This is a genomic window from Flavobacterium haoranii (assembly GCF_009363055.1).
Lineage (GTDB): Bacteria > Bacteroidota > Bacteroidia > Flavobacteriales > Flavobacteriaceae > Flavobacterium > Flavobacterium haoranii.
Map to the genome: position 1 here is coordinate 2306858 of NZ_CP045292.1, position 115343 is coordinate 2422200.

General features: G+C 31.2%; 92 protein-coding genes, 3 tRNA genes and 8 pseudogenes (1 of these 103 cut by a window edge). 53 read left to right on the plus strand and 50 right to left on the minus strand.

Annotation, left to right across the window (positions count from 1 at the left end):
* The first annotated feature begins 158 nt into the window (after nt 1-158).
* Genes GCU34_RS11025 through GCU34_RS11035 form a run of 3 tightly spaced genes read left to right on the plus strand, consistent with a single transcriptional unit; the run spans nt 159 to nt 3551 of the window.
* A complete protein-coding gene (locus GCU34_RS11025; RefSeq protein WP_152378463.1) occupies nt 159-506 on the plus strand; it encodes a hypothetical protein in 348 nt (115 codons plus the stop codon).
* Nucleotides 467-940 (plus strand): GLPGLI family protein, encoded by a 474-nt coding sequence (locus tag GCU34_RS11030; RefSeq protein ID WP_152378464.1) that lies wholly within the window; start codon nt 467-469, stop codon nt 938-940. The genes GCU34_RS11025 and GCU34_RS11030 overlap by 40 nt, the downstream gene beginning before the upstream one ends.
* A gap of 1 nt (nt 941) precedes the next feature.
* The gene (locus tag GCU34_RS11035; protein WP_072782082.1) at nt 942-3551 is read left to right on the plus strand and encodes a TonB-dependent receptor; all 2610 of its coding nucleotides are present in this window, start codon (nt 942-944) and stop codon (nt 3549-3551) included.
* Here GCU34_RS11035 and GCU34_RS11040 read toward each other — a convergent pair.
* Genes GCU34_RS11040 through GCU34_RS11050 form a run of 3 tightly spaced genes read right to left on the minus strand, consistent with a single transcriptional unit; the run spans nt 3548 to nt 6386 of the window.
* On the minus strand, nt 3548-4132 hold the full coding sequence (locus tag GCU34_RS11040) for a 5-formyltetrahydrofolate cyclo-ligase (RefSeq protein ID WP_072782080.1): 585 nt from the start codon (nt 4130-4132) through the stop codon (nt 3548-3550). The genes GCU34_RS11035 and GCU34_RS11040 overlap by 4 nt on opposite strands.
* Nucleotides 4125-5363 (minus strand): pyridoxal-dependent decarboxylase, encoded by a 1239-nt coding sequence (locus tag GCU34_RS11045; RefSeq protein WP_072782078.1) that lies wholly within the window; start codon nt 5361-5363, stop codon nt 4125-4127. The genes GCU34_RS11040 and GCU34_RS11045 overlap by 8 nt, the downstream gene beginning before the upstream one ends.
* Nucleotides 5364-5417: 54 nt before the next feature.
* A complete protein-coding gene (locus tag GCU34_RS11050) occupies nt 5418-6386 on the minus strand; it encodes a succinylglutamate desuccinylase/aspartoacylase family protein (RefSeq protein ID WP_072783401.1) in 969 nt (322 codons plus the stop codon).
* A 75-nt stretch (nt 6387-6461) separates the two neighbouring features.
* On the opposite strand from GCU34_RS11050, the pseudogene uvrC reads away from it, so the two are divergent.
* From uvrC to GCU34_RS11135, 19 genes and pseudogenes are all read left to right on the plus strand, one after another.
* Nucleotides 6462-8266 (plus strand): annotated as a pseudogene (gene uvrC / locus GCU34_RS11055) (excinuclease ABC subunit UvrC).
* On the plus strand, nt 8263-10488 hold the full coding sequence (locus tag GCU34_RS11060) for a patatin-like phospholipase family protein (protein WP_072782074.1): 2226 nt from the start codon (nt 8263-8265) through the stop codon (nt 10486-10488). Before uvrC ends, GCU34_RS11060 begins: the two are co-directional and overlap by 4 nt.
* 266 nt (nt 10489-10754) lie before the next feature.
* Nucleotides 10755-11912, plus strand: a complete 1158-nt coding sequence (locus GCU34_RS11065; RefSeq protein ID WP_072782072.1) for a homogentisate 1,2-dioxygenase — start codon at nt 10755-10757, stop codon at nt 11910-11912.
* 41 nt (nt 11913-11953) lie between these two features.
* Complete coding sequence (locus tag GCU34_RS11070; protein WP_072782070.1) at nt 11954-12340, plus strand: four helix bundle protein; 387 nt, start codon at nt 11954-11956, stop codon at nt 12338-12340.
* 11 nt (nt 12341-12351) lie between these two features.
* A complete protein-coding gene (gene hppD, locus GCU34_RS11075; RefSeq protein WP_072782068.1) occupies nt 12352-13515 on the plus strand; it encodes a 4-hydroxyphenylpyruvate dioxygenase in 1164 nt (387 codons plus the stop codon).
* A 286-nt stretch (nt 13516-13801) separates the two neighbouring features.
* Nucleotides 13802-14575: a DUF3108 domain-containing protein gene (locus tag GCU34_RS11080; RefSeq protein WP_072782066.1), complete on the plus strand. Its 774-nt coding sequence runs from the start codon at nt 13802-13804 to the stop codon at nt 14573-14575.
* Complete coding sequence (locus GCU34_RS11085) at nt 14576-15511, plus strand: tryptophan 2,3-dioxygenase family protein (RefSeq protein ID WP_072782064.1); 936 nt, start codon at nt 14576-14578, stop codon at nt 15509-15511.
* Nucleotides 15504-16277 carry a peptidoglycan DD-metalloendopeptidase family protein gene (locus GCU34_RS14005; RefSeq protein ID WP_227658679.1) on the plus strand — a complete coding sequence of 258 codons (774 nt, stop codon included), beginning with the start codon at nt 15504-15506 and terminating at the stop codon, nt 16275-16277. The genes GCU34_RS11085 and GCU34_RS14005 overlap by 8 nt, the downstream gene beginning before the upstream one ends.
* A pseudogene (locus GCU34_RS14125) lies at nt 16268-16578 on the plus strand (M23 family metallopeptidase); the annotation flags it as partial. The gene GCU34_RS14005 and the pseudogene GCU34_RS14125, both read left to right, overlap by 10 nt.
* 45 nt (nt 16579-16623) lie before the next feature.
* A complete protein-coding gene (locus GCU34_RS14130; protein ID WP_262884271.1) occupies nt 16624-16761 on the plus strand; it encodes a hypothetical protein in 138 nt (45 codons plus the stop codon).
* Nucleotides 16761-18401 (plus strand): glucose-6-phosphate isomerase, encoded by a 1641-nt coding sequence (pgi, locus tag GCU34_RS11095; protein ID WP_072782062.1) that lies wholly within the window; start codon nt 16761-16763, stop codon nt 18399-18401. Before GCU34_RS14130 ends, pgi begins: the two co-directional genes overlap by 1 nt.
* 169 nt (nt 18402-18570) lie before the next feature.
* Nucleotides 18571-21210, plus strand: coding sequence for a TonB-dependent receptor (locus tag GCU34_RS11100; protein ID WP_072782060.1), 2640 nt, complete (start codon nt 18571-18573; stop codon nt 21208-21210).
* 93 nt (nt 21211-21303) lie between these two features.
* Nucleotides 21304-21726 (plus strand): hypothetical protein, encoded by a 423-nt coding sequence (locus tag GCU34_RS11105; RefSeq protein WP_072782058.1) that lies wholly within the window; start codon nt 21304-21306, stop codon nt 21724-21726.
* Nucleotide 21727: 1 nt separating this feature from the next.
* Nucleotides 21728-22192, plus strand: coding sequence for a septal ring lytic transglycosylase RlpA family protein (locus GCU34_RS11110; protein ID WP_072782056.1), 465 nt, complete (start codon nt 21728-21730; stop codon nt 22190-22192).
* Between the two features lie 100 nt (nt 22193-22292).
* Nucleotides 22293-22781, plus strand: a complete 489-nt coding sequence (locus tag GCU34_RS11115) for a GbsR/MarR family transcriptional regulator (protein ID WP_072782054.1) — start codon at nt 22293-22295, stop codon at nt 22779-22781.
* A 15-nt stretch (nt 22782-22796) separates the two neighbouring features.
* Nucleotides 22797-23897 carry an efflux RND transporter periplasmic adaptor subunit gene (locus tag GCU34_RS11120; RefSeq protein WP_072782053.1) on the plus strand — a complete coding sequence of 367 codons (1101 nt, stop codon included), beginning with the start codon at nt 22797-22799 and terminating at the stop codon, nt 23895-23897.
* Between the two features lie 26 nt (nt 23898-23923).
* Nucleotides 23924-27057, plus strand: a pseudogene (locus tag GCU34_RS11125) (efflux RND transporter permease subunit).
* Nucleotides 27058-27068: 11 nt separating this feature from the next.
* A complete protein-coding gene (locus GCU34_RS11130) occupies nt 27069-28463 on the plus strand; it encodes an efflux transporter outer membrane subunit (RefSeq protein WP_178138331.1) in 1395 nt (464 codons plus the stop codon).
* A gap of 40 nt (nt 28464-28503) precedes the next feature.
* Nucleotides 28504-29103, plus strand: a complete 600-nt coding sequence (locus GCU34_RS11135) for a TetR/AcrR family transcriptional regulator (RefSeq protein ID WP_072782047.1) — start codon at nt 28504-28506, stop codon at nt 29101-29103.
* Here the strand turns inward: GCU34_RS11135 and GCU34_RS11140 are convergent.
* The gene (locus tag GCU34_RS11140) at nt 29090-29551 is read right to left on the minus strand and encodes a CYTH domain-containing protein (protein ID WP_072782045.1); all 462 of its coding nucleotides are present in this window, start codon (nt 29549-29551) and stop codon (nt 29090-29092) included. The two genes, GCU34_RS11135 and GCU34_RS11140, sit on opposite strands and share 14 nt — an antisense overlap.
* 294 nt (nt 29552-29845) lie before the next feature.
* Between GCU34_RS11140 and dinB the strand changes: the two are divergent.
* A pseudogene (dinB, locus tag GCU34_RS11145) lies at nt 29846-30954 on the plus strand (DNA polymerase IV).
* Between the two features lie 46 nt (nt 30955-31000).
* Here the strand turns inward: dinB and pyk are convergent.
* From pyk to GCU34_RS11170, 5 genes are all read right to left on the minus strand, one after another.
* Nucleotides 31001-32431 (minus strand): pyruvate kinase, encoded by a 1431-nt coding sequence (gene pyk, locus GCU34_RS11150; protein WP_072782041.1) that lies wholly within the window; start codon nt 32429-32431, stop codon nt 31001-31003.
* 5 nt (nt 32432-32436) lie between these two features.
* A complete protein-coding gene (locus tag GCU34_RS11155) occupies nt 32437-32907 on the minus strand; it encodes an IPExxxVDY family protein (protein ID WP_072782032.1) in 471 nt (156 codons plus the stop codon).
* Between the two features lie 110 nt (nt 32908-33017).
* Entirely contained in the window at nt 33018-33761 is a 744-nt protein-coding gene (gene rnc, locus GCU34_RS11160; protein ID WP_072782030.1) for a ribonuclease III, read from the minus strand.
* Nucleotides 33762-33770: 9 nt separating this feature from the next.
* Nucleotides 33771-35024 carry a beta-ketoacyl-ACP synthase II gene (fabF, locus tag GCU34_RS11165; protein ID WP_072782028.1) on the minus strand — a complete coding sequence of 418 codons (1254 nt, stop codon included), beginning with the start codon at nt 35022-35024 and terminating at the stop codon, nt 33771-33773.
* Nucleotides 35025-35220: 196 nt separating this feature from the next.
* The gene (locus GCU34_RS11170) at nt 35221-35457 is read right to left on the minus strand and encodes an acyl carrier protein (RefSeq protein ID WP_002988156.1); all 237 of its coding nucleotides are present in this window, start codon (nt 35455-35457) and stop codon (nt 35221-35223) included.
* 234 nt (nt 35458-35691) lie between these two features.
* Between GCU34_RS11170 and purN the strand changes: the two genes are divergently transcribed.
* The gene (gene purN, locus GCU34_RS11175) at nt 35692-36261 is read left to right on the plus strand and encodes a phosphoribosylglycinamide formyltransferase (protein WP_072782026.1); all 570 of its coding nucleotides are present in this window, start codon (nt 35692-35694) and stop codon (nt 36259-36261) included.
* A gap of 3 nt (nt 36262-36264) precedes the next feature.
* Nucleotides 36265-36741, plus strand: a complete 477-nt coding sequence (gene rnhA, locus GCU34_RS11180) for a ribonuclease HI (RefSeq protein WP_072782025.1) — start codon at nt 36265-36267, stop codon at nt 36739-36741.
* A 9-nt stretch (nt 36742-36750) separates the two neighbouring features.
* On the opposite strand, the gene GCU34_RS11185 is transcribed toward rnhA, so the two are convergent.
* Nucleotides 36751-37611 (minus strand): AraC family transcriptional regulator, encoded by an 861-nt coding sequence (locus GCU34_RS11185; protein ID WP_072782023.1) that lies wholly within the window; start codon nt 37609-37611, stop codon nt 36751-36753.
* Between the two features lie 81 nt (nt 37612-37692).
* Between GCU34_RS11185 and GCU34_RS11190 the strand changes: the two genes are divergently transcribed.
* The 3 genes from GCU34_RS11190 to GCU34_RS11200 all read left to right on the plus strand — a co-directional run bounded on the left by GCU34_RS11190 (nt 37693) and on the right by GCU34_RS11200 (nt 41040).
* Complete coding sequence (locus tag GCU34_RS11190) at nt 37693-38055, plus strand: DUF983 domain-containing protein (protein WP_072782022.1); 363 nt, start codon at nt 37693-37695, stop codon at nt 38053-38055.
* A gap of 85 nt (nt 38056-38140) precedes the next feature.
* On the plus strand, nt 38141-39070 hold the full coding sequence (locus GCU34_RS11195) for a PfkB family carbohydrate kinase (RefSeq protein WP_072782020.1): 930 nt from the start codon (nt 38141-38143) through the stop codon (nt 39068-39070).
* A 68-nt stretch (nt 39071-39138) separates the two neighbouring features.
* Entirely contained in the window at nt 39139-41040 is a 1902-nt protein-coding gene (locus tag GCU34_RS11200; protein ID WP_072782018.1) for an amidophosphoribosyltransferase, read from the plus strand.
* 412 nt (nt 41041-41452) lie between these two features.
* Here the strand turns inward: GCU34_RS11200 and GCU34_RS11205 are convergent, their stop codons facing one another.
* Entirely contained in the window at nt 41453-42061 is a 609-nt protein-coding gene (locus tag GCU34_RS11205; protein ID WP_072782016.1) for a superoxide dismutase, read from the minus strand.
* 108 nt (nt 42062-42169) lie between these two features.
* On the opposite strand from GCU34_RS11205, the gene GCU34_RS14135 reads away from it, so the two are divergent.
* The 6 genes from GCU34_RS14135 to GCU34_RS11225 all read left to right on the plus strand — a co-directional run bounded on the left by GCU34_RS14135 (nt 42170) and on the right by GCU34_RS11225 (nt 50885).
* The gene (locus tag GCU34_RS14135; protein WP_394367530.1) at nt 42170-43369 is read left to right on the plus strand and encodes a UvrD-helicase domain-containing protein; all 1200 of its coding nucleotides are present in this window, start codon (nt 42170-42172) and stop codon (nt 43367-43369) included.
* Nucleotides 43351-45108, plus strand: coding sequence for a UvrD-helicase domain-containing protein (locus tag GCU34_RS14440; protein ID WP_394367531.1), 1758 nt, complete (start codon nt 43351-43353; stop codon nt 45106-45108). Before GCU34_RS14135 ends, GCU34_RS14440 begins: the two co-directional genes overlap by 19 nt.
* A gap of 53 nt (nt 45109-45161) precedes the next feature.
* Nucleotides 45162-45332, plus strand: a complete 171-nt coding sequence (locus GCU34_RS14145) for a hypothetical protein (protein ID WP_262884246.1) — start codon at nt 45162-45164, stop codon at nt 45330-45332.
* A gap of 15 nt (nt 45333-45347) precedes the next feature.
* Nucleotides 45348-46544, plus strand: a complete 1197-nt coding sequence (gene kbl / locus GCU34_RS11215) for a glycine C-acetyltransferase (RefSeq protein ID WP_072782013.1) — start codon at nt 45348-45350, stop codon at nt 46542-46544.
* 101 nt (nt 46545-46645) lie between these two features.
* On the plus strand, nt 46646-48046 hold the full coding sequence (locus GCU34_RS11220) for an OmpA family protein (RefSeq protein ID WP_072782011.1): 1401 nt from the start codon (nt 46646-46648) through the stop codon (nt 48044-48046).
* 61 nt (nt 48047-48107) lie between these two features.
* Nucleotides 48108-50885 carry a PD-(D/E)XK nuclease family protein gene (locus GCU34_RS11225; RefSeq protein ID WP_072782009.1) on the plus strand — a complete coding sequence of 926 codons (2778 nt, stop codon included), beginning with the start codon at nt 48108-48110 and terminating at the stop codon, nt 50883-50885.
* A 59-nt stretch (nt 50886-50944) separates the two neighbouring features.
* On the opposite strand, the gene GCU34_RS11230 is transcribed toward GCU34_RS11225, so the two are convergent.
* Nucleotides 50945-55354: a S8 family serine peptidase gene (locus tag GCU34_RS11230; protein WP_072782008.1), complete on the minus strand. Its 4410-nt coding sequence runs from the start codon at nt 55352-55354 to the stop codon at nt 50945-50947.
* Nucleotides 55355-55722: 368 nt separating this feature from the next.
* On the opposite strand from GCU34_RS11230, the gene GCU34_RS11235 reads away from it, so the two are divergent.
* Nucleotides 55723-55804, plus strand: a tRNA-Leu gene (locus GCU34_RS11235).
* 45 nt (nt 55805-55849) lie between these two features.
* On the opposite strand, the gene gldD is transcribed toward GCU34_RS11235, so the two are convergent.
* The 4 genes and pseudogenes from gldD to mutY form a co-directional block, all read right to left on the minus strand.
* Nucleotides 55850-56404, minus strand: coding sequence for a gliding motility lipoprotein GldD (gene gldD / locus GCU34_RS11240; protein WP_449403950.1), 555 nt, complete (start codon nt 56402-56404; stop codon nt 55850-55852).
* A gap of 33 nt (nt 56405-56437) precedes the next feature.
* Nucleotides 56438-57732: pseudogene (locus GCU34_RS11245) on the minus strand (gliding motility-associated protein GldE).
* A 22-nt stretch (nt 57733-57754) separates the two neighbouring features.
* A complete protein-coding gene (locus tag GCU34_RS11250; protein ID WP_072782004.1) occupies nt 57755-58207 on the minus strand; it encodes a single-stranded DNA-binding protein in 453 nt (150 codons plus the stop codon).
* Between the two features lie 41 nt (nt 58208-58248).
* Nucleotides 58249-59280, minus strand: a complete 1032-nt coding sequence (gene mutY / locus GCU34_RS11255) for an A/G-specific adenine glycosylase (RefSeq protein WP_072782003.1) — start codon at nt 59278-59280, stop codon at nt 58249-58251.
* Between the two features lie 135 nt (nt 59281-59415).
* Here mutY and GCU34_RS11260 point away from each other — a divergent pair, with 135 nt between their 5' ends.
* Together GCU34_RS11260 and GCU34_RS11265 are read left to right on the plus strand one after the other, a co-directional pair.
* Nucleotides 59416-59709 carry an HU family DNA-binding protein gene (locus GCU34_RS11260; RefSeq protein ID WP_072782002.1) on the plus strand — a complete coding sequence of 98 codons (294 nt, stop codon included), beginning with the start codon at nt 59416-59418 and terminating at the stop codon, nt 59707-59709.
* Nucleotides 59710-60019: 310 nt separating this feature from the next.
* Nucleotides 60020-61564 (plus strand): Rne/Rng family ribonuclease, encoded by a 1545-nt coding sequence (locus tag GCU34_RS11265; RefSeq protein WP_072782000.1) that lies wholly within the window; start codon nt 60020-60022, stop codon nt 61562-61564.
* 34 nt (nt 61565-61598) lie between these two features.
* On the opposite strand, the gene pbpC is transcribed toward GCU34_RS11265, so the two are convergent.
* The 3 genes and pseudogenes from pbpC to GCU34_RS11280 all read right to left on the minus strand — a co-directional run bounded on the left by pbpC (nt 61599) and on the right by GCU34_RS11280 (nt 69985).
* Nucleotides 61599-63956, minus strand: a complete 2358-nt coding sequence (gene pbpC, locus GCU34_RS11270; RefSeq protein WP_072781999.1) for a penicillin-binding protein 1C — start codon at nt 63954-63956, stop codon at nt 61599-61601.
* Nucleotides 63956-69440, minus strand: a pseudogene (locus GCU34_RS11275) (alpha-2-macroglobulin family protein). Before GCU34_RS11275 ends, pbpC begins: the two are co-directional and overlap by 1 nt.
* A gap of 104 nt (nt 69441-69544) precedes the next feature.
* Complete coding sequence (locus GCU34_RS11280; RefSeq protein WP_072781995.1) at nt 69545-69985, minus strand: nucleoside deaminase; 441 nt, start codon at nt 69983-69985, stop codon at nt 69545-69547.
* Nucleotides 69986-70023: 38 nt separating this feature from the next.
* Here GCU34_RS11280 and GCU34_RS11285 point away from each other — a divergent pair, with 38 nt between their 5' ends.
* Nucleotides 70024-71787 carry a 1-deoxy-D-xylulose-5-phosphate synthase gene (locus GCU34_RS11285; RefSeq protein WP_072781993.1) on the plus strand — a complete coding sequence of 588 codons (1764 nt, stop codon included), beginning with the start codon at nt 70024-70026 and terminating at the stop codon, nt 71785-71787.
* Nucleotides 71788-71835: 48 nt separating this feature from the next.
* Entirely contained in the window at nt 71836-72783 is a 948-nt protein-coding gene (locus tag GCU34_RS11290) for a DUF3078 domain-containing protein (RefSeq protein ID WP_072781992.1), read from the plus strand.
* 32 nt (nt 72784-72815) lie between these two features.
* On the opposite strand, the gene GCU34_RS11295 is transcribed toward GCU34_RS11290, so the two are convergent.
* Nucleotides 72816-73196, minus strand: a complete 381-nt coding sequence (locus GCU34_RS11295; RefSeq protein ID WP_072781990.1) for a heavy-metal-associated domain-containing protein — start codon at nt 73194-73196, stop codon at nt 72816-72818.
* Nucleotides 73197-73281: 85 nt separating this feature from the next.
* Here GCU34_RS11295 and GCU34_RS11300 point away from each other — a divergent pair, with 85 nt between their 5' ends.
* A complete protein-coding gene (locus GCU34_RS11300; protein WP_072781988.1) occupies nt 73282-74157 on the plus strand; it encodes a DMT family transporter in 876 nt (291 codons plus the stop codon).
* 82 nt (nt 74158-74239) lie between these two features.
* Here GCU34_RS11300 and rpmA read toward each other — a convergent pair.
* Both rpmA and rplU read right to left on the minus strand, forming a co-directional pair.
* Nucleotides 74240-74499 (minus strand): annotated as a pseudogene (gene rpmA, locus GCU34_RS11305) (50S ribosomal protein L27).
* 32 nt (nt 74500-74531) lie between these two features.
* On the minus strand, nt 74532-75167 hold the full coding sequence (gene rplU / locus GCU34_RS11310) for a 50S ribosomal protein L21 (protein WP_072781985.1): 636 nt from the start codon (nt 75165-75167) through the stop codon (nt 74532-74534).
* Nucleotides 75168-75350: 183 nt separating this feature from the next.
* Here rplU and GCU34_RS11315 point away from each other — a divergent pair, with 183 nt between their 5' ends.
* Both GCU34_RS11315 and GCU34_RS11320 read left to right on the plus strand, forming a co-directional pair.
* Complete coding sequence (locus GCU34_RS11315) at nt 75351-76676, plus strand: M16 family metallopeptidase (protein WP_072783397.1); 1326 nt, start codon at nt 75351-75353, stop codon at nt 76674-76676.
* Between the two features lie 9 nt (nt 76677-76685).
* Complete coding sequence (locus GCU34_RS11320) at nt 76686-78737, plus strand: M16 family metallopeptidase (protein WP_072781983.1); 2052 nt, start codon at nt 76686-76688, stop codon at nt 78735-78737.
* Between the two features lie 50 nt (nt 78738-78787).
* Here GCU34_RS11320 and GCU34_RS11325 read toward each other — a convergent pair whose 3' ends face one another.
* The 4 genes and pseudogenes from GCU34_RS11325 to GCU34_RS11340 form a co-directional block, all read right to left on the minus strand.
* The gene (locus GCU34_RS11325) at nt 78788-79438 is read right to left on the minus strand and encodes a hypothetical protein (protein WP_072781982.1); all 651 of its coding nucleotides are present in this window, start codon (nt 79436-79438) and stop codon (nt 78788-78790) included.
* Entirely contained in the window at nt 79404-79763 is a 360-nt protein-coding gene (locus GCU34_RS11330; protein ID WP_072781980.1) for a hypothetical protein, read from the minus strand. Before GCU34_RS11330 ends, GCU34_RS11325 begins: the two co-directional genes overlap by 35 nt.
* A gap of 513 nt (nt 79764-80276) precedes the next feature.
* Nucleotides 80277-81041, minus strand: a pseudogene (locus tag GCU34_RS11335) (endonuclease I family protein); the annotation flags it as partial.
* Between the two features lie 198 nt (nt 81042-81239).
* Nucleotides 81240-81312 (minus strand) — tRNA-Phe (locus GCU34_RS11340).
* A gap of 120 nt (nt 81313-81432) precedes the next feature.
* On the opposite strand from GCU34_RS11340, the gene GCU34_RS11345 reads away from it, so the two are divergent.
* The 8 genes from GCU34_RS11345 (at nt 81433) to GCU34_RS11380 (ending at nt 89826) form a co-directional block, all read left to right on the plus strand.
* Entirely contained in the window at nt 81433-82167 is a 735-nt protein-coding gene (locus tag GCU34_RS11345; protein ID WP_072781976.1) for a type III pantothenate kinase, read from the plus strand.
* On the plus strand, nt 82164-83417 hold the full coding sequence (locus GCU34_RS11350; RefSeq protein WP_072781975.1) for a porin family protein: 1254 nt from the start codon (nt 82164-82166) through the stop codon (nt 83415-83417). Before GCU34_RS11345 ends, GCU34_RS11350 begins: the two co-directional genes overlap by 4 nt.
* A gap of 15 nt (nt 83418-83432) precedes the next feature.
* Entirely contained in the window at nt 83433-84800 is a 1368-nt protein-coding gene (locus GCU34_RS11355; protein ID WP_072783395.1) for a tetratricopeptide repeat protein, read from the plus strand.
* Nucleotides 84801-84809: 9 nt separating this feature from the next.
* On the plus strand, nt 84810-85370 hold the full coding sequence (gene lptC / locus GCU34_RS11360) for an LPS export ABC transporter periplasmic protein LptC (RefSeq protein ID WP_072781973.1): 561 nt from the start codon (nt 84810-84812) through the stop codon (nt 85368-85370).
* 54 nt (nt 85371-85424) lie between these two features.
* Entirely contained in the window at nt 85425-85610 is a 186-nt protein-coding gene (locus GCU34_RS11365) for a hypothetical protein (protein ID WP_072781971.1), read from the plus strand.
* A gap of 5 nt (nt 85611-85615) precedes the next feature.
* Complete coding sequence (locus GCU34_RS11370) at nt 85616-86884, plus strand: hemolysin family protein (protein WP_072781969.1); 1269 nt, start codon at nt 85616-85618, stop codon at nt 86882-86884.
* Nucleotides 86885-86981: 97 nt separating this feature from the next.
* A complete protein-coding gene (locus tag GCU34_RS11375; protein WP_072781967.1) occupies nt 86982-89084 on the plus strand; it encodes a peptidylprolyl isomerase in 2103 nt (700 codons plus the stop codon).
* 103 nt (nt 89085-89187) lie between these two features.
* Nucleotides 89188-89826 carry a hypothetical protein gene (locus GCU34_RS11380; RefSeq protein WP_143146174.1) on the plus strand — a complete coding sequence of 213 codons (639 nt, stop codon included), beginning with the start codon at nt 89188-89190 and terminating at the stop codon, nt 89824-89826.
* A 66-nt stretch (nt 89827-89892) separates the two neighbouring features.
* On the opposite strand, the gene GCU34_RS11385 is transcribed toward GCU34_RS11380, so the two are convergent.
* From GCU34_RS11385 to GCU34_RS11415, 7 genes are all read right to left on the minus strand, one after another.
* Nucleotides 89893-91119 (minus strand): murein hydrolase activator EnvC family protein, encoded by a 1227-nt coding sequence (locus GCU34_RS11385; RefSeq protein WP_072781964.1) that lies wholly within the window; start codon nt 91117-91119, stop codon nt 89893-89895.
* Between the two features lie 8 nt (nt 91120-91127).
* Complete coding sequence (locus tag GCU34_RS11390) at nt 91128-91895, minus strand: DUF4292 domain-containing protein (protein WP_072781962.1); 768 nt, start codon at nt 91893-91895, stop codon at nt 91128-91130.
* A gap of 3 nt (nt 91896-91898) precedes the next feature.
* Nucleotides 91899-93239: a tetratricopeptide repeat protein gene (locus tag GCU34_RS11395; protein WP_072781961.1), complete on the minus strand. Its 1341-nt coding sequence runs from the start codon at nt 93237-93239 to the stop codon at nt 91899-91901.
* Nucleotides 93239-94252 (minus strand): sugar phosphate nucleotidyltransferase, encoded by a 1014-nt coding sequence (locus GCU34_RS11400; protein ID WP_072781959.1) that lies wholly within the window; start codon nt 94250-94252, stop codon nt 93239-93241. Before GCU34_RS11400 ends, GCU34_RS11395 begins: the two co-directional genes overlap by 1 nt.
* A gap of 137 nt (nt 94253-94389) precedes the next feature.
* A complete protein-coding gene (gene dut, locus GCU34_RS11405) occupies nt 94390-94824 on the minus strand; it encodes a dUTP diphosphatase (RefSeq protein WP_072781958.1) in 435 nt (144 codons plus the stop codon).
* Nucleotides 94824-96278: a lipopolysaccharide biosynthesis protein gene (locus GCU34_RS11410; RefSeq protein WP_072781956.1), complete on the minus strand. Its 1455-nt coding sequence runs from the start codon at nt 96276-96278 to the stop codon at nt 94824-94826. The genes dut and GCU34_RS11410 overlap by 1 nt, the downstream gene beginning before the upstream one ends.
* Before the next feature lie 29 nt (nt 96279-96307).
* Nucleotides 96308-96787, minus strand: a complete 480-nt coding sequence (locus GCU34_RS11415) for a hypothetical protein (protein WP_072781955.1) — start codon at nt 96785-96787, stop codon at nt 96308-96310.
* 164 nt (nt 96788-96951) lie between these two features.
* Here GCU34_RS11415 and GCU34_RS11420 point away from each other — a divergent pair, with 164 nt between their 5' ends.
* On the plus strand, nt 96952-98961 hold the full coding sequence (locus tag GCU34_RS11420) for a prolyl oligopeptidase family serine peptidase (RefSeq protein ID WP_227658792.1): 2010 nt from the start codon (nt 96952-96954) through the stop codon (nt 98959-98961).
* Nucleotides 98962-99178: 217 nt separating this feature from the next.
* On the opposite strand, the gene atpG is transcribed toward GCU34_RS11420, so the two are convergent.
* The 13 genes from atpG to GCU34_RS11485 all read right to left on the minus strand — a co-directional run bounded on the left by atpG (nt 99179) and on the right by GCU34_RS11485 (nt 110498).
* Nucleotides 99179-100036, minus strand: a complete 858-nt coding sequence (atpG, locus tag GCU34_RS11425; RefSeq protein WP_072781951.1) for an ATP synthase F1 subunit gamma — start codon at nt 100034-100036, stop codon at nt 99179-99181.
* A gap of 72 nt (nt 100037-100108) precedes the next feature.
* A complete protein-coding gene (gene atpA, locus GCU34_RS11430) occupies nt 100109-101683 on the minus strand; it encodes a F0F1 ATP synthase subunit alpha (protein ID WP_072781949.1) in 1575 nt (524 codons plus the stop codon).
* Between the two features lie 15 nt (nt 101684-101698).
* A complete protein-coding gene (locus GCU34_RS11435; RefSeq protein WP_072781947.1) occupies nt 101699-102145 on the minus strand; it encodes a hypothetical protein in 447 nt (148 codons plus the stop codon).
* Nucleotides 102146-102150: 5 nt separating this feature from the next.
* Complete coding sequence (gene atpH, locus GCU34_RS11440) at nt 102151-102687, minus strand: ATP synthase F1 subunit delta (protein ID WP_072781946.1); 537 nt, start codon at nt 102685-102687, stop codon at nt 102151-102153.
* A gap of 2 nt (nt 102688-102689) precedes the next feature.
* Nucleotides 102690-103190: a F0F1 ATP synthase subunit B gene (locus tag GCU34_RS11445; RefSeq protein ID WP_072781944.1), complete on the minus strand. Its 501-nt coding sequence runs from the start codon at nt 103188-103190 to the stop codon at nt 102690-102692.
* Nucleotides 103191-103279: 89 nt separating this feature from the next.
* Nucleotides 103280-103474 carry an ATP synthase F0 subunit C gene (locus GCU34_RS11450; protein WP_014165720.1) on the minus strand — a complete coding sequence of 65 codons (195 nt, stop codon included), beginning with the start codon at nt 103472-103474 and terminating at the stop codon, nt 103280-103282.
* 40 nt (nt 103475-103514) lie between these two features.
* Nucleotides 103515-104714 carry a F0F1 ATP synthase subunit A gene (gene atpB / locus GCU34_RS11455; RefSeq protein ID WP_072781942.1) on the minus strand — a complete coding sequence of 400 codons (1200 nt, stop codon included), beginning with the start codon at nt 104712-104714 and terminating at the stop codon, nt 103515-103517.
* 479 nt (nt 104715-105193) lie between these two features.
* Nucleotides 105194-105415 (minus strand): AtpZ/AtpI family protein, encoded by a 222-nt coding sequence (locus GCU34_RS11460; protein ID WP_072781938.1) that lies wholly within the window; start codon nt 105413-105415, stop codon nt 105194-105196.
* Nucleotides 105390-105782: a bactofilin family protein gene (locus GCU34_RS11465; RefSeq protein WP_072781936.1), complete on the minus strand. Its 393-nt coding sequence runs from the start codon at nt 105780-105782 to the stop codon at nt 105390-105392. Before GCU34_RS11465 ends, GCU34_RS11460 begins: the two co-directional genes overlap by 26 nt.
* 18 nt (nt 105783-105800) lie before the next feature.
* Entirely contained in the window at nt 105801-108410 is a 2610-nt protein-coding gene (porW, locus tag GCU34_RS11470; protein WP_072781934.1) for a type IX secretion system periplasmic lipoprotein PorW/SprE, read from the minus strand.
* Between the two features lie 103 nt (nt 108411-108513).
* Nucleotides 108514-109182 (minus strand): aspartate kinase, encoded by a 669-nt coding sequence (locus GCU34_RS11475; RefSeq protein WP_072781932.1) that lies wholly within the window; start codon nt 109180-109182, stop codon nt 108514-108516.
* Nucleotides 109183-109236: 54 nt separating this feature from the next.
* Entirely contained in the window at nt 109237-109596 is a 360-nt protein-coding gene (locus tag GCU34_RS11480; protein ID WP_072781931.1) for a YraN family protein, read from the minus strand.
* A gap of 2 nt (nt 109597-109598) precedes the next feature.
* Nucleotides 109599-110498, minus strand: coding sequence for a S66 peptidase family protein (locus tag GCU34_RS11485; RefSeq protein ID WP_072781929.1), 900 nt, complete (start codon nt 110496-110498; stop codon nt 109599-109601).
* A gap of 156 nt (nt 110499-110654) precedes the next feature.
* On the opposite strand from GCU34_RS11485, the gene metG reads away from it, so the two are divergent.
* On the plus strand, nt 110655-112730 hold the full coding sequence (metG, locus tag GCU34_RS11490; protein WP_072781927.1) for a methionine--tRNA ligase: 2076 nt from the start codon (nt 110655-110657) through the stop codon (nt 112728-112730).
* Here metG and pth read toward each other — a convergent pair whose 3' ends face one another.
* From pth to GCU34_RS11505, 3 genes are all read right to left on the minus strand, one after another.
* A complete protein-coding gene (gene pth / locus GCU34_RS11495) occupies nt 112731-113297 on the minus strand; it encodes an aminoacyl-tRNA hydrolase (protein WP_072783393.1) in 567 nt (188 codons plus the stop codon).
* Nucleotides 113298-113423: 126 nt separating this feature from the next.
* Complete coding sequence (locus tag GCU34_RS11500; protein WP_072781926.1) at nt 113424-114032, minus strand: 50S ribosomal protein L25/general stress protein Ctc; 609 nt, start codon at nt 114030-114032, stop codon at nt 113424-113426.
* A gap of 30 nt (nt 114033-114062) precedes the next feature.
* On the minus strand, nt 114063-115004 hold the full coding sequence (locus GCU34_RS11505) for a ribose-phosphate pyrophosphokinase (protein WP_072781924.1): 942 nt from the start codon (nt 115002-115004) through the stop codon (nt 114063-114065).
* 148 nt (nt 115005-115152) lie between these two features.
* Between GCU34_RS11505 and GCU34_RS11510 the strand changes: the two genes are divergently transcribed.
* Nucleotides 115153-115232 (plus strand) — tRNA-Leu (locus GCU34_RS11510).
* A 29-nt stretch (nt 115233-115261) separates the two neighbouring features.
* On the opposite strand, the gene GCU34_RS11515 is transcribed toward GCU34_RS11510, so the two are convergent.
* Nucleotides 115262-115343, minus strand: the 3' end of a protein-coding gene (locus GCU34_RS11515) for an ABC transporter permease (RefSeq protein WP_072781922.1). The gene runs 1118 nt beyond the window's last position; the window shows 82 of its 1200 coding nt (coding positions 1119-1200); its start codon lies beyond the right edge, outside the window; the stop codon is at nt 115262-115264.

Genomic DNA, 115343 nt, shown 5'->3' on the forward strand with positions numbered 1-115343 from the left:
TCAGCATTTACCAAAGAAACTAAAACAATTAAAGCACAATGGTGGAAAGTTACTTGTTCAGATGGCAGTGTGCATTATTTTCAATGTGATTGCACAGAAGGTGTGGCATGGGCTATAGCCTCATTTCAGTGTAAACCTTTATAACCTTAGCTATAAAGATGTTGTTTAGATATATTTTTTTGTTATTATTTGTTTCTAATGTTTTTTCACAAGAGAAAGGACTTGTCTATTATGGTTTTATAGATGCAATAGGAATTGGTAATTCTAAAGGACCTGATTATAATTCTTACTTATTATTTAATAAGGAACAATCTTATTACGTAACATGTAAAGATAGTTTAGAAAATGTAATTGAAAAAGAAGCACAAAAGACTTATGAAAATGAAGAAGGTGGAGGAGCAATTTATAATGGACTTAAGGTTAGTGAAAAAGGCGATCAAGTAGTTTATCACATAGAAAAAACACTATGTGGTCTAATTTTTTGTATGAGAAACAAATTTATGTAAAAGAAGTTGCACCAAAAATAGATTGGAAAATAGGTAAAGAGACTAAAAAGATTGGAGTTTTTAATTGCAAAAGAGCAACTGCTAATTTTAGAGGTAGAAATTATACCGCATGGTTTACTACTGAAATCCCTTTGCCCTTTGGTCCTTGGAAATTTCAAGGCTTGCCTGGATTAATCTTAGAAGTTTATGATACTAATAAAAATGTTCATTGGTATTTTAAAACAATTGAATATCCTTCAAAAAGCAATGAAAAATTAAAGTATATTTCTAAGCCTGTAAAAGAAAAATTAAATTCTTATTCTGAGTATAAGCTACTTCAAAAAAAAATTAAAGAAAAAGCAACGGACAAGAATAAGTTAATAAGTAAACAGTTCCCAGGAGTTACTTTTATTGACCCTGAAATTAAACAAATGTTTATAGAGTGTGAGGAATAATATGAAGTTTCTTATTTCATTGCTTTTTATAAATTTCTCTTTTTCGCAAGAAATAACTTTAAAAGGTAATATTACAGATAACCAAAACAGAGGCATTCAAAGTGCTTCTGTTTCTGTATTAGATGAAAATGAAGATATTTTAGGGTATAGTTTTACTAATGAAAATGGTGAATATCTTATTTCTTTTGATAAACCAACCAACAATACCATAATTGTTGAAGTAGCTTGTTTAGGATTTCAAAAAGCCTCTAAAAAAATAGATAATAACACAAATAGTACTTTTAATTTTCAATTAGAAGATAAAATTGAAAATTTACAAGAGGTTGTTGTAGAATCAGGAAAAAAAATAAGAATAGAACAAGATACTACAAGTATCAAAGTCGCTTCATTTGGTAACAAAACCGAGCAAACCGTTGAAGATATTTTAAAAAAATTACCAGGAATTGAAGTTTTAAAAGACGGCACTATAAAAGCACACGGTAAAGCCATTGATAAACTTTTAATTGAAGGCGAAGATATGTTTGATAAAAATTACAAATTATTGTCAAAAAATCTAAATGCAAAAGTGCTCGATGAAGTCCAAATTCTTGATAATTTTGAAGATAATCCCATTTTTAAAAAACTAAACAATTCTGATAAAGTAGCTTTAAACCTTAAACTTAAAAAGGGTTTACAAAATGTTTGGTTTGGTAATGTAACCTTAGGAAGTGGAATAGTTTCTGAAAATCGCTGGAGAGAAAGCTTAAATTTAGGATTACTAAAAAAGAAAATTAAGTTTTTCTATTTTGGCGATTATAATAATCTTGGTGAAAAAGCTACCGATTTAATTAATTCTAATGTAATTGACCGAAATAGTTTTGGTAACGATAGATTTGAATACAAGGCAAAATCGTTATATACAATTTCCAATAATGAAATTCAATTTTTTAGTAAATCGCAAAGTGTTTTTAATAAGGCATTTTTAAATTCCTTAAGCTTTAATTCTAAATTTAGAAAAAATCTTTCTTTACGAGGCGTGATTTATTTAGCAAATGACAATCAAAATCAAAATTCATTTGCCGAGACCAATTATAATTTAGAAAGTAATCCTGTTTCGTTTACCGAGAGTAATTTTTATAATAATAAAAAAACCTTAGCATCAACAGAATTAGAACTAAAATATACTCCAAACGATAAAAATTATATTACCAACTTATTTATTTTAAAAAACAACCCAAATAAAACGGCAAATAATTTATTGTTTAATTCGGATCAAATAAATCAGCATTCAAAAACGAATAATTACACTTTTTACAACCATTTTAATCACACCTATCAGGTTTCAGAGAATAAAGTGTTGAATAATTATTTTTATATTGGAAACGATAAAATAAATGAAAAATCGAGAATTGAATCTCCTTATTTAAATAGTTTTTTAAATGTAAACACTTCAGAAATTGTTACGCAACAGGCTAATAACAAATTGTTTTATATAGGGAATAAATCAAAATTAATTACCAAATTAAAAAAATTAGACATCACAAATAGTTTTCAATTTGAATTCAATAATGAAAAGTTTGAAAATGATTTCATTGCAGAAAATCAGAACATTCCAACTTATGAAAACAATTCAGAACTAAGGCAATTTTCAATAGTACAAGACAACACATTTCGCTATAATTTTTCTAAAAAAATAGATATTACAGCTAACGTAAACTTTCAGAATACAATGTTTAATAATAACAATTCTGAAACTAATATTTTTTATATCAACCCATCACTTTATTTTAATATAAAGAAAACAGGTTTTGGAAATTTTACAGTTTCTTATTCAGAGAATAATAGTTTACCTGAAATTAATCAGTTAACCACAAATTTTCAGTTAACAGATTATCGTAGTTTTTTAATTGGTACAAACTATCAAAAACCGCTAAACACCGCTACAACATCATTTAATTATTATTTTTATAATGATGAAAAAAGGTATTCTATAAATACAAGTTTGTTCTATATAAATTCAAAATCTATTTTAAATACATCAAGCAATTTAACGGATGATTTTAACTTCAATTCATATATTCAAACTAAAGGAAGCGAAAGTTATAATTTCAATTTTGCAATTGTTAATTACATTCGTAAAATAAAATTAGCCTCTAAAATTGAAACAAATAATAGTTGGACAACAATTCCTTTAAATGTAAATTCAACTGAATTTGAAACTTCTAAAGGTTTTACAAACAATATAAAATACAGCGGAACTACTTATTTTAAGTTGCCAATAAATTTTGATTTTGGATATTCTTATAATTATTTTCAATCTGATTTTCAAGGAATAAAAACAGAAAACATCACTAAGGATGCTTTTTTAAATGCGAATTATAAAATTTCAAAAACTATTTTAGCCGAAAGTAATAATTCCCTTTATTTTGTAAATAATCAATCTTATTTCTTTAGTAATTTGGTTTTTAGTTATACACCTAAAGAAAGTAGATTTTCATATAGATTTTTATTTAATAATATATTGAACGAAAACGAATATACCTATATTTCTATAAATAATTATGCGTATTATAAGTCAAGTATCCAACTTGTGCCTCGTTACTTATTAGGAACAGTTACTTTTAGATTTTAAAACTTAAAAATTTCTTTATTCGTCACACAAAAATCTAATTTCACATCGGTTTCTATAACATCTTCAATTTGTTCTTCGGGTTCAAAAAAAGAAAGCCCAACTTTAATTACATCGGGTTTGCATTGGCTCAGAAATTTGTCGTAAAAGCCTTTGCCATAACCTACGCGATTTCCTTGTTTGTCATACGCTAAAAGCGGTACAAAAACCACATCAATCATTTCCGTAGGAACAGGCAAACCATTTACAGGTTCGGGAATGTTGTATTCGTTTTTTACAATTTTAGTGTTATCGGTCAATAAAAAATGCGACATTTCTCGTGTGTCAAAAGCACTTTTCGAAATCACAACTTCTTTATCTTTTCCCGCTAAAATTTGTAAAATAAATTCGGTGTCTACTTCATTTTGTTCTACTATTGGTAAGAAAATATGATAATACGTTTTGTCCCAAACCTGCCTAGCCTCAGGCAAGGTGGCTAAACGCAATAAATTGTTAGCAATTGCCAAACTCTTTTCTTCAATTTCTTCTAAAGACAGTTTTTTTCTTGCTTCTTTACTCTTTTTTCTTGCTTCTGATTTATTCATTTATAGCTAATTTCAAATCATCTATAAAAGTAGTTAAATGATCAATTTCTACGTGATCCATTAAGACAATTTTATACCATTTGTTGTGTTCGTTATGTTGCTGGGGAACCAAATCGTATTTTTCGGCAATTTCATGCGGAATATTTTCAGCGTGAATGGTAACCAAATTCATAAAAGGTTCACGAAAATATTCAATGTTGAGTTTGTCTAATTCGTCACATAAAAATTGCGTACGCATTTGTAAAACGCTAATTTTTTCAAACCAGCCGTAAGCGCCGTAAGTGAATAAAATCATCCAAACGGCAACTGCATTTGCTCCCGAACGACTTCCGCAAAGAGTTAAATCCATGCCTTCAACATATTCGGCTTCTTTGGTCAATACATTTTCAATTAAACCTTTTCGGCAAATAAAAACTCCGGTTCCATAAGGCGCTTGTAGCATTTTATGAGCATCAATGGTAATCGAACTAATCTTGGGATTGCTAAAGTTTATTTTAGATTCTTTATTGCTAAACGGATACACAAATCCACCGTAAGCGCCGTCAATGTGTAATTTGTATGGAACGTTGTATTTTTCTAAAACATCAGTATAAACATCAGGGTTGTCAACTGAACCAAACATAGTCGTCGCCATATTGGCCACAGCCATGAAATATCTCTTTCCATTTTTGATAGCGGTTTCTACTATGGTTCCCAATTGTTCTTTTTGGATTTCCCTTGTATTAAAATCAACGGGAACTTTAAGCCAATCGACTTGTAATAAATTGGAACCTTTTGGGATAGAATAATGTGTGTCTTCCGAAGCTAAAATGGCAATTTCGTTCAGTTTTGCATTATATGTATTGAAAAAGTAATTGCGAAAAACCCAAAGTGCCTGAATATTAGCTTCTGTTCCGCCGGGAGCAATGTAGCCGTCATATTCGTTTTCTTTGGCTTTAAAAATATCAATAGCAATAACATCTAATACTTCTCTTTCTATTTCTTGTGTGCCACAAAACGCTTTTTCAGAAGTGCCAAAAGTATGACAACCAATGTTATTCGGATTAGCAACGTATGTTTGCAAAGTAGGAGCATCTTTCAAAAAAGGAGCGTCGTCATAAAAAACGCGTCCGTCTAATTTAGAAGCCGGATAACCTAATGAAGCATCTTTTGAGAAGTTGACATTTTCTTGTAAAGCTTGTTGAATTCTATGTAAACGCTGTTCTTGCGTAAGTTTTTTCCAAAATTGCATACCTAAAATTTTTCCAAAGGTACAATCTTAGAGTTTTTCAAAAGATGACAAATGTTAGCTTTCCAAGTGGGTTGTAATATGAAAAATGGCATCACCTTGATAGACAAATGGTGCATGATTTACATTAATCAAATAACCTTCATTTGGCGATTTTACTTTGTGCTCCACTTTTCCATACGGATCAGAAATAGTAGCCAAAAGTTCGCCTTTTTTGACAAATGAACCAATTTGCGCTACACCATGAAACATTCCGGAATATTTTGCCCTAATCCAGTTCGATTTTTCAATATAAATAGAAGTATGTGGAGGTTCAGAAGCTTTTTTCTTTGGATTCAACATGCCTAAATGTTCTAAAAAACGCTTGCTTCCTTGTAAGGCTTCGTTGGTGATGTCTTCATTTAAGTCCAAAGATTTTCCACCTTCAAAAAGCAACATTTTTACTCCTAGTTTATCACAAGTGCTTCGAAATGAACCCGAAATGTTTTTGGAATACAAGGTAAAAGGAGCATGAAAAACTTCAGCTAATTCTTTGAGCTCTAGGTTTCCTTGTTCAATGCGAATTTGTGGTGCATTAAAACGTTGGGCACCGCCCGCATGAAAATCTATTACATAATTGATATTGGGTAAAATTTCTTTTACGATATAATACGCAAACCGACTGGCCAACGAACCGGTTTTACTTCCTGGAAAAACTCGGTTTAAGTCGCGCTTGTCCGGAAATTCTCGTGTTTGGTTCACAAAACCAAAAATATTGATGATAGGAATACAAATAATAGTGCCTTTTTTCGGTTTGTTCAACTTTTTTGTAATTATCTGGCGCACAGTTTCGGTACCATTAATTTCATCGCCATGTAAACCTGCTGAGAAAAGAACTGTGGGACCCGCAACTCTTGAACGTTCAATGATAATGGGAATTTTAAGCTTATTCATAGTATGTAATTTGGCAATTTCCATACTAATGGTTCTACTTTCTCCGGGTAAAATAGTCTCACCAAAAAGGTGTAAAGGTCTTATCTCATTCATGTTACCAAAAATATAAAAATAGCCGATAAAAAAAACAATTCTTTTATCTTTGTTGTTCATTCTTTTCTTCAAAAAATGCAGTCGCCACTAGAACTTCAAATACAAACTTTACCCGATGGTCCCGGAGTGTATCAATACTATGATAAAGATGGGAAAATTCTTTATGTGGGTAAAGCCAAAAACTTAAAAAAAAGAGTTCAATCTTATTTCAGTAAACACCACGATAATTACAAAACTTCGGTTTTAGTAAAAAAGATAGTGTCTATCAAACATATTGTGGTTCCTACCGAAACCGATGCGTTGCTTTTAGAAAACAATTTGATCAAGAAGTTACAACCGCGCTATAATGTATTGTTGAAAGATGATAAAAGTTATCCGTGGATTTGTATTAAGAACGAAGCTTTTCCGAGAGTGTTTCAAACCCGAAAAATGATTAAAGACGGTTCGGAATATTTTGGACCTTACACGAGTGGAAAAACAGTTCACACCCTTCTCGATTTGATTAAAGAATTGTATCCGTTGCGAACGTGTAATTTCGATTTATCGAAAGCCAATATCGATTCTGGAAAATATAAAGTGTGTTTAGAATATCATATCGGAAATTGTAAAGGTCCGTGTGAAGGCTATCAAACGCTGCAAAATTATCAAGACCAAATTCAAGCGATTCGCGAAATTTTAAAAGGGAATTTCAAAGAAAGTTTGAAGGATTTCAAGAAGCTCATGATGGAATTAGCGGAAGACATGAAGTTTGAAGAAGCCCAAAAATAAAAGATAAAATTGATGTTTTAGAAAACTATCAGGCAAAATCAACCATTTTAAATCCGAAGATTACCAATATTGATGTGTTTTCCATTATTTCAGATGAAACGATGGCGTATGTTAACTTTTTACAGATTTCACACGGAGCCATTATTCGATCGCATACATTGGAACTGAAAAAGAAATTGGAAGAAACTGATCAGGAACTTTTAGAACTAGCCATTGTTGAATTGAGAGAGCGTTTCCATTTGCTTTCCAGAGAAATTATTGTGCCGTTTGAAGTCGATTTGGGCGAAAATATTAAAGTTACCGTACCAAAATTGGGCGACAAAAAACAAATTCTCGATTTGTCGGAACGTAATGCTAAACATTACCGATTAGATCAGTTGAAACAAATTAAAATTGTAGATCCTGATCGTCATGCCAATCGAATCATGGCGCAAATGAAGAAAGATTTACGACTTTCGGTTGAACCGCGTCATATTGAATGTTTTGATAACTCCAATATTCAAGGAACCAATCCGGTTGCAGCTTGTGTGGTTTTTAAAGACGGAAAACCGAGTAAAAAAGACTATCGTCATTTTAATATTAAAACAGTTGAAGGTCCAAACGATTTTGCTTCGATGGAAGAAGTGGTGTATCGAAGATACAAACGATTATTGGACGAAAATCAACCATTACCTCAGTTAATCATTATTGATGGTGGAAAAGGACAGTTGTCATCGGCCTTAAAAAGTTTAGACGATTTAGGATTGCGAGGAAAAATTGCAATTATTGGCATTGCCAAAAGATTAGAAGAACTGTTTTATCCGGAAGATCCAGTGCCTTTGTATTTAGATAAAAAATCGGAAACTTTAAAAACCATTCAGCATTTGCGAAACGAAGCACACCGATTTGGAATCACACATCACCGAGATAGAAGAAGTAAATCAGCTTTGCAAACTTCGTTAGAAACAATTCCTGGAATTGGCGAAAAAACGATGGTAACGTTACTTAAACATTTCAAAAGTGTTAAAAGGTTGCAAAATGCTACAGAAAATGAAATATCTGCAGTAGTTGGACTTTCAAAAGCCAAAAAAATTTCCGAATTTTACCAAACATTGAATCCTAAAAAGGAATGAAACATTTTTTCTTGTTCTTAAGCCTACTATTGATTCCCCAAATCAGCTTATCACAAGACATTGATTCGTTAAATCTAAATACCAAAAAACCCAAAATTGGAGTTGTTCTAAGTGGTGGTGGTGCAAAAGGTTTGGCGCATATTGGTGTGCTCAAAGTTATAGATTCGCTCGGTATAAAAGTAGATTATATTGGGGGAACAAGTATGGGTGCAATTATTGGAGGTTTGTATGCATCTGGATACAATGCGAAACAGTTAGATTCTATTTTTAGTAAAGTAGATACTGAAGCACTAATTCAAGATTATACGCCTAGAGATTCCAAGACGTTTTATGAAAAGCGTAATGATGAAATATATGCCTTAACCTTACCATTTGATAAGTTTAAAATTGGTTTACCTACAGCTCTTTCAAAAGGTTTATATAATTATAATTTATTGACAAGATTAACAATGCATGTTAGTCATGTTAATGAGTTTTCAAATTTACCGATACCATTTTTCTGTATAGCAACAGATGTTGAGACTGGTAAAGAAGTGGTTTTAGAATCTGGAATTTTACCACAAAGTATGATTGCCAGCGGTGCAATTCCGTCTTTATATAATCCGATAGAAATTGATGGTAAATTATTAGTTGATGGTGGAGTTGTGAATAATTATCCGGTAGAGCTTGTAAGGGCAAAAGGAGCTGATATAATAATTGGCGTTGATGTTCAAGATGGATTAAAAGACAAAGATAATTTAAAAGGAGCCACAGGGGTTTTGGTTCAAATTACTAATTTCTCGATGATAGAGAAAATGGAGTTAAAGCGAAAATTGACTGATATATATATTAAACCTGACATAAAAGGTTATAATGTGGTTTCATTCGACGAAGGTGAGGAAATTATCCCCAAAGGAGTTAAGGCGGCATTATCTCATATTGATGAACTAAAAAATTTTGAAAATATAAACTATAAAAATGAAGGCGTAACTAACTTTCAGGATTCAATTTTCATAAAAAAAATTCAAATAAATGGCAACCAAAATTATACAAGAGCTTATATTTTGGGGAAATTAAAAATTAAAGAAAATACAAAAGTAAGCTTGCGTGATCTACAAAAAGGAATTAACAATTTAAATGCTACACAAAATTTTTCTGCAATAAATTATGCATTTGAATATTTAAATGAAAATGGTGACAAGTTAATCGTTTATCTAACAGAAAAGAAGAACGATACCTATTTACGATTTGGAGTTCACTATGATGATTTATTTAAAACAGGTGTACTTTTAAATTACACAAAAAAGAACTTGATTGCTAAAAATGATGTTTTCTCATTCGATTTTGTAGTAGGCGACCATTTACGCTATAACTTTAATTATTACATTGATAATGGTTTTTATTGGAGTTTTGGTGTTAATTCAAAAATGCAAAAATTTAATAGAAATGTACCAAATGATTTTAATAATGGACTAACATTAAGTGATTTAGGTGTAAATTCGATTAATGTAGATTATCAAGATTTAACAAATCAGGCTTATCTTCAAACTTTATTTGCTCAAAAATTTTCTATAGGAGCTGGTTTAGAGCATAAATTATTAAAAATCGAATCAGAAACTGTAGCTAATATTAGACCCGTATTCGAAAATAGTGATTATTTATCGTTGTTTGGCTACATGAAATTCGATTCATTTGATCAAAAATACTTTCCAAGAAAAGGTTGGTATTTTAATGGTGAATTAAAGTATTTATTTTATTCTTCAGATTATAATAATGATTTTGAAAAGTTTACCATTGCAAAAGCAGACATGGGCTTTGCTCAAACATTTTTCAAGAAGATAACATTAAAAGTTCAGTCAGAAGGAGGTTTTCATGTAGGAGAAAAAACAACTAATTTTTTTGATTTTGCTTTAGGTGGATACGGATTCTTTCCTGTCAATAATTTGAGATCTTTTTATGGCTACGACAACATTAGCATTGTAGGTGACAGCTATGTAAAAGGATCAGTAACCTTAGATTACAGAATATTTAAAAAACATCATTTCAATGTGATTGCTAATTATGCAAATGTTGGTAATAAAATTTTTAATGCAACAGAGAATTGGTTTACAAAACCTACTTATTCAGGTTATGCTATCGGTTATGGTGTGGAGTCAATTATTGGGCCTGTAGAAATTAAGCATTCTTGGTCGCCAGAAACACATAAACATTTCACTTGGTTTAGTGTTGGATTTTGGTTTTAAAAAATTCAATTTTTTTTACGATATTTGTAAATATGAAATGCGCTTTGGCAAAAAATATTAATGGATTAAATTTGGCAGGCGAATTCCATCTGATTGATAAATAAAACAGTTATTTACAGATGCAACTAAAATGGCAAGGTTTACTATCACACTTAAAATTCCTCATCAAGAGAAATCCTGAATGAGTTAATTTCTTTTTGATTTAGAACCAAAGTTTTTAGTATTAACTTTTAACTTTTAAACTTCAAATTTTAAACTTAAAGAAGATGCCAATTTATCATAAACTAGGAAAAATTCCACACAAACGTCATATTCAGTTCCGCAAAGAAAACGGAGATTTGTATTATGAACAGCTTTTTGGCACCATCGGTTTCGACGGAATGTCAACCAATATGTATCATGAGCACCGTCCTACAATGGTTAAAGAAATCAAAGGACAATATTCGGTTGCTCCAAAAATTGCTAAAGAAAACAATATTCAATCGTATAGATTAAGAGGATTTCAAGTTGCTCCTCAAGACGATTTTTTAGAAAGTCGAAAAATTGTTTTAACAAATTCTGATTGTCATATCGTTTTGGCTGCGCCAAAAAAGTCAACAACAGAATATTTTTATAAAAATACCGATTCTGATGAAGTAATTTTTATTCATAAAGGAACAGGTAAATTAAGAACCATGTTAGGAAATTTAGATTTCAAATATGGAGATTATCTAGTTATTCCTCGCGGAATGATTTATAAAATAGATTTTGATACCGAAGATAATCGTTTGTTTATTGTAGAATCGCACCGACCAATTTATACACCAAAAAGATATAGAAACTGGTTCGGACAATTATTAGAGCATTCACCATTTTGCGAACGAGATATTCGTCGTCCTGAAGAATTAGAAACTTATGATGAAAAAGGTGAGTTTTTAATTAAGATTAAGAAAAAAGATGAAATTTTCGATATGGTTTATGCATCACATCCATTTGATGTAGTGGGTTATGATGGTTATAACTATCCGTATGCTTTTTCTATTCATGATTTCGAACCTATAACAGGAAGAATTCACCAACCGCCACCAGTGCATCAAACATTTGAAACAGATGCTTTTGTAATTTGTTCGTTTGTGCCTCGTTTATACGATTATCATCCACAAGCAATTCCAGCACCATACAATCATAGCAATATTGATAGCGATGAGGTATTGTATTATGTAGATGGTGACTTTATGAGTAGAAACGATATCGAAGCAGGTCATATTTCATTACATCCAGCTGGAATTCCTCATGGTCCACATCCTGGAGCTACAGAAAGAAGTATTGGTAAAGTAGATACGGAAGAACTAGCAGTAATGGTAGATACTTTTAAACCATTAATGGTTACTGAAGAAGCAATGAAAATTGCAGATGATAAATATTACCAATCTTGGTTAGAATAATTAGTTAATGTTTCAATTAGCGGATATGCGAATTTATTATTATGAATTTTACAAATAGTGAAAAATATAAAAACAACCCTGTTTTAAAAGAATCATTTGAATTTGCATTAATGATTGTAAAATATTCGGAGTTGTTAGATGAAAATAAAAAATTTGTAATTTTAAGACAAATTGTTCGATCTGGCACTTCAATAGGCGCAAACATTAAAGAGGCGCAAAATGCAGAAAGCAAAGCAGATTTTATACATAAACTGAAAATTGCCCTAAAAGAAGCTGATGAAACAGAATATTGGTTATTTCTATGTGAAAACTTAGAAAACTACCCAAATCCAATTGGGTTATTAGAAAAATTAAATAGTATATTAAAAATGTTAAACAAAATAATTAGCACATCAAAAAAACAATTCGCTAAAACGCTAATTAATTAATTCGCAATATCATGAGTAACGAAATAAAATCAGTAGAATACGGATTAGAAAAAATATTTGAAGGAGCGCAAGACTTTTTACCTTTATTAGGAACAGATTATGTAGAGTTTTATGTTGGTAATGCAAAACAAGCGGCTCATTTTTATAAAACAGCATTCGGTTTTCAATCATTAGCTTATGCAGGATTAGAAACTGGAGTAAAAGATAGAGCTTCTTACGTTTTAAAACAAGACAAAATTCGTTTAGTTTTAACAACAGCATTAAATAGCAACTCACCTATTGGTGAGCATGTAAAAAAACATGGAGATGGTGTAAAAGTAATTGCACTTTGGGTTGAAGATGCTCGTAAATCATACGAAGAAACAACTAAGCGTGGTGCAAAATCATATTTTGAACCAGTAGTAGAGAAAGACGAAAATGGAGAAGTAGTACGTGCCGGTATTTATGGTGCATACGGAGAAACAGTATTTGTTTTCGTTGAGCGTAAAAACTATAATGGAATTTTTATGCCTGGTTACAGCGAGTGGAAATCTGATTACAATCCGGAACCTGTTGGCTTAAAATATATCGACCACATGGTTGGGAATACAGGTTGGAACCGAATGAATGAAGCTGTAAAATGGTTTGAAGATGTAATGGGATTTGTAAACTTCCTTTCTTTTGATGACAAACAAATTACTACTGAGTATTCTGCGTTAATGTCTAAAGTAATGAGTAACGGAAACGGAAGAATTAAATTTCCAATTAACGAACCTGCAAATGGTAAAAAACGTTCTCAAATTGAAGAGTATTTAGATTTTTATGAAGACGAAGGAGTTCAACATATTGCAGTAGCTACAGATGATATTATTAAAACAGTAGCAGATATGCGTTCTCGTGGCGTAGAATTTTTAAGTACTCCACCACAAGCTTATTACGATGCAATTCCTGAAAGATTGAAAGATCATATGTCTAAATTCAAAGAAGATATCAATGAATTACAAAAATTAGGTATTATGATTGATGCAGATGAAGAAGGATATTTATTACAAATTTTCACTAAGCCTGTAGAAGATCGTCCAACACTTTTCTTTGAAATTATTCAAAGAATGGGGGCACGTGGATTCGGTGCAGGTAACTTTAAAGCCCTTTTTGAGTCAATTGAAAGAGAGCAAGCTTTAAGAGGTACATTATAAAAAAAACGTTTTATTGAAAAATTGTTAATAAAACCAATCTAAAAAAAACATTTATTGTGTTAAAAGTGTTAAAGTTGAATTTTGATTAAAAAATATTCAAAATAGCTGTACCTTTGCACTCGCAAAACAGAAAGGTAAAATTTTCCATTTTGTATATAAGTTTTTCATAATTTATAGTTTTTGGTTGGTTAATAGCATAAAAACTCAGTCATTAATTTTGGCTGGGTTTTTTTGTTTAGTATTTTTGGAACGAAAATTGCAATTTTCTAACTAAAAAACAAAAAACATGAAAAAAATTGCATTACTCTTATTAATCTTTATTACTACCAATTCTTTTGTAAGTCAACAAGATGTTTTTACAACTGGCGAATGGTTTCGACTAAGAATTCATTATGGTTTTGTTAATGCAGGTTATGCTACTTTAGAAATTAAAGAAGCAACCAAAAACAGTAAAAAGGTACATCATGTTCTGGGTAAAGGCTGGACGACAGGTATGACAAAAATGTTTTTTGAAGTCCAAGACGATTATCAAAGTTATTTTGATAAAGAAACAGGTAAGCCTTATCAATTTGTTCGCAAGATTGATGAAGGAGGCTACACTAAAAATCAAGAAGGTTTTTTTAATCAAGATAAAAATACTGTACTTGTAAAAGACTACAAAAAGAAAACCGAAAAAACATTTTCTGTTCCTGAAAATGTTCAAGATATAGTATCGTCTTTTTATTACCTAAGAAATTATCCAGGAATTGATAAACTTCAAGTTGGACAATCAGTAAATATTGATATGTTTTTTGATGATGAAACAACCAAGTTTAAGTTAAAATTCATTGGACGAGAAAATATAAGTACTAAATTTGGTAAAATTTCATGTATGGTATTTCGTCCATATGTTCAAGCAGGTCGAGTTTTTAAAGAAGAAGAGAGTTTAACTGTTTGGATATCAGATGATAACAATAGAATTCCTATCCGATTAAAAGCTAGTTTGGCAGTAGGTTCGCTTAAAGCCGATTTAGATGCTTTTAAAGGGTTGAAGAATTCATTTAAAGTAATTGCAGAATAAATGGAAACTACAGTAAAGTATCTAGAACAAATAGATAAACTTGAAGATAAATTCAAGAAAATAAATCAAAGTACAGAAACGCATTTAGAAGGTCTTTTGTGGTCGAAACCTATTACATATTGGGATTATATTCAAACGGATGCTTTACTAAATTTACAAATACAAAGAACAACTTTACCTGATGAAATGGTTTTTATCATGTACCATCAAGTTAATGAATTATTATTTAAAATGATACTATGGGAAATTGATCAACTGTGTCATACAGAAAAGCCTTTAACAGAATATTTTACTGAAAAAATGGGAAGAATTAGTCGTTATTTTGATATGTTAACGACTTCTTTTACGATTATGACAGATGGTATGGAGCCAGAACAATACTTAAAATTCCGCCATACTCTCACGCCAGCTAGTGGTTTTCAAAGTGCTCAATACCGTTTAATTGAATTTGCTTCTACCGATTTAATTAATTTAATTGATTATCGTTTTAGAGCTACAATTGATAGAAATACACCATACGAACATGCTTTCGAACATTTATATTGGCAAGCAGCAGGAAAAGATTATCAAACTGGTGAAAAATCGTATTTAATTCAACAATTTGAAAAGAAATACAAAAAAGAATTTCTAGATTTTATGGAAGAATATAATACCATAAATATTTGGAGAAAATTTAAACAATTACCAGAAAACGATCAAAAAAATCCTGCCTTAGTAGAAGCTATGCGTCATTACGACAAAACTGTAAACATTACTTGGGTTATGGGACATTTTAATGCTGCTAAGAAATATATTGAAAGTGATAAAACCGGAAATGGTGAAGCAACTGGAGGTAGTGATTGGAAGAAATATATGTTGCCAAAGTATCAAAGAAGAATTTTCTTTCCTGAACTTTGGTCAAAAGAGGAGCTAGATAGTTGGGGAGAAAATGTTTAAAAAATTAAAAATAAAAGAATTGAAATATTTAACTTTTGTATTTGCCTTATTAATAATTGGTTGTAATTCTGATAAAAAAAATCCTGTTAAGAGAAGCGTTGAAGACATAAAAGCAGAACCTATTGTAAAAAATTACGATTTCGTTTACAACGATTTTAAAGTAATTGAAGATACAATTCATTCGGGAGATACTTTTGGAACTTTATTGCAAGATTATTTTTTACCTGATAGTATGAATGTGCACCAATTAACCGAAAAAGTTAAAGATTCATTCAACCTTAGAGGAATTAAAGCAGGTAAACCTTTTATAGTTTTTTTAGACAAAAAAAATCCTAAAAATTTAAAAGCATTTGTTTACGTAAAAGATAAAATTAACTATACAGTTATAGATTTAAGAGATTCTGTAGTTGTTCAAAATAAACAAAAACCAACTTCAATTAGAAAAAGAACTATTGCTGCTGAAATTGAAGGTTCGCTTTCTGAAACTTTAGACAAAGCGGGTGCAAGTGCGTCTTTGGCTCCAAAATTAGCTGGAGTTTATGCTTATTCTATTGACTTCTTTAAAATTCAAAAAGGCGATAAGTTTGCGGTAACATTATATGAGAAATTTATTGAAGATTCTATTTATGTTGGAATTGAGAAAGTAGAATCTACTTATTTTCAGCATAAAGGAAAAGATTATTTTGCATTTCCATATAAAAAGAAAAAGATAAAGGAGAAAGTTATTACGATGAAAATGGTAAAGCTCTTAAATCAATGTTTTTAAAAGCACCATTAGATTTCTTTAGAATTTCTTCTCGTTTTTCGGCACGTCGTTTTCACCCAGTTCAAGGAAGATGGAAAGCTCATAATGGTACCGATTATGCGGCACCTCACGGAACGCCAATTAAAACTACTGCTGCGGGTGTGGTAGAAAGAACTGGTTATACTGCTGGTAATGGAAATTATGTAAAAGTTCGCCACAACAGTACTTATTCTACGCAATATTTACATATGTCAAAAATTTTGGTTAAAAAGGGCAATATGTTTCTCAAGGACAAACTATTGGTAAAGTTGGTAGTACTGGTTTAGCTACAGGTCCTCACGTTTGTTATCGTTTTTGGAAAAATGGTGTGCAAGTAGATCCTTTTAGACAAAATTTACCCAATGCTGAACCTATGGAAGAGGGAGAAAGAAAAAAATATTTGGAGTATATAAAACCTTATAAAAAAGAGTTAGATAGTATTTTAAAAGTTAAATTCAATCAATAATGAGCTTAGAATCTATTAATCCGTCGGGTACAGTGGCATGGCAAAAAATTAGAGAGCATTTCGAAGAAATGTACAATGTGTCTATGCAAGAAATGTTTCAAGAAGATGCTAATCGTGCCGAAAAGTTCCATATAAAATGGGAAAAGTTTTTAGTAGATTATTCGAAGAATAAAATCAATGAAAAAACATTGGCTTTGCTTTTAGAATTAGCAAACGAAATTGGATTAAAAGAAGCTATCGGAAGTTATTTTGGTGGAGATAAAATAAATGAAACTGAAAAAAGAGCCGTATTACACACAGCCTTACGCGCCAAAAAAGACGAAGTAGTATTAGTTGATGGTGAAAACGTAATGCCAGAGGTGTATGCAGTTAAAGAAAAAATTAAAGTTTTTTCAGAAAAAATTATTTCAGAAAATGCAAAAGGTTACTCAGGAAAAGCTTTTACTGATGTAGTGAATATTGGAATTGGTGGATCCGATTTAGGTCCGGCAATGGTGGTTGAGGCTTTGCAATTTTATAAAAATCACTTAAACGTACATTTTGTATCAAATGTAGATGGTGATCATGTTCAAGAAGTAATCAAAAAATTAAATCCGGAAACGACACTTTTTGTAATTGTTTCCAAAACCTTTACTACGCAAGAAACTTTGTCTAATGCTGAAACTATTAGAAGTTGGTTCTTACAATCAGCAAAACAAGAAGATGTTGCAAAGCACTTTGTTGCTGTTTCAACCAATATTCAAAAAGTAACCGAATTCGGTATTGCAGAAGATAATATTTTTCCGATGTGGGACTGGGTTGGTGGAAGATTTTCGCTTTGGAGCGCTGTAGGTTTATCTATTGCATTAGGTGTTGGTTACAACAATTTCGATGCTTTATTAACGGGCGCCAACAAAATGGATACACATTTTAAAACAGCCGATTTTTCACAGAATATTCCAGTTGTGTTGGCATTGTTAAGCGTTTGGTACAACAACTTCTTTGGTGCAGAAACAGAAGCTTTAATTCCATATACCCAATATTTGCAAAAATTAGCTCCTTATTTACAACAAGGAATTATGGAAAGTAACGGAAAAAGTATTGGTAGAGATGGAAATCCAGTAAATTATCAAACGGGAACTATCATTTGGGGCGAACCAGGAACTAATTCACAACATGCATTTTTCCAATTAATCCATCAAGGAACCAAATTGATTCCAACAGATTTTATTGGTTTCAAAAAATCGCTTTACGGAAATGAAGATCATCACAATAAATTGATGTCGAACTTCTTCGCTCAAACCGAAGCTTTGCTAATGGGGAAAACCGAAAAACAAGTACAAGCTGAATTTGAGAAACAAGGAATTTCTGGAGAATTTGCCGAGTATCTTTTACCATTTAAAGTGTTTGCTGGAAATAAACCAACGAATACATTGTTAATCGATTCGTTAACTCCAGAAACTTTAGGTTCGTTAATTGCATTGTATGAACACAAAATTTTTGTACAAGGTGTAATTTGGAATATTTTCAGTTATGACCAATGGGGAGTTGAGTTAGGAAAACAATTGGCTAATTCTATTTTATCTGAAATAAATGAGGCAAAAGTTAATGCGCATGATGCCTCAACTGAATTTTTACTTCGTAATTTTCTGTCTTTATAAAAACATTAAATATATCTTATAAGTCTTTTATCGATTAAATATTTAAAAAAATCGTTAAAAGGCTTATTTTTTTTAAGTTTTTAATAAGTTGTTTATTGTTAACAATTTCTTAACTTTTATTCTGTCAAACTAAATGAAATTTGCAAAAAAATTATTTAAAAAACGACAAATGAGAAGTTTTACAAAGAAATTATTATTTGGATTGTTCTTTTTAACATCCTTAACAGTTTTTTCTCAAACAAAAATTACTGGAGTAATTTTAGATGGAGAATTCAATGAACCTTTAGCAGGTGCAAATGTTGTAGTAAAAGGTACTACAGATGGTGCTACAACAGATTTTGATGGAAAATTCGAAATTACAACAAGTCAAACTTCAGGACAAATTGTTGTAACTTATTTAGGTTTTCAAAAATCTACAGTTTCTTTTAATGGTAGTGCTAACTTAGGAAATGTAAATTTAACAGCTGATGAAAATCAGTTAGAAGGCGTTGTAGTCGTAGGTTCTGGAATTATTGACTTAGCAAAAGACAGAAAAACGCCTATCGCAGTTTCTACTGTAAAGGCAGCGGAAATTCAAGCTAAAGTTGGTACTGCTGATGTAACGCAAGCATTAGTTAATACGCCTTCAGTTTATGTTGCTGGTCAATCTGGTGGTTATGGAGATTCTAGAATTACGGTTCGTGGTTTCCAACAAGATAATACAGCATTCTTATTAAATGGTCAACCAATTAATGGAATGGAAGATGGTAAAATGTATTGGTCAAACTGGTCAGGAATGTCTGATATTGCTAATGTTATACAAATTCAAAGAGGTTTAGGATCTTCTAAATTAGCTATTTCTTCAGTAGGAGGAACTGTGAACTTTGTAACTAAAGCAACTGATAAAAAACAAGGTGGTTTTGCATCTATGGGTGTAGCAAATAACGATTATTTTAAATCAACTGTTGGTTATAATACAGGGATGTCTAAAAAAGGATTTGGTTTCAGTGTTATGTTGTCTCATTGGCAAGGTGATGGATACAATATGGGAACTAAAGGAGAAGGTCAAAACTATTTTATATCATTTGGTTACAAACCAAGTGAAAAGCATAGTTTTAATTTCTTATTAACAGGAGCTCCTCAATATCACGATCAAAATTATACTAAGTCAATTAGTAAATATTTACAATATGGTAGAAAGTATAATGATAATTATGGTTATTTAAACGGACAATATTTATCTGAGAGAACAAATTTCTATCACAAACCAGTTGCTAACTTAAACTGGGATTATAATATTAGTGAGAAAACTCAATTATCAACAGTATTATATGCTTCTTGGGGAAGAGGTGGCGGAACTGGTAATTACGGTTCGAGAGTAAGAACCGCTGATGGACATGTTGATTTTGATGCGATTTACGCAAATAATCAATCTGCTAATGGAGAAGGAATGTTTGGTAATGGAACATATTTAATTAGAGCTTCTATGAACAATCATGCTTGGTATGGTATGGTAACTAATTTAAAGAAGAAATTATCTGAAAATTTATCTTTTAATGCTGGTTTAGATATTCGTTCTTATTATGGTACACACTATAGACAAGTTGCTAACTTTTTAGGGTTAAATTCTTGGACAGAATCTAGAAATCTTAAAAATAGTTTTGATTTACCTTCTGGAAATGTTGTGTCGAACACAGTAACAGATTATGGTATTGCTAGACCTTGGGAAGCAATGTTTAATACTATAGGAGAAGATCAAAGAATTGATTACGATTATAGTGAAAGAATTTCTTACGGTGGAGTTTTTGGTCAATTAGAATATGCTACAGATAAATTCTCAGCTTTCTTCCAAGGTTCAGCTTCGCAACAATATCACCAAAGATTTGATCGTTATGATTATTTACCTGAAGCAAAAGATTCTAAAAAAGTTGATAACTTTGGATTTAATGTAAAAGGAGGGGCATCTTATAATGTTACTGAAAAACATGCTTTTTTTGCTAATGCAGGTTTCTATTCTCGTCAACCTTATCACGATAATATTTATTTAAATTATACAAATGCTGTTAACCCATTAACTTCTAATGAAGATGTTTTAGGTATTGAAGCAGGTTATAGTTTTACTTCAAATATTTTTGTTGCTAATGTTAATGTTTACAGAACTTCTTGGAAAAACAGAGTAACTACAACTTCAACTGTTTTAGCAGCTGATACTACAATTGGAACTACAGATTTATTAGCAGGTGATTTAGTATATACATCAAGTCAAAATGACGAGCAATTACACAGTGGTGTTGAAGTTGATTTTGTTGTTAAACCTCTTTCTGGTTTAGATGTAAAAGGTTTTGCATCTTTTGGTAATTGGCAATATAAAGGAAATTCTGTGCAAACTAGAAGAGATGAAAATTTAAATCCTTTAGATATTTCTAAAGTTGATGTTGATGGAGGAAAAGTAGGTGATGCTGCTCAAACTACTTGGGGATTAGGTGCTAAATATGAAATATTCAAAAACTTCTCAATTGATGCAGATTGGAGAAACTATGATAAATTATATGCAAACGTTTCTGCAAGAAAAGATAATTTTGAATTACCATCTTACGATTTAGTAGATGCTGGATTATCGTATAAATTATTTGTAGGAAAAGATAAAAAGAATTCTGTTGGTTTCCGTTTTAATATGAACAATGTTTTTGATGAAGTTTATTTATCTGAATTAACAACTGCAAACCAAGCAACATCTGGAGATACTACTTGGAATGGTATTAATGTTACAAACTCTGGTTTCTTTGGTTTAGGAAGAACATGGAACTTTGCTATTCGTTATAATTTCTAAAAACTAGTTTAGTTTATTTACAAGCCTTTTGGTATTTTCACCAAAAGGCTTTTTTTATTTTTATATATTTGTATGTACTAAAACTAACTATTTATGTATACAGCTATTCAAACAGCACATTCAATTTTTGCCTACATCGTTTTGGCATTATTATTTTTCGCATCGCTTAATGCTATTACAGGATTAACAGGAAAAAGATTATTTAAAGATAAAGATTTACGTTTATCATTATTTGCACTTATTGTTTCACATTTACAATTGTTATTAGGGCTTATTCTGTATTTTGTATCTCCCAAAGGAGTTGCTTTATTAGGAAACATGGAAAAAAGTGCTCGTTTAACTTCATTAGAACACCCGTTAATTAATGTAATTGCATTAGTTTTAATTACAATGGGTTGGTCTAAACATAAAAAAGAAGAAAGCAATAACGGGAAGTTCAAAAAAATTGCAGTTTTCTATACAATTGGATTAATTTTAATATTATCTCGTATCCCTTGGTTAGAGTGGATGAGCTAAAATGAAAAAAATAAAACGCATATTAGGTTATCTAATTGCAGTATTTATATTAGCAAGTAGTTTTATTGCAATGCCGCGTTCTAGCGATTGTAATAAAGCTACTTTTCTAGATTCTATAAAAAACGATTCAGTTCGAGTAGATTCTGTTGCCTATTATTCTTTAAAACTTTATAAGAATAATGTCCATGCTTCTTATTATCACAATAAATTTAATGGACGAAAAACTGCCAGTGGTGAAAAATTCGACAATTCTAAATATACTGCGGCACACCGAAAGTTTAAATTTGGAACCAAATTACTTATTACAAACCCTAAAAATAATAAGTCTGTTGTTGTAACAGTAAACGATAGAGGTCCTTTTGTAAGAGGTCGAGAAATCGATTTGTCCAAAAAAGCCTTCATGGAAATTTCTCACAACACATCAAGAGGTTTTATTGATGTTAATATTGAAGTTATCGAAGAATAATTCTTAAGATTAGCTTGAATTAAATTTAACAAAATATTAAGTTCGGTTTTTACCGAACCAAACGAACCTTTTTTACATTTGCAAGAAATTATAGTTTCCCATGTTAAATAAGGAAAAAGAAAAAGAAAAGGAAGAGGTTATTGAGTTATTTGGAGTTCATTTTGAAAAACATCATAATATGTCTCCATTAGCTGCTAGAATTTTTGCAACAATCATTTTAAATAATAGAGAAAAGGACTTAACTTTTGAAGAACTAGTTAATATTACGGGTGCAAGTAAAAGTTCCGTTTCTACAAATATTAATTTATTACTTGACACTAATAAAATAACTTATTACACAGTTTGTGGTGAGAGAAAAAAGTTTTTTAAACCGGCAAGTTTATCCGAACGCATCAAAAACCATCTACAAATAGTAAAATCTGAACAAAATATAATAAAAAGAATTAAAGCTTATGAAACAAAATATAATTTAAAAGCACTTGATGAAAAAGATCAAAAAGTTGTGGAATTATACCGTGAATATGTTAATGATTTTGAAAACCTAATAAACGATTTAATACTTAAAATAGAAGATTTAGAAACTAAATAACGAACCAAAATTGCTATGAAAAAGAGATTTTTAACAGTTGTTTTTGCCTCAGTGGTATTGTTTTCTTGTAAAAACGATCAGCAACAAACAGCGAAACCTGTGGGAAGTTATAAGGTAGTGCCTCTTGAGAAAACGAGTACTACTTTACTTGCCGAATATCCAACCACTTTGGAAGGGGTTGTCGATATTGAAATTCGTCCAAAAGTCGACGGCTATATTGAAAAAATATTTGTTGATGAAGGACAAGAGGTTAAAAAAGGACAAGTTTTATTCAAATTAGAAACGCAAACTGCAACTCAAGACGCTGCTGCTGCAAAAGCTCGTGTAGATGCCGCTCAAGTTGAAGTGACTAGGTTGATTCCTTTAGTTGAAAGAAACATTATAAGCGATGTACAGTTACAAACTGCTAAAGCAAATTTAGCGAGTGCTAAAAGTACTTATCAAAGTATAATTGCCCAAATTAATTACGCTACTATTACAAGTCCAGTAAACGGAATTATAGGAACAATCCCTTATCGTTTAGGAAGCTATGTAAATAGCCAAACTGCACAGCCACTAACAAGAGTGTCAGATATTTCAACAATGTATGCTTATTTTTCTTTAAACGAAAAAGATCAATTAGATTTATTAATGAGTGCTGAAGGAAAATCTTTCAAAGATAAAATTGCTCAAATGCCTGCTGTAAATTTAGTTTTAAGTAATGAAAAGGTTTACAATCAAACAGGTAAGATAGAAACATTTAGTGGTCAAGCAAATACACAAACGGGTTCGTTTAATGTAAGAGCAAGTTTTCCTAATTCAGAAAAGATATTACGCTCTGGAAATACAGGAATGGTACAAATACCAACAAATTTAAAAGATGTAATTGTTATCCCTCAAAAAGCGACTATGGAAATGCAAGATAAACGTTTAGCATTTGTAGTGGATAAAGAAAATAAAGTAAAAGCGGTGCCAATTAAAGTTCGTGAAGTTCCAGGAGGTTCTTTTTATGTTGTAGATGAAGGTTTAGCAATTAATGATCAATTAATCATTGAAGGGGTAGGTATTTTAACGGAAGGAACAGAAATTAAGCCAGTTCCCACTAAATATGAGGAAATCTTAAATCCCAAAAAATAATATATAATAAACTAATCAACTAAGATATGTTTTCAAAATTTATTGACAGACCTGTATTGTCAACAGTGGTTTCTATTATCATTGTGATATTGGGTGTTTTGGGATTAATGGCTTTGCCCGTATCTCAATATCCTGAAATTGCACCGCCAACGGTTACGGTTTCTGCAAATTATCAAGGTGCAAGTGCCGAAGTTGTAATGAACTCGGTTGTAATACCATTAGAGGAGCAAATAAACGGAGTTGAAGATATGATGTATATGACTTCTACAGCAAGTAATGATGGTTCGGCATCTATAAATATTTACTTTAAATTAGGTACAAACCCCGATTTAGCAGCTGTAAATGTTCAAAATCGTGTTTCTCGAGCGACTTCTTTATTACCACAAGAGGTAACAAGAGCAGGTGTAACAACTATGAAAAGACAAAGTGATAATATTTTAATATTCTCTTTGTATAGTGAAAATCCTGAATATGACATGACGTTCTTACAAAACTATGCGAATATCAACATCTTACCTAAAATTAAAAGGGTTCCAGGTGTTGGGGAAGCAATGGTTTTCGGACAAAAAGATTATTCATTACGTATTTGGTTAAAACCTGATATTATGGCGTCTTACGGATTAGTTCCTTCAGATGTTATGTCTGTTTTATCAGAACAAAATATTGAAGCTGCACCTGGTCAGTTAGGTGAAAGTGCCAATCAAACTTTTCAATATACTTTAAAATATAAAGGACGATTACAAAGTACACAAGAGTTTGAAGAAATAGTTATTCGTTCTACTCAAAATGGAGAAGTTTTACGATTAAAAGACGTTGCTCGTATCGAATTAGGAGCTGTTAATTATGAGAGTAATACTTTAATGAATGGAAACCAATCTATTGCAGTTGCAATTGCACAAACTGCAGGATCAAATGCTCAAGAAGTAATTGAATGTTCCTTAAAAGTATTAGAAGAATCTTCAGTAAATTTCCCCTCAGGAGTAAATTATACTTCATTAGTTAATGCTAATGATTTCTTAGACGAATCAATTTCAAAAGTAATTCATACACTATTTGAAGCTTTCATATTAGTATTTATTGTTGTTTTTGTTTTCTTACAAGATTGGCGTTCAACATTAATTCCGGCTATTTCAGTACCTGTAGCAATTGTAGGGACTTTTTTCTTCCTTAACCTTTTCGGATTCACAATAAATATGCTGACGCTTTTTGCTTTAGTATTAGCGGTTGGTATTGTTGTGGATGATGCTATTGTAGTTGTAGAAGCCGTTCATGCTAAAATGGAGGCTGGTGAACATAATCCTAAAAAGGCTGCGCATAGCGCCATGAATGAAATCAGTGGAGCTATTATATCAATTACGTTGGTAATGTCGGCAGTATTTATTCCAGTTTCATTTATTAGCGGTTCAGCCGGAGTTTTCTATAAACAGTTTGGTTTAACATTAGCAGTTGCAATTGTATTATCAGCAGTTAATGCATTAACGCTTTCGCCTGCTTTATGTGCCATCTTCTTAAAAGAGCATGATAAAGACAAAAAACATAAAGGATTTTTAGATCGTTTCTACAGTGCATTTAATACTGCATTTGATGCTACAACTCGTAAATATCAAAAATCGGTTCAATTTTTTATTAATAAAAAATGGTTAGCCTTTTTAAGTATTGCTGTATTTGCAGGGTTGTTTGTTTGGTTAATGAACATTACACCAAAGGCGTTTGTACCTAGTGAAGATACTGGTGGAATTATGTCTGATGTGTCATTGCCGCCAGGAAGTTCTTTAGAAAGAACGGAGGAAGTATTATTACAGATAGAAAAAGCTGTTCAAGATATTCCAGAAGTTGATAAAATTTTGCGTATTTCTGGTAGAAGTTTAATCAGTGGTACAGGTAGTAATTACGGTATGATTATCGTACGATTAAAACCATGGGCAGATAGACCAGATACAAATCAACATATTGATGCCGTTGTTCAAGAACTTTTTAAAAGAACTAGTGCTGTAAAAGATGCTAAAGTAATTTATTTTGCGAGACCTACTTTAACAGGTTTTGGATTTAGTAGTGGATTTGAAGTTCAGTTACAAGATCAAAAGGTGGAACTATTCAAGAGTTAAATGAAGTATCTGGAAAGTTTTTAGGAGCCTTAAATAATCGCCCTGAAATTCAATATGCGGCAACTTCTTTCTCACCAAATTTCCCACAATATGAGATTGAATTGAATGTTCCGTTAATCAAAAAATCTGGATTAACAGTAAATGATGTTTTAGGAACAATGCAAGGATATTATGGTGGAGTTTACGCTTCAAACTTTAACAAGTTTGGTAAACAATATCGTGTAATGTATCAATCGGAACCTGAGTTTAGAAATAACCCAGAGTCTTTAAATAAAGTAATGGTTCGTAATAGTAGTGGTACTATGGCGCCAATATCACAATATGTAACGCTTAAAAAAGTGTTTGGTCCACAAAGTATTTCACGTTTCAACTTGTTTACGTCAGTAAAAATTTCTGGTGCACCTGCTCCCGGATATAGTACAGGTGAAGCAATTACTGCTATGGAACAAGTTGCAAAAGAAACTTTGCCTTTTGGTTATGGGTATGAATATTCTGGAATGACACGTGAAGAGAAAAGCGCAGGCGGACAAACAGTGTTTATTTTTATGTTATGTTTAGTGTTTGTATATTTCTTATTATCAGCACAATATGAAAGTTATATATTGCCATTTGCTGTATTATTATCGTTACCAGTTGGTTTAGCGGGTTCCTATATTTTCGCAAACATTTTCAATGTGAGTAATAATATTTACTTACAAATTACACTCATCATGTTAATTGGTTTATTAGCTAAAAATGCCATTTTAATTGTGGAATTTGCTGCAGAAGCTAGACGAAAAGGTTTAAGTATAACTCAAGCGGCAGTACAAGGTGCGGTAGCGCGTTTACGACCTATTTTAATGACTTCTTTTGCTTTTATTTTAGGATTGTTGCCGTTAATGTTAGCTAAAGGAGCTGGAGCAACTGGTAACCAGGCAATTGGAACAGGAGCAATTGGCGGAATGTTAATAGGAACTGTTATTGGAATTTTAATTATTCCAGTTCTATTTGTGGTGTTCCAATATTTACAAGAAAAAGTGAGTAGCAAACCTGCAATCGAAGAAGTTAATCACTAATGCAAATAAAAATGAAAAACAGAAAAATTAAAATAGGATTTTTGGTTGTATTAGTTTCACTAACATTACAATCGTGTTTTGTAGCTAAAGATTATAAGGAACCAAAATTAGAAACCGAGAATTTATATAGAACAGAAGCAATTTTAGATAGTACATCTATCGGAATGATTTCTTGGAAAGAATTATTCACTGATGCTCAGTTACAGAGTTATATTGAAGAAGGAATTCAAAATAATTTAGATCTTCAAATTGCCATTCAAAACATGGTTGCTGCTGAAGCTACAATGAAACAAGGAAAGGCAGGATATTTACCAAATATAGGATTAAATGCTACTTGGACACATCAAGAAACATCCGCTAATAGCCAATTTGGTCGTTTATTTAGTAGTATCGATCAATACGAATTGTCTTCTAAATTAAGTTGGGAGGCTGATATTTGGGGAAAAATTAGAAGTAATAAGCGCGCAACATTAGCTAGTTATTTGCAAACTGAAGCAGCTACTAGAGCGGTTCAATCTGATTTAATTGCAAGAATAGCATCGCTTTATTATCAAATGTTAGCTACCGAAGAACAAATTAAAGTAGTAAAGCAAACCTTGGAAAATCGTGTTCAAAGTGTTGAAGTAATTTCAGCTTTAAAAAAATCGGGAAGTGTAAATGAAGTAGCGGTGAAACAAACCGAAGCACAAAAATGGGCTACAGAAATTACGTTGAAAGATTTAGAATACAATTTAAAAGTAATGGAAAATTCTTTCAATTTATTGCTAAATAAAAAACCTGGAACAATTGTTAAAACAAGTTTTAAAGATCAAAATATTTCAGCAGATATTAAAACAGGTGTACCTGCTTTATTATTGAGTAACAGACCAGATGTTGTAGCAGCAGAAATGGGTTTTAGAAATACCTTTGAGTTAGCTAATGTTGCAAGAAGTAATTTTTATCCAGCATTAACCATTACTGCAACAGGTGGATTCCAAAGTTTAGAATTAAAAAATTGGCTTTCGGCTAATTCTATTTTTGCAAATGTAATTACAGGTATTACACAACCAATTTTTAATCAACGTCAAAATAAAACACGATTAGAAGTTGCTAAAGCAAATCAGCAAAAAGCTTATTTAAATTATGAGAAAACACTTCTAACAGCCGGAAAAGAAGTTTCAGATGCATTAGCGAGTTATCAAAACGAAACAGATAAATTAGTTTTAAGAGAGCAACAATTAAACGCGTTAAAAAATGCTGCTAGTTATTCGGATGAGTTATTAAAATATGGTATGGTTAATTATTTAGAAGTGTTAACAGCAAAAGATAATGCTTTAAATACAGAACTAAACTTTATTAACAATAAATTTAATCAATTAAATGCTGTTATTACACTATATAAAGCATTAGGAGGCGGAAGCCAATAATTAAAATATTGCCCTACTCATTTGTAGGGCTTTTTTTGTTATGGAAGAATCAAAAAGAAAATTTATAGTAAACGAAGCGCTAAGCTATTTTTTAAAATATGGCGTTAAAAGTTTTACAATGGATGATATAGCAGAAAAGTTATGTGTGTCTAAGAAAACTTTGTATGCTTTGTTTACAAATAAAGAAACTTTGCTTTTTGAAACAGTAGATGAGCTTTGGAAAAACTTTTTAGTTGAGGTTCAAGTCATAAATGAAGTAGAAGAATTAAATCCGTTACAAAAAATAATCAAGATTTATACTTTTTCAATTAGGACGATAAAGTCAATCGATCCTGTTTTTATTCAAAGTTTACAGAAATATCAAAATAAAGTTATGAAAAGTTTTCTTTCAAACAGAGAACATTTCAGTAAAGGAATTATCAAACCTTTATTAATTGAAGCGCAGGAAAAAGGATTTATAGAAGCCAATTTAGACATCGACTTCTTTATTGAAGTAAATTTTGAAAATGTAGATAAACGTATTTGGTACGAAAAAATTATCAGCCAACATTCGGAAACCGAAATAGTAAACTATTTAATTACATATCGCTTAAAAGGAATAGCAACAAATCCCAATTTAGTATTACTTACCACGTTTTAAAAGGATGTTTGCTTAAATAAGAATTGTAATATTTTACATCTTCAGTTACTTCTGTTCCTAGCCAATTAGGTTTTTCAAAAGTTTCATCTTCAGTTTGTAATTCAATTTCGGCTAAAACTAAACCTTCATTTTCGCCATAAAACACATCAACTTCGTAAATATGAGTTCCCACAATTACATCGTAACGAATTTTATCAATAACTCCCGTTTCGCAAAGTTGTAATAGCTTTTCTGCTTCTTCAATAGCAATTTCCTTTTCCCATTCATAACGAGAAAATCCTTCGCTCTTTCCTTTTATGGTTAAATAACCATTTTCGCCCTTTATTCGAACTCTAACCGTTCTTTCAGGGTGAGATGATAAATAACCTTGCACAATTCTGTTACTACGACTAAAATCGTCTAAAAACGAATTGTTGTTAACTAAAAATTTGCGTTCAATTTCAATCATAAAAGATGTTTTCTCAAAAATACTTTATTTATTTTAGTTTTTTTAAACAAAGCGAAGCTTTGTATTCTTTTACGCAAAATAGTTTGAAAAAGCTCTGAAAACAGGAGCAAAGCAACGCAGAGTTTTTCAAACGATTTTAATCGAAGATTAAAAATTTCTCGTAAAAGTGTCCTTTCTTTTGATTCGTTTTCTTTGGACAAGCAAAGAAAATGAATAGTTAAAATAATAGCTTCTAATTTTTATTTTGAGTGAGATTTGCAAAATTGATAATTAATAATAAACTAATTTTGTTACATGCTTCAGGAAGAAAAACATAGAAAAATTATTCATGTAGATATGGATGCATTCTATGCATCTGTAGAACAAATGGATAATCCTGAACTCAAAGGAAAACCTTTAGCTGTTGGCGGAAGCGAAGTTCGTGGCGTAGTTTCGGCAGCGAGTTACGAAGCACGAAAATTTGGTGTAAAAAGCGCCATGAGTGCTGTTCAGGCAAAACGTTTATGTCCCGAATTAATTTTTGTGAGACCAAGGTTTGATCGTTATAAAGAAATTTCGAAAAAAATTAGAAAAATATTTTTAGAATATACTGATTTGGTTGAACCACTTTCTTTAGACGAAGCTTATTTAGATGTTACTGAAAATAAAAAGAACTTGCAAAGCGCTACTTTAATTGCTCAAGAAATTAGAAAACGTATTTACGATGAGGTTGGTTTAACAGCTTCTGCAGGAATTTCAGTGAATAAATTTGTGGCAAAAGTAGCTTCTGATTATAATAAACCAAATGGTCAAAAAACAGTAAATCCTGATGAAGTTGAAGATTTTTTGGAGAAACTCGACGTAAAAAATTCTATGGTGTAGGTAAAGTTACCGCTGAAAAAATGTACCAATTAGGAATTTTTACGGGTTACGATTTAAAACAAAAGTCATTGGAGTTTTTAGAGAAACATTTTAGTAACAGCGGACAGTATTATTACCAAATTTCTCGCGGAATTCATAAAAGTCAGGTTAAGCCAAATAGAACTTTGAAATCGGTTGGAGCTGAACGCACTTTCTTTGAAAACTTAACTTCCGAAGTGTTTTTAGAAGAGAAAATAATCAGTATTGCAAATGAACTTGAAAAGCGTTTACAAAAAAGTAAAGTCGCAGGAAAAACCATTACGTTAAAGTTAAAATATTCCGATTTTACTTTACAAACTCGCAGTAAAACTTTGCCTTATTTTGTTGCTGATAAAAATTTGATTATCGATGTTGGAAAAGAATTGTTATATCAAGAGCGATTGAAAAATTCGGTTCGATTACTTGGACTTTCATTACATAATTTGAATACCGAATCTAAAAAAGAAAAAGAGCCACCACAAAAAAGTATATCCGTTCAATTAAAATTTGACTTTAAAGAATAAAAAAACCAGCTGAAAGCTGGTTTTTTTTATGTATAAAAAGAATGAATCATTCAATTTCCGAAATACGTAAAGTATTTACCATACCTTTTTTCATAATTGGCATTGCTGCAAGATTTACAACCATATCGCCTTTTAGTAGGTAACCTTTTTCTTCACAAATTTTATTTAAATCATCAATAGTATCATCTGTACTTACAAATTTATCGTAGTAAAATGCGCGAACTCCCCATAATAGGTTTAATTGCGTTAAGATATATTTATTTGATGTAAATACTAAAATGTGTGATTTTGGTCTCCAAGCAGAAATTTGGAATGCAGTATAACCACTATTTGTTAATGTAGTAATTGCTTTTGCATTAATATCATCGGCCATAATTGCGGCATGATAACAAATAGATTTTGTTACAAAACGTTTGGTTCTAATGTGCGGAGCGTTTAACGGAACTTTAATTAATGGAGAGTGTTCAACACTTTCGATAATTCTAGTCATTGTTTCAATTACTTGAACTGGATAGTTTCCTACAGAAGTTTCTCCAGAAAGCATAACAGCATCAGCACCATCCATAACCGAGTTTGCAACGTCGTTTACTTCAGCTCTTGTAGGAGTTAAGCTTGTAATCATTGTTTCCATCATTTGAGTAGCAACAATTACAGGAATACGTGCAGTTTTAGCGCGGTTAATTAATTTTTTCTGAATTAATGGAACTTCTTCAGCAGGAACTTCCACTCCTAAATCTCCACGAGCAACCATTAAACCGTCGCAAAAAGCAACAATTTTATCGATGTTTTCAACCGCTTCTGGTTTCTCAATTTTAGCAATAATTGGAATTTTATGATCTGAATGTTTCGAGATTAAATCTTGTAAATCTGCTAAATCTTCTGGAGTTCTAACAAACGAAAGTGCAATCCAGTCAACTTTATTCTCAATAGCAAAAATAGCATCACGAATATCTTTTTCTGTTAAGGCCGGTAACGATACTTTTGTGTTTGGTAAGTTTACTCCTTTTTTAGATTTTAAAGGTCCACCTTGTAATACAACAGCTTCTACTTCAGTGTTTTTGTCTGTTTTTACAACTTCAAATATTAGTTTACCGTCGTCTAATAAAATATGTTCTCCAGCATTTACATCTCTTGGGAACTCTTTGTAATTCATGTAAACTCTTTCCGCAGTTCCTAATACATCTTCAGCAGTTGTAAATGTAATTTTATCGCCTTTGTTTACCACAACATCTTCCTTCATTACGCCTACGCGTAATTTTGGACCTTGTAAATCGGCTAAAATTGAAGTAGTGTATCCAAATTCTTCGTTTAATTCTCTAATATATGCGATTCTAGTTTTAACATCTTCATAATCAGCATGAGAAAAATTAATTCGAAATACATTTACACCAGCGTCAATCATTGCTTTCATGATGCTTTTCTCATTACTAGCAGGGCCTAAAGTGGCAACAATTTTAGTTTTTTTGTTTGTTGGCATTACTTTTAAAAAATTAAATTGTTTTTAGATTTTAGTTTGTTTTGTTCTATTTTGTAAACCAATGAAACATTGGTTATTTCGTTTAGTTTTTTTAAGATAATTTCTGGCTCAAAATAATCATCTGTATTATCTATTTTCAAGATATAATCTGCAGTTTTAAATTCAGGAATCAAGCTCATTGTTGCATTAACATCATCAAATAAACCTAAATTACTGTTTTTAGAAATATAATTACTTTTATTACTTACTAAATGCCAGCATAAATCTTGCAATTCATCATCAAAAATAAAATGTTCGAAAATTGATTTACCGTCTTTTGACTTTAATTCGACATCAAAATCGTTTTTAGTAAGTTTTATTTCTAGTACTTTATTGATTAAATAAGCAAGTCTATAATCTTCTAAATTTGAATGAATTGCAATAAGTTCGTAATCTGAACTTAATAAGTCGTCGATTAGAATTTTATGAATTGCCATTTTTACACACAAATTTGTTCAAATATAGTATTAATTAGCTACAAAATTGATAAAATATTCATAAAACAGCCTTATTTTTTAACGAAAACGTTATAGCTACCCTAAAAAAATTATTTTTTCTCAATTTGAGCTTGTAATGCAAAATATGCTCTTTGAGAAGCTTTTTCTTCAGCTTTCTTTTTTGAAGTAGCTCGAGCTCGAGCAATAACTTTTTGGTCAATATGAAGTTTTACACCAAAATATTTTTGTTCTTCGGTTCCATTATCTTCAAAAGTTTCAAATTGAAAAGTTTTTTTCTCTTTTTGACACCACTCAATAATCAAACTTTTATAACTGATGACTTTTCCTTCAAGTTTAGGAATATCAACATAAGGTTTAATTACTCTATTTTGAATAAATTTTTCACAAAAAAGAAAACCTTTATCAAGATAAATAGCACCAATTAATGCTTCAAAAATATTTCCGTGTATATTTTCGCCAAAATGTTGCGGGTTAACTTTACTTTCAACAAGATCGATGAGTCTTAAATCGCGTCCTAATTCGTTTAAATGTTCTCTACTCACAATTTTTGAACGCATTTTTGTTAAATAACCTTCATCTCCAGTTGGAACTTCATTGTATAAATGTGCTGCAATTACACTTCCCAGCATAGAATCTCCTAAAAATTCTAAACGTTCATAATTAAACGGATTTCCTTTTTCGTCAGTCTTATTTGTAGAGCGATGTGTAAAAGCGTTTTTGTAGAATTTTAAATCAGAAGGTTTAAATCCTAGTATTTTGTAGATTTTTTCAAAAAAAATCCCGTCTTCTGGGGAACGGGAATTTTTTGATATTTTACTAAGTAATCTGCGCATGCTTATATATTACCCTTCGTATTTTTTGAATAACATACATGCATTGTGTCCTCCAAAACCAAAAGTATTACTCATAGCAACTTTAACTTCTCTTTTTTGAGCTTTGTTTAAAGTTAAGTTTAACGAAGGATCAATGTTTTCGTCAACAACGCTGTGGTTAATAGTTGGTGGAACAATACCATGTTGAATTGCTAAAATAGATGCAATTGCTTCAATAGCACCAGCTGCTCCTAAAAGGTGGCCTGTCATCGACTTAGTTGAATTTATGTTTAAGCTTTTGGCGTGATCACCAAAAACAGCACTAATTGCTTTTAATTCTGCAACATCTCCAAGAGGTGTTGAAGTTCCGTGAGTATTGATGTGGTCTACATCTTCAGGATTCATACCTGCATCGCGTAAACAATTTTTCATTACTGCAATAACACCAATTCCTTCTGGATGTGGAGCAGTTAAGTGATAAGCATCTGATGATAAACCTCCGCCGCCTACTTCACAATAAATTTTAGCACCACGCGCTTTCGCATGTTCGTATTCTTCTAATACAAGAGCTCCTGCTCCTTCACCAAGTACAAATCCATCTCTTGTTGCATCAAATGGTCTAGATGCCGTTTCCGGACTGTCGTTGCGTGTAGATAAAGCTTGCATAGAATTAAATCCTCCCATACCTGCAATAGTTACAGCGGCTTCAGAACCACCAGAAACTACTACGTCGCACATACCTAAACGAATGTAATTGAAAGCGTCTACTAATGCGTTCGCAGATGAAGCACAAGCAGATACAGTTGTATAATTTGGTCCCATATAACCATTTCTCATAGAAATGTGTCCAGGAGCAATATCAGCAATCATTTTTGGGATAAAGAATGGATTAAAACGAGGAGTTCCATCTCCAGCTGCATAATTCATTACTTCATCTTGGAAAGTTTGTAAACCTCCAATACCAGCACCCCATATAACACCAACTCTGTATTTGTCTACATTTTCTAATGTAATACCAGCGTCTTTAATTGCTTCATCACTTGCAACAATTGCATATTGAGCAAATTTATCTAAGCGTCTTACTTCTTTTTTATCGATAAAATCTTCGATATTTAAGTTTTTTACTTCGCAAGCAAACTTAGTTTTATGCTTTTCGGTATCATAATATGTTATGGGTGCAGCACCGCTTTTCCCGTTAATTAAACCTTCCCAGTATTCTTGAAGATTATTACCAATAGGGGTTAAGGCTCCAAGCCCAGTTACTACTACACGCTTTAGTTGCATAGAATTGATTTTAGTGTTATATAAAAAAACCCATAGTGCTTTTAATAAAAACTAAAAGAAACAATGGGTATTACATATGATTTATTTCTAATGATTGTAATACAATCAATGTTTTTTACAAATCTAAGTAAAAGATTGTAAACTAATGTAATAAAATTAGAACACCCGTCAATCCATAGATAACGGGTGTTTAATATTATTTCTTAGCTTCTTCGATGTAAGAAATAGCTTGACCAACAGTAGCAATGTTTTCTGCTTGATCATCTGGAATTTGAATATCGAATTCTTTTTCGAACTCCATGATTAGCTCAACAGTGTCTAATGAATCAGCTCCTAAATCGTTTGTGAAGCTTGCTTCAGCTACAACTTCGTTTTCGTCAACACCTAATTTGTCTACGATAATCGCTTTTACTCTTGATGCAATGTCTGACATAATCTTTAATTTTTAATTTAATTTGTTGGCAAAAATAAAAAACTTTATTTTAAAACAACATTTTTGTGATTAAATGTGACTACGAATTTAAAAAAAATAATTCACAAAGACTCTTTTTTTCTATTTTTTACCAAATATTATTCTTTTTTTTGCGTAATGAAAATCATTGTAAAAGCTGAATTTTACTAATATGAACGGCGAATTCACTTCGTCTTAACGGTAAAAAAATAAATAATGAAAAAAATAATTTTATTTGCTTCTGGAAATGGCACTAACGTCGAAAATATTATAAAATATTTCCAAAATTCTGGTCAGGGAACTGTAAGCGCCGTTTTTGTAAACAATCCAAATGCAAAAGTTATTACGAGAGCAAAGGATAATAATGTCGATGTTGTTTTGTTTGATAAACAACAATTAACTGAAGGTTCTGTATTAGAAAAAATAAATAAAATTACACCAGATTTAATAGTTTTAGCTGGTTTTTTGTGGATGTTTCCAAGTGCTATTATAAAACAGTATCCAAATAAAGTTATCAACATTCATCCTGCATTGTTGCCAAAATATGGTGGAAAAGGCATGTATGGTAAATTTGTTCATGAAGCAGTTTTAAACAATAAAGAAACCGAAACAGGGATTACAATTCATTATGTAAATGAACATTATGATGAAGGTGAATTTATTTTTCAAAAAGCAGTGAATATTGAAGATTGCACAACTCCAGAAGAAATTGCTCAGAAAGTTCATTTGTTAGAACATGAGTTTTTTCCAGAAGTAATTTCAGAAATTTTAAATTCTAAAGCTTAAGTTTTGTCGTACGAAGTTCACATATATACAGATGGTGCATCTAAAGGGAATCCAGGTCCTGGTGGTTATGGTGTTGTTATGGAAATGGTGGGAACTCCTTATAAAAAAGAATTTTTTGAAGGTTTCCGATTGTCGACTAATAATAGGATGGAGTTATTAGCCGTAATTGTAGGTTTGGAAAAATTAAAAAAACCAAAAACGAAAGTTTTAGTAATTTCCGATTCAAAATATGTCGTGGATGCGGTGGAAAAGCGATGGGTGTTTCAGTGGGAAAAAATCAATTTCAAAGCTAAGAAAAATCCCGATTTGTGGATGCGATTCTTAAAAGTGTACCGCAAACACCAAGTCGACTTTCAATGGATTAAAGGACACAATAATCATCCTCAAAACGAACGCTGCGATGCATTAGCTGTTATGGCATCGCAACAAGAAAAGTTATCTGTAGACGAGTTTTATGAGAGAGAAGAAAAAGGAGTGTAATTAGTTAAATTAATTTTTTTTCACAAATTCTTTGGGGCTTATGCCAGTTTGTTTTTTAAATATTTCGGCAAAGTAAGAATGGCTTTCAAAGTTCAATTCGTCAGCAATTTCACTTATTGTATATTTTTTTAGCACAAGCATTCTTTTACTTTCTAAAATAATTCTTTTCCTAATAGTTTCAGTTACAGTTTGATTTAAAACTTCTTTACAAACTCTGTTCAGGTGTTTTAAACTAATATTTAATTTTGAAGCATAAAATGAGGGTGATTTTTCGTTTTTGAAGTGCATTTCCAATATGTTTTCAAATTGCTCTATTCTGTTTTGATATGAAGAACTTAAGTGTGTTTCTGTAAAACGATACTTTCTTGCTAATTCAATTAAAAGCATATCTAATAGAAGTGTAATTTTATCTTTTTTGTATAAATTTTGAGCTTTGTTTTCTTCTAAAATTTGCTGAAAATAGTTGCTTATTGTTTTAATTTCTTCTGTTTCTAATTTAATTTCGGGATTACTTTTTGTTGAATTAAAAAAAGAATAATGGTCAACTCTTTTTTTAGCAAAATGTAAATTATAAAATTCGCTAGTATAAAATAAAATGTAACCTTCAATATCAGATGAGAGTTTCCAACTATGAATTTGTCCTGGTTGTAGTAAAAAGAAAGCACCGGGTTTAATTTTATAGGTTTTAAAATCTATCGTGTGTTTTCCAGAACCTTCAGTAAATAAAACTAATAAATAAAAATTATGACTATGAGATTTTTCAATAAAACTATTGGTTAACAGATGAGTTTTAAATGTGTTAATGAAAACATCTTCAATTAAAGTGTTGTAATTAAATTTATTTATCTCATATATAGGATGATTTTTCAAAATGTCCTTTTTGTTATAGAATATGCGAATTTAGTTTATTTTAATCAGATTTAATGTCTCTAATTTTGCTAAAATTAAACAATGATAGTTGAAATTAAAAATATTTTCACAAATCGATGTCCTAATTGTTCAAAAGGTAAAGTTTTTGCTGATAAGAGTTTTTATTTTAGTCTAGGATTTCCAAAAATGAACAAGGCTTGTAAAAATTGTGGATTTACATTTGAAAAAGAACCAGGATTTTTCTTTGGCGCTATGTTTGTGAGTTATGCATTAGGTGTTGCAGAAGCATTGATTACATATTTCATAATGAGGCCTTTTTTTGATAAAAATTTCGATCTTAATATGTTTCCTTTTATTATGATTGTACTTTTAGCTTTGATGTTTTTTAATATCCGATTATCACGCATGATTTGGATTTACATATTTAAAAATTACAAGAGTTGAATTTATATAAACTTTGCAATTCTAATTCTTTGCAACTCTGCAACTAAAAGATTATCTTTGCACCTTATTTTTTTATAGAAATTCAATGAACAAATTATTGATTGTAGGAACAGTAGCTTTTGATGCTATTGAAACACCTTTTGGAAAAACTGATAAAATTTTAGGAGGAGCCGCAACTTATATTGGCTTAGCTTCAAACTTTTTTAATGTTGATGCAGCTGTAGTATCTGTTGTTGGTGAAGATTTTCCAAAAGAATACCTTGATTTATTAGAAAACAAAGGAGTAAATATTGAAGGAATCGAGATTGTTAAAGGAGGAAAAACTTTCTTTTGGAGCGGAAAATATCATAACGATTTAAATTCACGTGATACTTTAGTAACAGAATTAAATGTTTTAGCTGATTTTAACCCAATTGTTCCTGAACAATATAAAAATTCAGATGTAGTTTTATTAGGAAATTTACATCCACTTGTTCAAGCTGGAGTTTTAGACCAAATGACTGAAAAACCAAAATTAATAGTTTTAGACACTATGAACTTTTGGATGGATTGCGCTTTACCAGAATTAATGAGTGTAATTGCTAGAGTAGATGTTATTACAATTAACGATGAAGAAGCACGTCAATTATCGGGTGAGTACTCTTTAGTTAAAGCAGCTGAGAAAATCCACGCAATGGGACCAAAATATGTGGTAATTAAAAAAGGTGAACACGGTGCTTTATTGTTCCATAATAAAGAAGTATTCTTTGCACCTGCATTACCGTTAGAAGAAGTTTTTGATCCTACAGGAGCTGGAGATACTTTTGCTGGAGGTTTTGCTGGCTATATTGCACAAAGCGAAAATATTTCTTTTGATAATATGAAAAGCGGAATTATTTACGGTTCAAATTTAGCTTCATTTTGTGTAGAAAAATTTGGAACTCAAAGAATGGAAGCTTTAACAAAAAAAGAAGTAGCATCTCGTTTACAGCAATTTAAAGCTTTAACGCAATTCGAAATCGAATTAGATGAATAAAATTATGCCTCGTTTTGCGGGGCATTTATTTTTTTAAAATATTTTAAACACAACAACAACACAACACTATGAGCGACGCTATTAAACACGAATGCGGTATTGCTTTACTTAGATTAAAAAAGCCACTAGAATTTTACAAAGAAAAGTACGGAAGTGCTTTTTATGGTGTTCAAAAAATGTATTTGTTAATGGAAAAGCAGCACAATCGTGGTCAAGATGGTGCAGGTTTAGCAAGTATTAAATTAGATATTGAGCCAGGAAATAGATACATCAGTAGAATTCGTTCCAATCAAGCGCAACCTATCAAAGATGTTTTCGATCAAATTAATAATCGAATTAATCAAGAACTAGAAAATAATCCAGAATATATTGATGATGTTGCTGCTCAAAAAGCAAATATTCCATATGTAGGCGAAGTTTTCTTAGGACATGTTCGCTATGGAACTTTTGGAAAAAATAGTATTGAAAATGTACATCCTTTTTTACGTCAAAATAACTGGAAACACCGCAACTTAATTGTTGCAGGTAATTTCAACATGACAAATGTACAAGAGCTATTTAACAGTTTAGTAGATTTAGGTCAACATCCCAAACAATTAGCAGATACAGTAACCGTAATGGAAAAAATTGGGCATTTCTTAGATAAAGAAGTGACTCATATTTACAAAGATTTAAAACAAGAAGGATTTTCTAAAAAAGATGCTTCACCAGAAATCGAAAAGCGTTTAGATATTCACACTATTTTAGAAAAAGCTTCTAGAAAATGGGATGGAGGCTATGCAATGGCAGGTTTATTAGGTCACGGAGATGCTTTTGTAATGAGAGATCCAGCAGGAATTCGACCAACATATTTTTATGAAGATGACGAAGTTGTTGTAGTTGCATCTGAAAGACCTGTAATTCAAACTGTATTTAATGTTCCTTTTGAAGCTGTTCAAGAATTAGAGCCTGGTAACGCAATAGTTATAAAAAAGGACAATTCGGTAATAATAAAAGAAGTAAGAACACCAGTAATTAAAAAAGCATGTTCTTTTGAGCGCATTTATTTTTCAAGAGGAAGCGATGCAGAAATTTATCAAGAGCGTAAAATGCTAGGAAAATTAGTTTTTCCTCAAGTATTAGAAGCAATTAATTATGAAACTGATAATAGTGTTTTTTCTTACATTCCTAATACAGCAGAAACATCCTTTTTTGGGATGACAGAAGCGGCCCAAGATTTTTTAAATCAGAGAAAAACGAAAAGTATTTTAGATGCAGGAGCTTCAATTACAGAAGAAGAATTAAATGCAATTCTAAAAGTTAAAATTCGTACTGAAAAAATAGCAATTAAAGACGCTAAATTGCGAACATTTATTACAGAAGATAGTTCTAGAGATGATTTAGTAGCACATGTTTACGATGTAACTTATGGGGTTGTAAAACCAGAAGATCATTTAGTAATTATTGACGATAGTATTGTTAGGGGAACTACTCTAAAGCAAAGTATCATTAGAATGATGGATCGATTAAACCCTAAACACATTGTTGTAGTTTCATCGGCACCTCAAATCCGTTATCCAGATTGTTATGGTATCGATATGGCTCGTTTAGATGGATTTATTGCTTTTCAAGCAGCTTTAGAACTGCTAAAAGATAGAGGAATTTATCAAGAAACAATTGATGCGGTTTATAAAAAATCTAAAGCACAAGAAAATCTGCCAGATACTGATGTGGTTAATTTTGTAAAGGAAGTTTATGCTCCTTTTGCAGATAAAGAAATATCTGCTAAAATAGCGGAAATGCTAACACCAAAAAATACAGGCGCAAAAGTGAGTATTATTTATCAAACGGTTGAAGATTTGCATAAAGCTTGTCCTAAAAATTTAGGCGATTGGTATTTTACTGGAGATTATCCAACACCTGGTGGAAACCGTGTGGTTAACAAAGCTTTTATTAATTTTTATGAAGGAAATAACGCTAGAGCTTATTAAAAAATGCGGTTAATCGATTTTTTTAGAAGTTCAACAAATTTTTTAGATAGAATATAAAATCCGCCATACTTTAGCCTTACCAGAAAATTAGTAGGTTAAGTTTTATGGTAGATTTGGGGCAAAAAGGGTGAAAGTAATATTTCACCTTTTTTATTTGTTATAATTTTAGTAAAAATGACATGTTTTTGTGTCGTTTATCGATTTTTTTAGAAGTTCAACAAATTTTTTAGATTGAATACAATATCCGCTATACTTTAGCTCTACCAGAAAATTAGTAGGTTAAGTTTTATGGTAGATTTGGGGCAAAAGGGTGAAAGTAACATTTCACCTTTTTTTTAAATATTAGTTAATTGGTACAAAAAAGGCGACAAACTTTTTAGTTTGTCGCCTTTTTTAATTTATTTGTAACTGATTATTTTTCAGTAGCAAATCTTCTTGTAACTTCTTCCCAATTAACTACATTAAAAAAAGCTTCAATATAATCTGGTCTTCTGTTTTGGTAGTTTAAATAATAAGCGTGTTCCCAAACGTCTAAGCCTAAGATTGGAGCTCCACCACAACCAATTCCTGGCATTAATGGATTGTCTTGGTTAGCAGATGAACAAACTTCTAATTTACCACCTTTGTGAACACATAACCAAGCCCAACCAGAACCAAATCTAGTTGCTGCAGCTTTAGCAAACTGAGCTTTAAATTCTTCAAATGAACCGAAATCTCTTTCAATAGCTTCAGCTAATTCACCAGTTGGTTTTCCACCACCGTTTGGAGACATAACTGTCCAAAATAAATTGTGATTGTAAAATCCGCCACCGTTATTTCTAACAGCTCCATTGTTCATATCTAAGTTAATTAAGATATTTTCAATTGTTTTGCCAGCCATATCAGATCCTTCAATAGCAGCATTAAGATTTGTAGTATATGCGTTATGATGTTTTGTATGGTGAATTTCCATAGTTCTAGCATCAATATGTGGTTCTAATGCATCATATGCATATGGTAATTTTGGTAATTCAAAAGCCATGATATTATATTTTTAGATTAGTAATATTTTTCCCAAATTTACAAATTAATGTTTGCAATTGGAAATAGATACTTTTTATAGTAGTATAATTAAGATAAATATAACATTTTGAAATCACATTCATTTACTATATACAATGCTTCGGCAGGTTCGGGAAAGACTTTTACACTTGCTAAAGAATATTTGAAAATTCTTTTTTTATCGCCTAATGACGATGCTTATAAAAGAATTCTAGCCATCACTTTTACTAATAAAGCAGTAGAAGAAATGAAAAGTAGAATTTTAAATAGCTTGTTGGCTTTTTCTAAAGATGTGGTAGATGATGATTTTCAAGATTTATTAGAAGCTATTCATATCGAAACTGGTTTGTCGTTTGCAACAATTAGAGATAAATCGAAAGCAATTGTAAAGAATATTATTCATAATTATTCTTCATTTGGAATTTCTACTATCGATAAATTTACTTTAAAAGTAATTCGTTCATTTGCTCAAGATTTAAATTTACCTTCAAATTTTGAAGTTACTTTAGATACAAAATCGCTTTTACAGGAAGCCGTTGATTTGGTAATTTCAAAAGTAGGAGAAGATGAAGAACTAACTTCTTTTTTAGTTGATTTTTCTAAAACAAAAACAGATGAAGATAAAAACTGGGATATTTCTTATGAATTGTATGAAATAGCCGAGTTACTTACAAAAGAAATTCACGCGAAGGAAGTAAATCAATTAGATGGAAAAACGTTCAATGATTTTGTTGAAGTTAGATTAAAATTAAAACATCAAAAAGAAGCACTAGAGAATGAAATAATTGAAATTGGATTAAAGTCATTAAAACTTATAGAAGCCAATTGTGTTATAAATTCTTTTTATCGTTCTTTAGTTCCAAACTTTTTACAAAAAATTGCTTCAGGTAATTTATCTATCAATACCACTGTTGTTAAATATTTAGACGGAGAAAGTTCAAGATACTCTAAAACTACTTCAGCGGCAGATAAAAATTGGATTGACGATAATGCTATCTATATTTTAGATCAAATTTTAAAAATAAATGAACTTGTAGGGAAACTTTATTTCTACAGTGCATTTCAAAAAAATATTACACCATTATCTTTATTAAACACAATTAATAAAGAATATAAAAAAATACAAGAAGAGCAAAACACATTATCAATTGCCGATTTTAATAAAATTATTTCCGATGAGATTCAAGATCAACCATCGCCTTTTATATATGAAAAGTTAGGCGAAAAATACCGTCATTTTTTATTGATGAGTTTCAAGATACATCAGAAATGCAGTGGAACAATTTAATTCCGTTAATAGATAATGCGCTTTCTTCCGAAGACAATGGAATTAAAGGAAGTTTAATGTTAGTGGGCGATCCAAAACAATCTATTTACAGATGGCGTGGTGGAAAAGCAGAGCAATTTATAGAATTAAGCAAAACACAAAATCCATTTTCTAACAAAGACAAGTTAGTAGAAAATTTAAAAACAAATTATAGAAGTTATAGTGAAGTTATAGATTTCAATAATAAGTTTTTCCATCATTTAGCCAATCAATTCGAGAATTTAGATTACCAAAAATTATATAAAGAAACTTCCATTCAAGAAGAAAATAATAGAAAAGGCGGTTATGTAAATTTATCTTTTATTTCAACTGAAAATGAAGAATTTTATGATGCCGAGGAGGAAGATTTGAGTTATAAAAATAAATTGTATCTCGAAAAAACTTTAGAAACTATTGAAAAGTGTCTAGAAAATGGATTTCAATTAGGTGAAATTGTTTTACTTACTCGAGCTAAGCGAGAAGGTGTTTTGTTGGCCAATTTTTTAACCGAAAAAAATATCCAAATTTTAACGTCTGAAGCTTTAATGTTACAAAATGCTACTGAAGTTAGACTGTTGATTTCGGCTTTAAGGTTTTTAAACAATCCAAACGATTTAGAATCAAAAGCTATGATTCTGTATTTTGTGGCCAAATATTTCCAAAAAGAATTACCTGTTCACGATTTCATAGTTCATAATTTAAGATTAACCGAAGCTGAAACTGAAGCCAATTTTAAAAATCTTGGAATTTCAATTTCGTTTAAAACGTGCCGAACAAAATCTTTGTATGAAGTTGTTGAAATTTTGATTAATGCTTTTCTAAAAGAGAAATCAAATAATTCTTATGTGCAATATTTTCTTGATTTGGTTTTAGAGCGCGATGCTAAAAACAAATCGAGCGTTGCCGATTTTATAGATTATTGGGATAAAATTGGTTTCGAAAAAAGTATTCCGTCTCCAGAAGGAACAAATGCCATTAGAATAATGACTATTCACAAATCTAAAGGTTTAGAATTTCCGGTTGTAATTTATCCTTTTGCCGAAGAAGATTTTTCTAGAAATAAATCTGATAAAATTTGGATTGATTTTGAAGAAAGTAACGAATTCGATTTACCTAAAGCTTTAGTAAATAAAAATAAAGATGTGATAAATTATGGCGAAAGTGCACAATTGGTTTTTGAAAAAGTAGATCAAGAGCAAAAATTCGATACTATAAATGTTTTATATGTTGCCTTAACAAGAGCTAAGGAGCAATTGTACATTATTTCTAATAAAATTGTTTCTAAAAAAGGTGTAATTAACGAAAAGAATTTGTCCTATTATTTTCTAGAATATTTAATGTCGGTTAATAAGTTTAATGACAATATTTTAGAATATGAGTTCGGTTCAAGTAAAAGAATTTCGATATATAAAACTAAAGAAAGTCTTCAGCAAAACATTCTTAATGTTGAGAACAAATTAGAGTTTAACCAAATTAAAATTGCTCAAAAAGAAGCTTTGCTTTGGGGAACTGCTCAGCAAGAAGCGATAAATTATGGGAATACGTTACATGAAATTATGGCTTTAATTTACAGTAAAAATGATGTTGAGGTTGCTTTAGAAAAAAACATAGAAAATGGCGTTATAACTATAAATGAATCAAAAGCTTTTAGAAATACAATTCAAGAAATTATTAATCATCCAGAATTAGAGTCTTTTTTGATGGAAAGAATAAGGTTTTAAATGAGCAATTAATTTTAGATTCCGAATTTGGTAACCTAAAACCAGATAAAATTGTGATTCAAGGAACCAATGTTTTAATTCTTGATTATAAAACAGGAGAATTTTCAGATAATCACAAAAAACAGTTAGAAAAATACGCATTAACATTGCAGAAAATGAACTTTAAAGTAATTAAAAAAGTATTAGTTTATACAAACCAATCGATACAAGTAGTACTTTTGTAAAAACAAAACCAAATTATGTACGGAAAAATCAAACAACACTTACAACAAGAGATAGAAACCATCAAAGAAAATGGTCTTTATAAAAAAGAGCGTATCATTACTTCGCCACAAGGGGCAGAAATTACGATATCAACAGGAGAGAAAGTTTTAAATTTTTGCGCTAATAATTATTTAGGGTTGTCGTCACATCCTGAAGTTGTTCAAGCAGCAAAAGATGCTTTAGATACACACGGATTCGGAATGTCGTCTGTACGTTTTATTTGTGGAACTCAAGATATTCACAAAGAATTGGAGCAAAAAATTGCTCATTTTTATGGAACTGAAGATACAATATTATATGCTGCTGCTTTTGATGCCAATGGTGGTGTTTTTGAACCTTTATTAGGAGAAGAAGATTGTATTATTTCTGATAGTTTAAATCACGCATCAATTATTGATGGCGTTCGTTTGTGTAAAGCGGCTCGCTATCGTTATCAAAATAATGACATGACCGATTTAGAAGCACAATTAATAGCTGCTTCAGAAAAAGGTCATCGTTTTAAATTAATTGTTACAGATGGAGTTTTTTCTATGGACGGTTTAGTAGCTCCATTGGATAATATTTGTGACTTAGCAGATAAATATGATGCCATGGTAATGGTAGATGAATGCCATGCTGCTGGTTTTATTGGCGCAACAGGAAAAGGAACATTAGAGGCTAAAGGTGTAATGGGTAGGGTAGATATTATTACTGGTACACTTGGAAAAGCTTTAGGAGGAGCGATGGGAGGATATACAACTGCTAAAAAGGAAGTTATTGAAATTTTACGTCAGCGTTCTCGTCCTTATTTGTTTTCAAACTCTTTAGCACCTTCAATTGTTGGGGCTTCTTTAAAAGTTTTTGAATTATTAGAAAAAGATACTTCACTACGTGATAAATTAGAGTGGAATACAAACTATTTCAAAGAAGGAATGAAAAATGCTGGTTTCGATATTATAGATGGCGATTCTGCAATCGTACCTGTAATGTTATATGATGCTAAGCTTTCTCAAGTAATGGCAGATGAACTATTAAAGAAAGGAGTTTATGTAATTGGATTCTTCTATCCAGTTGTGCCTCAAGGTAAAGCTAGAATTAGAGTACAATTATCGGCTGCTCATGAAAAAGAACACTTGGATAAAGCTATAAGTGCATTTACTGAAGTTGGTAAAATGTTAAAAGTCATAAATTAAATTCACTCTTGTTGTATAATTTTTAACAAAACTTTTTTGATTTAAAAAAAAATACTACATTTGTGCTAATTATAACGCATTGTAATTAAATTTAGTAAAGTATGAAACAACTTAAATTTTTTGCTGCTGCTTTAATGTTTGCTGGTTTTACTGCGCAAGCTCAAGATAGCAACAACCCATGGGCAGTATCGTTTGGTGTAAACGGTGTTGACACAAAAATTAGTGCTGAAGGTAATGATAAACCAAATTTTGTACAGTTAGCTAATGCTAACAAAAACTGGAATATTTTACCATCAGTGTCTTATTTAACTGTATCAAGATACGTTGGTGACGGATTTTCTTTCGGATTAACGGGATCGGTTAACAAAATTGACAGATGGATTGAAAGAGTTCCTGGTACTGAGTCTACTGACATGGTTTACAATCCAGGTGACTTATCTTACTATGGTGTAGATGCTACTGTTAAGTATAGCTTTTTAGAAATGATTGGAACTAAATGGTTAGATCCATCATTACATTTAGGTGGAGGTTACCAATTTGTTGGTGATGCTTCTGCAGGTACTGTAAACGGAGGTGCTGGGTTAACTTTATGGTTTACTGAGCAAGTAGGTCTTAATTTTACTACAACTTATAAACATTCTTTTGATGACAATAGAATGCCAAACTTAGACGTTCCTACTCATTTCCAACACATGTTAGGTCTTACTTTCAAATTTGGTGGTAAAGATACGGACGGTGATGGTATTTATGACAAAGATGATGCATGTCCTGAAACTCCTGGTTTAGTTGAGTTCATGGGATGTCCAGATACTGATGCTGACGGAATCGCTGATAAAGATGATTCTTGTCCAGATGTAGCTGGTTTAAAAGAATTCAATGGTTGTCCTGATACTGATGGTGACGGAATCATTGATTCAGAAGATGCTTGTCCTGAAGTAGCTGGTACTAAAATCATGAATGGTTGTCCTGATGCTGACGGTGACGGTGTTGCTGATAAAGATGACAACTGTCCTCAAGTTAAAGGTCCAAAAGAAAACGGTGGTTGTCCTTGGCCCGATACTGATGGTGATGGTGTAAATGATAAAGATGACAAATGTCCAACAGTTGCTGGTACTGTAGCTAACAATGGATGTCCTGAAGTTTCTGAAGAAACTATTAAAAAATTAAATGATTATGCTAAAACAATATTATTTGATTCAGGTAAATCATCTTTCCAAAAACAAACTTTCCCAGTTTTAGAAGCTATTACAGCTATCTTAAAAGAATATCCAAATGCTAACTTCTCAATCGAAGGGCACACTGATAGCCAAGGTGCTGATGCTTTAAACCAAAAGTTATCTGAAGCTAGAGCTGCTGCTGTTAAAGATTACTTAGTAGAGCACGGAATTTCTACAGCTAGATTATCTTCAGTAGGTTTTGGTGAGTCAAAACCAATTGACACAAACAAAACTGCAAAAGGTAGAGCTAACAACCGTAGAGTTGAAGTTAAATTAGTAAAATAATTTAATTAAAATATATCTAAAGAAAACGCCCCAATTAGGGGCGTTTTTTTATTTTTATAAAATGAATAATACAAATACATTCTTAGATCAATTAACCGCTAGTTTTTTAAAAGACTTTAATCTTTATAAAGATCAATTAACTATCGTTTTGCCTAATAAGAGAGCAAAAATATTTTTATTAGATAAAATAAAAAATAATGCATCGCAAACAATTTTTGCTCCAATCGTTATTAGTATTGATGAGTTAATTCAAAATATAGCTCAAATTAGAGCAATTGATTCTGTTGAGTTGTTGTTTGAATTGTACCATGTTTATTTATCTTTAAAATTAGATGAAACCAATCAGTCTTTTAACGAGTTTACAAAATGGGGTAAAACATTAATTCAAGATTTTAATGAAATAGATCGATATTTAATTGATCCAAATTATATATTTTCTTATTTATCGGAAATAAAGGCTTTAGAAAGGTGGGATTTAGACGCTGAGAATAAGACAAAACTGATAGATGACAACTTTGTTTTTTGGAAAAAATTACCTACATATTATCATAATTTTTACAAACATTTAAGAGTTAAAAGAGTTGGTTATCAAGGGCTTATTTATAGAGAGTCTGTTTCGGCTTTAGAAAAATTTATTGAAGAAACGAATAGATATTATGTTTTTGCTGGTTTTAATGCATTAAATAATGCGGAAGAAATCATTGTACAGAAGTTTTTAGAAACGGAAAGAGCTAAAATTATTTGGGATATTGATGAATATTTTTTGCTGAACGATCATCACGATGTGGGTCTTTTTTTAAGGAGATACAAGAAAGATTGGAAATTTTATAAATCACATCCATTTGATTATATCAATCAAGAGTTTCAAAACAAAAAAAATATTGAAATAATTGGTACTCCAAAATCTATTGGTCAAGCTAAAATTGCTGGAAAAATTATAGAAGATTTAATCAATAGTGGAAGTAGTATTGAAAAAACAGCTATAGTTTTAGGAGATGAAAATCTATTGTTGCCGGTTCTTAATAATTTACCAAATATTGAAAGTGGATTGAATATTACTATGGGCTTTTCTGCTAAAAGTAATCCTATTCAATTGCTGTTAAATAATATTTTGAAGTTGCACATTACTGCTTTAAACAGAAGTAATTCTTCTTATACTTTTTATTATAGAGATGTTTTATCGGTTTTAAATAATGTTTTCGTTGAGCCTATTTTAAACGCTCATGAAGGAGTTAAATTTATAAAACAAAATAATTTTACTTTCTTTAATTATGAGACTTTTATTTCTATTAAAGAATTTTCTCATTGTGTTGAGAGTGATTTTTTTAAAGTTCTATTTCAACCGTGGAACGATACTACTATTCTTGATATTTTGAATCGATTAAAATTAGTTTTAGATTTTGTTAGAGAAGATCTTATTCTTGATGTCGAAAACCAAAGGATTAATATCACGTTTTTGCATTCGGTTTATAAAGAGCTTAATAAAATAATTTCTTATCAAGAAAGATACAATTACATTAATAATGTTGATGATTTACAAGTTGTTTTTAAACAAATTCAAGATTTAGCCGAAGTTTCTTTCGAAGGTGAACCTTTAACAGGTTTACAAATTATGGGTGTTTTAGAATCTAGGGTTTTAGATTTTGAAAATGTTATTATTACATCGGTAAATGAAGGAAAATTTCCTTCGGGGAAAGCGCAAATGTCATTTATTCCTTATGATGTAAAAAGAGAAATTGGTTTACCAACAAACAAAGAAAAAGACGCTATTTATAGTTATCACTTTTATCATTTATTATTTAGAGCCAAAAATGTTTATTTACTCTATAATACAGATTCTGAAGGAATTGATGCAGGCGAGAAAAGTAGATTTTTACAACAATTAGAAATTGAAACGTTACCACAACATAATTTAAAGAAAACAACTTACAACGCTGTATTGCCAGAACGAGCTTATGAAAAATTTGAAATTCTAAAATCAGATTTACTTTTAGAACGACTAAAAAGTATTGCAACTGAAAAGGGTTTTTCTCCTTCATCTTTGACGAATTTTATTCGCGATCCTAAACAATTTTATTTACAACGTGTTTTGAGTATTAACGATGTTGATGATGTAGAAGAAAATATTGCTGTGAACACTTTGGGAACAATTATTCATAATGCTTTAGAAAAATTATATACGCCTTTAGAACAAAGTGGAAAAGTAATTGATATTAGTGATATTGATTATATGATTTCCAAAATTGATCAATTGGTTGAAGAAGAATTTAAAATTGTTTATAAACAAGGAAATATTAGAAAAGGGAAGAATTTTATTGCTTTTGAAGTAGCAAAGCGAAATATTTACAATTTATTACAATTAGAAAAAGAAGCGGTGCTCAATGGGGAAGAAATTCAAATTTTAGCTTTAGAGAAAGATTTGAGTTATATTTTAAAGGATGAGAATTTACCTTTCGAAATAAAAATTGCTGGTAAAGTAGACAGAATTGAAAAAAGGAATAATAAAATCCGAATAATAGATTACAAAACTGGTAAGGTAGAAGCTAGAAGTCTAAAATTAAAAGATTTTTCCTTTTTAATGGATGAAATTAAAAATGATAAAATAATTCAGTTACTATGTTATGCTCTAATGTTATCATCAAATGATGATTTTAAAGACTATGAAGTAGAAGCTGGAATTATTTCATTTAAAAACCTTGGAGCTGGTTTTTTACCTTTCTTATATAATGATGATTCAAAAATAAGCGAAAGTGCTTTAAACGAGTTTAAAATAACTTTAATTGACCTTTTAAATAAAATTCTAAATCCAGATATTCCATTTTTGGAACAAATTAAGTAAAAACAAAAGGCTAGTAAATATTTACTAGCCTTTTACTTTTTTATTAAAATAATTGATTCTTAATAAATTACTTTTTCTGTTTTTACAATGCCGTTATTGTCTTTTACTTTTACAATTAAAGCTTGGTTCGCTTTTAAGATTGATTGTACAGCAAAAGTTTCTTTATTGATTGCGTTGTTTTGATATAAAACTCTACCTAAAACATCATACACTACAATTTCTTGAATTGTTTTACTTGACGAAACTTGAATTCCTTCTTCGTTTGTATAAATTGAAACATGGTTTTCTCCAACAACTTCATCTTGCGATAATGTTGATCTGTAAACCAATTCGAAGCGATTTTCGAAAACACCAGCAGTACTTGTAAAGTTATATGCCGATTGTTTTAAATCGTGAACAATGTTTAATTGATTGTCTTTTAAATATACATTTTGAGTGTCAAATAAGCCATCAAAAGTTTCAATTGCGATGTTGTAATTACCCGATTCTAGAACTTTTAATCCAAGAGGTACAATATCTTCATCGTTAAATGGCAATGCTTTACCTTGAATTACATAAGCTTCATTATTTAAAACTGAGTAAATCATTGGTTTAGTATTGTCTAAAAATTTACCATCAATTGTATTGTCAACAGCGTTTGTTGCACCTTCCATGTAACCTACAAGAATTTGGTTATAAGAAGTATTGTTATCATTTAAGTTTAACCAAACTCTATGTTTTTCAACTGGTGCCATCGTAGTAGCATTAGCTTGAGATGTTCTAAAGAATTGAGTACTTGCAACTGCATCTACACGCTGTGCATTGTTAAAGACGATTCCATCTGCAGCCGAAGCTTGAATGTAGAATCCTTGTCCTGTTTGAATAGTTCCATTTGGAACTTTAGCACTAGCAAAGGCAGCAGCACCTCCTAATGTTGTATACGAAGCAAAGTTGTTTTGAAGATATACGCCGCCACTTGCTGGAGTTGTATTGGTCCAGAAATAAAGTGCACTAATACTAGTGTTATCACTTAAGAAAATATCTGCATTCATAGGTGAAGCATAAGGATTTCCTAATAAATTGTATCCTGTACCAACACTTTGATTAACTATTCCATTAAAAGGAACGCCATTAAACTCTCCATTATATGCTGAAGGGGTAGATGAACGCCATGTATTATCCACACGAATCATATATCCTTTTCCAGCCACAAAACTATTAGTTGGTGTTACCGATTGATAAGCTGTTGGAGTAGTTGATCCTGTATATAAATATTCGTAGAAACGAGTAGCTACAGTATTTGGCGAAAAAGCCTGTAATTGTTGTGAAGCAACTGGTGAAGACCAAGCTGTATAATCTAAACGAATCATTGGAGATGAACTACGTTTTACTAAAATAGCACCAGTATTTACAGCAGTATCATCAATTTGACGTAAAGCAGCATTATTTTCAATTGTTAATAATGAACCAGCAGCAACATTAACTGCACCATTTACCACAAAAGTATGACCAGCATTAACTGTAACTTGAGCATTGTTAGTTACTGAAACAGAACAAGCTTCAATACTCGAACTTGAAGAATAATTACCCGTAAATGTTGCAGATTTTACTTTTGAAGGAGCTCCATTTGACCATGATGAACCATTCCATGTCGTACTGATTTCGCCACAAGCTACAATAGTAATGTTTACTACTTGGTTTCCAATCCATCCATTACCAGAATTCTTAACATCTACTGTCATAGTAGTAATATTACCTACAGATTCTGTATTAGTGTAAGTTAGATTACCATTATCAATATCTTGTTGAGTAAATGTATCGCCAATAACTAATATAACATTGTTAAGTTTTATTTCTCCAATATTTGGAAGTTCAACTAAAGTAAATACTTGTTGTGATGCAGACTCAGATGAAGTTGATGCAAAGATTTCAGAAGTTATAACTTGATGATATGTATTAGTTAATGTTACAATTCCATTGTTTACTAAATTTGGAACATTTGTAATAGGTGCTATGCTACAAAGATTTAAAGTCCAACTATCAATAATTCCATTATCACCATTATAAGGGTCGTTAACATATAATAACCAATTACCATTTGAGTTTACATTTTGAAAAGTACTCATAGGTTGATTAGGCTGTCTATTTCCAGTTAATGCAGGAACTGAGGTAGTACAAGTAATTGGTAAGCCGCCATCTATAAATTTAGCATTAATGTTGTCATTATCACCACAAGCTTCTTCTGCTAAAATAATATAATTGCCAACTGGGTCTTCTAGATATAATGTTAAGTCTTGAATGTATGTGTGATTTAGAATTAAATCCATATTTACATTACCAACAGTAAAATTATCTGGAACATTTACAGTTGAAATACTCCAGCCTGCACCCATTCCAATTCCTGAGTTATCTACTGTATTATTGATTACTACATCATTTCCTTGAGTATAGGAATAACTACAATTTAGAATTCCAGTTTGAAAAGCTTTTGGCGATGATGGATTTCCCGCAGCACATCTATTTGACGGCGTAACTCTCCAATAATAAACGGTTTGATCACTTAATCCGTTAACTTGAATTGAAGTTCCATTTTCTACTGAAGTATGAATTATATTACTAAAATTAGCATCCGTAGCTATTTCTAAAGTATAACTTTCTGCATTAGTATTACCTGTCCATGAAAGCGTTGGGGACGTTGAAATCCCTGTCGAACCGTTTGAGGGCAGATTTGTTATTTGAGGATAAGTTGTAAAATCTGAATGATAAATGGTTAAATATATCTTTCTATTTTCAGATTCTGATCCATTGTTTCCAATTATTTCTATTTCATAGGTTCCGGCTGCTACATTAGTTAAGTTACTTAATGTTACCGAAAAAGTTCCATCGGAGTTTATAGAATTTTGACTAAAACTTAAATTAGCACCTGTTGGTACATTATTGGCAGATAAATTTACAGATGCTCCACCAATTTTTTTAAAGCTAAAATTATAAACTGGATCTGGATCGTTTGAACAAACAGTTTGAGTATTCGCAGTTGTATTAAAAGTGAAATTTGAAGTTACCCCAGTAACAACTAATGAAAAAGCTTGAGGACCACCAACTAAAGTACCTTTGTGAGTAACAGTAATTGTGTAAACAGTTCCTGCAGTAGGAGTATCAACGTTAATACGCTCAACATTGTCTACGTTGTTATCACTATTTCTTGTTGCATTTGCTGTAGCGCTACTTTGTAAACGCCAAGGATAGTAAGTGTTTGAGGCTTGAGTAATTCTAATATCTAAATCGTTTGTTAAATCGGGTGTTGATTCGTTTAAAGTACCATTGTTAATTTTACTTGCATCAGGAGTGTCGGTCCAAGTTATTGATCCCAAAAGAGGTACACCACCACCTTGAGCAACAACTTGCATGGTAAATGTTTGTCCTTGATTTAAAGTTTCTTCGGAAATCCACGAAGTTAAACCATTATTTGTTATAGCTTCCGCACATGATTTTGCATCTAAAAATCCCCAACCATAATAAGCATCTGGTCCAGGTTTCCCTCTGTCGGTCGCAGTGTGACAAGCCAAACCTTTTAAAGTAGCAGCTTTCATAAAAGAGCCATTAACATTATAATAATGCTGTTGAATTAATGTTAAAGTACCTGTAACATTTGGGGCAGCCATTGAAGTACCAAGCATTGTTGTGTATTGTGATGTCGTTCCACCAGTTCCTGAACCATTTCCACATGAATATATTCCTGAGCCAGTTCCAGCACCATCGCCTGTTATATCTGGTTTAATTCTTCTATCTTCTGTAGGGCCTTGACTTGAAGACGAGTGAATAGTTCCGCCAGCTGTTATTGTACCAGTTGTTGTATTCACAGTAGCATCTTGAGCATTTGCTACGGTTAAAATATTTTTTGCAGTCTTATTACCGTTCAATTTATCATATCCGGTTGTTGTGGGACTAGGGTTTGTTGTAGTCCCATCATTTCCCGCAGACATTACTGGTAAATAATATGGGAAATTGTATGCAATAACATCCCAATTGTAGGAATCTTGAGTATAAGCGCCCATGTACCAAGCTCCAGGAACATTGGCAATTGGAACGCCATAGGAATGATTTGATAATAGCATACCATTCATAGCTTCTGAAATTGCTTCACTTTCATCATCATTCCAATCAAATGAACGAGCTGTAGCTTCGGGTGCCATTCCTTTTGCATCAGATCTACCACCAAAAGTTCCAGATGCAATTATGTTTCCCATTACGTGAATAGAATGAAAACTATTTGCATTTCTAGTAGTGCCATCAACCATTGTAATTCTTCCAGCATATTCCTGATGATTGTGAATAGGTCCACCGTCCCACATTCTTGGAACCATTCCTGAGCCTGTTAAATTTAACCCTAAACCACCACCAGATCTTAAAAAATCAACACGAGTGGATGTTGCGGCTTGTGCATTGTCAATTGAAAAATAAATAGGTTCGCCACTTGGCAGTAAATACATCAGTTCGTCAAAACTACCATCTTTGTTTTCTCGATATACTGGAATGTTATTTTTTTTGCAAAAGTTATTGCTTTTTCTTTGTCGGCTTTTTGTCTAGCTTTAACTTGTTTATAAAGTTCTTCTCCTTTTTTTAGATCATAATTAGCAATAATTTGTTTTACTTGCTCAGGAGTTTGAGATTTAACAAACTAGCTAATTAAGAAAAAAAACAATAAAATGTAATTTTTTATCATTTTTAAGCGGTTAGGTTTTAATTTTTTGGGATTAATATTGCTAATTTATAAAAATTTTGATATAAAATTATTTTTTTGAATCAGTTTGTTTATAAGAAAGGAATAATTATATTTGCACCCATAATTAAAACCACTGCGGGTGTGGTGAAATTGGTAGACACGCCAGACTTAGGATCTGGTGCCGCAAGGTGTGAAGGTTCGAGTCCTTTCACCCGCACAAAAAAAGCCTTTCATTTGAAAGGCTTTTTTATTTTATAAAGTTTTATTTCCACTCAATGGTTTCCATAATTTTCCTGATATCATCTTTTAGATAACTTGCAGCGGGAAGAATTGAATCAAAATTTGGTTTTGCATAAAAATACATACTTCCTACAAGGAAATTTTTTGTACTATCCGTTACGTAAAACTGTGCATTTGTAGCGGCATTTCCACCAACTTCAGAAAACATTCCATACACTTTTTTTTCTTTATTGATAAAAGGTTGGGTTGAAATATCATCGGCTTTTATTACGTGATCATAAGTTAGTTTTTGTGCATCACGAAGCAAATCGTTTATATTGTTGTTTACTTGTTTGTAGGTAACATAAATAGTAGCTTTCATTTTAGGATAATGAATCTCATATGCACAAGGTTGTCCTGATTTAATTTTGGCAGTATTGTTTACTGAAAACGTAAACGGACAACTGCCTTCTAGTTTTCCATAAGTTGAATTAGGATAATCTAATCTTAATTGAGCTTTTGGCTTTGGAATAGTATCGTCGCCACATGAAGCAAAAAAAAGAGATATGAATAAGTTAAGGAAAAGTATTTTTTTCATCAGATTATTTCAGTTTGTTCGTTAGAAAGATTTTTATTCTAACGTTACTTTTATTTGTTTTAGTCTTCTTTTGTCTAAACTTTCAATTGTGAAAGTGTAATTTTTGAAATGAATTTTTTGATTTTTCTTTGGGAAATTCCCTGAAATTTCAAGAATAAATCCTGCAAGTGTTTCTGCTTCTCCTTTAGAATTTTCAAATTCTTCTTCATTAATATCTACTATTCTAAAGAAATCTTTTAAGCTGATTTTTCCTTCAAAAACGAAGTTTTTTTCATCTATTTGAGAAAAAATAATGTCTTCATCATCAAATTCATCACTAATGTCTCCTACAATCTCTTCTAAAATATCTTCAAGTGTAATTAAACCTGAAGTTCCTCCATATTCATCAACTACAATTGCTAAGTGATTTTTCATTCCTTGGAACTCTTTTAATAGATTATCAAGTTTTTTATTTTCGGGAATGAAAAAAGGTTCGCGAATTAATTGTTGCCATTGAAAATCTTTATTCTCGTCGATATGTGGAATTAAATCTTTGATGAAAAGAACTCCTTCAATTTGATCGATTGTTTCTTTATAAACGGGTATTCTTGAATATCCTTTATCGATTATTTTAGGTAAAATTTCTCCAAAAGTTTCGCTTAAATCGAGTGCAAAAACATCAATTCTTGGACTCATAACTTGTCTTACTTCTGTGTTTCCAAAAGTTACAATTCCTTCTAGAATTTTCTGTTCTTCTTGAGTGGTTTCTTCTTGATTGGTTAATTCTAATGCTTGCGATAATTGGTCTACAGAAAAATTAACTTTTTGAACGCTAAATTTTTTTCAATGTAAAGCGTTACATTTCGCATTGGAATTGTTAATGGTGAAAGTAGTTTTTCTAGTATTGAAATAGGTGTTGCAACTAATTTTGAAAAGGCAATATTATTTCTATTAGCATAAATCTTTGGTAAAACTTCTCCAAAAAGTAGAATTAAGAAAGTTACTACGACAACTTCAAGTATAAATCGAATTATTTCGGAAGCGACAGCGCCAAAAATTCTTTCGCTAAATGAAGAGAAAATAATAACAATTGCAATGTTTATGAAATTATTAGCCACCAGAATAGTAGCTAGTAATTTTTTTGGTCTTTCTAGTAAATTAGTAATTAAATTTCCTTTACTATAATCGGTTTCTTTTAAATCGTCAATGTCTTTTTGAGAAAGTGAGAAAAGGGCTACTTCAGAACCTGAAATAAAAGCCGAACATAACAATAAAACTAATACCGTAATAACGCTTATTAGTATTTCAAAATCAAAAGAAGTAACCAAACTGGAAGGGTCGGAGTCCAAATTAAATTGAATTAGTTAAACATTAAAAAGGCAAATCATCATTTGAGTTACCTAAATTTTCTTGCTCAAAAGTACTGCTTTTAGGAACATTAATTTCAGGAGCTCTAAAATTTTGCTTATCACTAGCTTCAGTTTCTTTTTTTGTTGTTAAAAATGTAAATTCAGTTACCTGAATTTCAGTTGTATATTTTGTTGTACCATCGTCTGTTTGCCATTGGCGCGATTTAATTCGTCCTTCAATGTAAATTTTATCACCTTTTGTAAGGTATTTTTCACAAATTTCGGCAGCTTTATTGCGCACCACAATGTTGTGCCATTCAGTAGAATTAATTTTCTCTCCGGTAGATTTGTTAATATAAACTTCATTTGTAGCGAGTGGAAATCTTCCTATGCAGTTTCCACCATCAAAATAATGCATTTTAACTTCGTCTCCTAAGTGACCTACTAAAATGACTTTGTTTACAGTTCCGTTCATGGCGTGTAGTTGATTTGTAAACCAAATATACTATTTTTTAATCAATTCAAATAATTAGCCTCAATAAAATTGTGAATTACAATAGGGAAAGGCTTTGTGAGAAGTTCACTAAAAGTAATGCTGTTTTCTATATTTGTTTCCAAAGTAATCTCAAAAAAATGAATATGTAATTTTTGATGCGATAATTTATGAATTATTTCTTTTTCGTTAAAAAGTTTAATGTTTTCTACTTTGTATTTTATTTTAATATTTTGAATTGTTTTTTCAAGTGAATCTTTTGTTGATGATTCAATTAAAGGAAATTGATGTAAGTTTTTCCAAATGTCATTTTCAGATCTTTTTTCTAAGGTAAAATTTCCACTAATATCTTTTACTACAACAAAGTTTAAATACCTGTTAGTTACTTTAATTTTTTTAAGTTTTACAGGTAATTGATCTACTTTTTTATGTTGTAATGCAAAACAACTGTTGTTGAAAATGCAAGTTTCGCAATCTGGATTTTTTGGAATACATTGTAAAGCGCCAAATTCCATAATGGCTTGATTAAACTCGCTTGCTTTTCCTTTTGGAAGTAAATTGTCGGCAAGTTCTTGAAATATTTTTTTGGTTTTAGGTTGCGAAATATCATGATCAAGGCCAAAATATCGTGCCAAAACACGATACACATTTCCATCAACAACTGCTATATTTTCTTGATATGAAAAAGAAGCTATTGCGGCAGCTGTATAGTCGCCCACACCTTTTAGTTTTTTTAGTTCTAAATAATTATCGGGAAATTTTCCGTTTTTATTTTGTGAAATATTCTTTGCAGTTTGATGTAGATTTCTTGCTCTAGAATAATAACCTAAGCCTTGCCAGAGTTTTAAAACCTCTTCTTCGTCAGCATTTGCAAGAGTTTGAACAGTAGGGAATGTTTCTGTAAATTTTAAATAATAGGGCAGTCCTTGTGCAACTCTTGTTTGTTGTAAAATGATTTCTGAAAGCCAAATGTAATATGGGTTTTTAGTGTTTCGCCAAGGTAAATCTCGTTTATTTTGTAAATACCAACTAATTAATGCTTTAGAAAATTCCATTTAAAATTGCTTAAAAAAGCAAAATTAAAAACTTTAACAGTTAAATTTTAATCAATTAAGGTTGAGTTATTGTTTTTTTTATTCGTATATTTGCACTCTCAAAAAAATGAACACATAAAATTAATACGAAAGAAAATGACGAAAGCTGATATCGTAGCGAAAATTTCTGAGAAATTAGGTCTTGAAAAATCTGATGTTCAAGCAACTGTGGAGTCTTTTATGGAAGAAGTAAAAAACTCATTAGAAACAGGAGATAATGTTTACTTAAGAGGTTTTGGTAGTTTTATTATTAAAACTAGAGCTGAAAAAACTGGAAGAAACATCTCTAAAAATACAACGATTAAAATTCCTGCACACAACATTCCAGCTTTTAAACCAGCAAAAGTATTTGTTGAAGGTGTGAAAACAAAAACTGAAGTTACAGTATAAAATTTATTTATTAATTAAAACCAACTAGTTATGCCAAGTGGTAAAAAAAGAAAAAGACATAAGGTAGCAACGCACAAACGTAAGAAGAGAGCAAGAGCTAACCGTCATAAAAAGAAAAAGTAGTTTTAAACTACTTTTCTTTTTTTAAAAAGTTCTTTGAAACGAATCGATTCAGTCGATTCTCGGGTAAAATTACCTGTAAAAAAATGTTTAATCCATCCTTTCAATTTAGTTAAAAGTCTAAAAGTTATGAGTTCTTGAATTGTAACCGTAGACAGAAAACTTTATAGTTGGGATAAAAATGTACCGCATGAACAAAGAATTAATTATTCGTTCAGGTTCTGATGCAGTAGATTTTGCCTTATTAAAAGATGGAAAACTAATTGAATTACATAAGGAAGAAGAAAAAGGAGCAAAGTTCCAGGTAGGCGATATTTTTATTGCAAAAATTAGAAAACCAGTACCAGGATTAAATGCTGCTTTTGTGAACCTTGGTTATGAGAAAGATGCATTTTTACATTACCATGATTTAGGTCCAAATTTAGCTTCTTTATTAAAATTCATTAAACTTGTAAGCGCAGGTAAATTAAAAGATTATTCACTCAAAAATTTTCCTTTTGAAGCTGAAATTGATAAAGATGGTGCTATAGCCGATGTGCTAAGTGCAAATCAATCAGTTTTAGTACAAATTGTTAAAGAGCCTATTTCAACAAAAGGACCGCGAATTAGTTCTGAAATTTCATTAGCAGGACGTTATGTGGTTTTAGTTCCGTTTTCTGATAGAGTGTCGGTTTCACAAAAAATCACTTCTAAAGAAGAAAAAGAGCGCTTAAAAAGATTGGTTCAATCTATTAAACCAAAAGGATTTGGGGTTATTGTTCGCACAGTAGCCGAAGGCAAAAAAGTTGCAGAGCTTGATCGCGATTTACAAAATTTATTTGAACGCTGGTCGGCCATGTGCAAAAGACTACAAACTGCTCATCACCCATCAAAAGTATTAGGAGAGTTAAATAAAGTATCTTCTATATTAAGAGATGTATTTAATGATACCTTTACGGGTATTCATGTAGACGACGAGGAGTTGTATCTACAAACGAAGGACTATTTGCAAGAAATAGCTCCGGATAAAGTGTCTATCGTAAAACACTATCAAAGTAAAGAATTACCTCTTTTTGAGAAATATCATATCGAAAGACAAATTAAAACCTCTTTTGGTAGAACTGTTTCAATGCCCAAAGGAGCTTATTTAATTATTGAACATACCGAAGCATTACATGTTGTAGATGTAAATAGCGGTAATCGATCAAACAAAGCTCAAAGTCAGGAAGAAACTGCTCTAGAAGTAAATATGATTGCAGCTGCTGAGATAGCAAGACAATTGCGTTTACGTGATATGGGAGGAATTATTGTTGTTGATTTCATAGATATGCAAAATGCTGAAAATAGAAAGCAATTGTATGATTTCTTGAAAGAAGAAATGAGTGACGATAAGGCTAAGCATAAAATCTTGCCTCCTAGTAAATTTGGATTAATTCAAATTACTAGACAACGCGTTAGACCAGAAGTGGCTATAAAAACTAGGGAAGAAAACCCAAATAATGAAAATGGGGAAATTGAAGCTCCAATTGTAATTATAGACAAAATAACTGATAACGTTGAAAGAATTTTAAAAGACCATAAGAAAGTTGTGCTTAACACACATCCTTTTGTGGCAGCATACCTTGAAAAAGGTTTTCCATCAGTTCGTATGAAGTGGTTCATCGAACATAAAAAATGGGTGAAAATTATACCTCGTGACGCTTACACGTATTTAGAATACCATTTCTTTGACAAAGAAGGAAATGAAATTAAATAAAACTAAACCGCTTTTCGTAAGATTGGCGGTTTTTTTATTTCTCAATTTCAACTTTTCTTTTAATTTCAGTACCTTCTTGATCTATAACTGTAATTGTATAAATTCCTGAAGAAGCTATTATAGCCATTTCATGAAAGGTTTTAGTACTTCCTAAGTATTTTTTATTTAAGTACCAAAAAAGCTCTTCCTCTTGATTAGAATGCGCTACTTTAAAGATAGTGGGTTGCGTATTGCCTTCAAAGTTTTTAGTTAAAATGATTTTGGTAAAACTTGTAGGATAAATGAAGTCCATTTTTTTGCTTACATCATTATTTTCACAGTTTTCTTTAAATGGTGGAAGTGGTTTGTAATCGATATTTTTTTTCTTGTAATACCATTCCATCACTGGAGGAAGCACAAACCAAGAATTGGTAACCATATTTTCAATAGCTTCACAGCTACTATTTACACGATATTGTTTGGTTTGATCCAAATGAATCAATTTGTGGTACGGACAGTTTTTCGATTTTTTAGCTGTTTTTGGAACCCATTTTAGTTCACCTGGACAAGTATTAGTTGCTAAAAATCCTGAGTTTTTACAAATACTAACTTCTTCTAAATCGTTATAAGGTGTTTCAAACCATTTACTTCTAGGGAAAATTCTAAAAACATCAAATAGAATAGGAGCTGCACTTTCAACACCAGTTAATAAAGGCCTTCCTTCTCCAGTGGCATTTCCAACCCAAACACCAATTACATAATCTTTGTTTACGCCAACAGCCCAAGCATCTCTTCCACCAAAACTTGTTCCTGTTTTCCAAGCAATTTCAATAGATGAATCATAAAATTGCCATGCTTCGTCTCCTTCTGGTCGGTTTACTTCTTTCATAGCCTCAAACGTTTCCCAAATGGCACCAACATTCCAAATGTTTTTATTTTGAACAGATTTTCCAAAATTTACTTTTTCATCCCAATTATAATTCAAATTAGCCAATTCATTGGTTCGATATTCATCTTGGGTAGCAGTAAAATGATTAACAGTTCCTGACATAAATGAATACGCACGGCACAAATCCCATAAATTGGTTTCAGCACCGCCTAAAATAAGCGACAAACCATAATTTGAAGGTTGGCGATTCACATTGCGTAATTTTAAATTCTGTAATTGCTCATAAAATTTATTTACAGAATATTCTTGAAGCATCAAAACTGCTGGAATATTCAAAGAACGCGCTAAAGCTCTATTTGCAGGAACAGCTCCGTCATATGTTAGGTTATAATTTTGTGGCGAATAACCCGAAATTTGTGTTGGAATATCTGGAATTAATGATTCAGGTAAAATATCACCATCATCAAGCATAGAAGCATACAAAAAAGGTTTTAAAATACTTCCAGTGCTTCTTGGTGCTTCAATTATGTCAACATCTTTTTGATGATTTTTATCGGTTGGGCTATTCCCAACATATGAAATAATATTTCGAGTTTTTACATCAACTACAAGAACCGCAATATTGTACACTTCATTTTGTTTGTACAAATTGTAATATTGTTTTACAATATCATTTACGCGCTCTTGATGATAAATTGATAGTGTTGTTTTTATTTTTTGGCCTTTATGTTCTTTTGCAGTTTTTTGTAAAAGATGCGGAGCAATTTGTGGAACATCGAAGGGTTTTTGAGGCAAATTTTCTAATAAAGCCAACTCATAAGTTTCTTTATCAATTATCTTGTCTTGCCAAAGTTTCTTTAACAATCGGTTTCTTTTATCTAATAATCGTTGTTGATTCTTACCTGGATAAATTAAACTAGGCGCGTTAGGTAGAACGGCTAAAGTAGCAGCTTCTGCCCATGATAATTGATGTGGTTGTAATCCGAAATAACGCCAAGATGCCATTTCTAATCCTACAACATTACTTCCAAAAGGAGCATGTGCGGCATATAATCCTAAAATTTCATCTTTACTGCATCGAAACTCCAAACGAGTCGCCAGAATTATTTCTATGAATTTCTCGAAATAGCTTCTTTTTTGATTTTCTCGATGTAATCGAATTACTTGTTGTGTCAACGTACTTCCACCTCGAACTACTTTATTGGCTTTTCTATTTTGTAAAAAAGCGTGGTACATTGAAATAGGGTTGAAGCCAAAATGCTTGTAGAAATGTTGGTCTTCAAAAGCTACAATACATGTTTTAAATTTATGTGGAATACTATCACTTTCTGGAAATCGCCACTGACCATCATCTGCAATTTTTGCGCCTAAAAGTTGCCCTTCTTTACTTTCAATTACAGTTGCATAATCGTTTTTAAACAAGACTTTTGGTAACGAAAAATAATAAACTACCACAAGAATAATTCCTGTGGTAGTTTTTATTTTATTACGTTTTATGTATTGCCAAAAGCGATTTAAAAACATTATTCTTTAACAATTGTAATCCATTGTCCTTTGTTTCGTGCTAGATAATTATCGTCATACATGGCTTCGCATTGAACACCAGGTAAATAATAATTTCCAAGATAAGATGCATTCCAATACATGGTAAATGTTTTGGTTTCACCTGCATTTAAGTCGAAATAGAAATTGGTTCTATCATCTCGAATATCTATGAAATCGGCTTTGTTTTCTGTTGAATTACCAAAATCAGTAAATCGAGAATTCAAAATTTCAAATCCTGACGGAACAATTTGAGTTAAAGCTACATTTTCTACGCGTTCGTTAGAGGTGTTTCTTACGATTACTTTTGCTACAATTTCTGTGCCTTGTGTTACCGATGAAAGATTTAAAGTAGTACCATTTTTAGCTTTATAAGTAATAACAGAACTAATGTTTTTGTACACTTCTTTTTCTTCTCCAACAGGTAAAATTCCACTATTCAATACGCGAACATACAATGTGTTATTTCCGTTGTTTTTTAATGAAATGGAATTGTTTCCGGTACTTACATTTAACGTTTTATCTAAAATTGATTTTGAAGTCGTTAAAGGTTGTGTTTTTCCTTTTTGAGTTAACGAAACAGAAATTCCTTTACCACCATTTGCCATTGCAAATTTAGACATCGCATATAAACTATAAGCCGTAGTTTGTGTACTCATCCAATTGCTTGAAGATAAGTTTTTGCCTAGTTTAGTTGCTACGTCAAAGGCTTTTGCTTTTTCACCAACTAATAAATAGGTTTCTAATAACATCGCTCTATTTCGCTCTTCAGAACCATAGTAATAGTAATAATTGTTGTTTTCAACAGTTAATCCGTTAATTAAATTTAACGCCGTTTTTTTCTGACCAATTAAAGCATAAGCTGCCGCTAAACGGAATTTCGATTCGTTAGAAATACCAACCGTTTCACGAAGTCTGTTCATTGAGCCTAAATCGGATGAACCAGCAAGCGCTAAAGTGTACAAACGATAGGCTTGTGCAAAATCGTTATGATAACGAGCATCGAAGCGCCATTGTTTAGCCATTCGTTGTTGATGTGAAATCCATTTTTGTTTGAAACCAATAGGTAACACATATCCTTTTTTCTCCGCTTCCATCATAAAATGACCTGCATACGATGTCCCCAATCGTCTGGATGAGAATTTCCTTGCCAATACGATAATCCACCACCAGCTAATTGGAAATTACCCAATCGTTGAATACCAATATTAATATTACGTTGAATTTGTTGTTTTTTACCATCATCAATAGATACAATATCGTTTAAGTATAGTTGAGGAAATACACTTGAAGTAGTTTGTTCCACACATCCATGAGGATATTGAATTAGATATTTTAATCTTCTATTGAAATCAATTGTTGGGAAAGATGAAACTTCAACGGAAGCCTTGTTCGTTCCGTTTACGCCAAATGTTGTCCAATTGACTTGTTTTGTACTATTTGGTTCCAAAATTACATCAACAAAATCAGTAGTTTCTGGATTTGGATTTACAATATCAATTTCCACTGGATAAGATGCTTTTTCACTTCCAGAAGTAGCGATTACTTCAATTTTTCCTAAACCAGTTAGTTCGCCAACATTTAAATCGAAATATACCATTTTTTCATCTGGAGAACTAAAACTAACCGATTGCGAAGGCTGAACCACTCGAATTCCATTGTTGGTTTTTACTTGAACCGTAACATTTTTAACTTTTGGTTCCATTGCAAAAACCGTAACTGGTAACGTAATTTTTTCGTTCGGAGAAATTTTTCTCGGTACAGATGCTAAAACCATTAACGGACTTCTAACAGGAGTCGTTTTTTCAGTACTTCCATAAGCATTTTCGTCATCATTTCCTGCAACTACCATTGTTCGAACCGAACCAATATAATTTGGCATTTCAAACGAATGCGTTTTGGCTTGTCCTTTTTCTAGTTTAAATGGTCCAAGATAAATGACAACAGGTTTAAATCGGTTTGCCTTTTTATTGCTTCCGCCTCCTAAATCTTCATCACCACCAATACTGAAAATTTGATTTATTTTTCCTCCATAAGCACCGATAACATCATCATAAATATCCCAAGTTTTTACACCAAGTGCTTGTTTAGAATAAAATTTATCCCAAGCATTTGGCGTTTTAAAACGAGTTAAATCCAGTAAACCTTCATCTACAATTGCAATAGTATAACTCATTGCCTTACCATTTTTCTCACTAACTTTTAAAGAAGCTTTTTGCTCGGGACGAAGCACTTCTGGCATGGTTAAAACAGGTTCTAGAATTGTATTTTTATCGACCACTTCAATTGGTAAAATTCCATACATACGAATTGGTGCATCATTTACAGTTGATGCGTGTGGTTTCAATAATGTAATGTTGATGTACACGTTTGGCGCCATATCAGCAGTAACTGGAACTTCAACTTTGGTTTCACCTTTTTGTGTATCAGCCCAAAGTGTTTTTACTACTTTAGTTCCGTTTTCTAATGAAAGTAAAGCGCGATTGCCTAAACTTGAAGGGAAAGAAACAATAGCTTTTTCACCTACAGCATATTTCTCTTTATCAGAAGTAAATACAAGCATGTTTGCTGCTGAAGCATCACCATTTTTAGTTTTACCCGACCAGTAAGGCCAATCGATAATTTCTGTTGTGCTCGTTGCATGTCCGTCGTTTGGATCAACTACACGTACTAAATATCTTCCCCAATCGCCTTCAGGAACTGAAAATTGGAAACTTGCTTTTCCACTTGAATTTGTAGAAATAGTGAAGTTTTTATAAGCTGTTGTTACATTATCTGAATTGTATTTTGACAAATCGTTTCCAGATGAATTCCACCACCAACGCCAATCCACTTTATACACTCGAACTTCTAAATCTTTTACCGCTTTTGGTTTTCCGTTTTCAGAAAGTGTAACCACTTCAAATTTATTGATTTTGTCGGTTTCTAAAAATCCGTATTTGTTTGCTGTTGGACTTTTTAAACCAACATACGTTTTGTAAGGAGAAAATGAAGCCGAAACTACATCGGTACTAAAATCACCACCCATTTCAAAGGCTTTGGTTTGCATTACAATTTTTAATTTACCAGGTGCTTGACTTGAAATCGTAGGCTTTAAAGTTACATCTGTTTTTCCATTTTCATTTACTTTACCGGAAAACACATTGACTTCTTCGGTGTAAAAATCTCTAACATCATCATCAAAATCATAATTGCTGTAATTTTTAAAAGTAGTAGCTTCTTTCATAAATTTAGCCTGCATTTCTACCTTTAAATTTTTAGCAACAGCACCATGTAGCCAAGCTACTTCTAATGTTCCTTTATTTGGATTGCTTCCAGAAATTGTAGCGCCTGCAAAACTGTTTTTAATTTTTAAACGATTCGGTTTAATGGTTTCAATTTTAATATTCTTATAAAAATTAGCGCCTCCAACACTTACTTTGGCTTCCCAATTACCTGTAATGTCTGTTGGTTTTGTGGCAACTGTAAATTTATAATGGTTTGATTCTTTATATTTTTGAACTGCTTGATAAGAAAGTTTTCCTCTTGGATCTGAAAGTTTGAATTTAATAGGGTGCGATTTTTCGAGTTTACTTTCGTTATCATTTAGCATAAAAGCAATGTGCAAAGTATCTCCAGGACGCCAAACACCACGTTCACCATAAATATAGCCTTTTAAACCTTTTTCTAAAGTAATGCCGCCTACTTCAAAATCACTAACAGATAAAGATTGACCTTCATCGAGTTTTACATAAGTTGTACTTTTATCTTTAGTTATGATGGCAAAAAAGGCATAACGTTTTGTTTCTGTAGTTGCAAAACCATCCACATCAGTTGTTGTTGAAGCTAATTTTTGCTGTTGATAATCATATAATTCAACATTAGCTCCCGAAACTGGTTTGGTATCCACAATATTATTAACTGCAATAAAATAACTTCCGTTTTCGCCTCTTTTTACAATAGCTCCTAAATCGGAAGCAATAACATTTGTTCCAATTGTATTGTTGTAATAATAGGATGATGAACAAGGATCTTCTCTTTCGTACCAATCGTAATCATAATAGTCATCGTAGTAATATTCTGTAGAACGAACTTCATCGGATTCAAAATTTTCTTCTTCTTCCTCTTCTTCAATTGCATCACCAGTCGAACATTTAAAAAGAGAATATTTTCTAAGAATTGTTAATTCAACTCTATAAATTGCACCTGGTTCAGGTTGAATAATTTTAGATAAATCGATAGCATAAGCATTCCACTTACTATAATTGGCAAGATTATTCTTTTTTAGATACAATGTTTGCTTTGCAATTGGAGCACTAACTTTTCGAAGATTTCGACTACCATTAATTTCATTGTCTTGTAAAAATTGTAAAATGTTGTTTTTGTAAATTTTATACACTTTTACATCAACTGCTTTTAAGTTTACGGCTTCAAAATTGATTTTTAAATTATTTGAACTTGGTAAAATAGTTCCGCTTTTTATAAAACGGACTTGAGGTTTAATTTGCTCAAATGAAACTTTTTGAGAAAAATTTTGTTTCATTTTATAACCGTCTTCACTTTGAATTCCTTGGAAAACTTCAACTAATAACTCTCCTTTTAAGGGCTCGTTAAAGAATACTTTTAAAAGATTTCCTGCCGTTGCAAATTTCAAGTTGGTTGCAGTTTCTACTTCTACTAAACCGTTTAAATCTTGTCCTTTTTTGAGTGGATCTGAAAAGTTTAATAATAAAACTTGATTATCGCCTTCTTGAAACTCGGCAGAAATAATTTTGAAATTGTTTTTACCAGGAATATCAAATTCCATTTCTCCTTTTTGGTCAATATCAAAATCTTTTCCGTTCCAAGATATGTTTATTTTACTATCCTCAACAAAACGCTGAATGCTGTCGATTACGAATTTAAACTCTCTAGAAGTGCTCAGTTCTTTATTGAATTTTACATTTACTTTTTATCTTTTTGAGAAACTTGAATTAATTTTTTTGCAGTTTCAAAATCTAAATTATCACTAGTGTTTAAAACGCCATTTATATATTGAAAATCTTTGCTATACGATTGTAAATCGATAACAGAAACCATAAAATCTTGTTTAATGGTTTTTGTAGTGAAATTAAATTCTTTTAGTTTTTTATCGACTTGTTTTAATTCGCCCAATTGAAAACTTACTTGATAAGATGTATTTTGATTTAATTTTTCTGTTGGTATAAATGCAACAGTGTTTGAAGATAAAGCCACAACTTTACCTTTTATTGATGGATTTATTTTGAATAAGTTTTGATCTAACTCTTTATTTTCGCTCCAATCTTGGTTATCGAAAGCCAAAACAACTCTAATATCATCGGAACTGGATATAATACTTGGACTATAATTAAGAATATAATCTTTGAAAAGAGAATACTCGGAATTAAAGTTTTCTGCATTTTTTTTTGAACAGCTTACAAACAATAGCAAAGCCATTACAGCCGATAAAATTCGTTGTTTTTTCATAATAAAGAAAGAATTTAAATAGAGAATACCTTTACAACTCAAAAGAAAGAAAAAATATTGTCTTAAAGGTAGGAAAAATTTTGATAAAATATATGAAGTTACTATTACCTTTTCGTTCTAAAAAAAGCACGCATCAATAAAGAACATTCATTTTCTAGTACGCCACTAACTACCTGTGTTTTAGGATGTAATTGAGTTCCTAGTTTTGAAAAACCTCTATTTTCATCGGAAGCGCCGTAAACAATTTTTGAAATTTGACTCCAATATAACGCTCCAGCACACATTTGACATGGTTCTAATGTTACATATAGCGTGCAGTCTTTTAGATATTTTCCGCCCAAATAATTAGCAGCACTCGTTATGGCTTGCATTTCGGCATGAGCGGTAACATCATTCAAAAGTTCTGTAAGATTATGACTTCTTGCTATGACTTTATTGTCGATTACAATTACAGCTCCAACAGGAATTTCACCCTTTTCAAAAGCGTTTTCAGCTTCGGCTAAAGCCTTTTTCATAAAATATTCGTCTGTGAAAATGTTTTCCATACGCACAAAATTACAAATTCAATCACTACTTTTGTTACATGCAATCAAAATTACTAGACAAAATAAATTTTCCTTCCGAATTAAGACAACTTGGAATAAATCAATTACCGCAAGTTGCTCAAGAATTGCGTGACTTTATCATCGATATAGTTTCACAAAAAGGTGGTCATTTGGGCGCTAGCTTAGGAGTGGTTGAATTAACAATTGCATTGCACTATGTTTTTAATACGCCTGAAGATTTATTGATTTGGGATGTTGGTCACCAAGCATACGGGCATAAAATTTTAACCGGCCGAAAAGATATATTTCATAAGAATAGGGAACAAGATGGAATTTCTGGTTTTCCTAAACGAAGTGAAAGTGAGTATGATGCTTTTGGTGTTGGACATTCGTCTACTTCAATTTCTGCTGCTTTGGGAATGGCAATTGCTTCAAAACTAAAAGGAGATTTTGATAAACAACATATTGCAGTTATTGGCGACGCTTCATTAGCAAGCGGAATGGCTTTTGAAGGTCTAAATCACGCAGGTGTTACCGATGCTAATTTGTTAGTAATTTTAAATGATAACGCTATTGGAATTGATCCAAGTGTTGGTGCATTGAAAGATTATTTAACAGCTGTTAAAGAAGGAAAAAATCCAAGGGCAAACAACATCATAAAATCTTTAAATTTTGATTATTCGGGTCCTATTGACGGTCATGATTTACCAAAATTAATTTCCGAGTTAGAGCGATTAAAAAATATAAAAGGACCGAAGTTTTTACATGTGATTACTACCAAAGGAAAAGGCCTGCAATTAGCTGAAGAAGATCAAGTTAAATATCATGCGCCAGGTAAGTTTGAAGCTAAAACTGGGAAAATTTATCCAAGTAATCAAGAAAATTTGCCTCCAAAATATCAAGATGTTTTTGGGCACACTTTAGTAGAATTAGCAGAAAAAAACCTTAAAATTATTGGAATTACTCCAGCAATGCCAACAGGAAGTTCCATGAAATTTATGATGGAAAAATTTCCTGATAGAGCTTTGGATGTTGGAATTGCAGAACAGCACGCTGTTACTTTGGCTGCAGGGATGGCAACGCAAGGTATGACAGTTTTTTGCAATATTTATTCTACTTTTTTACAACGGGCATATGACCAAGTGATTCATGATGTAGCTTTGCAAAACCTGCCTGTTATTTTTTGTTTAGATAGAGCTGGATTTGTAGGAGAAGACGGAGCAACTCATCATGGTGTTTTCGATATTGCATATTTAAGTTGTATTCCAAATATTATAATTTCGGCACCTATAAATGAAATTGAATTGCGTAATTTAATGTATACTGCTCAATTAGGTTTAGAACATCCAATTGCAATTCGTTACCCGAGAGGAAGAGGCGAAATTGTAAATTGGCAACAACCATTTGAAGCAATTGAAATAGGCAAAGCTATTTGTTTGCAAAAAAGAGGTACAAAAGCAATACTTTCTACCGGAACAATAGGCAATAATGTTACTAAAGCTTTAAATTCTATTTCTAATAATAACTTTTCACATTATCATTTTCCGTTTATAAAACCACTTGATGAAGTAGTACTTTTAGATATTTTCAACGAGTATGAAGAAATTATTACCATTGAAGATGGAACTATTATTGGAGGTTTTGGTTCACTTGTTGCTAATTTTTATGAACAGAAAGGTTTGGTTATTAAAATTAGTAAACTAGGTATTCCAGATTTTTTCATAGAGCAAGCTACAGTAAATGAACAACAACAAATTGCAGGAATAGACGTTATTACTTTACAAAAGTTTTTTTCTGAATAGAATTTTTTCGACTTTTGCACTCAAATTTACGCATATTTACCCAACTCTATGAAAAACACATTTTTTGCCTTTTTTGTAGCATTTGCTTTTGTTTTAAATGCAACGGGACAAGTTGTTAATACAAAAAAAATTGATACTGTAACGTATTGGAAAAGTACAAATAAAATTGGTTTAGCAATTTCTCAAATTACTTTTGTTAATTGGAATGCTGGAGGAAACAATTCAATTTCTGGAATTTTAAGAGGAAATTTTATTAGAGAATATTCTAAAAAGAATGTGAATTGGAAAAATGAATTAATCAGTAAATACGGAATCAATAAGCAAGAAGGTCAAGAGTTGCGTAAAACAGATGACCAAGTTCAGTTTAACTCCACTTTTGGATATAGAACGGATACAATTTCAAACTGGTTTTATGCAGGTAAATTTACTTTTAGTTCTCAGTTTACTAATGGTTATAACTATCCAAATACTGATGAGCCTATTTCAAAACCTTTTGCTCCAGCTTATATATTTTTAGGTATTGGTGCCGAATATATTAGAAAAGATTTAAATTTTAACCTTTATCTGTCGCCTTTAACTCAAAAGACAACTTTAGTTTTAGATAGAAAATTAGCAGATCAAGGTGCTTTTGGAGTTGATGGTGCTGTTTATGATGAGGTTACTGGAGAATTAATTTCTCATGGTAAATTATCGAGAACTGAAATAGGTATTTTGGTAACGAATCAATGGGAAAAAGAAGTGTATAAAAACATTAATTTAGAACATCGTTTGAGTTTATATACGGATTACATTAATAATTTCGGAAATATAGATGTCGATTGGCAATTGTTACTTGAAATGACCGTAAATGATTATGTTAAAGCAAATTTGGGAACGCATTTAGTTTACGATGATGATATTAAAGCAAAAGAAGAAGTAGATGGAGAACAAGTAACTGTGGGACCTAAAGTTCAGTTAAAACAAATATTAGGCGTAGGTTTAACCTATACTTTTTAGATAAAAATAAAAAAGAGGCTTATGCCTCTTTTTTATTTTGTAATAATTTTCGAATCAGTAACAGTGTAGGTGTCGCCTCCAGCAACAGCTTCTACTGTGTTTTTAAGAGATTCTAAATTTTGTTTGTTTGCATCAAATGAAACAGTGGCTAATTTACCTTCAAAATCTACTTTTGCTTCTTTTACACCATCTAAGTGCGCTAATTTATCTTCAATTGTTTTAGCACATCCTATTTCACATGTCATACCTTCAATTGATAAATTTGCTGTTTCCATTTTTGCATTTTCATCCATAACTGCTACTTCTTCAGTAGAGTTTTTGCTTTCGTTAGTTTTGCTGTCTTCCTTTTTGCAAGAAGTTAATGTTAACGAAGATAAAATGATAAGACTTAATATTTTATTTAACTTATTCATGATAATATTTTTTATAGTGCAAAATTACTAAATGTTACGCTTTTAATTGGAAATAAAATGCGAATTTTGCCTTAATAAATTATTTATGGAAAATAAAAACACAAAGTGGTTGCTCTTGTTTTTTCTGGGTTCTGTTTGGGGAAGCTCTTTTATCTTAATGCAGTTAGGGTTAAAAGGAGTTAATTCAATTCAACTAGGAGCTTTAAGAATTCTTTTTGCAGGAATCTTTTTAATAACAATCGGATTTAAGCAGCTTACCAAAATTCCTTCTTATAAATGGAAATATATTGCATTAACGGCTTTGTGTGGCACTTTTGTTCCTGCATTTCTATTTGCTATTGCTTTAAAACATATTGATGGCTCGGTGAGTTCAATATTAAATTCATTAACTCCTTTAAATACGCTTATAATTGGATTGTTGTTTTTTAGTATACAAGTAGAAAGAAGACAAATTATAGGTGTAATTATGGGCTTTTTAGGTTGTTTACTATTAGTTTACTTTGGTAATAACGACAATACAACCGAAAATTATTTATATGCAATTCTAATTTTTATTGCTTCAATAATGTATGGTCTAAATGTTAATTTTATAAAGAAGTATCTATCTGATTTAAAGCCTTTAACCATTAGCGTTGGGAACTTTACAATTATGTTAATTCCGGCATTTTTAATTTTGTTCTTTTCAGGTTTTTTTGATATTGTTTCTGAAGAAAAAACACAACACGCATTATTATTTATTACGATTTTAGGAATCGTAGGAACGGGATTTTCAAATATTTTATTCTTTAAATTAATCCAGCTTTCTTCACCTATTTTTGCCTCATCGGTAACTTATATAATTCCTGTTGTGGCCTTTATTTTAGGATTTAGTTTTATGAATGAAACACTTAATATATTTCAAGTTTTTGGAGCTTTAGTAGTCTTACTTGGAGTTTATTTTTCAAGTAGAAAATCTTCGTAAAAGGGTAAATTTTAAGTTTATATATAAATAAAAAAGCCACTTCATTGAAGTGGCCTTTTTTTATAAAGATATTTTTAAGAAATTATGCTTCAAATGGAACAATTGAAACATAAGACTTGTTGTCTTTTTCTTTTGGAACTGAACAACACCATCAACTTTAGCATGTAAAGTATGATCTTTTCCCATGTAAACATTTTCACCTGGGTTGTGTTTAGAACCTCTTTGTCTTACGATGATGTTACCTGCAATAGCAGCTTGACCACCAAAAATCTTCACGCCTAAACGTTTCGATTCTGATTCTCTACCGTTCTTCGAACTACCGACACCTTTCTTGTGAGCCATGACGTTATGAGTTTTTTAAGTTAATACTAAAATTAAACTGCTCTACCGCCGTTTAATTCATCTTGTAATTTTTGTAATTCATCCCATTTACCATCAGCAGCTAATTGTGCTTGTTGCGCCCAAGTAGTAGGATCTAAATGTTGAACTTTTGCTTCAGCAGCATCTAATACTTCTTTTACTTTGTCAGCAGAAGCTTCAGCTAATTTAGCAAATGTGTCAATACCTGCAGCAACTAATACTTCAGCAGCTTTAGGACCGATTCCTTCGATTTTCTTTAAATCGTCACCTTTTTTTGAAGTTTTCGCTGGAGCTTCAGCTTTTGAAGCTTCTTTCTTAGCTGCTTTTTTAGGAGCACCTGAAGCTACAATACCTTCAATAATGATTTGAGTTAAAGATTGTCTGTGACCATTTTTCTTTTTGTAACCTTTTCTTCTTTTCTTTTTGAAAACGATTACTTTGTCACCTTTTAAGTGTTGTAACACTTTAGCTTCTACAGAAGCACCTTCTATAGCTGGGGCGCCTAAAGTTACTGTACCATTATCGTCTAATAAAAGAACGCGGTCAAAAGAAACTTTATTTCCTTCGTTCTCTGCTAAACGGTGTACAAAAACTTTTTGGTCTTTGCTTACTTTAAATTGTTGCCCTGCTATCTCTACGATTGCGTACATATAAATTTATTTAAAATTTAAGGAGTGCAAATATACAATTAAAATTTTAATATACAATATTATATCTATCATTTTGATTTTCAATAATAATTGAGGCTTAAAAACAAGTTAAAAATGCCTGAAAATTGTAACATTTCTACTAATATTGCGACTTATTTTTGTTATAAAACTAAAATTAACTTTATGAAAAATTTTCTTATGGCTTTGAGTGCTACAACTTTAATAGGAAATGTAACTAGCGCACAACAAGTAACATTTGAAGAATATGACTTACCAAACGGACTTCATGTTGTATTGCATCAAGATAATTCGGCACCTGTAGTAATTACTTCAGTTATGTATCATGTAGGTGCAAAAGATGAACAACCAGATAGAACTGGTTTTGCCCACTTTTTTGAACACCTTTTGTTTGAAGGAACTAAAAATATTGAAAGAGGCGAGTGGTTTAAAATTGTGACTGCCAATGGTGGACAAAATAATGCAAATACTACCGATGATAGAACTTATTATTATGAGGTTTTTCCTTCAAACAATTTAGAATTAGCTATTTGGATGGAATCTGAACGTTTAATGCATCCGGTAATTAACCAAATTGGTGTTGACACTCAAAATGAAGTTGTAAAAGAAGAAAAAAGATTACGCGTTGACAACCAACCTTATGGAAACCTAATTAAAGCTGTAAAGCAAAATATGTTCAAAGTTCACCCATACCGTTGGACAACAATTGGGGAAATGGAACATTTAGATGCTGCTACTTTAGAAGAGTTTCAAGCGTTTAATAAAAAATTCTACATTCCAAACAATGCGGTTTTAGTTGTAGCAGGTCAATTTGATAAGTCTCAAGCTAAAGAATGGATCAATAAGTATTTCAGCGCTATTCCAAAAGGAACTCCTGTTTCGCGCAAAACTTATGAAGAAAAACCTATTACAGAATCTTTTAAAGCAACATGGGAAGATCCAAACATTCAAATTCCAATGTATGTTACTTGTTATAGAACACCATCGATGAAAACTCGCGATGCTAGAGTTTTAGATATGATTTCATCTTATTTATCGGACGGTAAAAGTTCTAAATTATATAAAAAATTAGTTGACGAAAAGAAAATGGCGTTACAAGTTGGAGCATTTAATTATAGTCAAGAAGATTATGGTACTTACTTTATTTATAGTATGCCAATGGGAAATACTTCTGAAGACGCCATTATTGGTCAGTTTGATGAAGAAATTACAAAACTTCAAACAGAATTAATTTCTGAAAAAGATTATCAAAAACTTCAAAATAAATTTGAAAACGATTATGTAAACAGCAACGCTAGTGTTGAAGGAATTGCGAATAACTTAGCAACATACTATTTGCTATACGGCGATATTAATTTAATTAATACAGAGATTAATATTTATCGTTCTATAACAAGAGAAGAAATTAAAGAGGTGGCAAATAAATATTTGAAACCAAGCCAAAGAATGATTTTAGATTATCTTCCAGCACAAGAAAAATCACAAAACTAATTTAGTAAAATGAAGAAAATAATATATATAGCAGCCTGTTTATTTTTAACAATAACTATGCAAGCACAAGATAGATCAATGCCAAAGGCAGGTCCAGCGCCTAAAATTAACATTAAAAAACCTGAAACGTTTACTTTAAAAAATGGATTAAAGGTTTTAATTGTTGAGAATCATAAATTACCTCGAGTTTCTTATACTTTAACATTAGATAATCCACCTTATGTGGAAGGTTCTAAAAAAGGTGTTTCAAATTTATTAAGTGCCATGTTAGGTAATGGTACCGAAAACATTTCAAAAGATGCTTTTAATGAAGAGATTGATTTTTTAGGTGCCAAAATTAATTTCTGGGATTCTGGAGCTTCTGCATCAGGATTGTCAAGATATTCTTCAAGAATATTAGAATTAATGGCTGAAGGAGCATTGCATCCAGTTTTTTTACAAGACGAATTTGAAAAAGAAAAAGCGAAAGCTATTGAAGCTTTAAAGGCTGATGAGAAAAATGTGTCTTCAATTTCTAAAAGAGTTGAGAATGTATTAGCTTACGGAAAAGAACATTATAATGGAGAATTTACTTCTGAAGAGACTTTTAATAATGTTTCATTGGCAGATGTAAAGTTAAATTATAACACTTATTTTGTTCCTGGAAATGCTTATTTAGTAATCGTTGGAGATGTAAATTATAAAGAAATTAAAAAACAAGTTGAAGATCTTTTTGGAAAATGGAAGAAAGCTACAGCGCCTATTTTAACATATTCTGATCCAAAAGATGTTCAATATACGCAAATTAATTTTGTAGACACACCAAATGCTGTACAATCGGAAATTTCTTTAGTGAATTTGTCAAATTTAAAAATGACCGATAAAGATTATTTTGCGATTATTTTGGCAAACCAAATTCTTGGTGGTGGCGGTGAAGGAAGACTTTTTCTTAATTTAAGAGAAAAACACGGTTGGACATACGGTTCTTATTCTTCAATTGCTGCAGACAAGTATATTAAGAAATTTAGAGCAGGAGCTTCTGTAAGAAATGCAGTTACAGATAGTGCCATTGTAGAGCTTTTAAATGAAGTAAAAAGAATTAGAACTGATTTAGTTTCTGATGAAGAATTAAAAAATGCAAAAGCAAAATATATAGGTAATTTCGTAATGCAAATTGAAAAACCTGCTACTGTAGCACGTTATGCATTAAATAAAGAAACACAAAGTTTACCAGACGATTTTTACGAGAAGTATATGCAAAATATTAATGCAGTAACGTCGCAAGATATTTTAAATGCTTCGCAAAAATATTTTAAAGCTGAAAATGCTAGAATTGTAGTGGTAGGAAAAGCTTCGGAAGTATTACCTGCTTTAGAAAAAATGAGTAAAACTCAAAAATTACCAATTTTTTATTTTGATAAATTTGGTAATCCAACAGAGAAACCAGTTGTTAAAAAAGAAATTCCTGCTGGCGTAACAACTCAAACTATTTTGCAAAAATATATAGGAGCAATTGGTGGTGAACAAAAAGTTAAAGATATAAAATCGGTATATGCAATTGCAACAGGTTTTGTACAAGGAACGCCACTTGAATTACACCAAAAATACACTGATAAAAGAGCTTGTATCGAAGTTAAAGCAATGGGAATGGTAATGTCTAGAACTGTAATTACTGAAAAAGGTGCATATTCTATGGGGCAAGGAAAAAGAAAAGATTTTGATGGTGAAGATTTAAAAAGAATGCAAGATGTTGCAGGAACTTTTAAAGAGTTAAAACTGTTAAATAATAAAGAAGTTACTTTAAAGGGAATTGAAACTATTAAAGATAAAGATGCTTATGCTTTAGTTTTTGGAACTACAACTTATTTTTATGATATGGTTTCAGGTTTTAAAGTTGCCGAGACTAGAGAAGTTGAACAAATGGGGCAAAAAATGCAACAAACAACTTATTTTGAAGATTATAAAGATGTAAAAGGAGTAAAGTTTCCATATAAAACAATTGTAAATATGGGAGCTGAAATTGAATTTACAGCTTCGGAAGTTAAAATTAACGAAGGAGTATCGGATAAAAATTTTGAATAAGAAAACATAGTAATAAAAAAAAGCCACTCAATGAGTGGCTTTTTTTATTTTTAATGAATCATTTTTCTGCTAATATTTGAACCGTCTTTAAAGTGTGTGTCAATAATTAAAACAGTATTATTTTTATTAATTGTTGAGATATTAAAAGTATTTCCGTTTACTAGTTGGTTGTAAAGAATTCTTCCGCTGATGTCATGAATAGTAAGGTGTGAGATTTCTTTTTCAAAAGAATTTATGTAAATATTGTTTCCTTCGCTGTAAACATAAAAAGTATTTTTGTTACCTGTATAGTTTTGTTTTTGCGTGTAAAAAATTTCGAATCTCTTTTCAAAATCTCCTTCTTCCGATAGAAACATATAATAGGAAATGTTTAAATCGGTAACAGTTCCAGTAAAATTATCTTTTATATAAACAGGCATATTTTCAAAAGCACCTGCTTTATTCTCCATAGTAATACTATAGAAGCCTTTCGCATTAGCTTTAAAACCTAAATTAAAAATGTCATCAGCATCGAAGTTTCCGCGACCATTAATTACATATTTCTCATTTTTAATAGTGGTATAAATCATAGAATTACTTGTATCAAATGCTTTTCCATCAATACCTAAATCAAATTCTTTTGAAGATTTAGAATTGTAGCCAATTAAAATTTGGTTAAGTGGATTTTCATTTTGGTATAAATTCAATCCAAAAAATGTCATTTTCTGCAATTTTTACTTCATTTGATGATTTAAAGAATTGCGTGTTTTTTACGTCATATCGAAGTGCATTATGAAATAAGACTTTTTCGTTTTCAGAAGAATAAAAATAAAATCCCTGCCCAGGTTTTATAGTTCCATCTGGTATTTGTCCGCCTGCAGCAGAAGCAACACCACCTAGAGTAGTATAAGAAGCAAAATTATTTTGTGCATATGATCCGCCTGAAGCAGCAACAGTATGTGTCCAGAAATATAAAGTTTCTATAGTTCTGTTAGATGCAATAAAATGTTTTCCTTCAATTGTTGCTGGATATGGATTACCTAACATACTGAATCCTGTAGAAACATTTACTTCATAAGTTCCGTTGTTTGCAATTCCTGTAAATTGTCCTAAAATAAGAAGATGCCGAACTAGAAGACCAGTTATTAGGCGCTCTTATAATATATCCCTTTGTTGGTACAAAGTCATTAGTTGAGGGGTCAATTGCTGCATAGGCATTTGCTGGAGTAGTGCCACCAGTAACATATTCATAAAAACGATTAGGTAATGTTTGCGGTGAAAATGCTAACAAGTTTTGTCCGCTAACTGGAGACGACCATGACGTATAATCAAGCCTTATAATTGGTGCACTATTTTTAATATAAGTAATGTTTCCAGTGTTTGCAATATCATTAATTTGGATAAGATTTGCATTGTTCTGAATAGTAAAATTTGCAGTAGCATCTACATTAACTGCTCTAACAACTGTAAAGGTGTGATTTGTTTGTAATGTAACTTGAGATGTTCCTATTATATCTAATGAACAACATTCTAAATCACCACTTGATGTGTAATTACCATTTATATTGCTCTAACATCTTTATTAGGTGTTCCGTTGTTCCATGAACTTCCATTCCAAGTTGTAACAGCAGAACAAGAAATTGTATTCCAAGTATCAGGTGCTTGAGGTCCTCCCCAAATTAATGTGGCAAAATATGGATTATCTATAAACGGATTTCTGTTTCCTTGAAAACTTTGGATAACATTATTTCTAGTGCGTTCAAAATCACTTACAGGATCTTCTTCGTTCCATTCGAGAAAAATGTCTGGCATATCAACATGATAGGTGTTTCCACCAGAGCCAACATTGTTAGCTAGACAACTACTGTCATAACGCACATACATATACATCATCATTCGGGCAATATCACCTTTCCATTCATCTCCTGGGTACCAAAAAGTACTTACGGGTCCAGCATCGCCTTCTCCATCAGCATATAGTCTATTTCCTCTATCTGCGTTAAAGGTTACATCTGCCGCTCTAATATGATGAGCATCTGTACCTGGACCAGGAGAAGAAGTTACTAATGCAGGAGTTCCTAAAGATAAAGCATAAGTATGTTCTCTATTCCAAGCGCCTGTAGGACAAGAACTACTACAGATGTTGGTCACAATATCTGTTCTGTCATTTTTGTAAGCAGCATCAAAATCATCAAAGCCATAAATTAAAAAAACTTTAGAAGCATCATTAGGGGTAACATCTCCAGCTTGTAAAGCATCCCATACATCTGGTGATGATGAGGTGTAGGGCAATTGATTTGTGTGAGTATTTGTAATTAGCGTTGCTAACTGGTTTTTTTAAAGTATTTCCAGTTTGAGTAAAATCAATAGTACTATAATAAGTAGGTATTTGTGCAAATAATGTATTTGCAAAGAGTAATAAAAGTAATTTTAGTTTCATACTATTTTTAAATTTGGGGCGACCAAAGTAAGAATAAAACCAAAACAAAACAAAAAAGCCACTCTTAAGAGTGGCTTATTTTGTGGTACCTCCAGGAATCGAACCAGGGACACACGGATTTTCAGTCCGTTGCTCTACCAACTGAGCTAAGGTACCTTTGTAATCAGAAGCAGTACTTGCTGATTGCGGGTGCAAATATAGGGCCAATTTTATATTTTCCAAAACAATTTTAAAAAAAAATGTATTTGTATATTTGCAAGCGCTAAAAAAGCTAATATGTTATTAACTCTTGATGTAGGGAATACTTTTTTTAAATGTGCTGTTTTTGAGGAAAATAGTATTGTAGAAAAAGTAGTTTTTGAGAAAGAAAACGCAATTTTTGAATTGAAAAAAATTTTTAAAAATTTTACTTCAATTAGTGCTTGTATGTCATCTTCGGTAGGAAAAATTGGTCCCGAAGTAAAAAATTTCATCAAATCTCAGGTAAATTTTATTGAGATAGAGCGAGATTTTTTATTCCCATTTATAAATAAGTACAGTACACCAGATACTTTAGGAATCGATAGAATGGTTTTGGTTTCAGGAGCATCAATTTTATATCCTCAAAAAAATGTTTTAATAATAGATGCTGGAACTTGTATTACTTATGATTTAATAACTGATACAAATGAGTACTATGGTGGTGCAATATCTCCGGGTATTACAATTAGATACAAAAGTTTAAACAATTATACAGCTAAGTTGCCGTTATTAGAAAAAGAAACACCAAATTCATATCTTGGAAATTCAACAAAAAATGCTATCCATTCAGGAATTGTTAATGGTGTTTTGTATGAAATAGAGGGTTTTATTTCCCAATATCAAGTTAATTTTCAAGATTTAACAATAATTTTAACAGGAGGCGATGCAGATTTTTTGGCTAAAAGTTTAAAAAGCACCATATTTGCCAATTCAAATTTTTTATTAGAAAGTTTGAATGCATTATTCAGGTATAGTAAAAATACAAAATGATAAAAAAGATATTTTTCTGTTTAGGTATTAGCCTATTAAGTTTTAATGTGTTTTCTCAAGAAAATACTTCATCAGCTTATTCTTATTACGGTATTGGAGAAGTTCGTTTTAAAGGAACTGAAGCGGCAAAGGCAATGGGTGGTCTAGCAATTACTGGAGATAGTATTGCTATTAACTTAAATAACCCCGCATCATATTCGAGTTTAAAATTAACAACGTTTAGTGTAGGAGGAAGTACAAACTTTACTACTCTAAATGCTATGGAAAAACAAGAAAAAGCGAAAAGTACAGCCTTCGATTATATAGCAGTTGGAGTTCCAATGGGAAAATTTGGGGCGGTAGTTGGATTAGCTCCTTATAGTGCAATTGGTTATAAAATTGAAAATAGTTCAACAGATGGTGATCTTCAGCGAGTGAAAAGGTTTAACGGGTCAGGAAATATTAATCGTTTTTTTACTGGTTTTTCGTGTCAAATTAATAATGAATTTAGTGTAGGAGCTGGGATTGATTATAATTTTGGGCAAATCGAGAACAATCTTATTGAGTCTATTGCCGGTGTACAGTTGTCAAGTAAAGAAACAAACACTGCAGAGGTTAGAGGGGTGAGTTTTAACTTCGGCGCCTTATATAGCAAAAAGATAAATGGCGATAAAAAGATTTTTTCAAGCTTGACTTATGTGCCTGAAGCATCACTATCGTCAAAAAACTCTAGAACATTAGGAACTGTAACTTATTCATTAAGTGGTTCGGAAATACCTGTTGGTACTCCAATTGAAGTTGATATAGCTGATACCGATTTAAAAATTCCTTCAAAATTAGGGTTAGGTTTCGGAATTGGTAAAGTAACTAAGTGGTTTGTTGGTACAGAAGTTTCTTTCTTAGGAAACAAAAGTTTAGTGAAAAGATTTGATGATGGTTTAAATTATGAATATAAAAATGGTCAGCGATACATCTTGGGAGGATATTATATTCCTAAGTATGATTCATTTTCAAGTTATTTAAGTAGAGTGGTTTACAGAGCCGGTTTTAGATATGAAAACACAGGTTTAGAAATAAATGGAAAGAATATCGATGATTATGGCATGAATTTTGGTTTTGGTTTACCAGTTGGGCTTTCAAAAATTGATATCGGATTCGAATTTGGACAAAGAGGTACCACTTTAAAAGGATTGGTTTTTGAAAATTATTTCAACATAAACATAGGATTATCATTAAGTGATAAATGGTTTAAGAAAACTTTAATTGACTAATAAATAGAAATGAAAATGAAAACAAAATTAACTTTAGTTTTATTCGCTGTAGTTAACTTTTTTGCCTCTGCACAAGATTGTACAGAAACATTAAGCTTAATGGCAACTTCTGTTAAAGCAAAAGATGTTGCGGCATACGATTATTTAACTACGTTAAGAAAAAACTGTGCAAATTTTGACGAAAGAGTTTACAGATTTGGTGAATTTGCAATTAAACAAAAAATTGAAGCTGCAGGTGAGAACAAAGTTGAAAAAGAGAAATATGTTCGTGATTTAATGAAACTATATGACGAATATTATACAAATTTTCCAACATCAGTATATTCTCAAAGTGTGGATGTAAAAAAAGGATTAGCTTTATTCGATAATAATGTTGGTTCAAAAGAAGAAATCTTTGCTTTGTTTGATAAAGCCTTTAAAAATGATTTTTCAAATTTTAATGATACAAGAGCTTTATATGCTTATTTCGAATTATTTGTAAACGACTATAAAGCAGGTAATAAAGGAATCGATTTACAACATGTTTTTGATAAATATGATGATATCTCTGAAAAACTTTCGGCTCTTTCTAAAGAAGATTCTGATGCTTTAGACGTTCTATTGACTAAAGAAGAAGCAGGTACACCACTTGACTCTAAAGAAGAAAAAGCGAAAAGAAAATTAGATGCAAATTTAGAAGCGATAGCTGTGGTTTTACCAAGTATGGATGGAATTATTGTAGAATTATCTACTTGCGAAAAGTTAATTCCTTTCTATCAAAAATCGTTCGAGGCTAATAAAACAAACGAGCAATGGTTAAAACGTGCAGCTGACCGTTTAGAAGCAAAAGAGTGTGATAGTGATCCATTATTCTCTAAAATTTCTGAAGCTTTATACAAACTTAACCCAAGTGCAGATGCTGCATACAAGTTAGGTGTAGTAGAATTACAAAGAAAAAATACTTCTAAAGCTATGGATTATTTCAACCAAGCGGCTGGTATGTATACAGATAATACTAAAAAAGCAGCTGTTTATATGAAAATGGCTTATGCTTACAAAAACTCAAGTAAAAGTCAGGCAAGAACATATGCAAAAAAAGCTTTAGCTGCTAAGCCTTCTTATGGTGCTGCATATTTGTTTATTGCACAGTTATATGGTAATAGTATAAACGATTGTGGTTCTAATCCATTCGAAAAAAGAGCAATGTATTGGTTAGCCGCTCAATATGCTGATAAAGCCGCAGCGGTTGATCCTTCTGTTAAGAGTTCGGCTGCAAATATGGCTGCTGGTTATAGAAAAGCGGCGCCTTCTAGAACTGAAATTTTCCAATCAGGAAAAGCTGGACAAAGAATTTCTTTTAACTGTTGGGTAGGAGAAAGTATTGTAGTTCCTAGCTTGGATTAATTAAAATAAATGAATTTTAAATTCAAAAATATAATATTAAACATAGTCACGGTTTTTGCTGTGGCTATGTTTTTTTCTTGTGAAGGTTCTTTAAAGAACGTCCAAAAAGCAAATATGTCGACTTTTTCCCCAATTGGTGAAGCAGATTCTATTAATCTAAGATATACTGATTCTGGAAAAGTACTTACAACTCTTAAGAGTGAAAAGATGTTGGATTATTCAAATATTGAAAATCCTTTTGTAGAATTTCCGAAAGGGGTATTTGTTTCAATGTATGATAAAAACGGAACTGTAACTACAACAATTCGTTCAGATTATGCAATTTCATATAAAAAAACCGATATCATCGATTTGCAAGGTAATGTTGTAATCGCTTCAAACGATGGTAAAAAAATGGAAACTTCGCAATTGTATTTTGACCAAAAAAATGAATGGTTTTTTACCGAAAAATTCTTTAAGTTTACTGATGGTGAAGGCGGATTTCTTCAAGGTCCAGGAGTTGACTTTAGTAAAGATTTTAAAATCTTCAATATGCAACAAAGCAACGGAGAAGTTAAATCTGTTGAATAGTTCTTCTTTAAATTTCAAATAATTTTAGCTACATTTGGCTAAAAGTTTACAACAATGACTTATTTAAAAATTGTACAGTACATGTACTTGGTTTTTGCGGCATTTTTTATTTACGATGCTTATGCAAAAGCGCTTGCTGGTGAAAATTATTGGTTAAGTGTTATTATTGCATTAGTAGCAATAGGAATGTTCTTTTTTAGAAGACATTTTTATAAGAAATATCAAAAACCTAAAGATTAAGGGCAATGGAAATTGCTATAATCATAGTTTGTTTACTACTTTCTGCTTTTTTTTCAGGAATGGAAATTGCCTACGTTTCCTCAAACAAGGTGTTTCTTTCTATTGAAAAGAAACAAAACAATTTTAATGCAAAAGTACTTGCTAAATTAATCGAGAAACCTTCACAGTTTATTACATCCATGTTGGTTGGTAATAATGTGGTGTTGGTAATTTATGGTATTTATTCAGGTGATTTAATTATGAACTGGATAGAATCTTTAAATTATGCTTTTAGCCCATTTGTCGATTTAATTTTACAAACTATTATTTCGACTTTAGTTATTTTAATTACAGCCGAATTTTTACCTAAAGTTTTCTTCCAAATTTACGCGAATAGCTTTATTAAGACATTAGCTTTACCTGCATACTTTTTTTATCAGTTGTTTTTTTGGGTTTCCAAATTAATCATTTGGATTTCCGATTTTATATTGATGAAATTCTTTAAAACGGAGGGCGATCAAGTTCAAGATTATTTCAGTAAAGTAGAATTAGGAAATTTCATTACAGAACAAATGAATGGAGTTTCAGAAGATGATGAAATTGATTCAGAAATTCAAATTTTTCAAAATGCTTTAGAATTTTCCGACTTAAAAGCACGCGATATTATGACGCCGCGTACTGAAATTGCAGGTGTCGATATTTTAGATTCTGTTCAAGAACTAAGAGACTTGTTTATTAATACAGGTTATTCTAAAATTATTGTGTACCAAAATTCGGTTGATGATATTCTAGGTTATGTGCATTCATTTGAATTGTTCAAAAAACCGAAAACAATCAAGTCTGTAATGATTCCAATAGAATATGTTCCAGAAACTATTTACATTAAAGATTTACTAGATATTTTAACGAAAAAGCGTAAAAGTATGGCGGTAATTTTAGATGAATACGGCGGAACATCTGGAATTGTAACAGTAGAAGATATCATTGAAGAATTATTTGGTGAAATTGAAGACGAACACGATTTAGACGAAGAATTGATAGATGAAATCATAGAGGAGAACTCTTATTTGTTTTCGGCTAGACTAGATGTGGAATTTATAAATGAGAAATACAATCTAAATATTCCTGAGTCAGATTCTTACAGTACATTAGGAGGTTTCATTGTTCACAATACAAAAGAAATTCCTCAAAATGAAGAAAAAATTAGAATCGAAAACTTCGAAATTACAATTCATTCGGCTTCAGGTAATAAAATAGAATTGGTAAGACTTACAATTCTTGAAGAAAAACAATAAAAAAATAAAAAAAATAGTGAATTTTATGAATTTGCTATTTTATTATTTAATAGATAATTGTATTTTCGCCCTCTGAAAAAAGTTAAATTATATAAAAATGGCAGTTTTAGGAAAAATTAGACAAAAGACAGGATTACTTATCTTTTTAATTGCTTTAGCCTTAATCTTGTTTTTAGTTCAAGATGCTTTTCAAAACGGTTTCTTTGGTTCTAATGCTAATAATATTGGTACTGTAAATGGTACAGATATAGACGCTCAAGAATTTATGAGAAAAGTTGCTCAAGTTGAAAAACAAAACCAAAATACTACTAATACTCAAGCTATCAATAACGTTTGGGAACAAGAAGTGAGAAACATTCTTTTAGGCGAAGAAATTGAGAAATTAGGTTTAGGTATTGCAGATGAGCAAGTGATTAATGAGATTAAGAAAAATCCTTATTTTTCTCAAAATCCACAATTTTTAAACGCTGCAGGTCAGTTCGACGAAAACAAATTCAAAGAATTTGTAAAGTCAATTAAAAATGATCCAAACCAAGATCGTTGGTTAGAGTGGAAAAACTTCGAAAATGAAGTAGTAACTTCATCTGTTCAAAACATGTACTACAACATGTTAAAAGGTGGGGTTTACACAACTAAAGCTGAAGGTCAATTTAAATATGTAGCAGAAAACAGAAAAGTAGATTTTGACTATGTTACTGTTCCTTATACTACAATTAATGATGATGAAGTAAAAGTTTCGGATGATGAAATTATTGCTTTCATGAAAAAAACTCCTAAAAAATTCAAATCAGAAAACACAAGAAGTATCGAGTATGTTTTATTCGACAACAAACCTTCTGATGCTGATGAGAAAGATATGGAAAAAGCAATGAATGATGTAATGTTTGGTAAAGTTGAATTCAACAGTAAAACAAACACTAACGATACAATTGCTCCATTTAAAGATATTACTAATGTTGCAGAATATGTAAATAAAAATTCTGACATTAAGTTTGATTCAACATACGTAACTAAGAAAGATTTACCTTTAGAATTCCAAGAGCAGTTATTTAACTTGTCTACAGGTGAAGTTTTTGGTCCTTATGCAAATAATGGATACCAAAATGTTTCTAAAATGGTTGCTAGAAAATCTAATGCAAGTGCAAAAGCAAGTCATATTTTAGTTTCTTATGCTGGTGCACCTCAAGCTTCAGTTACAAGAACAAAAGAAGAAGCTCAAACATTAGCAAATGAATTATTAGCTAAAGCAAAAGCTAATCCTAACGATTTCGGAAAATTAGCATTAGAAAATTCTGATGATCCAGGTTCTAAAAATAACAATGGTGAGTATGATAACATTGCACCAGGACAAATGGTTCCACAATTTAATGATTTTGTATTCAACAACGCTCCTGGAACAATTGGTTTAGTTGAAACCGATTATGGTTTCCACGTAATCAAAGTTATGCAAAAATACGATGCTGTTTTATTAGCTACTGTTGCTAAAAGAGTAGAACCATCTGAGGCTACAATTGATGCTAATTATTCTAAGGCGGTTAAGTTTGAAGCAGATGCTGCTGATAAAGATTTTGCTGAATTAGCAAAAACTGTAAATGCGAATGTTGTGCCTTCAACGAACTTTAAAGTTACTGATGAATATATTGCTGGTTTAGGAGCTCAAAGAGCTATTGTTTTATGGGCATTTAATGACGATACTGAAGTAGGTGATGTTAAACGTTTCGAAGTTCCTCAAGGATATGTAATTGCAAAAATGACAACAAAAAACGATACAGGTTTATTATCTGTAGATATTGCAAGACAATCAGTAGGTGTTACTTTAATGAACGAGAAAAAAGCAGTTAAAATTCATGAAAAAATGAAAGGAAACTCTTTAGAAGAAGTTGCAAAAGCTACTGGTGGTTCTGTTATTACTGCTACCGATGTAATTTTAGCAAACTCTGCAATTCCAAATGTTGGTCAAGAGCCAAAAGTTGTTGGAACAGCTTTCAATTTAGCTTCAGGAAAAGTTTCTAGCTTAATTGATGGAAATACAGGAGTGTTTATGATTAAAACCAAAACAGTTAAAAATGAGGCTGCAGCTCCAAATTATAATTCACAAGTTGCTCAAGAAAACATGCAACAACAAAACTCAGCTCAAATGAGAGCATACCAAGCTTTAAAAGAAAAAGCTAGTATTGAAGATAACAGAGGTAAAATGTAATTTTACACTTTCAATAAAATAAAAAAGGAGAGCATTTGTTCTCCTTTTTTATTTCTTTATATTAGTATTAGTATAACTTTATGCAACATTGTTATTTAATTGTATGAAACATTTTTTCGTTATCGTTGTATCTATTTTATTTTATAATTGTACAACTAATAAGAATATGATTTATGGGAAATATGTTTGGGATGGCGGATATGATGTATATGAGTCTATTCAAATTAAATCTGACAGTACATTTGAATTTAATTGGCATGCTGGTTTAGCAGGTGAAGGTATAACTTTAGGGAAGTGGAAAGTTAATAATGGAAATTTAGTTCTTAATAGCTTTAACCAATCTAGCAATACATTGAATTTTGTTGTTTTAAACGAACTTGTTAACTCTAAGGATTTTATAGAAGTTAAGATTGTAGATCAATATGGGCCAGTTTTTGGAGCTAATTGCGAATTGTTATTTAAAGGAAATAATGTTGCTTTTAGTACATCAAATTCTGATGGCATTGTAATGATTTCAAAACAAAAATTTGATACAATTAAAATTACTTTTATAGGAAAACAAGAGATTATCTATTTACTAAAATATAAAGATTTCAATTTTTTTGAATTTGAAATGTTAGATAAAGTAGATTATCTATTTTTTAATAATGAAAAATGGAAAATTAAAAAGAATAGATTGTATAGTAAGAGAGTAAAATCGATTAAAAGTCTAGAAAAGAACTATTATGAAAAAGTGGAATAATAATTTTATATAAACAAAAAAGAGAGATTCAAAATCTCTCTTTTTTTATTAGAATTTAAATAACTTTTACATATTCGATAACCATTGCTCAGGATTAAGAGTAGTAGTATTTTGTAATACTAAAAATTTAACTACAGCTTTACCTGAAGGATCGGTATGAATTTTACCTATATTTTGCTTTATAGACACTTTATCGCCTGGTTTAACCGAAACGCTTTGTAAGTTTAAATAAACCGTTACAAAGTCTCCATGACGTATATAAACAGCTTTGTTGTTTGCACTCACCACTTGCACTTGTAAAACTTCACCATCAAAAACGGCTCTTGCCCACTTTCCTGGTTCGGTTGCAATTTCAACACCACTATTGTGAACTGTAAGGTTTTTGTGAACAGGATGCGGTTGATCTCCATAACGCAGTTGTACAAATCCTGTTTCTACAGGCCAAGGTAATTTACCTTTATTGGCTTTAAAATTATCCGATACTATTTTGCCTTCTGGCGTTAAAACAAATTTTGAAGTAGAGCTAGAGGCTTTAACACCAGTTTTAGCTTCATTTTTCTTGTTTGCTTTAGCAATTTCTTCGGCAATTAATTTTTTAATTTGACGATCAATTTCTTTTGCAGCTTTTTGTTTTTTATCAATTTCAGCTGCATATTTTTTCTTGTTCTTTTGAACTTCTTTTGCAAGTTTTTCTTGCTCTACTCTTTGCTTTTCAAGTTCTACTTTTTCTGCTTCGCTTTCAGCAATAACTTTTTCTTTTTCTTTTTTGCCTTTTTCTAGTTTTACTTTGGCAGTATTTAGTTTTTCTTGTTTTTCTACAATTTCATCGCCTTGCATTTTTCTAAAACTTGCATATTGCTTCATGTATTGAATGCGTTTGTAAGCTTGTAAAAAGTTTTGCGACGATAAAACGAACATAATGCGGCTTTTATCGTTACGACTTTTGTATGATTTTACAATCATTTTGCTGTAATCTTCTTTCAAGATTTTTAACTCGCGATTCAGTTTGTTTACTTCTAATTGAGTTAAATAAATTTCGTCTTCAAGTAATCTCTTTTGTTTTGCCGTTGTGTTGATTAATTTTTCGCTTAAGCGAATGCGAGCTTTTTGCTCGGCTAATTGACTTAAAACCGATTTTTCTTTCTTTTTCTCATCATTTAAAAGCGTTTTAAAAGCCGCAATTTCTTTTTGAATTTGCTCTTTTTGTTCTTCTAACTTCTGCTGTTTTGAAGGTTGAGCATAAGATAGAAGACTACTTAAAAATAATAGTATTACAAAATGTATTCGGTTCATGTAAGTTTTTAATTAATTTTTACTTCTTCATATCCACTAGGAATAGAGAATGATGTATTTAAATCTTCGTCAAAGGTAATATTCTTATATTGTATTTCAATATTTACTTGATCTTCTTGTAAGGCTTTAAGCAAAATTTCATTTGGTAAAAACATATTGTTTTGTTTCCCAAAAGAAGGATATTCTATTTCTAAACTTCTATTTTCTCTCTTTTGCGCCACTTTTTCTTTCTTAACAAGGAAATTTGCTGCTTCAAAGTAAAACGTCTTTTCTGTAGAAGATTTTTCCTTTTCTGTTAATTTGTACATTTCGTCTTCAATAGTGGCAACATATTTTGTTTTGGTTAAATCGTCTAAAGCTTTCCCCAAAAACAAATTTTGTACTTTATTGAAATCTAAATCGGTTCCTAACCAATTGCTCAACATGTCAAAATTTCCATCGAAATAAGAGTTGTTGATTTTTTCATAATAACGAACTCTATCGGGTGTAATCAATGCTTTTGCAGCGGGGAAACCTAAAAACTTAACATTAATCCAAATTTTTTCATTTCGAATAATGCGAATATCTGCTGAAACACTTTGCATTTGCTTTTCATCTTTGTATTTAGCAGTTGCTCTAATATTTAAAGTTTTGAAATTTTGTGCATTAGCATAATGTTCTTGTATAACTTTAGTTGCAGCAAGTTCTTCGTTGGCTGCTAATTCACCAACAGATTTTTTTGCTTTACAAGAAGATAATAATGTGATTATAATTAAAATAGATACTTTCTTCAGCATGTTTTATTTTTTTAAAAGTGCTTCAGCTCTTTTTCTATACTCTTCAGTTTTTTTAGAATTGCCCGTTTCGGCATAAGCTTCAGCTAATTGGATACAAAAATATTTTTCAAGATTTGTATCATCTACTACAAACTCTAAGCCAGTTTCTAAGAAATCAATCGCTTGTTTGTAATTCTGCGCTTTATTTTTAGCATAACCAGCATAGTAGTATAATTTTGGCTGTGCAGGATATAAGTCGATGAAGATTTCTGCTCGGTTGCCTAATTCTTCATATTTCTTAGCGTTTGATAAATTATCCAATAACAATTCAATAGCTTCCCAATCTTCTGGTTGATTTGTAAGTGCTTTTTCTAAAAAGAAAGATGTTTTTTCATAATTCTTTTTGTTGTAATAAAACTTAGCAACTTCTTTAGCCACATTTATACTTTTAACGGAAGATAAAATATCAACGGCTTGGTTTAATTCTTTCTCAAACTGAGTAGAATTGGATGTATAAATTAAAAACTCGTTAAGAAATTTATGTTTAATAGATTTTTCTACGTTTTTGTTTTTTAACACTTTAAGCATCGAATCAGCTGCGCCCACTCCGTTATTTTCATTTAAATACAATTTGAACAAGCTTATCGCAGCCCATTCTGAGTTAGGAATTTCTTTAGCTAATTGTTTTGCAACATCAATCGCTTTTTCTTCTTGATTTTGTTGCGAATAGAAAACCATTAAATCAATATAAGTTTGTTCGTTCTTTGGATTAGCTTTTATAGCATCTATTAGCGATTTTTCGTTTGAATTTGTTGTTCTTACAAGCGATAAATGTTTTTTATAATTCTTTAAAGTTTCGCTAATAACCGTGTTTTTTTCCATTTCCTGAATAAGCGCTAAAGCTTTTTCATTTTGATTGGTATACACATAAAGAGAAACTAAATCTTCTCTCATGTTTGGATCAAACTCGGTTAATTTTTGAACAATCGGAATCGATTTTTGAAAATCTTTAGTGATGTAGTAAACATCGTATAATCCGTTCCAATACCAGCGCTCTTTCGAATTTAAGTCTACTGCTTTTTGAAAAGATTGTTCTGCTTCTGCATACTTTTTTAAATCTAAAAAGTTTTTACCTAATTCATAATGAATTGCGGCATCATCAGGATTTTTAGCAATACATTTTTCAAGTGCAATTATAGCTTTGTCATAATTTTCAATTGCTCGTTCTCGTAAAGCATCGTAAAAATTATTTTCGATTTCATTATCAACAACAGCAATATCATCTGGATTTTCTTGTGCCCAATTAACATTGGAAACTAATAAAAATCCAAAATGAATAAATAATATAACAGTTTTTTTAATCATTATTCTAATACAGAGTAATCGCCAATACTTATACTTTTAAATTCACCATCGAATGTGGCGTGGTTACCAATCATGGCATTATCTAGATTTGCATTTCTAATGTGTGCATGAGTTTGAACTAAACTATTTTTGATAGTTGCATTACTAACATGTGTTGCTTTTCCTAATGAAACATTTGGTCCAACAGTTGAGTTTATTAAAATAACATCATCAGCAATAAAACAAGGCGGAATAATAGTTGAATTTTCAATTTTTACACTTTCGGCAATCATGTTTTCCTCGCCATCTTGATGAATGAAATTTAACATTCTCGAATTGGTATCAACCGTAACATTTTTATTACCGCAATCCATCCATTCCTCTACTTGACCCGGAACAAACTTCATTCCTTTTGCCATCATTTGCTTAATACCATCGTTAATTTGGTATTCTCCACCATGAATAATATTGTTATCGATTACCAATTGTAGCTCATCTCTTAAAACGCTTATATTTTTAAAATAGTATATTCCAATAACCGCTAAATCAGAAACGAAAGTTTGTGGTTTTTCAACTAATTCTATAATTTCATTAGCTTCATTCATTTGAACTACACCAAAAGCTTCAGGTTGATCTACTTGTTTTACCCAAATTACGCTATCGGCATTAGTATCCAAATCAAAATTAGCACGAATTAATGTATCAGCATAGGCAATTACTGCTGGACCGCTTAGTGAATCTTTGGCACACATAATAGCATGACCTGTTCCTAAAGGCTCGTTTTGATAATAAATAGTTCCTTTTGCACCTAATTTTTCTGCAATTGCAACTAAATCATTTTCTACTTGTTTCCCAAAACTTTCGTGTATAACAAAAGCAACTTCTTCAATAGGTTGGTTTAAAACTTTTGCAATATCTTCAACTAATCGGTGCACGATTGGTTTTCCAGCAACTGGAATTAATGGTTTTGGAACAGTTAATGTATGTGGACGAAGGCGAGAACCACGTCCTGCCATTGGGACAATTATTTTCATGTTACTAATTTAAAGATTGAAAAATTAAAAGATTAAAAAATCTTTTAATCATTAAATGTTTTAATTTTTTATAATGTGACTTCTCGACGCCGCTCGAAGTGACAAACCTACTGATTACTGCTACTGAACACTATTCACTATCGAGTTCCTGTACTACCAAATCCACCTGAGCCTCGAGAAGTTTCTGTTAATTCTTCGGTAACAATCCATTCTGCGCGTTCGTGTTTAGCAATAACTAATTGGGCAATTCTTTCTCCATTTTCAATTGTAAAATCTTCATTCGAAAGATTTACTAATATTACGCCAATTTCTCCTCTGTAGTCGGCATCTACAGTTCCTGGTGAATTTAAAACAGTAATTCCTTTTTTTGCCGCTAAACCGCTTCTTGGACGAACTTGAGCTTCGTAACCTATTGGTAATTCTATAAAAAGTCCAGTTTTCACAATAGTTCTTTCTAAAGGTTTTAAAATTATAGATTCAGTAATATTAGCACGTAAATCCACTCCAGCAGACGCTAAAGTTTCGTAACTAGGCAGTTCGTGATTGGATTTATTTATAATTTTTATTTGCATTAGTTTCTTTTTAAAATTTTGGCAAACAATTGTTTTTCATTTCTATATACAAAGTAAGCAAAAAATAGTAAACTGAGCACACCAAATATATAGGTGTTTCTTAAAAAAGGTATATAGAATGATATAAATGCAAGCGTTATGGAAAGTGTGAGGTAAATTGAAATTTTCTTTTTTTCGTAAGGAATAGGATATTTTTTTTGACCAAGTTTGTAAGATATAAACATCATGGTTCCGTAAGCAATAATAGTTGCGATTGCTGATCCTAAATAACCAAGTTGTGGAATTAATGCAAAGTTGAATGCTAAAGTTACAATAGCGCCAATTATCGAAATATAAGCTCCGACTTTTGTTTTATCTATTAATTTGTACCAAACTGATAGATTTGTATAAATTCCCAAAAAGAAATTTGCTATAACAATTAACGGAACAATATCCATAGCTTCCCAGTATTCTTTTCTAGGAACTAAAAATATTTTCAATACATCGGCAAAAACAATTATTCCGAGCGACATAAATGAGCCAAAAATGACAAAGTATTTTGTTATTTCTGCATATGTTTTTTGTGCGTTTTCATTTTTAGCATGACTAAAAAAGAATGGTTCGATTCCTAAAGTATAAGCGGTTCTGAACAAAACCATAAACATTCCTATTTTGTAGCATGCCGAATATGCCCCAATTTGTGCAAGTGGAACGTGTAACCAATCTAGTAGAATTTTATCAAAATGTTCGTTTATTGCAAAAGCTACTCCTGCAATTAAAATTGGAAATCCGTAGGTTATCATTTTTTTCCAAAGTACTTTATCAAAACTCCAATTCAGTTTTATATAATCTGGAAAAAGTACTATAAGCGTGAATAAACTTGCAATTACATTTGAAATGAAAATGTACCCAATTTGAAAATTTTCGAAATATATTGAAGATAAAAATGAGTTTTCAGAAGCCCATTTTGGTAAAAAGACTAAGAAAAAAACATTTAAAAATAAGTTGATGCCAACATTGGCAATCTTTATTACAGCATATTTTATTGGTCTACTTTCAGCTCTAAGTTTTGAAAATGGAATAATAACTAAAGCATCTAATACCAAAATAAATATCGTGTACTTTATGAATTCAGTATCAATACCAATTAGGTTTGCAATGTTTTCTTTCAATAAATAACTTATAATTAAGAATAGAGTGGAAGTAATCAGCAAAGAAATCATCGATGTCGATATTACTTTTCCTTTTTGTTCTTCGGTATTATAAAAACGGAAAAATGTTGTTTCCATTCCATATGAAAGTACCACGTTAAAGAAAACTAAGTAAGAAAATATAACAGAAACTTCTCCCATTTTGCTTTTATCAGAGAGATAATAGACATATAATGGGTTTAACAAAAAACTCATAAGTCTTGGTACAACTGTAGCCAAGCCATAAATTGCAGTTTGTTGAAATAACTTTTTGTAAAGGCTCAAATTGAATGTTTTTTACAGAACAAATGTAATTAATTTCTAGGTTTTGCTGTTGGGTATGCTAACATTTCCAATTTTTTTACATTTTGTACTTCTTTTTCAAAAACTTTTCCATTTTTTTCAAATACTAAGATTGCTTTTCCGTTTTCTATTGGCTTAGTTTGGACTTTAACTTCATCAGTTATTTTTTCGTCGAAATTTCTTTGATTTGCTTCAGTTCTAATGTAACCTAAATAGATTTTTTCATCTTGGGCAGTTATGTTATAAGTTGTGTACTGTAGTAATTTTAAAGATTTTAGTACAACATCTTTTGGTAGAGCGTTTTTAAAATTCACCGTAACATTTATTCCGCTACCTCCACCTTGTACTCCAGCAACCCAACTTTGATAGGTTAGACTCTCTACTATAATTTCTTGTACTTCAAAAGCAGTCTTTTGTGAAGTATCTAAATTTTGTTTGCAACTGCATGACAACATTACTAAAACTGATATGAAACTTATAAATTTTACCATGACTATTTTTAATGATAATAAATTTACGAATTTAATCTCAAATACTGCGCCAATATTTTATATTTGAAAACTTATTATGTTTTAAGACAGTTATATTTTATGCGTATTTTTTTATTACTCTTTGTTTTTGTTTTTAGTTCAGTTTTTGGTCAACAAGCAAAAAAATTCCAGTAACACTAAACAAGTTTGATTTTAATTATGTAGATGATTATGCTTGGTTAGAAAATTTAAATGATCCTGAAGTTAAATCTTGGGTAACTCAACAAAATGAAATTACTCAACCAATTCTGGATGAAGCCGTTAAATCAAACAATTTCTTGTTTAAAATTAAAGATTATAACTATTTGTCTACAAATGGTTTACCAAGTAAAATTGGTAAATACTTTTACACAAGTTATCGTTTAGATAAAGATAAACCATCGGTGTTACATTATACAGAAAATCTAAATGATATGCCAAAGGAATTGGTAAATCCATATAGAGTTTATAAGGATAAGAATGTTTTTATGCTAAATTTCAATCCTTCTAAAAATTCTAAAATTTTAGCTTATAAGATGAGTGTGAATGGAAGTGATCGTCATCAAATTAGATTTGTAGATATTCCTAATCAAGAATATTTAGATGATGTTATTACAGATGTTAAATTTTCTAGTTTAGTTTGGAAAGGTGATGAAGGGATTTTCTATAAACGTAATGGGAACAAGAATTTTACTGCTAAGGATTCGACTTTTCAACTGTTTTATCATGTGGTTGGTGATGTTCAAGAAAATGACAAATTAGTTTTTGATGCAACAAAATCAGAAGGTTCGTTTTCTTTTTTTAGTCAAGACGATAAATTTTTCTTAATTGAAACTAACAAAGAAGCGACTTCAAAAACTTATTATTATATTAATCAAAGTGGTGATAATGATTTTGCTTTAGTTCCTTTTTTAACGTCTGATGAGCTAAATTTTGATTTTGTAAAATATAGAAATGGTTTTGTTTATTGTAAAACCGATAAATATCCTTGGGGTTCATTAAGTAAGTTCAATATAAATAATCCTACTGAAATTTCAACTGTAATTCCTCAATATTATAATGAATTACTTTTAGATTGTAAATTTTTTGGAAAGTATATAATAGCAAAGTATAAAGTTTTAGGAAAATATCATATTAATGTTTTCGATTTAAATGGAACTTTTATAAGAAAATTTGAGGCACCATATGGTATGAATTTTTCAGTTCGTTTTTACGATGAAAAGAAAGATGATTTATATGTGGTTTTTTATTCTCATACAATTTCTTTTTTAAATTATAGATTAAATGTTACTACAGGAGAAAGTAGAGTTTATTACAATGATTTTATTCGTCCTAAGCCAACTTTATTTCCTTTTGATTATTTCGATTATAAAACGATTACATATAAGTCTAGAGATAATAAAGACGTACCAATTACTATTGTACATAAAAAAGGTTTAGAATTAAACAGAAGCAACCCTACTTTGTTAAAAGCATACGGTGGTTTCGGTTCAGTTAGTTATCCTACTTATGACGTAGGTTTATTACATTTTCTAGACAAAGGAGGTGTTTATGCTTATGCAGAAGTAAGAGGAGGTGGAGATAAAGGAGATAATTGGCATAAAAGCGGAATGGGACAAAATAAAATGAATTGTTTCAACGATTTCATTGATGCTGCTGAGTTTCTAATTTCAGAAGGATATACTTCTCCAAATAAATTAGCTATTAATGGAGGCTCACACGGAGGTTTGCTTGTTGGTGTGGCGATGACTCAACGTCCAGAATTATTTAAGTTAGCCATTCCAGAAGTAGGAGTTTTCGATATGTTTAAATTTGAAGAATACACCGTAGGTCGTTTCCATGTAGATGAATTTGGCAGTGTAGATAAAGAGGATGATTTTGTAAAAATAATGGAGTATTCTCCTTTACATAACATCAAAGAAGATATTAATTATCCAACAACCTTAATTGTTACGGGTGAAAATGATGATAGAGTACCACCAATTCATTCGTATAAATTTGCTGCAAAGCTTCAAAATAGAAAAGCACAAAAGAATCCTATTTATCTTTTAGTTAATGAGAACGCAGGTCACTATGGTAAGGTTTCCACTTATAATAATAGGGTAAAATATGATGCTGAATTCTACAGTTTCATTTGGGAAGAATTGAACAAATAAAAAAAGTGCCAAACTAATGTTTGGCACTTTTTTTTAATATATTATTTAAAATTATCTTTTTAATGCTTCGCATTTTGTTAATTAGACTTCACTACGTTTAGTCTAATTGTCCGTTTAATGCTTCACTTTGATTAATTTGACCTCTTTCAGCGTGCGGTCGAATTATCCGTTCAATGCTTCGCATTTTGGTTATTTGACTTCACTACGTTTAGTCTAATTATCCGTTTAATGCTTCCGCTCCACCAACAATTTCTAAGATTTCTCCAGTAATTGCTGCCTGACGAGCTTTATTATAAGTTAATTTTAATTGATTTCTTAATGCAGTAGCATTATCAGTTGCTTTATGCATTGCTGTCATACGTGCACCATGTTCAGAAGCAAAAGAATCACGAACCCCTTTGTATAATTGAGTTTTAAGTGATTTTGGTATTAATGTTAAAATAATTTCTTCTTTTGATGGTTCAAAAATATAATCAGATGCAATTGCTTCACCACCTGCAATTGGTTCTAATGGTAAAAATTGTTCAGCTTTTACAACTTGAGTCCCTGCATTTTTGAAATGATTGTATAAAATTTCTATTTTATCATATTCACCAGCAGTAAATTTATCCATTAAAATTTGAGCAATTTCAGATACGTTTTCAAATGTAAGATTATCGTAAACAGAACTATGGTTTTCAATCACGTTGTATGATTTACGTAACACATCGTTTCCTTTTTTACCAATTGCTAAAATATCTACTTGTTTTCCTTGATAAAAATTAGTTCTGTTTTTAACTTCTTTAATTACATTAGTATTAAATGCACCACACAAACCTCTATTAGAAGTAATTGCTACTAATAATACTTTTTTAACTTCTCTTTGTTCAGCAAAAGCTCCACCAGTATTACCTTCTAAAGTAGCACTTAAATTTTGTAATAATTCCGTTAATTTTTCAGCATACGGACGCATAGCGGTAATGGCATCTTGCGCTTTTTTAAGTTTAGCAGCAGAAACCATTTTCATCGCCGATGTAATTTGCATCGTAGATTGAACGGAATTAATTCTATTTCTAATTTCTTTTAAGTTTGCCATTTTTCTTAAGTAATTAGTAATTAGCAAATAGTAATTAGCTTTTCACTAATTACTATTCACCGTTTACTTATATTAATATTTTGCAGAAATTTCTTTAGATACTTTTTCTAAAACGTCAGTTACAGCATCATCAATTTTACCAGCTTTAATAGCGTCTAATGTATCTCTGTGTTTTGCGTTTAAGAAAGCTAAGAAATCTTTTTCAAATTCTTTTACTTTGTTAACAGGTACGTTTCTTAATAAGTTTTTAGAACCTGCGTAGATAATTGCAACCTGATCTTCAACAGTGTAAGGATCATTTACAGCTTGTTTTAAGATTTCTACGTTACGTTTACCTTTTTCAATTACATTCATTGTAGCAGCATCTAAGTCAGAACCAAACTTAGCGAAAGCTTCAAGCTCACGATATTGTGCTTGGTCTAGTTTTAAAGTACCCGCTACTTTTTTCATTGATTTAATTTGAGCAGAACCTCCAACACGCGATACAGAAATACCTACGTTAATTGCTGGACGAACACCTGAGTTGAATAAATCTGACTCTAAGAAAATCTGACCATCAGTAATCGAAATTACGTTTGTTGGGATATATGCAGAAACGTCACCAGCTTGAGTTTCGATAATTGGTAAAGCTGTTAATGAACCACCACCTTTAACAATAGATTTTAAAGATTCTGGTAAATCGTTCATGTTTTTAGCAATCTCATCATCTGCGATAACTTTAGCAGCACGCTCTAATAATCTTGAGTGTAAGTAGAAAACGTCTCCTGGATAAGCCTCACGTCCTGGTGGTCTTCTTAATAATAATGATACCTCACGGTAAGCAACTGCTTGTTTAGATAAATCATCATAAACAATTAAAGCAGGACGACCTGTATCACGGAAATACTCACCAATAGCAGCACCTGCGAATGGAGCATAAACTTGCATTGGAGCAGGGTCAGAAGCATTTGCAGCAACAATAACTGTATAAGCCATTGCTCCTTTGTCTTCTAATGTTTTTGCAATAGCAGCAACAGTTGATGCTTTTTGTCCTACTGCAACATATATACAGAATACTGGTTTACCAGCATCGTAAAATTCTTTTTGATTTAAGATAGTATCGATACAAACTGTAGTTTTACCAGTTTGACGGTCACCAATAACTAGCTCACGTTGCCCTCTTCCTACAGGAATCATAGCATCAACAGATTTAATACCTGTTTGTAATGGTTCGTTTACTGGTTGACGGAAGATAACTCCAGGAGCTTTACGCTCTAATGGCATTTCATATAAATCACCACCAATTGGTCCTTTACCATCAATAGGGAAACCTAATGTATCTACAACACGACCTACCATTTGCTCACCAACTTTTAATGATGCAATACGTTGTGTTCTTTTCACAGTTGAACCTTCTTTAATACCTGTTGAAGGACCTAACAATACTACCCCAACATTATCTTCTTCTAAGTTCAATACAATTGCCTCTAATCCGTTTTCGAATTGAACTAACTCACCGTATTGTGCGTTTGATAACCCATAAACACGTGCGATACCGTCACCTACTTGAAGTACTGTTCCAACTTCTTCTAAAGTAGCACCAGATTGAAAATCTGATAATTGTTTTTTTAATATTGCTGATATTTCAGCAGGTTTAATTTCAGCCATAACTATATTTATATACTAGTTAATTTTTAATTTTAAATTTTCATTATTGTATTTTGAAATGAAAGTATCAACATTCTCTTCATTAATACTTCCATCTTCATTCAAAATCTTATTTTTATATACCGCAGTAATAAGATCTTTTCTAAACATATTTGTAGTAAGTTCCTTGTCTAATTTAGGAAACTTAACAGTATAAACTGATTTTGTAATTGTAGGTTTTATACCAAATTTAGAAGGATTGGGTGTAGAATAATACGCCTGATTACGTTCTTCGTATGATGTACTTAAAACTGTAATAAATTCTACGTCGTTTAGAGTACTATATGAAGTAAAAAAACCTTCTTCATTATATTTAACAAATTCAACTCCGTCAACTGTAACTATACCTTTTTTAAACTTTAATTTTTGAGAAAAACTAAATAAAGAAAGACTTAAAAACAAAACAATAAGTATCTTTTTCATATTTCTTAGTTATTAGTAAATTCTCTTTTTAATTGTTGTAATTTATTAGCAACAGAAGCATTGTATTGCTTATCGCCAATTCTTAAAATAAAACCTCCAATTATAGATTCATCTACAACATTTGAAATGGTAACATTCTTAGTTGAGAATTCTTTAATTTTTGATAATACTTTTGTTTCTAATTCACCTGTTAATGGAACTGCTGTTGTAACAATTGCATTTTCAATATTGTTTGCTTCATTGTATAAAGCTTGAAATTGCTTTGCAATAGCAGGTAAAATTTCAAATCTTTTATTCTCTAAAAGTAATTGAAATAAACCTTTTGTTTCATTTTGTGAAGAAGAAAATATCTCTGTTAAAGCATTGTGTTTAGTCTGTCCTTTAACAACTGGATTTTCTAAAAAATTTCTCAATTCTTTAGATTCCTTTACTGATAAAAGTACACTATTCATATCAGAAAGTACTTTATCTGCATTGTTGTTTACTTGAGCAAGATCTAAAATTGCTTTTGCGTATCGTACAGCTGCTCTACTTTCTGCCATGATTAATTTAATTTTGCATCACCTAACATCTTCTCAACTAATTTAGTTTGAGCTTCTTTGTTAGCTAATTCTTCTTTTAATAATTTTTCAGCAATACCAATTGAAAGTGTAGAAACTTGTGATTTCAATTCCGCCATAGCAGCATTTTTCTCGCTTTCGATAGTAGCTTTTGCTTGAGCAATCATTTTTTCACCTTGAGTTTGCGCCTCATCTTTTGCCTCAGCAATCATTTTTTCTTTAATTTCACGAGCTTCTTTTAACATAGTGTCTCTTTCAGCACGAGCTTCAGCTAATAACTTTTCGTTATCTGCTTTTAAATTTGCTAAGTCTTTTTTTGCATTTTCTGCTGCCATTAAAGCATTTTCAATACCTTCTTCGCGAGCTGCTAAAGCTGCTAAAATTGGTTTCCAAGCAAATTTTGCTAATAATACAATTAAGATTACTAAGATAATTGCTTGCCAGAAAAACAAACCGTATGAAAAATCATTAAATAATTTATCCATTGTATATTTAAAATATTAAGGTGTATTCAAATTTGTTTAACAAAACAAGACCTGTAACCAACCGTTACAGGTAACTTGTTTCTTTTTAATTAAGCTCCTAAGATTAAAGCACCGAATGCTAAACCTTCTAATAATGCACCGATGATGATCATCGCTGTTTGGATTTTTCCAGCAGCTTCTGGTTGACGAGCAATAGCGTCCATTGCAGAACCACCAATTTTACCTAAACCTAAACCAGCTCCGATAACGATTAAACCAGCACCTACTAAATTTGGAATTGTCATAATAATTGATTTATATAATTAAACAAAAATTCAAAAAAAATTAAACTATAGAATTGTCGTGTTCTCCTAAAACATCTTCAGAATGATGTTCGTCATGGTGATGATCTTGAACTGCCATACCAATAAATAATGACGATAGCATAGTAAAGATAAACGCTTGTAAGAAAGCAACTAATAATTCTATAATTGAAATAAATAATGTTAATGCTAAAGATGTTCCAATTGCACCACCAGTTGATAATTGTTCTTTCATTAAGAAAACAATTGCAATTAACCCCATAACAACCGTGTGACCTGCAGTAATGTTTGCAAATAAACGAATCATTAACGAGAATGGCTTTGTGAACATACCCAGAACCTCAATTGGAGCTAAGATAATTTTCATTGGAACTGGTACACCAGGCATCCAGAAAATATGTCCCCAATAATCTTTATTAGCACTAAATTGCGTTATAAAGAATGTAAATAAAGCTAAGCATAAAGTAACTGTAATGTTACCAGTAACGTTAATTCCTAGAGGTGTTAATCCTATTAAGTTTAATAACCAAATTAGGAAGAAAACCGTTAACAAAAACGGCATGAATTTTTTGTATTTTTTTTCACCTATGTTTGGACGAGCGATTTCATCTCTAACATAAATTACAAGTGGCTCTAGAACACGGCTAAATCCTTTTGGTAAGCTATTTGGTCCGTTTTTGTAAGTTTTAGCTAAAGAAGTAAACATTACAAATAATAAAATAGCTGTAATTAAAAGTGAGAATACATTTTTAGTAATAGAAAAGTTGATTGGTTTTTCAGCTGTTGGGTGATGATGTTCATCTAATTTTAAATCACCAGTTGCATCTGTTTTGTAGATTTTTCCGTGGTGTAATACATAAAATTGACCATCTTTTTCAACTGTCGTTTCGCCATAGTGAAACTCTGAAGCTGAAAATACTTTTAAACCGTTATCAATTAAAATAACAGGTAAAGCAAAACCATAGTGTTTGTTTTCTGCTTCGTCAGCAAAAAAAGTAAAATAGTAATCGTCTTTTAAGTGATGTGCAATATGCTCATTAATCACCTCTTTTGGAGATAAACTCTCATGACCTTCTGCATCTTCGTGAGTTGCATGTTCTTCATTAACTTCGTGACTTTCAACTTTTATACTATCTACAGTATCTGAAGCTAAAGCGTTTGACGCAGTAAAAACCAGCATTAAAGCTGCTAAAATTGATAGTGGTTTTCTCAGAATCACAATTATATAATTTGTATGGTTCTTAAAAATTTTTGCAAAAGTACAACTTTAATTAAAATACCAAGTTAGAATATCTTTTTTTTTTGCTGATTTGTTATACAAATTTACTTTTTACTGTTTTTTTGTAGTAAAACGGCTGTAAAATAGGCGTCTAAGCACATAAATGATAAAAAGATGATAGTAAAATAGAGTTTGTTTGAAATCGTTTTCGTTTGCTCGGTAATCGTTAAAGAATAAAATAAATAAACTAAAATATTTTTAATAGTGAACGTAACAAGGAAAATGAAGCCAAGTTGATCTGTTTTTTTTGCATAAAATGCAGAAATTAGCAATAAAAAAATGGTCAAAACTGTTTCAAAAAAGAATACTTTTTGAGCAAATTCTAATTCTAAATTATCACCTGAAATAATATAAAAAAATACATTGCTAAATATCAAAAAAGAATAGGAAATAAAATTTTTTGGTCTTTTAGTATAGAGAAGTTATTCATTATCTTCTTTGCTAATTTGTTGTACTTTTTTAATGACTAAATATAAAGCCAAAAACACTCCGAAGAGTGTTAATGATTGCTTTAGATATGTTTTTTGATAATATTCATCTAGTTTTGAACCTATATAGGAAAACAACAAAATTGTAACGCCCATTTGCGATGGAATTGTTACAAAATAAAGCCATTTGCTAGGCTGTTTTTTCGGATTGTTCATGAGGTAATGTTTTCAATTGGCTTTTCATTACACAAGTAGCTTCAAAGTTTGCACCTGGTTCTACGGCTAATTTACCAACAACTACATCGCCTTTAATATGAGCAGTCGATTTTACACTCAATAATTCTACAACTTCTAATTTTCCAGAAAACTTACCTTCAATATCAATGTTTTTGCATTTGATATCGCCTTGAACTTCTCCAGATGGACCGATAACTAATTTACCGGCAGAATTATAATTCCCTATTAAAATGCCATCAAGTCTAAAATCGGCTTTAGATTGAATGTCACCTTTAATAATAGTTCCTTCAACAATTCTGTTTGTTTTGCCAAGAGCACTTTCTTTGGTTTTTGATTTGTCAAACACAGTTTTAGGTTTTTGGGGTTATTTATTTTTTATAAGCCAATCTTCAAATTGTTTTTTGGCTTGTACAATCATATAATTCTCTGATGAAATAGAATAGGCAGTATCTTTTATTTTATAGTCTTTGTATTCTTTTAATAATGTCAACGCAACGTTTGCAGATTCTTTTGATAGGAAACCGTGCATTACAACAAAATCATTTTCTAAGTTATATAAATCTACAGAAACTTTTAGGTCGGTATTGTGACTATCTTCTATATATTTATTTAACACTTTTGTTAGTTTTTCGTAATTTTCTCCTTCAACATAAGTTTTAGGGAAAATTAGTTTCCAACTTCTTTTGTCTTCCGTTGTAAATTCTAAAGCTTCTAATTTTGGAACATCGTTGTCTAAAATTTCTTGAGCTTGTTTTCCTTCTTCGTTGTTCGGATAAGTTAATGCTACATAATTTAAAGCAGATTTATAACTCTCTAAACCATTTGTTCTTGCTAATACTTTCGCTTTTAATAACTCATATTTCGGCATCATTTCGTCACCAAAATAATCAATTGTTTTTTGATTAACTTCATTATAAGCAAATCGAATATCGCCTGATTCATATTTTTTATAAAGTTTACTAAAATATAATTCAGGGTTTTCTTCGTCTTCTAATACAACAGATGGATTTTGAACAATTTGCGCATATCGACTATCAGGATAATTTGTGATAATATCGTTTTTATACACCAATGCTTTATCAGATTTTAGAATTTCGTAGATCTTGAACAAGTTGTATTTAGCTGGAAGAATTAATCGTTCTTCAGGATTGTTTTTTAGTAATTGTTCTAATCTATTCGCAGCTAATTCATATTCTTTAAACTTTTCTTTATAGATTAGTCCAAGTTGATAATACGCATCGTTTCTATCTCGACCTAAGCTGTCAATAATTTTTTGATCTGTTGGTAATTGACTAATATAAAAATCTGTTGTGTAAGCAGGGTTTTCAACAATCTCTTCTTTTTCTTCATTAATAGTATCGTTTTCAGCAAAATCATTATCTGAGAAATCTTCGCCGCCTTTTAATTGTCTCCAATTTTCTTTATATTTTCTATTACCCCATTTTTTCTTGAATTCGATTTTTCCGTAACTAACTGTAGAAGGATTGTAGAAATAGAAATTGCTTGAAGAAGCTAAGTCGTTTCCGCCCATCGGAGGAAGCATGCCTTGCATTTTAATAGCATTTGGATTTGGATTGAAACTAGGATTTGGATTGTTTCCTCCAGCCAAGTTAGCTTCTTTGTTAGCTTCTTTTTCGGCTTTTTCAGCAGCAAGTTTTGCTTTTCTTTCGTCTTCTTTTTTAAGTTTTAAGATGTAATTTTCAAAATATGCTTTTTTCCCTTCATCATTCATAGCAACAATAGAAAGAATACTATCATTTTGTTTTGCTATATCTTCATAATATATAACATCTACTAAATTGTCTCTTTTTTTCTTAATTTTTCGATATTCTCTAGTTTTATCATCTAAACGTAAAAGTGTACTGTCGTAATATGCTCCAGCAGTTTTGTATTTGGCATTTCTAAAATTAATTTCGCCAATATTTCTATAGTTTGAAGCAACTAAATATTGATCTTGCGATTGTAATTTGTTTGATAAATTGTAAAATCTTTTTGCTAAAGAATCTTGCTCAAACTTATCGTAAAAAATTCCTTTTTGATGATACAAAATATTCAAATATGGTCTATTTTCTCTATCAGCAATAAGTTTGTTGAATTTTTCTAAGAACGCTATAGTATCACCATTTTTATAATCGAATTGAGCAGCTTGCTTAGCATGAGCTTGTATGACATATCTGCGTGGCGATTTTCTTTTTAAATCGATAACTTCTTGAAAAGTAGTAAATGCACTATCTGCATAATTCATTTTTTCATAAAGCTGACCTAATATAAAAGTATATCTGGCTTTTTCTTCTTTGTTTTTAGTAAAGGTTTTGGAAATTTTAAGTGTTGCAACGGCGCTATCTGTTGCTTCTATGTTTAAATAAGCCTGAGTTAGCATAGCGTTAGCATCAGCTAAATCTTGACCATCAATTTTTTCGTTATCTAAAAGTTTCTTTAAATTTTTAATTGCCGTTTCGTTATTATCGATGCGGATGTTTACTTTTTCTCTCCAAACTTTAGCATGATATATTTTATCGCTGTTTGGATATTTGTATAAAATATAATTTAAAGCTTCTAATGCCGGAATGAATCGGTTGTCGTAATAACGCGCTTTACCAAGGAGTAAATACGCTTCATCCATTTGAGGGTTTTTTTCAAGTCCCCCAATATTCATAGAATGTTTTTGAATTGCTTTTACCGCTTTTTCTTCGGCTCTTTCAAAGTTTGTGTTTTTGGTTTGTCCAGGTAAAATGCTTTCTTCTTTGTCAGGCATTCTTTCTACTGGTAAAACATCCCAAAAATTATCGTTATAAGTTGCAACTAGTTCAGTTAGGCCAGTTTCCATGGCTAAATTTCCATTGTATAGAATATTGTATTCAGTTGTAACTGAATGAAAACTGCGATTTAAAAACCTGTCTTTTTTTACAGAACAAGCAATAACTGTAAAAACGATAGCGGTTACAAATAGATATTTATAAAGAGTCTTTTTCAAGTTTAAAGTTGTTTAATTCCTTTAACTACAAAACCTTAGTTTTAGTATAAAGAACGGTAAAAATACGTTTCTTTTTCTTATATGAAAAAAAAAAAAGACTTTTTTAAAAGTCTTCTGTATTTTTTAAATCTTTAATCACTTTAAAAGCAATATCAATTTGTTTGTCGTGAACTATAACTGTAAATTCATTTGTGGTTGAAATTACTTCGTGAATGATAACGCCTTCCCATGCTAATCTTTGGAAAATATAGTAGAAAACACCAGGAATTGTAACGTTTACTTGAGGTAATTTTACAGTAATTGATGATAAATCATCTACACGATGTGTTCTTTTTTCGTTTTTAAATATTTCTTCAACATTTGCAGAAATAGACGAACTTACAACAATATTTGATTCGTTTACACCTCTTGATGAAGTATAAAACAAATCTTTATTTTTATTTACTTCTGAAATTAATCTAGCTTGATTCTCCAGTAAAGTTTCCGAAACTACAAATGCATAATCTACTAAAGATGAACGAACAGTAATTTCTCCAATATTTCTTAATACTTTAGAGATTTTATGATTTATTCTAAAATCGAGTTCTTCTGACAAACGCTTTAATGCCATTACCACAGCACCTTGCTTTACATCTTTGCCTAATTCTTTTTCAATTTCAGGCATCATAATTCTTGCTAAAGAAGTCAGATTTATAATACCTTGAGAAATGGAATTTAATAAGAAGGGCTTTGTTTTGATGTAGTGCTCAACAACTGAAGAAATTGTTTTCATTTTTTAGTTTCTTGCAAATTTACAAATAAAAACACATATTGTTATGAAATTAACTTAAAAATAATAAAAAGCATCTGTTAAGTGTTCAATGTTATGATTTTGTTTGTTTGTTGTAATTGCGATAATATCAAAACGGATTTCTACATCTAAGTCGTTTTTTTCTACATATTCGTTTACAGCTTTAACTAAAAGTTGAATTTTTTTAGGCTTTACGAAATCTTGTGGAAGTCCAAATTCAATGCTCGATCGTGTTTTTACTTCAACAATAGCAAGAGTATTTTCTTTTTGAGCAATAATATCAATTTCGGCTTTGTCAAATCGCCAATTGGTTTCTAAAATTTCATAGCCTTGCTCTATAAGAAATTCAACCGCAAGTTCTTCTCCTAATTTTCCTAACTCATTATGCTTTGCCATAATTAGTTCTTGAATTGTAATTTTACTTCTTTATCATTCACTTCAAATTCAACTTGACTTCCTAAAATTAAAGTACGATTGTCTTTTTGATGTCCGGCAGGAAAATCGAACGCAATAGGAATGTTGTATTCCTTAGTGATTTCATTTATAATTTGCACTTCATTTTGTCCAAATGGAATTTCATTATCGTGCATATCGGTCATACTTCCAACAATAATTCCTTTTACATTTTCGAAATAGCCATTACGTTTTAAATTATACATCATTCGGTCGATGTGATATAAATATTCGTCTAAATCTTCAATGAATAGAACTTTATCTTTTGTATTAATCGACGATTTTGAACCCAATAAACTATATAAAATAGAAATATTTCCGCCAACTAATTCCCCTTTGGCTTTTCCATTTCTGTTATATGAAACCGATGGAACATCATAAAAAATTGGTACTCCAAATAAAGCCTTTCGTAAAGTTTCTTTAACTTCTTCGGTTGCTCTTGGAACCGTAAAAGGCATTATACTATGTAAAGTTGCAATTCTAAGTGTGTTTAAATGACTATGTAAAACAGTAACATCAGAAAATCCCATAATCCATTTTGGATGTTTTTTCATTGAAGAAAAATCTATAGAATCTATTATTCTAACGGTTCCATATCCGCCACGAGCACACCAAATCGCTTTGATGTTTGGATTATCTATTTGTTCTTGCAAATCGGCAGCTCTTTCTCTATCTGTTCCGCCTAATTGACAACTGTCTTTACCAATTGTACTTCCAAGTTTTACTTTTAATCCCCACGATTCTAATAATTCAATAGCAGGTTTTGCATCTTCGGGAAAAAATTTACGAGCCGTACAAACAATAGCAACTGTGTCGCCTTTTTTTAAATAAGGAGGAATAATCATTTTCTTTTGGGAATATGAATTTTGAATTAAAAACAATATGATTATAAAGAATCTTATCATGTTCTGAAATAATCTGTAACCAAAAATACACAAAATCAGAACAAAAATTCGTGTAATCGTGACGAATGAATTATTTTTGTGTCAAATTTTGAAACAATGTTAGAAAATCCGAAAAGATATACGATTACAGCAGCCTTACCTTACACAAACGGACCTATTCATATTGGTCATTTAGCTGGGGTTTATGTTCCTGCTGATATTTATGCGCGTTATTTACGTTTACAAGGAAAAGATGTGGCTTACATTTGTGGAAGCGATGAGCATGGAGTAGCGATTTCAATGAAAGCTAAAAAAGAAGGCATCACACCGCAAGAAGTAATTGATAAATACGACGGAATTATTCGTAAATCTTTTGAAGACTTCGGAATTTCTTTTGATAATTACTCAAGAACTTCTCGTAAAATTCATCATGATACCGCTTCAGCTTTTTTTAGAAAATTATATGAAGATGGAAAATTTATTGAAGAAACTACAGAACAATTATACGACGAAAAAGCGAATCAATTCTTAGCTGATCGTTTTGTAACAGGAACTTGTCCGAAATGCGGGAACGAAGAAGCTTATGGCGACCAATGTGAAAAATGTGGAACCTCATTAAATGCAACCGATTTAATCAATCCAAAATCGACGATTACTGGAACAAAACCTGTTTTAAAAGCAACAAAACATTGGTTTTTACCTTTAAATGAATACGATGCTTTCTTAAAAGAATGGATTTTAGAAGGACATAAAAATGATTGGAAAGCAAATGTTTACGGTCAAGTTAAATCGTGGGTTGATGCTGGTTTAGAACCAAGAGCGGTAACGCGCGATTTAGATTGGGGAATTGATGTTCCAGTTGAAGGTGCTGAAGGAAAAAAATTATACGTTTGGTTCGATGCACCTATTGGCTACATTTCTTCTACAAAAGAATGGGCAGCACGAGAAGGAAAAGATTGGGAACCATATTGGAAAGATCAAGACACTAAATTAGTTCATTTCATAGGAAAAGACAATATTGTTTTCCATTGTATTATTTTCCCAGCGATGTTAAAAGCACATCGAGATTATATTTTACCAGATAATGTTCCAGCAAACGAATTTTTAAATTTAGAAGGAAATAAATTATCAACTTCTAAAAATTGGGCAGTATGGTTACACGAATATTTAGAAGATTTTCCAGGAAAAGAAGATGCTTTACGTTATGCTTTAACGGCAAATGCTCCAGAAACAAAAGATAACGATTTCACTTGGAAAGATTTTCAAGCAAGAAACAACAATGAGTTAGCAGCTATATTTGGAAATTTCATTAATCGCGTAGTAGTATTAACTAATAAATATTACGATGGAATTATTCCTACACCTAATGAATTTTCTGATGTTGACGAACAAACTTTGGCTGAACTAAAAGCGTATCCAGCAGTTATTGCATCTTCAATTGAAAGATATAGATTTAGAGAAGCTTTAGGCGAAATGATGAATGTGGCACGTCTAGGAAATAAATATTTAGCCGATGAAGAACCATGGAAAATGATTAAAGAAAATCCTGAAAGAGTAAAAACACAAATGTATGTGGCGTTGCAAATTGCTTCAGCTTTAGCAGTTCTTTCGGAACCATTTTTACCTTTTACATCTGAAAAATTAAAACGCATCCTTGTCATTTCGAACGAAAGTGAGAAATCTCATAACGCTTGGAAAATGATTGAAGAAGGAAAAGAAATTATTAGTCCAAATCACCAAATTGGTCAAGCTGAAATTTTATTCGCACAAGTTGAAGATACTGAAATCCAAAAACAATTAGACAAATTAGAAGCAAGTAAAAAAGCAAATAAAGCGGCAAGTATGAGTGCAGAACCACAAAAAGATGTTGCAACATTCGACGATTTTACAAAACTAGATTTACGTGTTGGTACCATTATCGAAGCAGAGAAAATGCCAAAAGCTAACAAACTTTTAGTTTTAAAAGTTGATACTGGAATTGATGTAAGAACAATTGTTTCGGGAATTGCTGAACATTTTTCTCCTGAAGAAGTTGTAGGTAAACGCGTAACAGTATTAGTAAATTTAGCACCAAGAGCACTTCGTGGTGTTGAAAGTGCTGGTATGATTTTAATGACTAATAATGCCGAAGGGAAATTAGTTTTCGTAAATCCAGATGCAGAAGGCGTTTTAAATGGCGCTACAATTAGTTAATTATTTACCATTATAAGTGTTCATGGCATTATTTAAACCTGCTAGAACAAACTCTTGAACAGCTTCAGAAGATATTTTTAATCTTTCCTGAAGCTTTTCTTTTTCTTCTTCGCTCCATTCCCCTAAAACATAATCTACTTGCTGTCCTTTTTTAAAGGCATCGCTAATACCAAATCTAAATCTTGGGTATTCAGTTGTATTTAATAAAAGTTGAATATTTTTTAATCCGTTATGACCGCCATCACTTCCTTTACTTTTAATTCTAATGGTTCCAAAAGCAAGGTTTAAATCATCGGTAATAACAAGAATGTTATCTTTTGCAATATTTTCTTTATCCATCCAATATTTAACTGCTTTTCCACTTAAATTCATGTAAGTGTTTGGCTTTAATAAAAAAACAGTTCTTCCTTTAATTCGGTATTCAGCAATATCGCCAAGTTTGGCTGTACTGAAGGTTAAATTTTCTTGTTTTGCAATAAAATCTAGTACTTTAAACCCAATATTGTGACGTGTGTTTACATATTCACTTCCAATATTTCCTAAACCAACAATTAGATATTTCTTCACAGTATTATTTTCTTTTTTATTAAACAGATTGAAAAACCATTTCATTTAGCAAAAGTAATTCAAACTTTAGTTTATTCATAAAAAAAAGCACCTCGAAAGGTGCTTTTAGTATAGGATTTAAAAAAATTATTTTTTCTTTCCTTTTGCAGATTTTTCTGCTTTTGCAGCTTCTTGAGCAGCTTTCATAGCAGCACGAGAAATCTTCACTTGACAAACTACTGTATTGTCTGGGTGCATAATTTTAAAGTTATCTGCAACAATTTTAGTTACATATAAACGGTTACCCATTTCAAGAGGAGTAATATCAGCCTCTACGAAGTCAGGTAAGTTTTTAGGTAAAGCTTTAACTTTTAAACGACGTTGGTTTAAACGTAAAGTACCACCAGACATTACACCTGGAGATTTACCAATAACTTTTACTGGAACTTCCATGATGATTTCTTTATTTTCATCTAATTGGAAGAAGTCGATGTGTAAAATTTTGTCAGAAACTGGATCGAATTGAATATCTTGTAAGATACAATCAATTGATTTTTCACCTTCTAATTCAACTACAACAGTATGCGCATTTGGAGTGTAAACTAAACCTTTAAATGCTCTTTCATCTGCTGAAAAATGTACTGGTTGCTCTCCTCCGTAAATAACGCAAGGAACGAATCCAGCATCGCGTACCGCTTTAGTCGCCTTTTTGCCTACGCTTTCTCTTTTTTGTCCTTTGATAGTAATTGACTTCATTATATAAAATTAAATATTTAATATTCTATATTACATTAAAAACTTACCACTAATAGAATTGTTATTTTGTACCATATGCATTACTTCTGCAAATAAATCGGCACATGAAACAACTTTAATTTTGCTTGATTCTTTCTTTAAAGGAATTGAATCGGTAACAATTAATTCTAAAAGTTGTGAATTTTCAATTTTTTCGTACGCTTCACCCGATAAAATTGGGTGTGTACAAATTGCTCTCACACTTAGAGCGCCTCTTTCCATCATTACATCAGCAGCTTTTGCTAATGTTCCTCCTGTATCTATCATGTCATCAACCAAGATAACATTTCTTCCTTTTACATCTCCAATTAGCTCCATAGTGTCAATTACATTAGCTTTTTTACGTTGCTTGTAACAAACTACTACATCAGATTCTAGGAATTTAGAATAAGCGTAAGCTCTTTTTGAACCTCCCATATCTGGAGATGCAATAGTTAAGCTGTCTAAATTTAAACTCTTTACGTAAGGTAAAAAGATTGTAGAAGCGAATAAATGATCCACTGGTTTTTCAAAGAAACCTTGAATTTGATCTGCATGTAAATCCATGGTCATAATTCTAGTTGCACCTGCAGCTTCTAATAATTTAGCAACCAATTTTGCTCCAATTGGAACTCTTGGTTTGTCTTTTCTGTCTTGTCTTGCCCATCCAAAATAAGGAATAACAGCAGTAATGTGTCTTGCTGATGCTCTTTTTGCAGCATCAATCATTAGCAATAACTCCATTAAGTTATCCGAACTTGGGAAAGTAGAACATACTAAAAACACCCGTAAACCTCGAATTGATTCTTCAAAAGAAGGTTGAAACTCTCCGTCACTATATTTTGAGAACGTTACTTTACCTAGCGGAACTCCATAGCTTTGTGCTATCTTCTCAGCTAGATACACACTTTGAGAACACGCAAAAATTTTTGCTTCTGGCTCTTTGTATGACATTTTAATTTGTTGTTTGGTAGTTAGTTAGTGTTGTGTTGTTGTAAATCAGGGTGCAAATTTAGAAATAAATTTTTACTCTGAAAGTAATTTTTAAACTATTTTGGTTTTGATATTGGAAAATTTCAATACATTTGCACTCACATTTTAAGCCGCGATGGCGGAATTGGTAGACGCGCACGACTCAAACTCGTGTTCTACGGAGTGTGGGTTCGATTCCCACTCGCGGTACAAAGCTCTAACTTTTGTTAGGGCTTTTTTTATTCAATAAGTTTTTTGGTAATGCTTTTACTTGCTGTTAATGAAGCTAAATATCCTAATATAGAAATGGTAAGCGCAACA

Coding starts and splice junctions, on each gene's coding strand:
- GCU34_RS11320 (WP_072781983.1), top strand. CDS start 76,686: ATGAAGAAAATAATATATATAGCAGCCTGTTTATTTTTAACAATAACT.
- GCU34_RS14005 (WP_227658679.1), top strand. CDS start 15,504: ATGTTTAAAAAATTAAAAATAAAAGAATTGAAATATTTAACTTTTGTA.
- GCU34_RS11385 (WP_072781964.1), bottom strand. CDS start 91,119: ATGAACCGAATACATTTTGTAATACTATTATTTTTAAGTAGTCTTCTA.
- GCU34_RS11370 (WP_072781969.1), top strand. CDS start 85,616: ATGGAAATTGCTATAATCATAGTTTGTTTACTACTTTCTGCTTTTTTT.
- GCU34_RS11135 (WP_072782047.1), top strand. CDS start 28,504: ATGGAAGAATCAAAAAGAAAATTTATAGTAAACGAAGCGCTAAGCTAT.
- GCU34_RS11085 (WP_072782064.1), top strand. CDS start 14,576: ATGGAAACTACAGTAAAGTATCTAGAACAAATAGATAAACTTGAAGAT.
- pgi (WP_072782062.1), top strand. CDS start 16,761: ATGAGCTTAGAATCTATTAATCCGTCGGGTACAGTGGCATGGCAAAAA.
- GCU34_RS11475 (WP_072781932.1), bottom strand. CDS start 109,182: ATGAAAACAATTTCTTCAGTTGTTGAGCACTACATCAAAACAAAGCCC.
- GCU34_RS11290 (WP_072781992.1), top strand. CDS start 71,836: ATGAAAAACACATTTTTTGCCTTTTTTGTAGCATTTGCTTTTGTTTTA.
- metG (WP_072781927.1), top strand. CDS start 110,655: ATGTTAGAAAATCCGAAAAGATATACGATTACAGCAGCCTTACCTTAC.
- GCU34_RS11505 (WP_072781924.1), bottom strand. CDS start 115,004: ATGTCATACAAAGAGCCAGAAGCAAAAATTTTTGCGTGTTCTCAAAGT.
- atpH (WP_072781946.1), bottom strand. CDS start 102,687: ATGGCAGAAAGTAGAGCAGCTGTACGATACGCAAAAGCAATTTTAGAT.
- GCU34_RS11130 (WP_178138331.1), top strand. CDS start 27,069: ATGAAAAACAGAAAAATTAAAATAGGATTTTTGGTTGTATTAGTTTCA.
- GCU34_RS11250 (WP_072782004.1), bottom strand. CDS start 58,207: ATGAACGGAACTGTAAACAAAGTCATTTTAGTAGGTCACTTAGGAGAC.
- GCU34_RS11035 (WP_072782082.1), top strand. CDS start 942: ATGAAGTTTCTTATTTCATTGCTTTTTATAAATTTCTCTTTTTCGCAA.
- GCU34_RS11450 (WP_014165720.1), bottom strand. CDS start 103,474: ATGACAATTCCAAATTTAGTAGGTGCTGGTTTAATCGTTATCGGAGCT.
- rplU (WP_072781985.1), bottom strand. CDS start 75,167: ATGTACGCAATCGTAGAGATAGCAGGGCAACAATTTAAAGTAAGCAAA.
- GCU34_RS11325 (WP_072781982.1), bottom strand. CDS start 79,438: ATGACATTTTTTGGATTGAATTTATACCAAAATGAAAATCCACTTAAC.
- GCU34_RS11480 (WP_072781931.1), bottom strand. CDS start 109,596: ATGGCAAAGCATAATGAGTTAGGAAAATTAGGAGAAGAACTTGCGGTT.
- GCU34_RS11500 (WP_072781926.1), bottom strand. CDS start 114,032: ATGAAGTCAATTACTATCAAAGGACAAAAAAGAGAAAGCGTAGGCAAA.
- GCU34_RS11050 (WP_072783401.1), bottom strand. CDS start 6,386: ATGAATGAGATAAGACCTTTACACCTTTTTGGTGAGACTATTTTACCC.
- GCU34_RS11120 (WP_072782053.1), top strand. CDS start 22,797: ATGAAAAAGAGATTTTTAACAGTTGTTTTTGCCTCAGTGGTATTGTTT.
- GCU34_RS11100 (WP_072782060.1), top strand. CDS start 18,571: ATGAGAAGTTTTACAAAGAAATTATTATTTGGATTGTTCTTTTTAACA.
- GCU34_RS11295 (WP_072781990.1), bottom strand. CDS start 73,196: ATGAATAAGTTAAATAAAATATTAAGTCTTATCATTTTATCTTCGTTA.
- GCU34_RS11345 (WP_072781976.1), top strand. CDS start 81,433: ATGTTATTAACTCTTGATGTAGGGAATACTTTTTTTAAATGTGCTGTT.
- pyk (WP_072782041.1), bottom strand. CDS start 32,431: ATGCCAACAAACAAAAAAACTAAAATTGTTGCCACTTTAGGCCCTGCT.
- GCU34_RS11070 (WP_072782070.1), top strand. CDS start 11,954: ATGAATTTTACAAATAGTGAAAAATATAAAAACAACCCTGTTTTAAAA.
- GCU34_RS11380 (WP_143146174.1), top strand. CDS start 89,188: ATGAAACATTTTTTCGTTATCGTTGTATCTATTTTATTTTATAATTGT.
- GCU34_RS11330 (WP_072781980.1), bottom strand. CDS start 79,763: ATGTTAGGTAATCCATATCCAGCAACAATTGAAGGAAAACATTTTATT.
- fabF (WP_072782028.1), bottom strand. CDS start 35,024: ATGCAACTAAAGCGTGTAGTAGTAACTGGGCTTGGAGCCTTAACCCCT.
- GCU34_RS11415 (WP_072781955.1), bottom strand. CDS start 96,787: ATGGTAAAATTTATAAGTTTCATATCAGTTTTAGTAATGTTGTCATGC.
- GCU34_RS11265 (WP_072782000.1), top strand. CDS start 60,020: ATGAACAAAGAATTAATTATTCGTTCAGGTTCTGATGCAGTAGATTTT.
- GCU34_RS11460 (WP_072781938.1), bottom strand. CDS start 105,415: ATGAACAATCCGAAAAAACAGCCTAGCAAATGGCTTTATTTTGTAACA.
- GCU34_RS11205 (WP_072782016.1), bottom strand. CDS start 42,061: ATGGCTTTTGAATTACCAAAATTACCATATGCATATGATGCATTAGAA.
- GCU34_RS11225 (WP_072782009.1), top strand. CDS start 48,108: ATGAATAATACAAATACATTCTTAGATCAATTAACCGCTAGTTTTTTA.
- GCU34_RS11045 (WP_072782078.1), bottom strand. CDS start 5,363: ATGCAATTTTGGAAAAAACTTACGCAAGAACAGCGTTTACATAGAATT.
- GCU34_RS11285 (WP_072781993.1), top strand. CDS start 70,024: ATGCAATCAAAATTACTAGACAAAATAAATTTTCCTTCCGAATTAAGA.
- GCU34_RS11140 (WP_072782045.1), bottom strand. CDS start 29,551: ATGATTGAAATTGAACGCAAATTTTTAGTTAACAACAATTCGTTTTTA.
- GCU34_RS11390 (WP_072781962.1), bottom strand. CDS start 91,895: ATGCTGAAGAAAGTATCTATTTTAATTATAATCACATTATTATCTTCT.
- GCU34_RS11350 (WP_072781975.1), top strand. CDS start 82,164: ATGATAAAAAAGATATTTTTCTGTTTAGGTATTAGCCTATTAAGTTTT.
- GCU34_RS11190 (WP_072782022.1), top strand. CDS start 37,693: ATGATAGTTGAAATTAAAAATATTTTCACAAATCGATGTCCTAATTGT.
- GCU34_RS11030 (WP_152378464.1), top strand. CDS start 467: ATGTGGTCTAATTTTTTGTATGAGAAACAAATTTATGTAAAAGAAGTT.
- GCU34_RS11040 (WP_072782080.1), bottom strand. CDS start 4,132: ATGAATAAATCAGAAGCAAGAAAAAAGAGTAAAGAAGCAAGAAAAAAA.
- GCU34_RS11400 (WP_072781959.1), bottom strand. CDS start 94,252: ATGAAAATAATTGTCCCAATGGCAGGACGTGGTTCTCGCCTTCGTCCA.
- hppD (WP_072782068.1), top strand. CDS start 12,352: ATGAGTAACGAAATAAAATCAGTAGAATACGGATTAGAAAAAATATTT.
- GCU34_RS11065 (WP_072782072.1), top strand. CDS start 10,755: ATGCCAATTTATCATAAACTAGGAAAAATTCCACACAAACGTCATATT.
- GCU34_RS11200 (WP_072782018.1), top strand. CDS start 39,139: ATGAGCGACGCTATTAAACACGAATGCGGTATTGCTTTACTTAGATTA.
- GCU34_RS11230 (WP_072782008.1), bottom strand. CDS start 55,354: ATGTATTTACTGCCAAGTGGCGAACCTATTTATTTTTCAATTGACAAT.
- GCU34_RS11155 (WP_072782032.1), bottom strand. CDS start 32,907: ATGGCAATTCATAAAATTCTAATCGACGACTTATTAAGTTCAGATTAC.
- dut (WP_072781958.1), bottom strand. CDS start 94,824: ATGCAAATAAAAATTATAAATAAATCCAATCACGAACTGCCTAGTTAC.
- GCU34_RS11485 (WP_072781929.1), bottom strand. CDS start 110,498: ATGATTATTCCTCCTTATTTAAAAAAAGGCGACACAGTTGCTATTGTT.
- GCU34_RS11300 (WP_072781988.1), top strand. CDS start 73,282: ATGGAAAATAAAAACACAAAGTGGTTGCTCTTGTTTTTTCTGGGTTCT.
- lptC (WP_072781973.1), top strand. CDS start 84,810: ATGAATTTTAAATTCAAAAATATAATATTAAACATAGTCACGGTTTTT.
- GCU34_RS11435 (WP_072781947.1), bottom strand. CDS start 102,145: ATGAAAAAGATACTTATTGTTTTGTTTTTAAGTCTTTCTTTATTTAGT.
- rnc (WP_072782030.1), bottom strand. CDS start 33,761: ATGCGCAGATTACTTAGTAAAATATCAAAAAATTCCCGTTCCCCAGAA.
- GCU34_RS11315 (WP_072783397.1), top strand. CDS start 75,351: ATGAAAAATTTTCTTATGGCTTTGAGTGCTACAACTTTAATAGGAAAT.
- atpA (WP_072781949.1), bottom strand. CDS start 101,683: ATGGCTGAAATTAAACCTGCTGAAATATCAGCAATATTAAAAAAACAA.
- kbl (WP_072782013.1), top strand. CDS start 45,348: ATGTACGGAAAAATCAAACAACACTTACAACAAGAGATAGAAACCATC.
- atpG (WP_072781951.1), bottom strand. CDS start 100,036: ATGGCAAACTTAAAAGAAATTAGAAATAGAATTAATTCCGTTCAATCT.
- GCU34_RS11445 (WP_072781944.1), bottom strand. CDS start 103,190: ATGGATAAATTATTTAATGATTTTTCATACGGTTTGTTTTTCTGGCAA.
- GCU34_RS11355 (WP_072783395.1), top strand. CDS start 83,433: ATGAAAACAAAATTAACTTTAGTTTTATTCGCTGTAGTTAACTTTTTT.
- GCU34_RS11110 (WP_072782056.1), top strand. CDS start 21,728: ATGAAAAAAATAAAACGCATATTAGGTTATCTAATTGCAGTATTTATA.
- GCU34_RS11220 (WP_072782011.1), top strand. CDS start 46,646: ATGAAACAACTTAAATTTTTTGCTGCTGCTTTAATGTTTGCTGGTTTT.
- GCU34_RS11395 (WP_072781961.1), bottom strand. CDS start 93,239: ATGATTAAAAAAACTGTTATATTATTTATTCATTTTGGATTTTTATTA.
- pbpC (WP_072781999.1), bottom strand. CDS start 63,956: ATGTTTTTAAATCGCTTTTGGCAATACATAAAACGTAATAAAATAAAA.
- GCU34_RS11105 (WP_072782058.1), top strand. CDS start 21,304: ATGTATACAGCTATTCAAACAGCACATTCAATTTTTGCCTACATCGTT.
- GCU34_RS14440 (WP_394367531.1), top strand. CDS start 43,351: ATGCAGTGGAACAATTTAATTCCGTTAATAGATAATGCGCTTTCTTCC.
- GCU34_RS11060 (WP_072782074.1), top strand. CDS start 8,263: ATGAAACATTTTTTCTTGTTCTTAAGCCTACTATTGATTCCCCAAATC.
- GCU34_RS11375 (WP_072781967.1), top strand. CDS start 86,982: ATGGCAGTTTTAGGAAAAATTAGACAAAAGACAGGATTACTTATCTTT.
- GCU34_RS11280 (WP_072781995.1), bottom strand. CDS start 69,985: ATGGAAAACATTTTCACAGACGAATATTTTATGAAAAAGGCTTTAGCC.
- GCU34_RS11170 (WP_002988156.1), bottom strand. CDS start 35,457: ATGTCAGACATTGCATCAAGAGTAAAAGCGATTATCGTAGACAAATTA.
- GCU34_RS11365 (WP_072781971.1), top strand. CDS start 85,425: ATGACTTATTTAAAAATTGTACAGTACATGTACTTGGTTTTTGCGGCA.
- GCU34_RS11025 (WP_152378463.1), top strand. CDS start 159: ATGTTGTTTAGATATATTTTTTTGTTATTATTTGTTTCTAATGTTTTT.
- GCU34_RS11080 (WP_072782066.1), top strand. CDS start 13,802: ATGAAAAAAATTGCATTACTCTTATTAATCTTTATTACTACCAATTCT.
- gldD (WP_449403950.1), bottom strand. CDS start 56,404: ATGAAAAAAATACTTTTCCTTAACTTATTCATATCTCTTTTTTTTGCT.
- GCU34_RS11115 (WP_072782054.1), top strand. CDS start 22,293: ATGTTAAATAAGGAAAAAGAAAAAGAAAAGGAAGAGGTTATTGAGTTA.
- mutY (WP_072782003.1), bottom strand. CDS start 59,280: ATGGAATTTTCTAAAGCATTAATTAGTTGGTATTTACAAAATAAACGA.
- GCU34_RS11195 (WP_072782020.1), top strand. CDS start 38,141: ATGAACAAATTATTGATTGTAGGAACAGTAGCTTTTGATGCTATTGAA.
- GCU34_RS11260 (WP_072782002.1), top strand. CDS start 59,416: ATGACGAAAGCTGATATCGTAGCGAAAATTTCTGAGAAATTAGGTCTT.
- purN (WP_072782026.1), top strand. CDS start 35,692: ATGAAAAAAATAATTTTATTTGCTTCTGGAAATGGCACTAACGTCGAA.